116 protein-coding genes, 3 tRNA genes and 1 pseudogene (2 of these 120 running past the window's edge) are annotated in these 112,608 nt (G+C 71.1%); 39 read left to right on the forward strand and 81 right to left on the reverse strand.

The genetic code is table 11. The annotated features are described in order from the left end of the window. The 4 genes from KBX00_RS12050 to KBX00_RS12065 all read right to left on the reverse strand — a co-directional run. Window positions 1-717, reverse strand: the start of a protein-coding gene (locus KBX00_RS12050) for an ABC transporter ATP-binding protein (RefSeq protein WP_307868514.1). Its footprint begins 1,095 nt before the window's first position; 717 of the gene's 1,812 nt are visible here — the first part of the coding sequence; its start codon is at window positions 715-717; its stop codon lies off the left edge, out of view. 93 nt (window positions 718-810) lie between these two features. Continuing rightward, window positions 811-1,875 carry a BMP family protein gene (locus tag KBX00_RS12055; RefSeq protein WP_210826613.1) on the reverse strand — a complete coding sequence of 355 codons (1,065 nt, stop codon included), beginning with the start codon at window positions 1,873-1,875 and terminating at the stop codon, window positions 811-813. A gap of 277 nt (window positions 1,876-2,152) precedes the next feature. Beyond that, entirely contained in the window at window positions 2,153-2,494 is a 342-nt protein-coding gene (locus tag KBX00_RS12060) for a hypothetical protein (protein WP_210826284.1), read from the reverse strand. An 18-nt stretch (window positions 2,495-2,512) separates the two neighbouring features. Next, window positions 2,513-3,484 (reverse strand): hypothetical protein, encoded by a 972-nt coding sequence (locus tag KBX00_RS12065; RefSeq protein ID WP_210826286.1) that lies wholly within the window; start codon window positions 3,482-3,484, stop codon window positions 2,513-2,515. Between the two features lie 102 nt (window positions 3,485-3,586). Between KBX00_RS12065 and KBX00_RS29660 the strand changes: the two genes are divergently transcribed. Further along, window positions 3,587-4,183: a TetR/AcrR family transcriptional regulator gene (locus tag KBX00_RS29660; RefSeq protein WP_210826288.1), complete on the forward strand. Its 597-nt coding sequence runs from the start codon at window positions 3,587-3,589 to the stop codon at window positions 4,181-4,183. Between the two features lie 73 nt (window positions 4,184-4,256). Here the strand turns inward: KBX00_RS29660 and KBX00_RS12075 are convergent, their stop codons facing one another. The 3 genes from KBX00_RS12075 to KBX00_RS12085 all read right to left on the reverse strand — a co-directional run bounded on the left by KBX00_RS12075 (window position 4,257) and on the right by KBX00_RS12085 (window position 7,537). Continuing rightward, window positions 4,257-5,111 (reverse strand): sugar ABC transporter permease, encoded by an 855-nt coding sequence (locus KBX00_RS12075; RefSeq protein ID WP_210826290.1) that lies wholly within the window; start codon window positions 5,109-5,111, stop codon window positions 4,257-4,259. Beyond that, window positions 5,111-6,127, reverse strand: coding sequence for a carbohydrate ABC transporter permease (locus KBX00_RS12080; protein ID WP_210826292.1), 1,017 nt, complete (start codon window positions 6,125-6,127; stop codon window positions 5,111-5,113). The genes KBX00_RS12075 and KBX00_RS12080 overlap by 1 nt, the downstream gene beginning before the upstream one ends. Before the next feature lie 105 nt (window positions 6,128-6,232). After that, window positions 6,233-7,537 carry an extracellular solute-binding protein gene (locus KBX00_RS12085; RefSeq protein WP_210826294.1) on the reverse strand — a complete coding sequence of 435 codons (1,305 nt, stop codon included), beginning with the start codon at window positions 7,535-7,537 and terminating at the stop codon, window positions 6,233-6,235. Between the two features lie 329 nt (window positions 7,538-7,866). Here KBX00_RS12085 and KBX00_RS12090 point away from each other — a divergent pair, with 329 nt between their 5' ends. Then, complete coding sequence (locus tag KBX00_RS12090; protein WP_210826296.1) at window positions 7,867-8,952, forward strand: LacI family DNA-binding transcriptional regulator; 1,086 nt, start codon at window positions 7,867-7,869, stop codon at window positions 8,950-8,952. Between the two features lie 188 nt (window positions 8,953-9,140). Beyond that, complete coding sequence (locus tag KBX00_RS12095; RefSeq protein WP_210826298.1) at window positions 9,141-10,772, forward strand: glycoside hydrolase family 13 protein; 1,632 nt, start codon at window positions 9,141-9,143, stop codon at window positions 10,770-10,772. Between the two features lie 182 nt (window positions 10,773-10,954). Here the strand turns inward: KBX00_RS12095 and KBX00_RS12100 are convergent, their stop codons facing one another. The 5 genes from KBX00_RS12100 to KBX00_RS12120 all read right to left on the reverse strand — a co-directional run bounded on the left by KBX00_RS12100 (window position 10,955) and on the right by KBX00_RS12120 (window position 15,109). Beyond that, entirely contained in the window at window positions 10,955-11,392 is a 438-nt protein-coding gene (locus tag KBX00_RS12100; protein ID WP_210826300.1) for a hypothetical protein, read from the reverse strand. Window positions 11,393-11,457: 65 nt separating this feature from the next. Beyond that, the gene (locus KBX00_RS12105) at window positions 11,458-12,381 is read right to left on the reverse strand and encodes a YhjD/YihY/BrkB family envelope integrity protein (protein WP_210826302.1); all 924 of its coding nucleotides are present in this window, start codon (window positions 12,379-12,381) and stop codon (window positions 11,458-11,460) included. Window positions 12,382-12,446: 65 nt separating this feature from the next. Beyond that, window positions 12,447-13,016: a 2'-5' RNA ligase family protein gene (locus tag KBX00_RS12110; RefSeq protein ID WP_210826304.1), complete on the reverse strand. Its 570-nt coding sequence runs from the start codon at window positions 13,014-13,016 to the stop codon at window positions 12,447-12,449. Between the two features lie 36 nt (window positions 13,017-13,052). Next, complete coding sequence (gene trpS, locus KBX00_RS12115; RefSeq protein ID WP_210826306.1) at window positions 13,053-14,078, reverse strand: tryptophan--tRNA ligase; 1,026 nt, start codon at window positions 14,076-14,078, stop codon at window positions 13,053-13,055. 32 nt (window positions 14,079-14,110) lie between these two features. Continuing rightward, window positions 14,111-15,109 carry a hemolysin family protein gene (locus KBX00_RS12120; protein WP_210826307.1) on the reverse strand — a complete coding sequence of 333 codons (999 nt, stop codon included), beginning with the start codon at window positions 15,107-15,109 and terminating at the stop codon, window positions 14,111-14,113. A gap of 81 nt (window positions 15,110-15,190) precedes the next feature. Here KBX00_RS12120 and galE point away from each other — a divergent pair, with 81 nt between their 5' ends. Then, window positions 15,191-16,174, forward strand: coding sequence for a UDP-glucose 4-epimerase GalE (gene galE, locus KBX00_RS12125; RefSeq protein WP_210826310.1), 984 nt, complete (start codon window positions 15,191-15,193; stop codon window positions 16,172-16,174). After that, window positions 16,171-17,340 (forward strand): galactokinase, encoded by a 1,170-nt coding sequence (galK, locus tag KBX00_RS12130; protein ID WP_210826312.1) that lies wholly within the window; start codon window positions 16,171-16,173, stop codon window positions 17,338-17,340. Before galE ends, galK begins: the two co-directional genes overlap by 4 nt. 86 nt (window positions 17,341-17,426) lie before the next feature. On the opposite strand, the gene cysN is transcribed toward galK, so the two are convergent. From cysN to KBX00_RS12175, 9 genes are all read right to left on the reverse strand, one after another. Next, window positions 17,427-18,728: a sulfate adenylyltransferase subunit CysN gene (gene cysN, locus KBX00_RS12135; protein WP_210826314.1), complete on the reverse strand. Its 1,302-nt coding sequence runs from the start codon at window positions 18,726-18,728 to the stop codon at window positions 17,427-17,429. Beyond that, on the reverse strand, window positions 18,728-19,636 hold the full coding sequence (gene cysD, locus KBX00_RS12140) for a sulfate adenylyltransferase subunit CysD (RefSeq protein WP_210826316.1): 909 nt from the start codon (window positions 19,634-19,636) through the stop codon (window positions 18,728-18,730). Before cysD ends, cysN begins: the two co-directional genes overlap by 1 nt. Before the next feature lie 74 nt (window positions 19,637-19,710). Further along, window positions 19,711-20,544: an inositol monophosphatase family protein gene (locus tag KBX00_RS12145; RefSeq protein ID WP_210826318.1), complete on the reverse strand. Its 834-nt coding sequence runs from the start codon at window positions 20,542-20,544 to the stop codon at window positions 19,711-19,713. 179 nt (window positions 20,545-20,723) lie between these two features. Beyond that, window positions 20,724-21,314, reverse strand: coding sequence for an aminoacyl-tRNA hydrolase (gene pth / locus KBX00_RS12150; RefSeq protein WP_210826615.1), 591 nt, complete (start codon window positions 21,312-21,314; stop codon window positions 20,724-20,726). 112 nt (window positions 21,315-21,426) lie between these two features. Further along, entirely contained in the window at window positions 21,427-22,116 is a 690-nt protein-coding gene (locus tag KBX00_RS12155) for a 50S ribosomal protein L25/general stress protein Ctc (protein ID WP_210826320.1), read from the reverse strand. Between the two features lie 265 nt (window positions 22,117-22,381). After that, a complete protein-coding gene (locus KBX00_RS12160) occupies window positions 22,382-23,362 on the reverse strand; it encodes a ribose-phosphate diphosphokinase (RefSeq protein WP_093408215.1) in 981 nt (326 codons plus the stop codon). A 62-nt stretch (window positions 23,363-23,424) separates the two neighbouring features. Further along, a complete protein-coding gene (gene glmU, locus KBX00_RS12165) occupies window positions 23,425-24,948 on the reverse strand; it encodes a bifunctional UDP-N-acetylglucosamine diphosphorylase/glucosamine-1-phosphate N-acetyltransferase GlmU (protein WP_210826322.1) in 1,524 nt (507 codons plus the stop codon). A 91-nt stretch (window positions 24,949-25,039) separates the two neighbouring features. Further along, a tRNA-Gln gene (locus tag KBX00_RS12170) sits at window positions 25,040-25,111 on the reverse strand. A gap of 26 nt (window positions 25,112-25,137) precedes the next feature. Continuing rightward, window positions 25,138-25,992: a helix-turn-helix domain-containing protein gene (locus KBX00_RS12175; protein ID WP_210826324.1), complete on the reverse strand. Its 855-nt coding sequence runs from the start codon at window positions 25,990-25,992 to the stop codon at window positions 25,138-25,140. Window positions 25,993-26,124: 132 nt separating this feature from the next. Between KBX00_RS12175 and KBX00_RS12180 the strand changes: the two genes are divergently transcribed. Together KBX00_RS12180 and KBX00_RS12185 are read left to right on the forward strand one after the other, a co-directional pair. Then, entirely contained in the window at window positions 26,125-27,084 is a 960-nt protein-coding gene (locus KBX00_RS12180; RefSeq protein WP_210826326.1) for an acyl-CoA desaturase, read from the forward strand. Between the two features lie 107 nt (window positions 27,085-27,191). After that, window positions 27,192-27,875, forward strand: coding sequence for a TetR/AcrR family transcriptional regulator (locus KBX00_RS12185; protein ID WP_210826328.1), 684 nt, complete (start codon window positions 27,192-27,194; stop codon window positions 27,873-27,875). A 5-nt stretch (window positions 27,876-27,880) separates the two neighbouring features. Here the strand turns inward: KBX00_RS12185 and KBX00_RS12190 are convergent, their stop codons facing one another. From KBX00_RS12190 to KBX00_RS12220, 7 genes are all read right to left on the reverse strand, one after another. Continuing rightward, the gene (locus KBX00_RS12190; protein WP_210826330.1) at window positions 27,881-28,357 is read right to left on the reverse strand and encodes a DUF4383 domain-containing protein; all 477 of its coding nucleotides are present in this window, start codon (window positions 28,355-28,357) and stop codon (window positions 27,881-27,883) included. 281 nt (window positions 28,358-28,638) lie between these two features. Next, the gene (locus KBX00_RS12195) at window positions 28,639-29,094 is read right to left on the reverse strand and encodes a DUF4383 domain-containing protein (protein ID WP_210826332.1); all 456 of its coding nucleotides are present in this window, start codon (window positions 29,092-29,094) and stop codon (window positions 28,639-28,641) included. A 116-nt stretch (window positions 29,095-29,210) separates the two neighbouring features. Next, a complete protein-coding gene (locus KBX00_RS12200; RefSeq protein ID WP_210826334.1) occupies window positions 29,211-31,013 on the reverse strand; it encodes an ABC-F family ATP-binding cassette domain-containing protein in 1,803 nt (600 codons plus the stop codon). A 225-nt stretch (window positions 31,014-31,238) separates the two neighbouring features. After that, the gene (locus tag KBX00_RS12205; protein WP_210826336.1) at window positions 31,239-32,186 is read right to left on the reverse strand and encodes a 4-(cytidine 5'-diphospho)-2-C-methyl-D-erythritol kinase; all 948 of its coding nucleotides are present in this window, start codon (window positions 32,184-32,186) and stop codon (window positions 31,239-31,241) included. Further along, on the reverse strand, window positions 32,183-32,422 hold the full coding sequence (locus KBX00_RS12210) for a Uma2 family endonuclease (RefSeq protein WP_307868519.1): 240 nt from the start codon (window positions 32,420-32,422) through the stop codon (window positions 32,183-32,185). Before KBX00_RS12210 ends, KBX00_RS12205 begins: the two co-directional genes overlap by 4 nt. A gap of 32 nt (window positions 32,423-32,454) precedes the next feature. Continuing rightward, entirely contained in the window at window positions 32,455-33,327 is an 873-nt protein-coding gene (gene rsmA, locus KBX00_RS12215) for a 16S rRNA (adenine(1518)-N(6)/adenine(1519)-N(6))-dimethyltransferase RsmA (protein WP_210826338.1), read from the reverse strand. An 18-nt stretch (window positions 33,328-33,345) separates the two neighbouring features. Further along, complete coding sequence (locus tag KBX00_RS12220) at window positions 33,346-34,254, reverse strand: TatD family hydrolase (protein WP_210826340.1); 909 nt, start codon at window positions 34,252-34,254, stop codon at window positions 33,346-33,348. Between the two features lie 89 nt (window positions 34,255-34,343). Between KBX00_RS12220 and KBX00_RS12225 the strand changes: the two genes are divergently transcribed. Next, on the forward strand, window positions 34,344-35,600 hold the full coding sequence (locus KBX00_RS12225; RefSeq protein ID WP_307868520.1) for a hypothetical protein: 1,257 nt from the start codon (window positions 34,344-34,346) through the stop codon (window positions 35,598-35,600). 83 nt (window positions 35,601-35,683) lie between these two features. Continuing rightward, the gene (locus KBX00_RS12230) at window positions 35,684-36,535 is read left to right on the forward strand and encodes an alpha/beta fold hydrolase (RefSeq protein ID WP_210826342.1); all 852 of its coding nucleotides are present in this window, start codon (window positions 35,684-35,686) and stop codon (window positions 36,533-36,535) included. Between the two features lie 111 nt (window positions 36,536-36,646). Here KBX00_RS12230 and metG read toward each other — a convergent pair whose 3' ends face one another. Beyond that, entirely contained in the window at window positions 36,647-38,449 is a 1,803-nt protein-coding gene (gene metG, locus KBX00_RS12235; RefSeq protein ID WP_210826344.1) for a methionine--tRNA ligase, read from the reverse strand. Window positions 38,450-38,599: 150 nt separating this feature from the next. Here metG and KBX00_RS12240 point away from each other — a divergent pair, with 150 nt between their 5' ends. Beyond that, window positions 38,600-39,538 carry a hypothetical protein gene (locus KBX00_RS12240; RefSeq protein ID WP_301547800.1) on the forward strand — a complete coding sequence of 313 codons (939 nt, stop codon included), beginning with the start codon at window positions 38,600-38,602 and terminating at the stop codon, window positions 39,536-39,538. A 9-nt stretch (window positions 39,539-39,547) separates the two neighbouring features. Here KBX00_RS12240 and rsmI read toward each other — a convergent pair whose 3' ends face one another. Continuing rightward, on the reverse strand, window positions 39,548-40,414 hold the full coding sequence (gene rsmI / locus KBX00_RS12245) for a 16S rRNA (cytidine(1402)-2'-O)-methyltransferase (RefSeq protein WP_374225291.1): 867 nt from the start codon (window positions 40,412-40,414) through the stop codon (window positions 39,548-39,550). 66 nt (window positions 40,415-40,480) lie between these two features. Here rsmI and KBX00_RS12250 point away from each other — a divergent pair, with 66 nt between their 5' ends. Further along, the gene (locus tag KBX00_RS12250) at window positions 40,481-42,169 is read left to right on the forward strand and encodes a dolichyl-phosphate-mannose--protein mannosyltransferase (RefSeq protein ID WP_210826349.1); all 1,689 of its coding nucleotides are present in this window, start codon (window positions 40,481-40,483) and stop codon (window positions 42,167-42,169) included. 344 nt (window positions 42,170-42,513) lie between these two features. Here KBX00_RS12250 and KBX00_RS29250 read toward each other — a convergent pair whose 3' ends face one another. After that, the gene (locus KBX00_RS29250) at window positions 42,514-42,648 is read right to left on the reverse strand and encodes a hypothetical protein (protein ID WP_301547802.1); all 135 of its coding nucleotides are present in this window, start codon (window positions 42,646-42,648) and stop codon (window positions 42,514-42,516) included. Between the two features lie 405 nt (window positions 42,649-43,053). On the opposite strand from KBX00_RS29250, the gene KBX00_RS12260 reads away from it, so the two are divergent. After that, window positions 43,054-43,710 (forward strand): 4'-phosphopantetheinyl transferase superfamily protein, encoded by a 657-nt coding sequence (locus KBX00_RS12260; protein ID WP_210826350.1) that lies wholly within the window; start codon window positions 43,054-43,056, stop codon window positions 43,708-43,710. A gap of 73 nt (window positions 43,711-43,783) precedes the next feature. Here the strand turns inward: KBX00_RS12260 and KBX00_RS12265 are convergent, their stop codons facing one another. The 12 genes and pseudogenes from KBX00_RS12265 to KBX00_RS12320 form a co-directional block, all read right to left on the reverse strand. Beyond that, window positions 43,784-44,407, reverse strand: a complete 624-nt coding sequence (locus KBX00_RS12265; protein ID WP_210826351.1) for a DUF305 domain-containing protein — start codon at window positions 44,405-44,407, stop codon at window positions 43,784-43,786. A gap of 77 nt (window positions 44,408-44,484) precedes the next feature. Next, window positions 44,485-44,910: a DUF6153 family protein gene (locus KBX00_RS12270; RefSeq protein WP_210826352.1), complete on the reverse strand. Its 426-nt coding sequence runs from the start codon at window positions 44,908-44,910 to the stop codon at window positions 44,485-44,487. Between the two features lie 52 nt (window positions 44,911-44,962). Continuing rightward, window positions 44,963-47,386 (reverse strand): DUF4132 domain-containing protein, encoded by a 2,424-nt coding sequence (locus KBX00_RS12275; protein WP_210826353.1) that lies wholly within the window; start codon window positions 47,384-47,386, stop codon window positions 44,963-44,965. Next, window positions 47,386-47,781, reverse strand: coding sequence for a hypothetical protein (locus KBX00_RS12280; protein ID WP_301547803.1), 396 nt, complete (start codon window positions 47,779-47,781; stop codon window positions 47,386-47,388). The genes KBX00_RS12275 and KBX00_RS12280 overlap by 1 nt, the downstream gene beginning before the upstream one ends. A 56-nt stretch (window positions 47,782-47,837) precedes the next feature. Then, a complete protein-coding gene (locus KBX00_RS12285; RefSeq protein ID WP_307868528.1) occupies window positions 47,838-49,244 on the reverse strand; it encodes a family 43 glycosylhydrolase in 1,407 nt (468 codons plus the stop codon). Between the two features lie 281 nt (window positions 49,245-49,525). Further along, the gene (locus KBX00_RS12290; protein ID WP_210826354.1) at window positions 49,526-50,233 is read right to left on the reverse strand and encodes a class I SAM-dependent methyltransferase; all 708 of its coding nucleotides are present in this window, start codon (window positions 50,231-50,233) and stop codon (window positions 49,526-49,528) included. 105 nt (window positions 50,234-50,338) lie between these two features. Continuing rightward, window positions 50,339-50,415: transfer RNA gene (locus KBX00_RS12295), tRNA-Ala, on the reverse strand. Window positions 50,416-50,645: 230 nt separating this feature from the next. After that, window positions 50,646-51,584 carry a hypothetical protein gene (locus KBX00_RS12300; RefSeq protein WP_374225292.1) on the reverse strand — a complete coding sequence of 313 codons (939 nt, stop codon included), beginning with the start codon at window positions 51,582-51,584 and terminating at the stop codon, window positions 50,646-50,648. A 178-nt stretch (window positions 51,585-51,762) separates the two neighbouring features. Then, entirely contained in the window at window positions 51,763-52,371 is a 609-nt protein-coding gene (locus KBX00_RS12305) for a GNAT family N-acetyltransferase (RefSeq protein ID WP_210826629.1), read from the reverse strand. Between the two features lie 61 nt (window positions 52,372-52,432). Further along, on the reverse strand, window positions 52,433-53,746 hold the full coding sequence (glp, locus tag KBX00_RS12310) for a gephyrin-like molybdotransferase Glp (protein ID WP_210826357.1): 1,314 nt from the start codon (window positions 53,744-53,746) through the stop codon (window positions 52,433-52,435). Next, the gene (locus KBX00_RS12315; RefSeq protein WP_210826359.1) at window positions 53,743-54,696 is read right to left on the reverse strand and encodes a UTP--glucose-1-phosphate uridylyltransferase; all 954 of its coding nucleotides are present in this window, start codon (window positions 54,694-54,696) and stop codon (window positions 53,743-53,745) included. The genes glp and KBX00_RS12315 overlap by 4 nt, the downstream gene beginning before the upstream one ends. 9 nt (window positions 54,697-54,705) lie before the next feature. After that, window positions 54,706-57,010, reverse strand: a pseudogene (locus KBX00_RS12320) (diguanylate cyclase). Window positions 57,011-57,128: 118 nt separating this feature from the next. Between KBX00_RS12320 and KBX00_RS12325 the strand changes: the two are divergent. Beyond that, window positions 57,129-57,758 (forward strand): 5-formyltetrahydrofolate cyclo-ligase, encoded by a 630-nt coding sequence (locus KBX00_RS12325; protein WP_374225293.1) that lies wholly within the window; start codon window positions 57,129-57,131, stop codon window positions 57,756-57,758. Between the two features lie 216 nt (window positions 57,759-57,974). Here KBX00_RS12325 and KBX00_RS29260 read toward each other — a convergent pair whose 3' ends face one another. Further along, window positions 57,975-58,160, reverse strand: coding sequence for a hypothetical protein (locus KBX00_RS29260; RefSeq protein WP_301547873.1), 186 nt, complete (start codon window positions 58,158-58,160; stop codon window positions 57,975-57,977). 287 nt (window positions 58,161-58,447) lie between these two features. Beyond that, entirely contained in the window at window positions 58,448-58,609 is a 162-nt protein-coding gene (locus KBX00_RS12335) for a hypothetical protein (RefSeq protein ID WP_210826660.1), read from the reverse strand. Window positions 58,610-58,954: 345 nt separating this feature from the next. Between KBX00_RS12335 and KBX00_RS12340 the strand changes: the two genes are divergently transcribed. Further along, a complete protein-coding gene (locus KBX00_RS12340) occupies window positions 58,955-59,398 on the forward strand; it encodes a hypothetical protein (protein ID WP_301547805.1) in 444 nt (147 codons plus the stop codon). 28 nt (window positions 59,399-59,426) lie between these two features. Here KBX00_RS12340 and KBX00_RS12345 read toward each other — a convergent pair whose 3' ends face one another. Next, a complete protein-coding gene (locus KBX00_RS12345) occupies window positions 59,427-59,912 on the reverse strand; it encodes a DUF2231 domain-containing protein (protein ID WP_210826367.1) in 486 nt (161 codons plus the stop codon). 127 nt (window positions 59,913-60,039) lie between these two features. Here KBX00_RS12345 and KBX00_RS12350 point away from each other — a divergent pair, with 127 nt between their 5' ends. Next, window positions 60,040-60,903, forward strand: coding sequence for an oxygenase MpaB family protein (locus tag KBX00_RS12350; protein WP_210826369.1), 864 nt, complete (start codon window positions 60,040-60,042; stop codon window positions 60,901-60,903). 25 nt (window positions 60,904-60,928) lie between these two features. On the opposite strand, the gene KBX00_RS12355 is transcribed toward KBX00_RS12350, so the two are convergent. The 11 genes from KBX00_RS12355 to KBX00_RS12405 form a co-directional block, all read right to left on the reverse strand. Next, window positions 60,929-61,768, reverse strand: a complete 840-nt coding sequence (locus KBX00_RS12355) for a PD-(D/E)XK nuclease family protein (protein ID WP_301547833.1) — start codon at window positions 61,766-61,768, stop codon at window positions 60,929-60,931. Window positions 61,769-61,904: 136 nt separating this feature from the next. Continuing rightward, window positions 61,905-62,519 carry a MarC family protein gene (locus tag KBX00_RS12360; protein WP_210826374.1) on the reverse strand — a complete coding sequence of 205 codons (615 nt, stop codon included), beginning with the start codon at window positions 62,517-62,519 and terminating at the stop codon, window positions 61,905-61,907. 40 nt (window positions 62,520-62,559) lie between these two features. Beyond that, window positions 62,560-63,420, reverse strand: coding sequence for a PHP domain-containing protein (locus tag KBX00_RS12365; RefSeq protein WP_210826376.1), 861 nt, complete (start codon window positions 63,418-63,420; stop codon window positions 62,560-62,562). 24 nt (window positions 63,421-63,444) lie between these two features. After that, on the reverse strand, window positions 63,445-64,647 hold the full coding sequence (locus tag KBX00_RS12370) for a hypothetical protein (protein ID WP_210826377.1): 1,203 nt from the start codon (window positions 64,645-64,647) through the stop codon (window positions 63,445-63,447). A 56-nt stretch (window positions 64,648-64,703) separates the two neighbouring features. Continuing rightward, the gene (locus KBX00_RS29265) at window positions 64,704-65,507 is read right to left on the reverse strand and encodes a SigE family RNA polymerase sigma factor (protein WP_307868532.1); all 804 of its coding nucleotides are present in this window, start codon (window positions 65,505-65,507) and stop codon (window positions 64,704-64,706) included. Between the two features lie 100 nt (window positions 65,508-65,607). Next, entirely contained in the window at window positions 65,608-66,483 is an 876-nt protein-coding gene (locus KBX00_RS12380; protein ID WP_210826379.1) for a PH domain-containing protein, read from the reverse strand. Between the two features lie 6 nt (window positions 66,484-66,489). Then, entirely contained in the window at window positions 66,490-66,648 is a 159-nt protein-coding gene (locus tag KBX00_RS12385; RefSeq protein WP_007455302.1) for a hypothetical protein, read from the reverse strand. Between the two features lie 116 nt (window positions 66,649-66,764). Next, entirely contained in the window at window positions 66,765-67,517 is a 753-nt protein-coding gene (locus KBX00_RS12390; RefSeq protein ID WP_374225294.1) for a DUF6758 family protein, read from the reverse strand. An 87-nt stretch (window positions 67,518-67,604) separates the two neighbouring features. Continuing rightward, window positions 67,605-68,246 carry an RNA methyltransferase gene (locus KBX00_RS12395; protein ID WP_210826381.1) on the reverse strand — a complete coding sequence of 214 codons (642 nt, stop codon included), beginning with the start codon at window positions 68,244-68,246 and terminating at the stop codon, window positions 67,605-67,607. A gap of 125 nt (window positions 68,247-68,371) precedes the next feature. Further along, entirely contained in the window at window positions 68,372-68,839 is a 468-nt protein-coding gene (locus tag KBX00_RS12400) for a hypothetical protein (protein WP_210826384.1), read from the reverse strand. A gap of 152 nt (window positions 68,840-68,991) precedes the next feature. After that, window positions 68,992-69,507, reverse strand: coding sequence for a MaoC family dehydratase (locus KBX00_RS12405; RefSeq protein WP_210826385.1), 516 nt, complete (start codon window positions 69,505-69,507; stop codon window positions 68,992-68,994). Between the two features lie 587 nt (window positions 69,508-70,094). On the opposite strand from KBX00_RS12405, the gene trxA reads away from it, so the two are divergent. From trxA to KBX00_RS12420, 3 genes are all read left to right on the forward strand, one after another. Next, entirely contained in the window at window positions 70,095-70,460 is a 366-nt protein-coding gene (gene trxA / locus KBX00_RS12410) for a thioredoxin (RefSeq protein ID WP_210826387.1), read from the forward strand. Window positions 70,461-70,644: 184 nt separating this feature from the next. Then, on the forward strand, window positions 70,645-71,085 hold the full coding sequence (locus KBX00_RS12415; protein ID WP_210826389.1) for a hypothetical protein: 441 nt from the start codon (window positions 70,645-70,647) through the stop codon (window positions 71,083-71,085). Next, a complete protein-coding gene (locus tag KBX00_RS12420; RefSeq protein ID WP_301547806.1) occupies window positions 71,082-71,987 on the forward strand; it encodes an HTTM domain-containing protein in 906 nt (301 codons plus the stop codon). Before KBX00_RS12415 ends, KBX00_RS12420 begins: the two co-directional genes overlap by 4 nt. Before the next feature lie 57 nt (window positions 71,988-72,044). Here KBX00_RS12420 and KBX00_RS12425 read toward each other — a convergent pair whose 3' ends face one another. Then, window positions 72,045-72,443: a thiol-disulfide oxidoreductase DCC family protein gene (locus tag KBX00_RS12425; protein WP_210826391.1), complete on the reverse strand. Its 399-nt coding sequence runs from the start codon at window positions 72,441-72,443 to the stop codon at window positions 72,045-72,047. Between the two features lie 92 nt (window positions 72,444-72,535). On the opposite strand from KBX00_RS12425, the gene KBX00_RS12430 reads away from it, so the two are divergent. Both KBX00_RS12430 and KBX00_RS12435 read left to right on the forward strand, forming a co-directional pair. After that, window positions 72,536-73,576 (forward strand): Rv2578c family radical SAM protein, encoded by a 1,041-nt coding sequence (locus tag KBX00_RS12430; RefSeq protein ID WP_210826632.1) that lies wholly within the window; start codon window positions 72,536-72,538, stop codon window positions 73,574-73,576. A gap of 78 nt (window positions 73,577-73,654) precedes the next feature. After that, window positions 73,655-74,062 (forward strand): CoA-binding protein, encoded by a 408-nt coding sequence (locus tag KBX00_RS12435; protein ID WP_210826393.1) that lies wholly within the window; start codon window positions 73,655-73,657, stop codon window positions 74,060-74,062. 4 nt (window positions 74,063-74,066) lie between these two features. Here KBX00_RS12435 and KBX00_RS12440 read toward each other — a convergent pair whose 3' ends face one another. Next, window positions 74,067-75,263 carry an acyl-CoA dehydrogenase family protein gene (locus KBX00_RS12440; RefSeq protein ID WP_210826395.1) on the reverse strand — a complete coding sequence of 399 codons (1,197 nt, stop codon included), beginning with the start codon at window positions 75,261-75,263 and terminating at the stop codon, window positions 74,067-74,069. A 185-nt stretch (window positions 75,264-75,448) separates the two neighbouring features. Here KBX00_RS12440 and KBX00_RS12445 point away from each other — a divergent pair, with 185 nt between their 5' ends. Beyond that, the gene (locus KBX00_RS12445; RefSeq protein ID WP_210826397.1) at window positions 75,449-75,922 is read left to right on the forward strand and encodes a DUF4190 domain-containing protein; all 474 of its coding nucleotides are present in this window, start codon (window positions 75,449-75,451) and stop codon (window positions 75,920-75,922) included. 6 nt (window positions 75,923-75,928) lie between these two features. On the opposite strand, the gene KBX00_RS12450 is transcribed toward KBX00_RS12445, so the two are convergent. Continuing rightward, window positions 75,929-76,834 carry an SDR family NAD(P)-dependent oxidoreductase gene (locus KBX00_RS12450; protein WP_210826399.1) on the reverse strand — a complete coding sequence of 302 codons (906 nt, stop codon included), beginning with the start codon at window positions 76,832-76,834 and terminating at the stop codon, window positions 75,929-75,931. A 122-nt stretch (window positions 76,835-76,956) separates the two neighbouring features. On the opposite strand from KBX00_RS12450, the gene KBX00_RS12455 reads away from it, so the two are divergent. Continuing rightward, window positions 76,957-77,502, forward strand: a complete 546-nt coding sequence (locus tag KBX00_RS12455) for a DUF4190 domain-containing protein (RefSeq protein WP_210826402.1) — start codon at window positions 76,957-76,959, stop codon at window positions 77,500-77,502. Between the two features lie 54 nt (window positions 77,503-77,556). Here the strand turns inward: KBX00_RS12455 and KBX00_RS12460 are convergent, their stop codons facing one another. Beyond that, window positions 77,557-78,513: a CoA ester lyase gene (locus KBX00_RS12460; RefSeq protein WP_210826404.1), complete on the reverse strand. Its 957-nt coding sequence runs from the start codon at window positions 78,511-78,513 to the stop codon at window positions 77,557-77,559. Between the two features lie 110 nt (window positions 78,514-78,623). Between KBX00_RS12460 and KBX00_RS12465 the strand changes: the two genes are divergently transcribed. Together KBX00_RS12465 and KBX00_RS12470 are read left to right on the forward strand one after the other, a co-directional pair. Continuing rightward, the gene (locus KBX00_RS12465) at window positions 78,624-79,448 is read left to right on the forward strand and encodes an SDR family NAD(P)-dependent oxidoreductase (RefSeq protein WP_210826633.1); all 825 of its coding nucleotides are present in this window, start codon (window positions 78,624-78,626) and stop codon (window positions 79,446-79,448) included. A 141-nt stretch (window positions 79,449-79,589) separates the two neighbouring features. Next, window positions 79,590-80,309 carry a GNAT family N-acetyltransferase gene (locus KBX00_RS12470; protein ID WP_210826406.1) on the forward strand — a complete coding sequence of 240 codons (720 nt, stop codon included), beginning with the start codon at window positions 79,590-79,592 and terminating at the stop codon, window positions 80,307-80,309. Window positions 80,310-80,324: 15 nt separating this feature from the next. Here the strand turns inward: KBX00_RS12470 and KBX00_RS12475 are convergent, their stop codons facing one another. After that, on the reverse strand, window positions 80,325-81,251 hold the full coding sequence (locus tag KBX00_RS12475; protein WP_210826634.1) for a DMT family transporter: 927 nt from the start codon (window positions 81,249-81,251) through the stop codon (window positions 80,325-80,327). 145 nt (window positions 81,252-81,396) lie between these two features. On the opposite strand from KBX00_RS12475, the gene KBX00_RS12480 reads away from it, so the two are divergent. Then, window positions 81,397-82,107 carry an HAD family hydrolase gene (locus KBX00_RS12480; RefSeq protein ID WP_210826408.1) on the forward strand — a complete coding sequence of 237 codons (711 nt, stop codon included), beginning with the start codon at window positions 81,397-81,399 and terminating at the stop codon, window positions 82,105-82,107. 45 nt (window positions 82,108-82,152) lie between these two features. Here the strand turns inward: KBX00_RS12480 and KBX00_RS12485 are convergent, their stop codons facing one another. Together KBX00_RS12485 and KBX00_RS12490 are read right to left on the reverse strand one after the other, a co-directional pair. Next, window positions 82,153-82,617 carry a hypothetical protein gene (locus KBX00_RS12485; protein WP_210826636.1) on the reverse strand — a complete coding sequence of 155 codons (465 nt, stop codon included), beginning with the start codon at window positions 82,615-82,617 and terminating at the stop codon, window positions 82,153-82,155. 82 nt (window positions 82,618-82,699) lie between these two features. Then, on the reverse strand, window positions 82,700-83,569 hold the full coding sequence (locus KBX00_RS12490; RefSeq protein ID WP_210826410.1) for a PhzF family phenazine biosynthesis protein: 870 nt from the start codon (window positions 83,567-83,569) through the stop codon (window positions 82,700-82,702). 108 nt (window positions 83,570-83,677) lie between these two features. Here KBX00_RS12490 and KBX00_RS12495 point away from each other — a divergent pair, with 108 nt between their 5' ends. The 3 genes from KBX00_RS12495 (at window position 83,678) to KBX00_RS12505 (ending at window position 86,824) form a co-directional block, all read left to right on the forward strand. Beyond that, entirely contained in the window at window positions 83,678-84,988 is a 1,311-nt protein-coding gene (locus tag KBX00_RS12495) for a magnesium transporter MgtE N-terminal domain-containing protein (RefSeq protein WP_307868537.1), read from the forward strand. Continuing rightward, window positions 84,981-85,610, forward strand: coding sequence for a DUF1003 domain-containing protein (locus tag KBX00_RS12500; RefSeq protein ID WP_210826412.1), 630 nt, complete (start codon window positions 84,981-84,983; stop codon window positions 85,608-85,610). The genes KBX00_RS12495 and KBX00_RS12500 overlap by 8 nt, the downstream gene beginning before the upstream one ends. 65 nt (window positions 85,611-85,675) lie before the next feature. Next, window positions 85,676-86,824 carry an Mrp/NBP35 family ATP-binding protein gene (locus KBX00_RS12505; RefSeq protein WP_210826414.1) on the forward strand — a complete coding sequence of 383 codons (1,149 nt, stop codon included), beginning with the start codon at window positions 85,676-85,678 and terminating at the stop codon, window positions 86,822-86,824. A gap of 68 nt (window positions 86,825-86,892) precedes the next feature. Here the strand turns inward: KBX00_RS12505 and KBX00_RS12510 are convergent, their stop codons facing one another. Together KBX00_RS12510 and KBX00_RS12515 are read right to left on the reverse strand one after the other, a co-directional pair. Continuing rightward, on the reverse strand, window positions 86,893-87,312 hold the full coding sequence (locus tag KBX00_RS12510) for a preprotein translocase subunit TatB (protein WP_210826416.1): 420 nt from the start codon (window positions 87,310-87,312) through the stop codon (window positions 86,893-86,895). A 75-nt stretch (window positions 87,313-87,387) separates the two neighbouring features. After that, window positions 87,388-88,707 (reverse strand): S1C family serine protease, encoded by a 1,320-nt coding sequence (locus KBX00_RS12515; RefSeq protein ID WP_210826419.1) that lies wholly within the window; start codon window positions 88,705-88,707, stop codon window positions 87,388-87,390. Window positions 88,708-88,917: 210 nt separating this feature from the next. Here KBX00_RS12515 and KBX00_RS12520 point away from each other — a divergent pair, with 210 nt between their 5' ends. Further along, window positions 88,918-89,568: an O-methyltransferase gene (locus KBX00_RS12520; RefSeq protein ID WP_307868564.1), complete on the forward strand. Its 651-nt coding sequence runs from the start codon at window positions 88,918-88,920 to the stop codon at window positions 89,566-89,568. Window positions 89,569-89,652: 84 nt separating this feature from the next. Here KBX00_RS12520 and KBX00_RS12525 read toward each other — a convergent pair whose 3' ends face one another. Together KBX00_RS12525 and KBX00_RS12530 are read right to left on the reverse strand one after the other, a co-directional pair. Then, the gene (locus tag KBX00_RS12525; protein ID WP_210826421.1) at window positions 89,653-91,119 is read right to left on the reverse strand and encodes a M17 family metallopeptidase; all 1,467 of its coding nucleotides are present in this window, start codon (window positions 91,117-91,119) and stop codon (window positions 89,653-89,655) included. A gap of 150 nt (window positions 91,120-91,269) precedes the next feature. Then, window positions 91,270-91,437 (reverse strand): DUF3117 domain-containing protein, encoded by a 168-nt coding sequence (locus tag KBX00_RS12530; protein WP_013283866.1) that lies wholly within the window; start codon window positions 91,435-91,437, stop codon window positions 91,270-91,272. A gap of 190 nt (window positions 91,438-91,627) precedes the next feature. On the opposite strand from KBX00_RS12530, the gene KBX00_RS12535 reads away from it, so the two are divergent. Then, window positions 91,628-92,452, forward strand: a complete 825-nt coding sequence (locus tag KBX00_RS12535) for a PaaX family transcriptional regulator C-terminal domain-containing protein (protein WP_210826423.1) — start codon at window positions 91,628-91,630, stop codon at window positions 92,450-92,452. Further along, a complete protein-coding gene (locus KBX00_RS12540; protein ID WP_210826425.1) occupies window positions 92,449-93,240 on the forward strand; it encodes an enoyl-CoA hydratase-related protein in 792 nt (263 codons plus the stop codon). Before KBX00_RS12535 ends, KBX00_RS12540 begins: the two co-directional genes overlap by 4 nt. 33 nt (window positions 93,241-93,273) lie before the next feature. Here the strand turns inward: KBX00_RS12540 and KBX00_RS12545 are convergent, their stop codons facing one another. The 4 genes from KBX00_RS12545 to KBX00_RS12560 are packed head-to-tail and all read right to left on the reverse strand — an operon-like array spanning window position 93,274 to window position 95,733. Beyond that, a complete protein-coding gene (locus KBX00_RS12545) occupies window positions 93,274-93,897 on the reverse strand; it encodes a hypothetical protein (RefSeq protein WP_210826427.1) in 624 nt (207 codons plus the stop codon). A 4-nt stretch (window positions 93,898-93,901) separates the two neighbouring features. Next, window positions 93,902-94,492: a DNA-3-methyladenine glycosylase I gene (locus tag KBX00_RS12550; RefSeq protein WP_210826429.1), complete on the reverse strand. Its 591-nt coding sequence runs from the start codon at window positions 94,490-94,492 to the stop codon at window positions 93,902-93,904. 45 nt (window positions 94,493-94,537) lie between these two features. Continuing rightward, a complete protein-coding gene (locus KBX00_RS12555; protein WP_210826431.1) occupies window positions 94,538-95,035 on the reverse strand; it encodes an SRPBCC family protein in 498 nt (165 codons plus the stop codon). Continuing rightward, window positions 95,032-95,733 (reverse strand): DivIVA domain-containing protein, encoded by a 702-nt coding sequence (locus KBX00_RS12560; protein ID WP_210826433.1) that lies wholly within the window; start codon window positions 95,731-95,733, stop codon window positions 95,032-95,034. The genes KBX00_RS12555 and KBX00_RS12560 overlap by 4 nt, the downstream gene beginning before the upstream one ends. A gap of 142 nt (window positions 95,734-95,875) precedes the next feature. Here KBX00_RS12560 and folP point away from each other — a divergent pair, with 142 nt between their 5' ends. After that, entirely contained in the window at window positions 95,876-96,745 is an 870-nt protein-coding gene (gene folP / locus KBX00_RS12565; protein WP_210826435.1) for a dihydropteroate synthase, read from the forward strand. Between the two features lie 22 nt (window positions 96,746-96,767). Here the strand turns inward: folP and ndhC are convergent, their stop codons facing one another. Continuing rightward, the gene (gene ndhC, locus KBX00_RS12570; protein WP_210826438.1) at window positions 96,768-97,145 is read right to left on the reverse strand and encodes an NADH-quinone oxidoreductase subunit A; all 378 of its coding nucleotides are present in this window, start codon (window positions 97,143-97,145) and stop codon (window positions 96,768-96,770) included. Window positions 97,146-97,267: 122 nt separating this feature from the next. Here ndhC and KBX00_RS12575 point away from each other — a divergent pair, with 122 nt between their 5' ends. The 3 genes from KBX00_RS12575 to KBX00_RS12585 all read left to right on the forward strand — a co-directional run bounded on the left by KBX00_RS12575 (window position 97,268) and on the right by KBX00_RS12585 (window position 101,922). After that, complete coding sequence (locus tag KBX00_RS12575; RefSeq protein ID WP_210826440.1) at window positions 97,268-98,743, forward strand: hypothetical protein; 1,476 nt, start codon at window positions 97,268-97,270, stop codon at window positions 98,741-98,743. 301 nt (window positions 98,744-99,044) lie between these two features. Then, window positions 99,045-100,892, forward strand: a complete 1,848-nt coding sequence (locus KBX00_RS12580; RefSeq protein ID WP_210826442.1) for a 2-oxoacid:acceptor oxidoreductase subunit alpha — start codon at window positions 99,045-99,047, stop codon at window positions 100,890-100,892. Then, window positions 100,885-101,922: a 2-oxoacid:ferredoxin oxidoreductase subunit beta gene (locus KBX00_RS12585; protein WP_210826444.1), complete on the forward strand. Its 1,038-nt coding sequence runs from the start codon at window positions 100,885-100,887 to the stop codon at window positions 101,920-101,922. The genes KBX00_RS12580 and KBX00_RS12585 overlap by 8 nt, the downstream gene beginning before the upstream one ends. A gap of 75 nt (window positions 101,923-101,997) precedes the next feature. On the opposite strand, the gene KBX00_RS12590 is transcribed toward KBX00_RS12585, so the two are convergent. Continuing rightward, the gene (locus KBX00_RS12590; protein ID WP_210826446.1) at window positions 101,998-103,011 is read right to left on the reverse strand and encodes a TrkA family potassium uptake protein; all 1,014 of its coding nucleotides are present in this window, start codon (window positions 103,009-103,011) and stop codon (window positions 101,998-102,000) included. A gap of 162 nt (window positions 103,012-103,173) precedes the next feature. On the opposite strand from KBX00_RS12590, the gene KBX00_RS12595 reads away from it, so the two are divergent. From KBX00_RS12595 to KBX00_RS12605, 3 genes are all read left to right on the forward strand, one after another. Beyond that, the gene (locus KBX00_RS12595; protein ID WP_210826448.1) at window positions 103,174-103,869 is read left to right on the forward strand and encodes a helix-turn-helix domain-containing protein; all 696 of its coding nucleotides are present in this window, start codon (window positions 103,174-103,176) and stop codon (window positions 103,867-103,869) included. Window positions 103,870-104,120: 251 nt separating this feature from the next. Next, on the forward strand, window positions 104,121-104,708 hold the full coding sequence (locus KBX00_RS12600) for a ClpP family protease (protein ID WP_210826450.1): 588 nt from the start codon (window positions 104,121-104,123) through the stop codon (window positions 104,706-104,708). A gap of 432 nt (window positions 104,709-105,140) precedes the next feature. Next, entirely contained in the window at window positions 105,141-105,725 is a 585-nt protein-coding gene (locus tag KBX00_RS12605) for a dihydrofolate reductase family protein (RefSeq protein WP_210826640.1), read from the forward strand. A gap of 195 nt (window positions 105,726-105,920) precedes the next feature. Here the strand turns inward: KBX00_RS12605 and KBX00_RS12610 are convergent, their stop codons facing one another. From KBX00_RS12610 to KBX00_RS12635, 6 genes are all read right to left on the reverse strand, one after another. Then, complete coding sequence (locus KBX00_RS12610; RefSeq protein WP_210826468.1) at window positions 105,921-106,928, reverse strand: RNA polymerase subunit sigma-70; 1,008 nt, start codon at window positions 106,926-106,928, stop codon at window positions 105,921-105,923. Window positions 106,929-107,226: 298 nt separating this feature from the next. Further along, window positions 107,227-107,299, reverse strand: a tRNA-Arg gene (locus KBX00_RS12615). Between the two features lie 537 nt (window positions 107,300-107,836). Then, window positions 107,837-108,586 (reverse strand): ABC transporter permease, encoded by a 750-nt coding sequence (locus KBX00_RS12620; protein WP_210826470.1) that lies wholly within the window; start codon window positions 108,584-108,586, stop codon window positions 107,837-107,839. Further along, window positions 108,583-109,524: an ATP-binding cassette domain-containing protein gene (locus tag KBX00_RS12625; RefSeq protein WP_210826472.1), complete on the reverse strand. Its 942-nt coding sequence runs from the start codon at window positions 109,522-109,524 to the stop codon at window positions 108,583-108,585. The genes KBX00_RS12620 and KBX00_RS12625 overlap by 4 nt, the downstream gene beginning before the upstream one ends. Beyond that, window positions 109,521-109,955 (reverse strand): hypothetical protein, encoded by a 435-nt coding sequence (locus KBX00_RS12630; protein ID WP_210826474.1) that lies wholly within the window; start codon window positions 109,953-109,955, stop codon window positions 109,521-109,523. The genes KBX00_RS12625 and KBX00_RS12630 overlap by 4 nt, the downstream gene beginning before the upstream one ends. Before the next feature lie 193 nt (window positions 109,956-110,148). Next, window positions 110,149-110,949, reverse strand: coding sequence for an N-acetyltransferase (locus KBX00_RS12635; RefSeq protein WP_210826476.1), 801 nt, complete (start codon window positions 110,947-110,949; stop codon window positions 110,149-110,151). Between the two features lie 190 nt (window positions 110,950-111,139). On the opposite strand from KBX00_RS12635, the gene KBX00_RS12640 reads away from it, so the two are divergent. After that, the gene (locus KBX00_RS12640; protein ID WP_210826478.1) at window positions 111,140-112,027 is read left to right on the forward strand and encodes a LysR family transcriptional regulator; all 888 of its coding nucleotides are present in this window, start codon (window positions 111,140-111,142) and stop codon (window positions 112,025-112,027) included. 446 nt (window positions 112,028-112,473) lie between these two features. On the opposite strand, the gene KBX00_RS12645 is transcribed toward KBX00_RS12640, so the two are convergent. Further along, window positions 112,474-112,608: the 3' portion of an Imm7 family immunity protein gene (locus KBX00_RS12645; RefSeq protein ID WP_210826480.1), read on the reverse strand. It continues 264 nt past the right edge of the window; only the last 135 of its 399 coding nucleotides appear in the window; its start codon lies off the right edge, out of view; it ends in the stop codon at window positions 112,474-112,476.

Raw genomic sequence — 112,608 nt, forward strand, 5'->3', positions numbered from 1 at the left:
CGCCTTGACCTCGCCGAGCTTGTGGGTGATGAAGACGATCGACTTGCCGGCGGCCTTGAGCGACCGCATCACGGTCAGCAGTTCCTCGGTCTCCTGCGGGGTGAGCACGGCGGTGGGCTCGTCCAGGATGAGCAGGTCGACGTCCCGGGTGAGCGCCTTGACGATCTCCACCCGCTGCTGGATGCCGACCGGCAGGTCCTCGATCACCGCGTCCGGGTCGACCCGCAGGTTGTACCGCTGGGAGACCTCGGCGACCTCACGCCGGGCCCGGCGCCGGTCCAGGAACCCGGCGATGCCGCCACGCACCTGCTCGGCCCCGAGCATGATGTTCTCGGTGACGGTGAAGACGGGCACCAGCATGAAATGCTGGTGCACCATGCCGATGCCGGCCGCGATGGCGTCGGAGGGGCCGCGCAGCTTCAGTGGCTTGCCGTCGACCAGGATCTCACCCTCGTCGGGCTGGTACAGCCCGTACAGCACGTTCATCAGGGTCGACTTGCCCGCGCCGTTCTCGCCGAGCAGGGCGTGGATCTCTCCAGGCTCCACCGTCAGGTCGATGTGGTCGTTGGCGACCAGATCACCGAACCGTTTGGTGATGCCGCGCAGTTCGAGTCTCAGCGCAACCTCCTGGAGTGCGAAGCGATGGTGCAGCGTAGCTGCCGGCGAGCGCGCCGGTCCCTCGGCCGGACCGGTGGCGCGGACCGGCCGCTGCGGCACGGCGGGTCTCCCCCGCGCCGCAGCGGCCGGATCAGGTGTGCTGGCTCGCCGGCCGCCCTGGTGATCGTCTCACCGGGAGCGGCCGGCGACGGGTCACTTCGGCTGGGCGGCCGACTCGACCTTGACGGTGCCGGCGGCGATGTCCGCCTTCAGCTTGTCGACCTCGGCCTTCAGCTCGGCCGGAACCTTGCTGTCGAAGTCGTGGTACGGGGCCAGCGAGACGCCGTCGTTGGCCAGGGTGCCGATGAAGCCCGGGTCCGCCTGGAGCTGCTCGCCACCGGCGGCCTTGAGCACGGCCTCCTTGACCGCGCCCGGGATGTTCTTCACCACGGTGGTGATGATCGCCGGGCAGTTCGGGGTGCTCTCGCAGCCGTCGACGTCCACCCAGATGGTGTTGTACTTGCCGTTGGAGGCCTGGGCCGCACCGGTGGTGCCGAGCCCGGCGCCACCGGCCACCGGCATGATGATGTCCGCGCCCTGGGCGACAAGCGCGTCGCTTACCTTCTTGCCCTCGTCCTGCTTGACGAAGTCGTTGGTGAAGGAGCCGTTCTGGGTCTCCTTGTTCCACCCGAGAACCTGGACGTTCGTGCCCTTGGCCTCGTTGTGATAGGCGACCCCGTCGGCGTAGCCGTCCATGAAGATGGTCACCGGCGGGATCTTCAGGCCGCCGTAGGTGCCCACCTTGCCGCTCTCGCTCATGCCGGCGGCGACGTAGCCGGCGAGGAAGGCGGCCTGGGCGGTGTCGAACTGCATCGGGTAGACGTTGCTGACAGCCGGATCGGCGTCGACGATGCCGAACTGCTGGTCCGGGTTCGCCTCGGCGATCTTCTTGGTCGCGTCGCCCATCAGGCCACCGACGGCCAGGATGAAGTCGCAGTCCTGGTTGACGTACTGGGTGAGGTTCGGCTCGTAGTCCGCCTCGGCCTTGGACGCGACGTACTTGATGTCGATGTTGTCGTTCTCCGCCTTGGCGTCCTCCAGGCCCTTCCAGGCGGAGGCGTTGAACGACTTGTCGTCGATGCCGCCGACGTCGGTGACCATACAGGCGCTGTACGCCTCGCCGCCGGAGCCGGCGTTGTTGTCCTCATCCGGGGCCTCGCCACAGGCGGCGGCGCTCAGTACGAGCCCACCCGCCGCGATGATCGAGGCGATCCGCATCCCACGCACCGAGCGCAAGACGTCTCCTTCCCATTGCACACCGCGGGGTACGCGGTGGCAGCCCTTGAGCCGGCCTGCGCCTTGCCGCCGGCGTCCCACGTTACGGGAGCAGAGCGTACGCCCGCGCCCACCTGCCGACCGACAATCGTGCAGGACTGTTGGAGCCCTGTTACCCCTACGTAATGCTCGGGTGGGGCACATCACTCAGAGTGCCGGCAGGCGGGCCCGCACGTGCGGAAAAAGTCCCTTTTCCCGGCGCCACCCCGCCGGTTGCCGACTATCGCCAGAAGACCGCCACGGCGGCGTTGACCAGGGTCAATCCCACGATGGCGAGGAAGTGCCCCCGGTTGACCTCCGCCCGCTTGCGGGAGAAGAAGACCATGACGAAGATCAGCAGGGCGAGCACCAGCTTTGTCACAAGCTTCGCGGGTGCCGGCTCGTCGCCGTCACGCAGCGGCGCGCTCAGGCCGAGGCCGGTCAGTAGCTGGATCACCGAACCCCACAGCATGGCGGCGTTGACCCGGATCTTGCCAGTGAGGTACTGGGCGATCGCGCCACCGAGCAGCAGCGCGAACCCGATCAGGTGGACGTAGAGAAGGATGAGTCGAAGTGCTTCCACCCGACCCATCCTGCCCTATCAACGACCGTTTGTAGTAGAGGCATCCCGGCGCATCCGGGAGGCCACCAGCACCAGCGCCAGCCCCACCACCGCGTAGCCGGCCAGCACGGCAATCGGGCGACCGGCGCCGGCGCCGTCGAAGAACGCCACCGAGCGCAGCAGCGTGCCACCGGCACCCACCGGTAGCCACTGGCCGAGCGCACCCCACGGCTGCGGCAGCAGCTCCGGTGCGGCGCCGACCGCGGAGAGCGGATTGCCGAGCAGGAAGACCAGCAGCGCACCCAGCCCGATGCCGGGTCGCCCGAGGAGGGCGCCGAGTCCGGCCACGATGGCCGACGCGGCCAGGGCGAACAAGCCGATGGCGGCACCCTCGGCGAGCCGGTCCCCGGCGATGACGCCCAGCCAGCCGTGCAGGACGGTGACGCCGACCAGGCCCGCCAGTAGGCCGGTCGCCACCAGCCCGACCAGGCGCGCCAGGCCGCCGGCGACCAGCAGGACCAGCAACGCACCGGCGAGCAGGCTCGTCATCGCCAGCGGTAGGAAGCCGGCGGCGAACCCGGCACCCCGGGGATCGTCGGTGGTGGTCGGCACCACCTCGACCACGGTGACCGGATGCCCTTCGCCCAACTGGCCGACCGCCTCGGTGAGCAGTGCGGCAACCGTGGGACTGGCGGCCGACGCGGTGTGCAGGGCGAGGCCGTCGGTTCCGATCACGAACGCGCCGTAGATCTCCCGGTCCCGTAGCGCCCGGTCGGCCGCCTCCGCGTCAGGCAACGTGGTCACCGAAAAGGCGCCGGGACGCGCGGCAGCCAGCCGCCCGGCCAGCTCGGCCACGGCCGGCGCCGGGCCGGCGACGGCGACCGGCAGGTCGCGCGGGGCCAGGTTCGCCGCCGGAGTCGCGAACAGGGGTACGAGCAGCGCCTGCCCGATGACCGCGAGTGCGGCGACAAGGACGGCGAGCAGCAGGGGTGACCGGTTCCGGGTCGGCATGGCTCCACTCTCCTAAAACGAACACTCGTTCTTTTATGGCTCCAGACTCTGCCCGCCGGTCGATTCCTGTCAAGAACGAACGCTCGTTCTAGGATGTAACCCGTGCCACGTGTCTCGGAGGAGCACCTCGCCGCCCGCCGCCGCCAGATCGTCGACGCGGCTCGCCGTTGCTTCCTGCGTGAGGGTTTCCACCGCACGACGATGCAGGACGTGATCGCCGAGGCAGGGCTCTCGGTCGGAGCGGTCTACCGCTACTTCCCGAGCAAGGCGTCCCTGATCAGCGCCATCGCCGAGGAGACGATCGACGGCGCCGAGCAGGTCTTCGACGAGTTGGCCCGGCAGGATCCGCCGCTACCCCTGGACAAGGCGCTGGAGTACGCGCTGGCGTACATGGCGGAGCAGGCCGGCGACGAGGGGGTGCTGCGGATCGCGATCCAGGTGTGGGGAGAGGCGCAACGGGACCCGGCACTTGGCGAGTTCGCGGCGAGCAGGTACACCAAGCTTCGCGGGTACTTCGAGGTGCTGGCCAGAAGGGCCCAGGAAGCCGGCGAGCTGCCCGCCGACGCCGACCCGGCGGCCGTCGCCGCAGCCCTGTTCGGCCTCTTGCCGGGCTGGTTCCTGCAACGGATCATCACGGGCGGCCCGGACGTGGCGACCTATCTCTCCGGCGTCCGCGTCCTGTTCGGCCGGCAGCGTTGACCACCACCGTCGGGGCGGGCGGGCGTGGTTGACACGCCCACCCGCTGACAGCGCCCACCCGCGCCCCGCCCGGTCAGCCCTTCGTGCCGCCGGCGGTCAGGCCGGAGACCAGATGCTTCTGGGCGAAGAAGAAGACCAGTCCGGCCGGCACGGTGACCAGCACGGCAGCGGCGGTCAGGTACTCCCACTGCGGATTGAACTGCGGCACGAACTGCTGAAGCCCGTACGCGAGGGTGAACTTGTTGTCGGTCTGGATGAAGGCCGACGCGTACGCCACCTCACCCCACGCCGTGAGGAAGGTGTAGAAGGCGGTGACCGCCACGGCCGGGCGGGCCAGCGGCAGCACCACCCGCCAGAAGGTGGCGAACGGGCCGCACCCGTCCAACGCCGCCGCCTCGTCCAGCGAGGTGGGGATGGAGTCGAAGTAGCCCTTCAACATCCAGGCGCAGAACGGCACCGCGATGGTCAGGTACGCGATGATCAGCGCGGGCATCGTGTTGATCAGCCCCAACCGGGCCATGATCGTGTAGATCGGGACGATCAGGATGGCCACCGGGAACATCTGGGTGACCAGGAAGACCATCATCAGCGGTCGACGGCCCGGGAAGTTGAACCGGGACACCGCGTATCCGGTGGTGGCCGACAGGAAGATGCCGATGCCCATGGTGAAGGCCGCGACGATCACCGAGTTCAGGAACCACCTGGGGAAGTTCGTCTCGGTCAACACGTAGCTGTAGTTGGCAAGCGTGGTGTCCCGGAACAGGGTCAGCTCGCTGCTCTGGATCGCGTACCCGGGCTTCAGCGAGGAGAGCAGCACCCAGACGATCGGGCCAATCGCGATCACCGAGGCCATGAGCAGTGTGCCGTGCAGCAGGACGGACCGCGCCGGGCTGCGCCGGCTACGTCCGGGGCGCTTCACGCGACTCATCACCACACCTCGCCTTGCTTGCGTAGCGCCCGGCGGTAGAACACCGAGAACACCAGCAGGATGGACAGGATCAGTACGCCGTAGGTCGAGGCCAGCGAGTAGTTACGGATGCCCTCGAAGGCGGCCCGGTAGGCACCGGTCACCAGGATCTCGCTCTGCCCGGCCGGCTGTCCCTCGGTCACCAGGAAGATGATCGGGAACATGTTGAACGTCCAGATGGTGCCGAGCAGGATCACCGTCATGCTGACCGGCCGCAGGCCGGGCAGGGTGATGTTCTTGAACCGCTGCCAGGCGGAGGCACCGTCGATCTCGGCCGCCTCGTACAGCTCCGACGGGATGGTCTGCATGCCACCCAGCAGCGCCACCATCATGAACGGCACGCCGAGCCAGATGTTGGTGACGATGGCGGTGAGCAGCGCCGTCCACCGGTCGGCGAACCACGAGACCGGGTCGATGCCGACCGCGGAGAGCAGCGCGTTGGCCAGGCCGAAGCGCTCGTTGAAGATGAACTTCCAGGCGAACGCGCTGACGAAGGCGGGCACCGCCCAGGGCAGTACGAGCAGCACCCGGTAGAGGCCCCGGAACCGCATCGGACGGTTGAGCATGGTGGCCAGGCCGAGGCCGAGGCCGAAGTGAAAGGCCACGCAGACGAAGGTCCAGATCAGCGTGGTGCCGGTCCACTGCCAGAACTCACCGACCTCACCGGTGAGCACCCGCACGTAGTTGTCCAGCCCGACGAACTCCCACTTGTTCGGATTGTCGGCGCAGACCTCGCTGCCGGTGATCGACTTGGTGCAGATCTCGGCGACCTGGTTCGCTTCGTTCAGGTTGGTGAAGGAGAGCCAGATCCCGCGGAACAGCGGGTAGAAGATCAGAACTGCCAGGACGATGACGACGGGCAGCACCATCGCCCAGGCGTACCAGTGCTTGTCCCAGCTGCGGCGCAGCCGGGACGGACGAGCGGATCGGCCGGACGGCGTCGAAGGCGACGCCGGTTCGGCTGTCACGGTGGTCATCAGCTGCGCTCCATGCGGGGAGGCCCGGCAGGGCCCCGCGACCTGGGACGGTCACGCGACCCTGCCGGGTGCCGAGAGGTCACCGGCTCAGAGCCGGCGGTCAGATCAGTTCTCGTACGAGGGGACGACCTCGGCCTTGTACTTCTTGGCGACGGTGTCCAGCGCGGCCTTCGGGTCCTTGTTCTGGATCAGGACCTCGGTGGCCATCTGGTCGAGCGGGCCGAAGAACTGACCGGCCTCGGGGATCCACGGGCGACCCACACCAGCCTCCACGACCGGCTGGAACGCGGCGACGGTCGCGTTGTTCTTCACCGCGTCGAGGTCGTACGCCGAGGTGCGGGTCGGCAGCAGGCCCAGCTTCTCCGACAGGAACGCCTGCGACTCGGCGGAACTCATGAACTTGACGAACGCGACGGCGGCGTCGACCTTCTCCTGCGGCATGCCGGACCAGATCACGTAGTTGTGGCCGCCGACCGGGCCACCGGCCTTCGCCGAGCCGGCCGGGACCGGCGCGATACCCAGGTTTGCCAGGCCGCCGAAGCCCGGCGCCTGCTGGACGTTGTTTACCTCCCACGGCCCGTTGATGATCATGGCGACCTTCTTCTCCTTGAAGAGGGTCATCATGGTGCCGTAGGCGTCGTTGGCGGACGGCTTGGCGGCCGCACCGCTGTCGATCAGGTCCTTGGCGATCGCCAGCCCGGCCGCGTTCTGCTCCGAGTCGATGACGATCTTCTTGCTCGCAGTGTCGACCAGGTCGCCGCCCTCGCCGTACATGAAGGGCAGCAGGAAGTAGCCGGCCGGGTTGATGTAGACACCCTCAGCGTCGGTCTTCTCCTTGATGGTCTGCGCCGCGGTCTTCAGCTCGGCCCAGGTCTTCGGGGGTGCACCGATGCCGGCCTGGCTCAGCAGCTCCTTGTTGTACATCAGGGCGAGGCTGTCGGTGACCTGGGGAACGCCGTAGGTCTTGCCGTCGAACTTGTTGGACGCGAGCGGGGTCTCCAGGAAGTCCGACTCGTCGGCGAGCAGCTCGGAGCCGTCCAGCGCGTACAGGTAGCCCAGCGAGGCGAACTCGGGCACCCAGGCGACCTCGGCCCGCAGGATGTCCGGTGCCCCGGAATTCGCCTGTGCGGCGGTCTTGAACTTGTTCTGCGCCTCGCCGAACGGGACCGACTGATAGTTGATCTTTACGTTCGGGTAGGTCTGGTTGAACTTGGCGATCAGCTCCTGGAACGCCGGACCCTCGTTCTTCGGATCCGAGGTGTCCCACCAGGTCAGTTCTGCGGTGAGGGACGCGGGGTCGACCGCCGGCTGCTCCTCGGCCGCCTGGTCGTCCTCCCCGCCGCACGCGGCGACGGAAAGGGCGAGAGTGGCAGCGGCGAGTACGGCGATCCCCCTGGCTGTGCGGCGCATGTTCGCTCCTAAATTGCCTGCCGGGTAACGGCGGGGACAGTAGCAAGAACTTTCGTAACTAGAAACCCCTTGCGAACACTCCGGCAACAACCGTGCCTCGCCCGCAACTTCAACAGTTGACAAGTGTCGCTATCTGGGCATTTTGCCCCCGACTGGGGTGACCGAACTCCCAACCAGCGTCACCGTGCGCACACCTCGGCAATACTCTTCGTCCCGGCAGGCCTCGCTCGGAGCAAGCGTCGTGGGAACGCTCCCGATGACTACTGCTCGATTCTGCAAGTTCTTGCTGACCAATGCGCAAGAACTTGGCGGTGAGCTACAGTGCCGCCATGCGCGCTCGCCTGTCCGACATCGCCCAGCAGGCCGACGTCAGCGAAGCCACGGTGTCGCGGGTGCTCAACGACCGCCCCGGCGTGGCACCCGAGACTCGGCAGGCCGTCCTGACCGCCCTCGACGTGCTCGGGTACGAGCGCCCCGCCCGACTGCGCAAGCGCAGCGCCGGACTGGTCGGCCTGGTGGTCCCGGAGCTGGACAATCCGATCTTTCCGGCGTTCGCCCAGATCATCGAGTCGGCTCTGGCCCCCACCGGTTACACCCCGGTGCTGTGCACCCAGACCCCCGGCGGCGTACGCGAGGACGAGTACGTCGAGATGCTGCTGGACCGGCAGGTCTCCGGGATCGTCTTCGTCTCCGGCCTGCACGCCGACACCGCCGCCGACCACGACCGGTACCGGACCCTGCTCGCCCGCCCGCTGCCGATCGTGATGATCAACGGATACGCGCCGGGCATTCCGGCACCCTTCGTCTCCTGCGACGACCGGGAGGCCGCCGAGCTGGCCGTGGCCCACCTGGTGGCCCTGGGCCACCGGCGGATCGGCCTGATCACCGGTCCGGACCGCTTCGTGCCGGTGCAGCGCAAGGTCAGCGGCTACAAGGCGGCGATGGAGCGCCTCGCCGGCGTCGACGAGGGCGAGTTGGCCGAGCTGACCGAGCTGTCGCTGTTCGGCGTCGAGGGCGGCGAGGCGGCGGCCGGTCGGCTGATCGAGCGCGGCGCCACCGGCATCGTCTGCGGCTCCGACCTGATGGCACTCGGTGCCATCCGCGCCGCCCGGCAACGCGGCATGTCCGTACCGGAGGATCTCTCGGTGGTCGGCTACGACGACTCGCCACTGATGGCCTTCACCGATCCGCCGCTCACCACCATGCGCCAACCGGTGGCCGCGATGGCGGTCGCCGCGGTCCGGGCGCTGGTCGACGAGATCAACGGCCACGGTGCCCCGCACTCGGAGTACCTGTTCCGGCCGGAACTGGTGGTGCGGGGTTCCACCGCTGTGGCACGGCAGGACAGCGCGTCCGCGCCGAGCGGCCCGGGGCGGCAACGGCCGGCGCCGCCCGCGCTCGCGGTCCCGGCATGACGTGGCCCCACCGCGCCGACGGTCCCGACGTGACGTAGCCCGCACCAAGGGCATTACCGACCCCTCTTGCGCAAGAAATGCTTGACTCTTGCAAGGCTGGCGCGGCATTCTTCTCAGACACCCGTGCGTCCCCACCTCGCCCACCCGCCGGGTACCGCCGTACCGCGCCACAGAACGGGGAACACCCGATGACCGTCAGCATCCCCTCGCCGCTGACCTCCGACGCCGACTGGTGGCGGTCCGCCGTCGTCTACCAGGTCTACGTCCGCAGCTTCGCCGACTCCGACGGCGACGGCATCGGTGACCTCCATGGCATCCGGGAGCGCCTGCCCTACCTGCGCGAACTGGGGGTCGACGCACTCTGGCTGACCCCGTTCTACACCTCGCCCATGGTCGACGGCGGCTACGACGTCGCCGACTACCGCGACGTCGACCCGATGTTCGGCAACCTCGCCGACTTCGAGGCGATGATCACCGACGCCCACGCGCTCGGCCTGCGGATCATCGTCGACATCGTGCCGAACCACACCTCCGACCAGCACCCCTGGTTCACCGCGGCGCTGGCCGCCGCACCCGGCTCACCGGAACGGGCGCGTTACCTCTTCGCCGACGGCAAGGGCGACGACGGCGCTCAGCCCCCGAACGACTGGGAGAGCATCTTCGGCGGCCCGGCCTGGACCCGGGTTCCCGACGGCCAGTGGTACCTGCACCTGTTCGACCCCGCGCAACCCGACCTCAATTGGCGGCACCCCGAGGTACGCGCCGAGTTCGAGGACATCCTCCGCTTCTGGTTGGACCGGGGCGTCGACGGATTCCGGATCGACGTGGCCCACGGCATGATCAAGGCCGAAGGGCTGCCGGACGTCGGTTTCAACTCGATGACCACCGGCCGGCGCCAGTCCGAGCTGCTCGGCAAGGGCCGGCTGCCCTACTTCGACCAGGACGAGGTGCACGACATCTACCGCGCCTGGCGGCCCATCCTGGACAGCTACCCGGGCGGTCGGATGGCCGTCGCCGAGGCGTGGGCCGAGACCCCGCAGCGGCTGGCCCGCTACATCGGCCCCGACGAACTGCACCAGGCGTTCAGCTTCGACTTCCTCGACGCCACCTGGTCGGCCGACTCGTTCCGCAAGGTGATCGACACGGCGCTGGCCGAGTCCACCATCGTCGGTGCCCCGACCACCTGGGTGCTGTCCAACCACGACCGGCAGCGGCACGTCACCCGCTACGGCGACGGCGAGATCGGGCTGCGCCGGGCCCGGGCCGCCGCGCTGCTGATGCTCGCCCTGCCCGGCTGCGCCTACCTCTACCAGGGTGAGGAACTGGGCCTGCCCGAGGTGCTCGACCTGCCCGACGAGCTGCGCCAGGATCCGGCCTTCCTGCGCACCGGCGAGAGCCGGGACGGCTGCCGGGTACCGATCCCGTGGAGTGGCGAGCTGGCGCCGTACGGCTTCGGACCGGCCGGCAGCGAGCTGAGCTGGCTGCCGGCTCCGACGACCTGGCGGGCCCTCTCGGTGGCCGCACAGACCGGCACGCCCGGCTCCACCCTTGAGCTGTACCGTGCGGCACTGCGGATCCGGCACACCCATCCGACGCTGGCCGACCTCGGCGGCATCACCTGGCTGGAGTCCGGTCCCGGGGTGCTCGCCTTCCAACGTGAGGCCGGTGACACCGTGCTGACCTGCGCGGTCAACATCAGCGACGCACCGGTGGTGATCGACGGGTACGGCACGCCGCTGGTCGCCAGCGCCACGCTCACCGAACGCGACGGCGGCCACCTGCTGCCGGTCGACTCGGCGGTCTGGTTCGAGCGGCACTGAACGGGTAAGCCCGCCATCGACTCGGCCGTCCGGCGTGCTCCGCGCCGCCGGGCGGCTGGGCACGACCCCTTGTGGTGGGGGGTGCGACGGTGCCGGTGTCCGGGGCGATCCCCCGGGCGCCGGCATCGGGTGCTCGTCCGCTGTCGCCGACGACCACGACGGGTACCGGCAGGCCATCAGCCTCAACCGGTGGTGAGCTGAGCCGCGATCCGGGCGAACCCGGCACGCAGCTCGGCCACGTCCGGTGCCGGCAGCGGACCCGAGGCCCGGTCGTGCTCGGCCGCCTCCAACTCCTCCTCGTCGATGGTGTCCTCGTAGTCGCCGTAGAGGTCGGCCTGGTCCACCCGGGCCACCTCGTCCTGCGCGGCGAGCTGCGCGGCGGCGATCTCGCCCCGGATCTGCTCCACCGACACCGCCGGCACCAACGGTTCCACCACCGCCATCAGCTGCTCCTCGGCCACCACCGCCTCGGCCAACGCCAACGCGTGCGGTCGCTCGTACGGGCCGCACACCACCGGCTCCCACTCGTCGGCGTCGCTGAGCGGACCGAACGTGATGATCCACGGCAGCTCCAGCATCGGCGAACCGGCCGGCAGGTCCAACGTCACGAGTGCCCCCACGCAGACCATCATCGTCGGTGTTCGGCCAGGTGGGGGTGGGTTCGGCGCAACGCTCGACCGGTGGGTCAACCGGCCCCGCCCGGGGTACCGGGATCGGTGTCCAGGTCGAGGTCCACAGGTGGGGGCCGCCCAACCAGGTCCACGGTCCGTCCGCGCCGGCTCGTCGCCGCCAGGGCGGCGCCGAAGAGCACCAGCTGGTTGAGCAGGTAGAGGTAGACCAGCAGTCCGACGGCGGTGGCCACCACCGTGTACGCCGGATTGTGTTCGACCCGACCCACCCAGAACCGGCCGACGGTGTTGAGCAGGGTGATGCCGACCGCGACGATCAGCACCACCGGCCGCAACCGGGACCGGCTCATCCGCACCCGGGGCACCGCGACCAGCAGCAGCGTGGCCAGTACCGCGTTGACCAGCACGCTGAGCAGCGCACTGACCGTGGTCAGCGCGAACGAGCCGGTGCTACGCAGCAGGAACCGCAGCAGCGTCTCCAGCGCGTCCACGGCCGCCACCGAGAGACCGAGCAGCACGAAGACGACCACCAGCACACCCAGGTCGACCAGGCGGCGCACGACCAGGTTGCCCGGATGCTGGTTGAGCCCGTGGATCAGCCGCTGCGAGGAACGGATCGCCTCCACCCAGCCGATCCCGGTCAACACCAGGATCAGCAGACCGGCCACTCCGGCGGTGCCGCTGCTGTCGGCGACCTGGGCCGGATCGAGAAACGGCAGGTTCTCGCCGAGGAACTCCTCCGCCGCCGCGCTCACCTCGTCGTTGTCCTCCAGGATCGCGCCGAAGATCGCGTACGCGACCAGGGCCAGCGCGAAGACCGCGAAGAAGCCGTAGTAGGCGATGGCGGCGGCCAGCCGGCCGCCCTGGAGATCGGTGTAGAGCACCCCGGCACGCCACAGGTGACCGAAGGCCGGGGAGCGGCGGCGCGCGGCGGTCAGCCGGCGGTCGACGGCCGCCTCGACCCGACCCAGAACGTTCACGTCGTCATCCTCACCGATCCGTCGTCGCCGTGTCAGAGGTACCCGACGTGCCGGCCCGGGGGCGGTCAGCCACCCAGTCGGAAGTCCCGGCGGGGCTGCCAGCGCGCCTGCCCACTGTGCGAGAAAAGCGTGAAGTGGTCCACCTCGAACATCGCGGAGAAGTCCGCCAGGTCCTCGTACGCCTTGTCCAGCGCCTCCGGCGCGACGTCCTGGGCGACCGTCACGTGCGGATGGTAGGGAAACCGAAGCTCCCGGCGTAGCTGCGGGGCGGCGTTGATCGCGGCGGCGAGCAGTTCGCACTCGCTGATGCCGGCGGCGACCGCGACGAAGACCACCTGGGTCACCGGCCGGAAGGTGCCCGTACCGCGAAGGTGCAGGCTGAACGGCAGGTGAGCGGCGGCGACCTGGGTCAGGTGCCGCTCCACCGCCGGCAACGCGGTCACCGGAATCTCCGTCGGCCCGAGCAGCGTGACGTGGGCCGGCACGGCGTTCGGGTCACCGGCCTCCAGCCGACGCCGGGTCAGCAGGCCGCCCCACGGCGCCGGGATGTCGACCGCGATGCCGATCTGGACACTGTCGCCGACCGCCGGCGCTCCGGTCCCCTGATCCACGCTGCACGCCACCCCTCCGGCCATCGGCCCCTGCCCGCACCGTCACCCTCGCTCGGGCGGTCACTCACCGCGCACCGGGGGGAAGAAACCCACCCGCTCGTACGCGGTACGCAACGTCGGCGCCGCCACCGCACGGGCCTTCTCCGCGCCGGCGGCGAGGAGCTTGTCCAACTGGGCGGGATCGTCGAGATACGAACGGGTGCGCTGCTGGATGGGGCTGACGAACTGTCGGACCACCTCGGCGAGGTCCTTCTTCAGGTCGCCGTAGCCCTTACCGTCGTAGGCCGCGACCAGGTCGTCGATGCTCCGACCGCTCAACGTCGAGAAGATGGTGAGCAGGTTGGCGATGCCCGGCTTGGTCGCCTCGTCGAAGACGATCTCCCGGCCGGTATCGGTCACCGCCGACCGGATCTTCTTCGCCGAACGCGCCGGGTCCTCGAGCAGGTCGACGATGCCGCCCGGTGACGAGGACGACTTCGACATCTTCGCGGTCGGGTCCTGCAGATCGGTGATCTTCGCGGTGGCCTTGACGATGTGCGGTGCCGGGACCGTGAAGGTCCGGCCGAACAGCGAGTTGAACCGCTGCGCCAGGTCCCGGGAGAGCTCCAGGTGCTGGCGCTGGTCCTCACCGACCGGTACGGCGTTGGCCTGGTAGAGCAGGATGTCGGCGGCCTGCAGGATCGGGTAGGTGAACAGGCCGACGCTGGACCGCTCGTTGCCCTGCTTCTGCGACTTGTCCTTGAACTGGGTCATCCGGCTGGCCTCACCGAACCCGGTGAGGCAGCCGAGCACCCACGCCAGCTGGGCGTGCTCGGGCACCTGGGACTGCACGAACAGGGTGCAGCGTTCCGGGTCCAGACCGACCGCGAGCAACTGCGCGGCGGCCACCCGGGAACGCTGGTGCAGCACCTTCGGGTCGTGCCCGGCGGTGATGGCGTGCAGGTCGACCACGCAGTAGAACGCGTCGTGCGACTCCTGCAACGCCACCCAGTGCCGCACCGCGCCCAGATAGTTGCCGAGGTGGAACGAGTCGGCGGTCGGCTGGATGCCGGAGAAGACGCGGGGGCGGACGGGAACGTCGGACATGCCGGCAATTCTGTCAGCTGGCCCGGCGTACGTCATGACGGGCCGGCGGGTCGGGCCGGGTCGACGGCCGAGAGCACCTCGCGCCGCTGCTCGGGCAGGCGCGCGGCGGTGACCGCGAGCCGGGCCACCCGCCGACCTTCCAGGGTCAGCACCCGCAGCAGCCAGCCACCGGCCGGCGTCCCCACCGACTCCGCGGGGACCGGAACCTCGTCGCCCGGCGCCGGTAACCGCCCCAACGCGGCCATCACGAACCCACCCACCGTCTCGTACGGTCCCGGCGGCAGAGACACACCGGTACGTTCGGCGAAGTCGGCGAGATTGAGCCGGCCGTCCACCACCGCCGGCAGCCCCGTGTACGCCGGCTCGGGAACGTCCGCGTACTCGTCATGGATCTCACCGACCAGTTCCTCGATCAGGTCCTCGCAGGTGACGATCCCGGCGGTACCCCCGTACTCGTCGACCACCACCGCCAGGTGATGCCCCTCCCGTCGCATCTCCGTCAACGCGGCGAGCACCCGTTTGCTGGCCGGCAGCCGCTTGACCTCCCGGGCCAACTGACCGACCGTGGTCCCCGGTTCCCGGTCCGGGCCGAGCAGCAGGTCACGCAGGTGCACGACGCCGACCACGTCGTCATGGGTGCCGTCGACCACCGGATAGCGGGTGTGCGGACCGGCCCGCACCAGCGGTTCCGCCTCGGCGATCGGCAGCGTCGCGGAGAGGAACACCACCTCGGTACGGGGCATCATCACCTCACGCACCAGGCTGGCGCCGGCCACCAGCACGTCGTCGATGATGCGCCGCTCCACCGGATCGAGGATCGTGTTGACGGCGACCAGATCCCGCAGTTCCGCCTCACTTATCCGCTCCCGGCCGGCGGTCGGGCCGGCACCCAGCAGGTCGGTGACGAGCCGCAGGGTACCGTCGGCGGCCCGGACCACGACCCGGGCGACCGCTCGGGCCACCGGTCCCGGCTGGCGGCGGTGCAGGTCGTGGCCACGCCGCCGGGATATGCGCCGACGCGAGGCCCGCATGGGAGTGATGGTAACCAGCCCAGGGCCGTAGGGTGACCACCACGAGGCCGCGACCGTGCCGGCCAGGCGGGAGGAACCGACGTGAAACTGCTCGTCACCGGCGGGGCCGGCTTCATCGGCAGCGTGGTGACCCGGATGCTGCTCGACGCCGGACACGAGGTGGTCGTGCTGGACGATCTGCGCACCGGCCACCGGGTCGCACTGGCTCCCGAAGCCACCCACATCGAGGCCGGCATCCACGACGCGGGCAAGGTGCTCACCCGGCAGGCCGGCTTCGACGGCGTGCTGCACTTCGCCGCGCTGATCGCCGCCGGTGAGTCGATGGTCGCCCCCGAGCGGTACTGGCACAACAACACCGTCGGCACGCTGGCGCTCATCGACGCGGTGCGGGCCGCCGGGGTACCGCGGCTGGTGTTCTCCTCGACCGCCGCGGTCTACGGCAATCCCACCGAGCTGCCCATCCCGGAGACCGCCGTCAAGGCACCCACGAACACGTACGGGGCGACGAAGCTCGCCGCCGACATGGCGCTCACGTCCGAGTCGATCGGGCACGGCCTGGCCGCCGTGTCGCTGCGCTACTTCAACGTCGCCGGTGCCCACCTCGACGGTGACGTCGTCCTCGGCGAACGGCACGACCCCGAGACACACCTCATCCCGATCGCCCTGCAGGTGGCCGCCGACCGGCGGGACAAGCTGCAACTCTTCGGCGACGACTACCCCACCGTCGACGGCACCTGCGTCCGCGACTACATCCACGTCTCGGACCTGGCCCGGGCCCACCTGCTCGCCCTGGACGCGGCCACCGGCGGCCAGCACCGCATCTACAACCTCGGCAACGGCAACGGCTTCACCAACCGGCAGGTGGTCGAGGTCGTCCGGGAGGTCACCGGGCACCCGGTGCCGGTCGAGGTGGCGCCCCGCCGCGAGGGCGACCCGGCCGAGCTGGTCGCCTCCTCCGCCCTGGCTCGCGCCGAGCTGGGCTGGGAACCCCGCAAGCCCACCCTGCACGACATCGTGACCGACGCCTGGGTCTTCTACCGCACGCAGGTCCTGGACCGCCGGTGACCAGTCACTCCGACGCGGTGGCCGACCGTGCCACCAGCTGCTTCCAGCACGCCTACGGCGAGGCGCCCGCCGGCCGCTGGGCGGCTCCCGGCCGGGTCAACCTGATCGGTGAGCACACCGACTACAACGACGGATTCGTGCTGCCGTTCGCGCTTCCACTGCGCACCGTCGTCGCGGCCACGCCGCAGCCGACCGGCAGCTGGACGGTCTGCTCCGAGCTGACCGGCGAAACGGTCAGCTTCGGCACCGACGAGGTGAGCCGCCCCGGTCGGGTGACCGGTTGGGCGGCGTACGTGGCCGGGGTGGTGTGGGCGCTGCGGGAGGCCGGCCACCCCGTGACCGGCGCCCGGCTGGCCGTCGCCTCCGACGTGCCGCTGGGCGCCGGGCTCTCCTCCTCCGCCGCGCTGGAGGCCGCCGTGCTCGCCGCCCTCGTCAACCTGGGCCGGCTGGACCTGCCGGCCGAACAGCAGCCCCGGCTGGCCCAGCGCGCCGAGAACCAGTACGTCGGCGCGCCCACCGGCATCATGGATCAGTCAGCGGTGATCCGCTGCCGCACCGGACACGCCCTCTTCCTCGACTGCCGCACCGAGCAGGTCGAACACATCCCGTTCGACCTCGACGCCGCGGGCCTCGCGATGCTGGTGATCGACAGTCGCGCCCCGCACCGGCACGCCGACGGCGAGTACGCGGCCCGCCGCGCCAGCTGCGAGAAGGCCGCCGCACTGCTCGACGTACCCGCCCTGCGGGACGTGCCCGTCGCCGGCCTCGACGAGGCGCTGGCCCGGTTGCCCGACGACGAGACCCGCCGCCGGGTCCGCCACGTGGTCACCGAGGACCAGCGGGTGCTCGACACCGTCGCGCTGCTCCGTGCCGGGCAGGTCCGGCGGATCGGTCCGCTGCTCACCGCCTCGCACGCCTCCATGCGGGACGACTTCGCCATCACCGTCCCCGAGGTGGACGTCGCGGTCGAGGCCGCGCTGGCCGCGGGGGCGCTCGGCGCCCGGATGACCGGTGGTGGCTTCGGCGGCTGCGTGCTCGCCCTGGTCGAAGCGGACCAGTCCGACCGGGTTGCCGCCGCCGTCACCGCCGCCTACACCGACCGCGCCTTCACCGCACCCACCTTCACCACCGCCACCCCCGCCCCAGGCGCCACCCGCCTGGACTGACCCCCTACCCGTTGATCAAGAAGTTCTGGTCGGGATTCAGCGCGATCCCGACCAGAACTTCTTGATCAACAAGCGTGCTGGGTGAGTCAGGGGGTTTCGACGATCATGCCGGCGCCGACCGTGCGGTTGGTGGCCTCGTCGATGATGATGAACCCGCCGGTGGTGCGGTTGCGCCGGTACTCGTCGGCCAGCAGCGGGATGGTGGTCCGCAGGCGGACCCGGCCGATCTCGTTGAGCCGCAACTCGGTCGCTGACTCGTCGCGATGCAGCGAGTTGATGTCGAGGCGGTAATGCAGGTCTCGGACGATGGCCCGCGCCGCACGGGTCGTGTGCTTGATCGAGTACTTGCCGCCGACCTGCAACGGACGTGTCTCGTCCATCCAGCAGACCATCGCCTCGATGTCCTGGGCCACCGCCGGCGCGTTGTTCGGCCGGCAGATCATGTCACCACGCGAGATGTCGATCTCGTTCTCCAGGCGTACCGTCACCGACATCGGCGGGAACGCCTCCGCGACCGGCCCGTCCGCGGTCTCCACCGCGGCGATCCGGCTGGTGAAGCCCGAGGGCAGCACCATCACCTCGTCACCCGGCTTGAGCACCCCTGAGGCCACCTGGCCGGCATAGCCCCGGTAGTCGGTCACCGTGGTCGACTGGGGGCGGATCACGTACTGCACCGGGAAGCGGACATCGACCAGGTTACGGTCGCTGGCGATGTGCACCCGCTCCAGGTGGTGCAGCAGCGCCGGGCCCTCGTACCAGGGCATGTTCTCCGAACGGCTGACGATGTTGTCGCCCCGCAACGCGGAGATCGGCACCACCGTCAGATCCGGCGCGTCCAACTTCGCGGCGAACGTGGTGAACTCGTCGGCGATCCGCTCGAAGACCTCCTGCGAGAAGTCGACCAGATCCATCTTGTTGACGCAGAGCACCAGGTGCGGCACCCGCAACAGCGAGCAGAGGAAGGCATGCCGGCGGGACTGCTCGACCAGACCCTTGCGGGCGTCCACCAGGATCAGCGCCAGATCCGCGGTGGACGCACCGGTGACCATGTTCCGGGTGTACTGGATGTGCCCGGGGGTGTCGGCGATGATGAACTTGCGCCGAGGCGTGGCGAAGTAGCGGTACGCCACGTCGATCGTGATGCCCTGCTCCCGCTCCGCCCGCAACCCGTCGGTGAGCAGCGCCAGGTTGGTGTACTCGTCACCCCGGGCCGCGCTGACCGCCTCCACCGCCGCCAACTGGTCGGTGAACAGCGACTTCGTGTCGTAGAGCAGCCGACCGATCAGGGTCGACTTGCCGTCGTCGACACTCCCGGCCGTGGCGAATCGCAACAGGTCCATCGGCCGGCCCTCGGCGACCGCAGCAGTGGCCAGAGTCTCGGTGCTCATCAGAAGTAGCCCTCCCGCTTGCGGTCCTCCATGGCGGCCTCGCTGACCCGGTCGTCGCCCCGGGTCGCGCCACGCTCGGTGATCCGGGTCGCGGCGACCTCGTCGATGACCTTCTCGACCGTGTCCGCGTCGGAACGCACCGCCGCCGTGCAGGAGGCGTCGCCGACCGTGCGATACCGCACCCGAGCCTTGAACCGCTCCTCACCGGCCCGCGCCGGCAGGAACTCGTTCACCGCGTAGAGCATCCCGTCCCGCTCGACCACCTCACGCTCGTGCGCGTAGTAGATCGACGGCAACTCGATGCGCTCGCGGGCGATGTAGTGCCACACGTCCAACTCGGTCCAGTTGGACAGCGGGAACACCCGGATCGACTCGCCGGAATGATGCCGCCCGTTGTAGAGCGCCCACAGCTCCGGCCGCTGGTTCTTCGGATCCCACTGGCCGAACTCGTCCCGGAAGCTGAACATCCGTTCCTTCGCCCGGGCCTTCTCCTCGTCCCGCCGCGCCCCGCCGAAAAGGGCGTTGAAACGGTGCTTCTCCACCGCTTCCAGCAGCACCGGCGTCTGGATCCGGTTACGCGTCCCGTCCGCCGGCTCCCGGACCAGGCCACTGGCCAGCGCCTCCGGCACGCTGGCCACCACCAGTTGCAGGCCCAGCTCGGCCACCCGGCGGTCGCGGTAGTCGAGCACCTCCGGGAAGTTGTGCCCCGTGTCGACATGCATCACCGGGAACGGAATGTGACCCGGTGCGAACGCCTTCTGCGCCAGCCGGAGCATGACGATCGAGTCCTTGCCACCGGAGAAGAGCAGCACCGGCCGCTCCAACTCGGCGACCACCTCGCGCATCACGAAGATGCTCTCCGCCTCCAGCGCGTCGAGATGGGTGACCTGGTAGGCAGCACTGGTCATGACACCGGCTCGATTCGCTCGGTCATCCGCTTTCCAGACCTTTCCGGTCGGGGATGTCAGGAAGTAGCGACAGGCTACCCGCAATGCCGCTGCAACGCCGCAAGTAACCGGCTGGCGAGATCCTTACGGCACACCAACAGGTCCGGCAGGCGCGGATCCGCCTCGTTGTATTTCAGCGCAGAACCATCTATCCGGGAAGCGTGCAGTCCGGTGGCCGTCGCCACAGCAACCGGCGCTGCCGAGTCCCACTCGTACTGGCCGCCGGCATGGATGTACGCGTCCACCTCACCGGTGACCACCGCGGCGATCTTCGCACCGGCCGAGCCCATCGGCACCAACTGCGCCCCGACCTCCTCGGCGAGATCGGTCAGGAACACCGGCGGTCGGCTGCGACTCGCCGCCAGCCGCAACCGGCCCGCGCCACCCGCCGTCGCCGCCTCCGGCGTCATCGGAGGATAGGCCGGCGGCAGGTCCGTACCCAGCACCCGGTGCTGCGCCGGCAGCCCGACCGCACCGGCGACCAGACCGTGCGACGTGGTCGCGTTGCGCGCCCAGAGCGCCACATGCACCGCCCAGTCCGCGCGCCCCTGCTCGCTGAACTCCCGGGTACCGTCCAACGGATCGATGATCCAGACCCGGTCGGCGGTCAACCGCGACACCGCACCGGCGTTCACCTCGGCCGCCCACGCCAGCCGGGACCCCTCGTCCTCCTCGGAGAGCACCGCGTCACCCGGACGCCACCTCGCCAGCTCGGTACGGATCAGGTCGTGCGAGACCTTGTCCCCCGCCGACTTCAACGCACCGGCATCGGCGAACCCCATCTCCGCCCGCAGGCCCAGCAACGCCTGCCCGGCCCGATCCGCCAGCCACCGCGCGAACGCCCCGTCGATCATCGGTGGACCGCTCATGCTTCCGCTCCCGTCGCCACGATCCGCGTACGCCGAGCGGCCGGCCTCGCCCCGACCGCCGAACCCGCACACTACCGGGCCACCGGCGAACCGACCGCGACAGCCCACCCCAGACGCGTGTGTCGAGGTCACCGGTCTAACGCGAGACGAAGGCCAAACGGGGCAGTTCGGAACCCACGCTAGACCCCGTGGTAGAGGTTCTGGGTCGGCTCCACACCCCGGCTGACCACGGATTCCACCACGTCTGCGGCCCGATCCACCAGGAAGTCCAGCTCCTTGCGCTCCACCGCGCCGAAATCCGACAGCACATAGTCCGCCGGATCCTGCCGCCCCGGCGGCCGACCGACCCCGAACCGCACCCGCACGTAGTCCTTCGTGCCCAACGACTTCGACATCGACCGTAGGCCGTTGTGCCCGCCCTCGCCACCGCCGCACTTGACCCGCACCTGGCCGTAACCGATGTCCAGCTCGTCGTGCACCGCGATCACCCGGCCCGGCGGCACCTTGTAGAACTGCGCCAGACCCACCACCGGCCCACCGGACAGATTCATGTAGGTCAGCGGCTTGGCCAGCACCAGCTTCGGCCCGCCCAATCCCAGCCGGCCCTCGGCGACCTCGGCCACCGCCCGCCGGTGCCGGCCGAACTTCGCACCCAGCCGACCGGCCAGCAGGTCGGCGACCATGAACCCGACGTTGTGCCGGTTGCCCGCGTACTCCCGGCCCGGGTTACCCAGGCCCACCACGAGCCACGGCCCGGTCTCCTCCGTCACCGCCCGCCCCTCCCGCTCGTACCAGCGGTCAACCACCGCCCGCCGCCGATCATCCGATACGCCGACAGGCGCCCCCGGAACCGGGGACGCCTGTCGCAAAACTGTGCGCCTGTCAGGCCTCGGTACGACCCTCGGTGCCCGCCTCGCCCTCGGCGGCCGGCGCCTCGGCAGCACCCTCGGTGACCTCGCCGACCTCGGCCTCGGCCTCCTCGGTGGCCTCCTCGACCTCGGGCAGCGTCGACTCCAGCTGCTCGGCGGTCGGCGCGGCGGTGATCGAGGCGACCAGCATCTCCGGGTCGCCGGCCAGCTCCACACCCGCCGGCAACGACACGTCAGCGGCGGTGATCTGGGAACCCGCCTCGGCACCCTCGATCGAAGCCTCCAGGTGATCCGGCACCGTCGTCGCGTCGGCGGTCACCGAGAGGGTGTCGTGGTCGTGCACGATCAGCGTGTCGCGCGCCGCCTCACCCGTGAGCTGGACCGGCACGTCCACGGTGACCTTCTCACCGCGACGCACCAGCAGCAGGTCGACGTGCTCGAAGGTGTCCTTGATCGGGTCCCGCTGGATCGCCTTCGGCAGCGCCAGCGCCTGCGTGCCGTCGCTGATGTCGAGCGCGAGGAGCTGGTTGGCGCCACCATTACGAATGGCCGCCGCGAACTCGCGGGCCGGCAGCGAGATGTGCTTGGGCTTCTCGCCATGGCCGTACAGCACGGCGGGCACCTTGCCGGCCCGGCGGGTACGGCGGGCACCACCCTTGCCGAACTCGGTGCGGGGCTCGGCGCTGATCTTTACCTCGGACACGGGGAAACTCCTGATGCTTCGCTGCGGCAGCTTGTCGTCTGGCGGTGCTGGGCGGGGGGCTCGCAGGGGCTCATGCGTCAGAAGACTGCCCGGAGCACCGCGTCGATCACGGTGCCTCCGTGCGGCGCTTCTCAGCGGCCCGCAGGGCACCCTCGCCGTGGCAACCGCACCAGTCTACCCGAGCGATTTCCCGGGTTTCCGGCAGTCCCCGTAACACCCGGATTCCCGCCCGGCACCGACCAGACGACTCAGCGGTGAACGGCGCTCAGCTCAGCCCGCCGAAGAGAGTGGTCACCGAGCCGTCGTCGAAGACCTCGCGGATCGCCCGGGCCAGCAGCGGCGCGATCGACAGCACGGTGAGCTTGTCGAGCTGCTTCTCCGGCGGCAACGGAAGCGTGTTGGTCACCACGACCTCACTGATCGGGCTGTTCTTCAACCGCTCCGTCGCCGGATCGGACAGCAGCGCGTGGGTGGACGCCACGATCACGTCCGCCGCCCCCGACTCCTTCAGGATGTCCGCCGCCCGGCAGATCGTGCCACCCGTGTCGATCATGTCGTCGACGATCAGGCAGACCCGATCCTCGACCTCACCGACCACCCGGTTCGCCACCACCTGGTTCGGCTTCATCGGATCCCGGGTCTTGTGGATGAACGCCAGCGGGCAACCACCCAGCCGGTCCGTCCACCGCTCGGCCACCCGCACCCGGCCGGAGTCCGGCGCGACCACCGTCATCGGCCGGCCCGCGTACTTGCGCTCCACGTACTCGGCCAGGATGTCCATCGCGAAGAGGTGGTCCACCGGGCCGTCGAAGAAACCCTGGATCTGCGCGGTGTGCAGGTCCACCGTGAGGATGCGGTTCGCCCCGGCGGTCTTCAGCAGGTCGGCGACCAACCGCGCCGAGATCGGCTCCCGGCCGCGGTGCTTCTTGTCCTGCCGGGAGTACGGATAGAACGGCAGGACGACCGTGATCCGCTTGGCCGAACCACGCTTCAGCGCGTCGACCATGATCAGGGTCTCCATGACCCAGGTGTTCACCCCGTGCGTGACCGACTGCACCACGAAGGCGTCCGAACCACGTACCGAGTCCTTGAACCGTACGAAGATCTCGCCGTTGGCGAACTCGTACGCGTCGGCCGGAGTCGGCGCGACGCCGAGCACCTCGCCGATCTCCTTGGCCAACTCCGGAAAACCACGTCCGGAAAAGAGCATCAGGCTCTTGCGGTTTTCGGCGACGATGCTGCCCATGGGCCCGTCTGCTCCCGTGTTCGGTCGGTGGCACCCGGCCTGCGGTGGTGGTCGGCCGGGGACTATTCGGTTGCAGTATCTCCCGCCCCAGGCCTACCGCCCACCGACTCGGCGGTGCCGTGGATTGGCTCACCTTCGCTTGCGGACGACGTGCCGGCCGAAGCACCCTGCGCACGCTCGGCCGCCTCGGCGGCGGCGGTGCCGGCCCGCCGCTTGAGCACCCAGCCCTCGATGTTGCGCTGCCGCGCCCGAGCCACACCCATCGCGCCCGCCGGTACGTTCTCGATGATCACCGAACCGGCCGCGGTGTACGCCCCGTCGCCCACCTCGACCGGCGCGACGAACATGTTGTCCGCGCCTGTCCGGGCGTGGCTGCCGATCACCGTCCGGTGCTTCCGCACCCCGTCGTAGTTGACGAACACCGACGCCGCACCGATGTTGCTCTGCTCGCCGATCGTGGCGTCACCCACGTACGTCAGGTGCGGCACCTTCGAGCCGGCGCCGATCTCCGAGTTCTTCACCTCAACGAACGTGCCGACCTTCGCCCGCTCCGCCAACCGGGCGTCCGGCCGCAGGTACGCGTACGGCCCGACGCTGGCGCCCGGCCCCACCTCGGCGCCGACCGCGTGGCTGCGCAGCACCGTCGCGCCGGGCCCCACCACCGTGTCGATCAACGTCACGTCCGGCCCGACCACGGCACCGCTGCCGATCACCGACCCGCCACGTAGCTGGGTGTTCTGATCCACCACCGCGTCGCGATCCAGTGCCACGGTCACGTCGATCCAGGTGGTCTCGGGGTCGAGCAGACTGACGCCGGCCCGCATCCACCGCTCGTTGACCCGATCGCGCAGCAGCCGGCGCAACGCCGCCAGCTCCACCCGGTCGTTGCAGCCGAGCGTCTCGCTGTGGTCGGCCGCCAGATGCACACCCACCGGCTCGCCGGCGGACACCAGCATCTTGAAGACGTCGGTGAGGTACTCCTCGCCCTGGTCGTTGTCCGTCGACAGCTTGCCGAGCACGTCCCGCAGCCGAGCCGCGTCGAAGGCGTAGATGCCGGCGTTGATCTCCCGGAGCGCCAGCTGAGCGGCGGTCGCGTCACGCTGCTCGACGATCTGTTCCAACCGGCCCGCGGCGTCCCGCACGATGCGTCCGAGCCCGGTCGGGTCCGGCACCTGCGCCGCGAGCACGGTCGCCGCCGCGCCCTCGCTCTCGTGCGCCGCCACCAGCTCACCGACCGTCTCCGGCCGCAGCAACGGCACGTCGCCGTTGAGCACCACCACCGTGCCGGTGACCTCCGGGGCGGCCTCCAGCGCGATCCGCACCGCGTGTCCGGTGCCGAGCTGTTCGGCCTGGTGAACCGCGGTGGCCTCGGGAGCGATCCCGGCGAGGTGGGCGCGGACCTGGTCGGCACCGTGCCCCACCACCACCAGGGTGCGTGCCGCACCGAGCGGGTCGGCCGCGTTGAGGACGTGACCCACAAGTGTCCGGCCGAGCAGCGGGTGCAGGACCTTGGGCAACGAGGACTTCATCCGCTTGCCCTCACCGGCGGCGAGCACGACGACGGTACGGGTTTGGGGCTCGGGCACGACGTGGCTCCCGTCGGAACGCGGACAGTCTCGCGGCCATGCTAACCGGACAATCCGGCCTGTTCGGCAGGGGCGCGAGGATCGGCAGTTGCTGGGGTGCCTGGATTCGAACCAGGAGCTCAAGGCTCCAAAGGCCTGCGGGTTGCCGTTACCCCACACCCCATGGTGATGTCAAGCCGACAGGCCGCATCAAAGCGCAGAAGTGCGTTCAGCCGCGGACCGGAACAGCTCGGCGATCATACCTTCTATTTGCCAGTAGAGCTCGCGGCTACGCGGCACATTGATCACGAGGCAGCCTCGGTACTCGTCACCACCGTTCCGGCGGACGGTCCTGGGGTTGTGCTTCTTCAGAGTCGCTCGGCGGAAACGCTCGCGTGGCAGCCCGAGCTCGGCCGCCCACCACTCGGCTGCCGCATCCGGATCGGCGGTCTCGTGAATGCTCACCCGATAGGTCGGCACGGCGCGGTCGACTCCACAGACTTCGAGGAAACGCAGGAACAGGGCGTGCAGGCCCGGATCGCTGTTGACGAACTGAACATGGTCATCACGACGCCACGGCTTCGACTTGGTGCCCTCGCACCAGTAGATCGCCGCCCCGAGGACGAGCAGATCGCGGTCGTCGAGTTGACCAACCATCCGCCCGGCCACCGCGTGTGCCTTCGCCTGAGCCTCGTCCCGCTCTCGGCGGTGGTCCACCCAACGAGCCTCTGTCATCAACTTCGAGTGGGCACGCCGACGCTGCCGCTCCTGCTCGGGGTCGCGTTCCAAAGGAATGTGCCGGACCCAGAGGTACGCCGTCGACCGGCTCACCCCGAGCTGCCGCGCGATCTCCGGAACCGGGCGGCCCGTCGAGCGCAGCGCCACCGCCTCCGCACGCAGGTCGTCCTTCGCCTGGGGGCGTCTGGTCCGTTCCGGCGCGGGAACGCCACGCAGCATCTCGTAGATCCGGTTGCGGCCGAGGCCGGTGCGGGCCCGGATCTCCCGGACCGACAGCTGCTCCTCGGTACGCAGTCGGCGTACTTCGGTGGCGTCGTAACCAGTCATGCGGTGCAGGTTAGGACGAGCGTACGACACATCAGGCATCCATTCGTGTCCCTGTCTGATGCGATCTACCGGGCCCTTAAGTTACGGTGACGTAGGCGTAGATTGCGAACCGACCGTCCCCTGCGAGGTGCCATGTCCGCCGCTGTTCTCGACCCGCAACCGACCAGCCCCAAGCCCCTCACCCAGGGCACCCAGTCACGCGGCATCCTGATCGCGCTGTGGTCCTTCGTGGTGATCCCGTTCGCGGCGCTGATCGCCGCCGTGCCGGTGGCCTGGGGTGGCTGGCTCAGCTGGGTCGACGTGGGCATCGCCGCCTTCTGGTACGTGCTGTCGGGCCTGGGCATCACGGTCGGCTACCACCGCTACTTCACCCATGGATCGTTCAAGGCGAAGCGGTGGCTGCGCATCGCGATGGCCGCCTCGGGCTCACTCGCCGTGCAGGGCGAGATCATCCAGTGGGTGGCCGATCACCGGCGGCACCACGCCTTCTCCGACCTGGAGGGGGACCCGCACTCACCGTGGCGGTTCGGCACCACGGTGCGGGGTCTGGTCAAGGGGCTGTTCCACGCCCACATGGGCTGGTTGTTCGGGCGGGAGTTGTCCAACCGGGAGCGCTTCGCGCCGGATCTGGTGGCCGACCGGGACATCCGGCGGATGGACCGGTTCTTTCCGGTGCTGGTGATCGTCTCGGTGCTCGGGCCAGCGTTCATGGGCTTGTTGTTGACGTGGTCCTGGCAGGGCGCGTTGAGTGCACTGTTCTGGGCCGGCCTGGTTCGCATCTCGTTGCTGCACCACGTGACCTGGTCGATCAACTCGGTCTGCCACGTGTACGGGGAGCGGCCGTTCATGATGCGCCACGGTGACCGGGCGGCGAACTTCTGGCCGCTGGCGCTGCTGTCCTTCGGGGAAAGCTGGCACAACCTGCACCATGCCGATCCGACGAGCGCCCGGCACGGTGTGCTGCGGGGGCAGATCGACATCTCGGCCCGGGTGATCTGGCTGTTCGAGAAGGTCGGCGCGGCGTGGGACGTGCGCTGGCCGAAGCCGGAACGGATCGCGGCGAAGCTGGCCAAGCCGGCGGTCCAACGGTAACCGGGCGACCAACCCGCAAGTTACCTGGCAGTATGTTTCGGGTGACCGGGCGGAAGACAGGCAGCATCCCACGACAGGGCGTTACCGAGCGCCAGCGAGGTGACGAGATGGCCGAGACTCCCCACGTGGAGGGCGGCAAGCGGCGGCGGGTGGTGCCGGCACCGGGCAAGCCGACGGCCCGGGTACGTATGTCCGCCGCTCAGCGTCGCGAGCAGTTGATCTCGATCGGCCGACAGATCTTCGCCGAGCGCGGTTTCGACGCCACCTCCATCGAGGAGGTCGCGTCGCGGGCGAAGGTCTCCAAGCCGGTGGTCTACGAGCACTTCGGCGGCAAGGAGGGGCTCTATGCGGTGGTGGTGGACCGGGAGGTCCGGTCCCTGCTGGATCGGATCACCACGGCGCTGACCGCAGGTCATCCACGGGAGTTGCTGGAACAGGCCGCACTGGCGCTGCTCGGCTACATCGAGGAGGAGACCAGCGGGTTCCGGGTGCTGGTGCGGGAGTCGCCCGTGCTCTCGGCGACCGGCAACTTCAGCAGCGTGATGAACGACGTGGCGCATCAGGTGGAGCACATCCTCGGCGCCGAGTTCTCCAGCCGGGGTTACGACCCGAAGTTGGCCGAGTTGTACGCGCAGGCACTGGTGGGCATGGTCGCGTTGACCGGCCGCTGGTGGCTGGAGGTGCGTAAGCCGCGGAAGGAGGCGGTCGCCGCGCACCTGGTCAATCTTTCCTGGAACGGGTTGTCGCATCTGGAGGCCAAGCCGGGGCTGATCACCGCAGGTGGACGCTGACCGGCTCAGCGGCGGTGGATCTCGGCGACCGGGTGGTTCCGGCGGTTCCGCTCGGCCTCGGCGTCCTCGTGCGGGCCGACCTTGTCGTAGAGGCCGGTGCCGAGAAGGATCAGCCCGAACAGCATCGAGACGATCACCGTCGACATGGAGAAGTTCAGGAAGTTGGCCTCGGTCTGGAGCACCGACATCATCAGGATGCTGGTGACCAGGAAGACCGCTCCGGCGGTGAGGTTCATGTAGTGGCCGAGGTTGGTTCGCCGGGACGCGCCGATGATGAGCACGATCCCGAAGGCGATGGAGGCCAGCGAGAAGGCCAGGTTGGTGCGCAGTCCGAGAGCCCAGTTGCCGTTCCGACCGAACAGTGGGTCACCCCAGGTGAGCGCGGTTCCCCAGACGCCGAAGATCAGGATGTAGAGCCCGATCAGACCGGACAGCACCCGGTAGAACGGCCGCGCCGGATGATTCACCGGAAAATGCGGCATCGCTTCCTCCACGCAAAGCGGGACAACAAGAACATTGTCCCCCAGTCGCGCAGCCCACGTCCCCCGAACGCCAATCCAGCAGCATAGCCACGCCGGGATTCGACCGCGGGCTACCTGATGCGCAACCATGCACCTCAAGACCCCCCGCCCCCGGCCGGGCGCTCCGGACGGATGCACAACCCCGACAGGTTTTCGCCGGAGCCCGACCCGCGCAGGGATCAAGCCTGACCGCCCGGAGCGGGTCGGGCTCCGGCGAAAACCCCAACCGGAACCAAAAATCCTCAGAGCACGAGCCGAGCCTTCTGCCACGCCTCGTGCTCATCGTCGCTGCCGACCTTGCCGTACATGCCGGCCATCAGCAGCACCAGGCTGAGCACCATCTGGACGATCACCGTGGCGACGCTGAGGTTGAAGATGTTGGCCTCGGTCCGGATGAGGGCGAGGCCCGCCAGGCTGACCACCATGATCAGGTACGCCGACCACTGGTTGACCAGCACGTCGAGGTTGCGCCCGATGGCGGTGCCGGCCAGCACGATCGCACCGACCACGATGCTGAACAGGGAGAAGCCGAGGTTCGTACCCTGCCCCAGCACCTGAGTGTCGCCCTGGCGGAAGTAGGGCTCGCCGGTGCTGGTCAGGAGGCCGATCACACCGAAGGCCACCAGGTACAGACCGATCAGCCCGCCGATCGCCCGGTAGATCGGCCGCGCGGGGTGGTTGACGGGGGTGTGGGCCATGTCTGTGTCTCCAACGCCGTTGGGTGAGGGTCGACGGCGATTCTCCCGTATCCGGCGCTGTGACGCCGCACACGGGGTCCCGGGAACGGCACGTCAGGGCGGTGTGACCGGCCGGGTCAGCTGGCGGGGATCTCGTCGGCCAGGGTCAGCCAGGCCTGCTCGGCCTCCTCCCGCTCGCCGCGTACCTGACTGAGCTGGGCGTCCAGCTCGGCCACCTTGCTGTAGTCGGTGGCATTCGCGGCGAGTTGGTCGAGCAGGGTGGCCTCCTTCTGTTCCAGCTTGCCGACCTGCCGTTCGAGGCGGGCCAGTTCCTTGCGGGCCTGCCGGGCCTCGGCGGCGCTCATCCCACCACCGGCCGGGGCGGTGGTCGAGGCCGCGGGCGCTGGCGTACGCCCGGACCGCGAGCGGTCGTCGGCGCGGGCGAGGTACTCGTCGACCCCGCCGGTCAGGTGCACCAGCCGGCCGTCGCCGAACATGCCGTACGCGGTGTCGGTGACCCGCTCGACCAGGTAGCGGTCGTGGCTGGCCACCACGATCGTGCCGGGCCAGGAGTCGAGCAGGTCCTCCAACGCGGCGAGGGTGTCGGTGTCGAGGTCGTTTGTGGGCTCGTCGAACAGCAGCACGTTCGGTTCACCGGCCAGCAGCCGCAGCATCTGGAGTCGACGCCGCTCGCCGCCGGAGAGATCACCGACCGGGGTCCAGAGGCGCCGGTCGTCGAAGCCGAACACCTCGGCGAGCTGGGCGGCGGAGATCTCCCGATCGCCGAGGCGGACCCGCCGGGCGACCTCCTCGACGGCTTCGAGGACGCGCAGGTCGCTTGGCAGTTCGGCGAGTTCCTGGGAGAGGAAGGCAGGCCGGACCGTACTGCCGGTGATCAGCCGCCCGCTGTCCGGACGGGTGACGCCGGCCAGCATCCGCAGCAGGGTGGTCTTGCCCGCGCCGTTGGCGCCGAGGATGGCGACCCGGTCACCGGGACCGACCTGCCAGCTGACCTCGTCGAGGATGGTCTTGGGTCCGGCGTGCAGCCGGACGTGTTCCAGGTCGTACACCTGCTTGCCGAGCCGGGCGGTGGCCAGCCGTTGCAGCGACGTGGTGTCGCGCGGCGGTGGCACGTCGGCGATGAGCGCGTTGGCGGCATCGATCCGGAACTTCGGCTTCGAGGTGCGGGCCGGCGGGCCGCGGCGCAGCCAGGCGATCTCCTTGCGGAGGAGGTTCTGCCGGCGGGCCTCGGTGGCGGCGGCGATCCGTTCCCGCTCGGCGCGGGCGAGGATCCAGGCCGCGTAGCCGCCCTCGTAGGCCCGCACGGTCTGGTCGGCGACCTCCCAGGTGGTGGTGCAGACGGCGTCGAGGAACCACCGGTCGTGGGTGACCACGACCAGGGCGCCCTTGCGGCCGAGCAGGTGCCGGGCCAGCCAGTCGACGCCGCTGACGTCGAGGTGGTTGGTGGGTTCGTCGAGGATGAGCAGGTCGGCGTCGCGGACCAGCAGGGCGGCCAGGGCCACCCGGCGGCGCTCGCCACCGGACATCGGCCCGACCGGGGCGTCGAGGCCCAGGTGGGGCATGCCGAGCCCGTCGAGGATGGCGCGTACGCCGGCGTCACCGGCCCATTCGTGCTCCGCACCCATGCTCTCGGCGAGCCACTCGGTGCCGAGGACGACGTCGCGGACGGTGGCCTCGGGGCTGAGGGTGAGGTTCTGGGGAAGCCAGGCGACACGCAGGTCACGGCGGTGGGTGACCCGACCGTCGTCGGGCGCTTCGATACGGGTCAGCAGCCGTAGCAGGGTGGACTTGCCGGCGCCGTTGAGCCCGACGACGCCGATCCGGTCGGCGTCGTCCAGGCCGAGCGAGACCTCGGTGAGCAGTGGCCCGGCCGCGCCGTAGCCCTTGGACACCCGGTCCAGGTTGACGATGTTGGCCACGTACCCACCTTCCATGATCAAGGCGTCCCGGTGCCGGGGGCACCTGGGGACGCCTGTCGTTCCAGGGTACGCGGAACACTTCCGTCTCTCGGCGACCGCCCGAGCCGGCCCACTCCCGAGCACGATCCGTTTCCGCCATCAGCTCGACAGGCGACCCGCCGGGACCACAGCGCCCGACCACCCTCGGCTCAGCAGGGCCGCCAGCCGGAGGCGGCCTGTCGGGCGTCAGCTGACCCGGGCGCCGTGCACCGGACCGTGGGCGACCCGGGCCTGCCGGCACACCCCGGCGGCCTCCAGCTCGGCGGCGACGCGTTCAGCGTCGGCGGCGTCGGCGGTGAGGAACACGCAGGTGGGCCCCGACCCGGAGACGATGCCGGCCAGCGCCCCGGCCGCCTCGCCGGCCTTCAGGGTGCTCGCCAGCGACGGCCGCATGGCCAGGGCGGCATCCTGAAGGTCGTTGCCGAGGGTCGGGGCGAGCACCCTGGGGTCGCGCTGGCGCAGTGCGGCGAGCAGGCCGTCGGTGCTGCCCAGGGGCGGGCCGGCGGCGCCGGTCTCACGGAGCCGGTCGAGTTCCCGGTACGCCTGGGGGGTGGACAGACCGCCCTCGGCGATGGCGACCACCCAGTGCCAGGAGGTGGGCCGGGCCAGCACCGGGCTGACCGCCTCGCCCCGGCCGGTGCCCAACGCGGTGCCGCCGTGGATCAGGAAGGGCACGTCCGAGCCGAGGTCGGCGGCGATGCTCGCCAACTCGTCTCGGGACAGGCCGGTGCCCCACAGCGCGTCGCAGGCGACCAGGGCCGCCGCCGCGTCGGCGCTACCGCCGGCGAGCCCACCGGCCAGCGGGATCTGCTTGCGCAGGTGCAGCCGGGCGTGGGGCATGACGCCGGCGTACCCGGCGAGGGCGTGCGCGGCCCGGATGATCAGGTTGGAGTCGTCCAGGGCGAGTTCTCCGGTGCCCTCGCCCTCCATGGTGAGGGTAAGCGTGTCGCCCCGCCGCGCGGTCAACTCGTCGTAGATCGAGATCGCGTGGTAGACGGTGTTCAGCTCGTGGTAGCCGTCCCGGCGCAGCGGGCCGACCCCCAGGTGCAGGTTGACCTTGGCGGGCACCCGTACCCGGACCGGACCGATCGCCCCGCGCGGCTCGTCGTCGTCCGGTCGCCAGGCCTCGGTCACGGGGTGATGTCCCGGACGGGCAACCGCACGTCGAACGGCTTGGTCACGATCAGCTCCTCGGCGGAGTCGGCGGCCAGCTCGTAGCGGCCGTCGACAAGGTCGTACGCGTACACGTGCACGGGATTCTGCTCGATCCGCCAGTAGTGCGGGATCCCGGCGTCGGCGTAGTCGGCGGGCTTCTCCAACCGGTCCCCCCACATGCCGGACACGTCGGAATCGGTCGGCTGGGCGGTCACTGGTACACCTCCTCGGCGGGCACGGGCTCAGCCTACTGCGCTGCCGGCGTACGGCTCGGGGCCGACGCGGCGACGGCGGCGAACTGCTCGACGGTGAGTGACTCGCCGCGTGCGCCGGGGTCGACTCCGGCGGCGGTAAGCGCGACGGCGGCCCGGTCGGCACTGCCGGCCCAGCCGGACAGGGCGGCGCGCAGGGTCTTGCGCCGCTGCGCGAAGGCGGCGTCGACCACCGCGAAGACCTGGTGGCGGGGAACGTCGGCGCGGGGCGGCTCGCGGCGGGTGAAGGCGACCAGACCGGAGTCGACGTTGGGCACCGGCCAGAACACGTTCGGCGGCACCTTCCCGGCGGCACGGGCGTGGGCGTACCAGGCGAGCTTGACCGACGGTATGCCGTACACCTTGGAACCGGGACCGGCGACGAGCCGGTCGGCGACCTCTTTCTGCACCATCACCAGCCCATGCCGGAGGCTTGGCAACTCGGCGAGCAGGTGCAGCACCACGGGCACGGCGACGTTGTAGGGCAGGTTCGCCACCAACGCGGTGGGCGCCGGGTCGGCCAGGTCCGCGGCGGTGATCCGCAGGGCGTCCGCGTGGTGCACGTTGAGCCGGTCGGCGGCCGGGCCGGCGTGCCGGGCGGCGGTACCGGCGAGCGCGCCGGCCAGCGTGGCGTCGATCTCGACGGCGTGCACGTGGGCGGCGGCGGGCAGCAGGGCGAGGGTGAGCGAACCCAGCCCCGGGCCGACCTCCAACACCACGTCGTCGGGAGCGAGCCCGGCGGTGGCGACGATCCGGCGGACCGTGTTGGGGTCGTGCACGAAGTTCTGGCCGAGCTTCTTGGTGGGTGCGACGCCGAGCCGGGCGGCGAGGTCCCGGATCTCCGCCGGGCCGAGCAGGTCTGCGGCCATAACCCGACAGCGTACGGGTCAGCCGCCGAGGCCAGCCGGGTGCCAGGGACCGAAGGCCCGTTCGCCGGTGGTCGAGATGGCGGCGCAGAGTTCGTCGAGGTCGGCGCCGGTGGCGGCGGCCAACGCCCGGACGGTCAACGGGATCAGGTACGAGGCGTTGGGCCGGCCCCGGTGTGGCACCGGGGTGAGGTACGGGGCGTCGGTCTCCACCAGGATCTGGTCCAGCGGGGTCAGCGCGGCGGCCTCCCGCAGTGCCCCGGCGCTGGCGAAGGTGACCGTGCCGGCGAAGCTGAGCAGGTAACCCCGGCGGACGCACTCGGCGGCGAACTCGGCGTCGCCGGAGAAGCAGTGCATCACCACCGTGTCGGGTGCGCCCTCGTCGTCGAGGATGCGCAGCACGTCGGCGTGCGCGTCCCGGTCGTGGATCACGAGTGTCCGGCCGTACCGCTTGGCGATGGCGATGTGCGCCCGGAAGCTCTCCTCCTGCGCGGCGCGGCCCTCGTCACCGGTGCGGTACCGGTCCATCCCCGTCTCGCCGACGCCACGGACCCGCTCCTGCCCGGCCAGTGCCTCGATCTCGCGCAGGGCCTCGTCGAGGTCGACCAGCCGGGGCGCCTCGTTGGGGTGCAGCGCGACCGTGGCCAGCACCGCCGGATATTTGTCGGCCACCTCGGCCCCCCAGCGGGAGGAGGCGACGTCCACCCCGACCTGCACCAGCCGGTCCACCCCCACGGCGGCGGCGACGTCGATGGCCGCCGCGACCGGGTCGGCGACGTCGCCGCCACCGGGTACGCCGGCCTCGCTGACGGTGATGTCGAGGTGGGTGTGGCTGTCCAGCACCGGGCGGGGCAGCGGCTCGGGTGCGGGTGGAAACTCTCCGGCGCGACGGGCCGCGCGTTGGCTACGGGACTCGGTGGGCTCACTCATCTCCTCGACAGGATCACACACCGCACGAGTCCACCGGGAGGCCACCCGGAGTTCACCTCGGCTACGCCCCGCACCCCTACCGTCGCGGAGTGGACGCACGAAGCGAGCTTTTTCGGCCCGGCGGTGCGGTGCCGGAGCGGACCGGTCTGCGGGTGGCGTTCGGCGGCGCGGTGTACCCGGCCGAGGAGATCGCCCGAGGTGCGGCGTACGAGTTGTTCAGCGCCGACGAGGTGGCCGGGTTCGAGTGGGCGCCCCGGACGAACTCGGCGCTGCCGTGGCGGCGGTTCGTGCACGTCACCGAGGTCGGTGCCGTGTACGGGGCGACCGAGCAGGCCGAGGAGCCGGAGTCGCCGCTGCTGGTGCCGCTGCATCGGGAGCGGGGCTGGTCGGAGGTGCATCGGCTCGCCCAGCAGCCGGCCGCCGCGGACGACCCGTTGATCACGGCAGTACGCGGCTCAGCCGGCGTACGGCGTGGCACCCGGATGATGAAGATCCTCTCGGCCCGGCAGCTCGCCGGATACGTGCGGGGTTGGCTGCCGCACGGGTTCTGCTACCGGGAACACGACGTGGCGCACCTGCGCACCCCGACGACGACGAGCGTGCTGCGCACCGACGGCGGGGACGGCCGGGACGGTGCGGACGTGACGTACGCGCTGCGGTGGCGGGCCGCCGACCCGGGTGACTACGACGTGCCGGCGGGTGCGGCGTACCGGGGGCTGACGGCGCTCGGTGCCCGGGACCGGTTGGGTCCGGCGGTACTGGGTACCGGCTTCACGCCCAGCAATCACCACCTGATCCCCGAGTTCGTCACCCGGGACTTCGCCGACCTGCCGATGCCGGCGAACGCCACCCTGCTGGCCTATCCGGCGGAGGGCGTGGAGGTGGTGCTCTACGCCTACCAGGCCGAGCAGCGGGGCTGGCTGCGGATGGTCGGGCCGCAGTGGCGACACCTGCTCGCCGCCGTGCCGGGTCTGTCGCCGGATCAGGAGTACGTGCCGACCGGGGAGGCGCCACGGTCGACCCGGCTGGTGGGCACGTACGCGGGCGGGGAGTACGAGGCGGTCGCCGACCTTCCCGGCGATTTCCGGGTGCTGGCGTTGACCCGGGCCGCCCGGTACCCGGTCGACGGGGTGAGCCGACGGTTGCGCCTGACCGCCTGGCGGGGGGTGCCGTGCCTGGTGTTGCGTGAGGAGGCGGGCTGGCTGCGGTTGCGGCTGCGACGCCCGGATCCGGACGCGGTCGCCGCGACCGGCGCACAGTGTCAGGAACGGGGCGTCTACGAGACGTGGGCCCCGGGCGGTGAGGTGACCGACGATCAGGTGGTGGACCACCCGTACCTTCTCTGACCTGGCCCGTCAGGTCGGGCGGCGCAGGAATATCGGATGCCCGCCGGGGAAGCCTCGGTTTCCCACCCTGACAGGAGGACGAGATGCCCTTCATCACCGTCGGCACGGAGAACTCCGCGCCCATCGACCTGTACTACGAGGACCACGGATCGGGTCAGCCGATCGTGCTGATCCACGGCTTCCCGTTCAACGGGGCGACCTGGGAAAAGGTTTCCGGGCCGCTGCTCGACGCCGGATACCGGGTGATCACGTACGACCGGCGCGGCTACGGCAACTCGGCGCAGCCGGCGTTCGGGTACGACTACGACACCTTCGCGGCCGACCTCGACGTGCTGATGACCGAGCTGGATCTGCGCGACACGATCCTGGTCGGCCACTCGATGGGTACCGGCGAGGTGACCCGATACCTGGGCGCGTACGGCTCGGACCGGGTGGAGCGGGCGGTGCTGCTGGCACCGTTGGCGCCGTACCTGCGGCAGGCACCGGACAACCCCGAGGGTGTCGAGCCGAGTCTCTTCGAGGGGTTCAAGCAGGCGATCACGCAGGACCGGTTCGCCTACCTCACCCAGTTCTGCAACAACTTCTTCAACTACGACGAGAACAAGGGCAAGCTGGTCAGCGAGGAGGCGTACCGGGCGCACTGGAACATCGGGGCGATGGCCTCAGCCAAGGCCACGCACGACAGCGTGGACGCCTGGGGCACCGACTTTCGGGCGGACGTGTCCCGGATCGACGTACCGGTGCTGATCGTCCAGGGCGATCAGGACAACGTGCTGCCGTACCCGAAGACCGGCCAGCGGTTGCAGCCGATGCTCGCCGACAGCCGGCTGGTCACCCTCAAGGGCGCGCCGCACGGCACCCCGTGGACCAACGCGAACGAGGTCAACCAGGCCATCATGGAGTTCATCGGCTCGCCGGCCATGGCCCGCGCCTGACGCCAGCCGGGCCGAGGCCCGGTGTCGCGTCACACCGGGACGCACGGCCGGACATCTCACTGCACGGGCGCGACCCCGAGCGGGTCGCGCCCGTCCTTGGTGCCGGCGGGGTCAGCTTTCGAGCCGGGCCAACTCCTCGTCCACGATCGAGGGGTCGAGCTTGCGGAAGACCGGCTTGGGCGTCACGAGCGCCCGGCCCACCACGAGGGGCACGGATTCCCACCGCGCGCCCTGGGTGTAGTCACCGGTCAGCACCGGGTACGCGGGTCCGACGTCGAGGTCGGCGACCTCCTCGATCACCGGCATCGGTGCGTGCACCCCGGTGCCGCCGAGCAGCTCGTGGATCTTCTGCGCGGAGTGCGGCAGGAACGGGGTGAGCAGCGTGTTGGCGTCGCTGACCACCTGGAGGGCGACATGCAGGATGGTGCCCATCCGGGGCTTGGCGGCGGCGTCCTTGAGCTTCCACGGCGCCTGCTCGGAGAGGTACTTGTTGGCTTCGGCGACCACCTTCATCGCCTCGCCGATGGCCTGCTTCTGCCGGTGCCGGGCGATCAGGTCACCGACCGTGCCGAAGCCGGCGCGGGCCACGGCCAGCAGGGCCTCGTCGGCCTCGGTGAGCCCGTCCGGGCCGATCGGTGGGATCTCGCCGAAGTTCTTCGCCGCCATGGAGACGGACCGGTTGACCAGGTTGCCCCAGCCGGCGACCAGCTCGTCGTTGTTACGGCGCAGGAACTCGGCCCAGGTGAAGTCGGTGTCGTTGTTCTCCGGCCCGGCCACCGCGATGAAGTAGCGCAGCGCGTCGGCGTCGTACCGCTGGAGGAAGTCCCGAACGTAGATGACCACCCGGCGTGAGGAGGAGAACTTGCGTCCCTCCATGGTCAGGAACTCGCTGGAGACCACCTCGGTGGGCAGGTTGAGCCGGCCGAGCCGACCTGGTTCGCCGTCCCGGCCGCCCTCGCCGGAGTAGCCGGCCAGCAGGGCGGGCCAGATCACCGAGTGGAAGACGATGTTGTCCTTGCCCATGAAGTAGTAGGACTGCGAGTCCTTCCCCTCACCGTCGGTGGACCACCACTTCCGCCAGGCCTCCGGGTCGCCGGTGCGGCGGGCCCACTCGATGGACGCGGACAGGTAGCCGATGACGGCGTCGAACCACACGTAGATCCGCTTGTCGGTGCGGTCACGCCAGCCGTCCAGCGGGATCGGCACCCCCCACTCCAGGTCCCGGGTGATGGCCCGGGGGTGCAGGTCGTCCAGCAGGTTCCTGGAGAAGCGCAGCACGTTCGGCCGCCAGCCCTCCCGGGTGTCCAGCCACTGCCGCAGCACGTCGGCCAGGGCGGGCAGGTCGAGGAAGAAGTGCTCGGTCTCGACGAACTCCGGCGTCTCACCGTTGATCTTCGACCGCGGGTCGATCAGGTCGATCGGGTCGAGCTGGTTGCCGCAGTTGTCGCACTGGTCGCCCCGGGCGCTGTCGTAGCCGCAGATCGGGCAGGTGCCCTCGATGTACCGGTCGGGCAGGGTCCGCCCGGTGGACGGCGAGATGGCGCCCATGGTGGTCTTCGGCACGATGTACCCGTTGCGGTACATCCCCTCGAACAGTTCCTGCACCACGGCGTAGTGGTTGCCGGTGGTGGTGCGGGTGAACAGGTCGTAGGAGAGGCCGAGCCCGTGCAGGTCCTCGACGATGACCCGGTTGTACCGGTCGGCCAGTTCCCGTGGCTTGAGCCCTTCGGCGTCGGCCTGCACCTGGATCGGGGTGCCGTGTTCGTCGGTGCCGGAGACCATGAGCACGTCGTGGCCGGCCATCCGCATGTACCGGGCGAAGACGTCGGAGGGAACGCCGAAACCGGAGACGTGGCCGATGTGGCGCGGGCCGTTGGCGTAGGGCCAGGCCACTGCCGCGAGAACGTGACTCATGGGCAGAAAGCCTAGTGACTCCCGCGAGGCGACCGCGAACCAATAGGGGTCCCTGGGCGGCACGATGACCCAACCACCCTCGGCAAATAGTCCGGATTGTCGTCGACACGCTGCTTGAGCTGCCCGGTCAACCTCCGTCAGCGGTGTCAAATGAAACGCGTGACTGGCAGCCGAGCCGCCCGAGACCACTCCGACGGCCCTTCCCCCGACGCCGGGCCCGATTCCACCTCGTCGCCGCGTACCCAGGTGGTGGCGCCTCAGCCCCGCGCGGTGCCCTCGGCGGCACCGGACGGGGCGACCGGGCCGGACCGGGCCGACCCCACCACGGTCGAGTCACGGGCCGAAGTCGAGGTGGAGCCGACGACCGGCGCACCGGTGGACACGCTGCCACGGCGGGTTCCGGTCCGGCCGGCCGGGCGTCGCGGCCGTCGCCATCGGTCGCGCGACGACGGTACGCCGGACGAGGACACCTTCTGGGCCCCGATCGAACAGGTGCACTGGGACGGCACCCCGGTGCGGCAGGACACACCCGGCGACACCGATCCGTGGTGGCGGCGGTTTCGACAGGTACGCCGACGCCGAAAGCGGAGCAGCCATCCGCCGGATCCCCTGGCGGGGTTGTCGGTGTTGATCGGGCTGAGCCTCGCGGCGGCCTTCTTCGCCTGGGTCAGCGCCGGCCCGCTCTGGCTCGCCGTCGGGCACGCCACCTCCGGCACGGTGGCCGTCACCAGATGCACCGGCGACGGCCTGACCCAGCGGTGTCGGGGCATCTTCACGGCCTCGGACGAGGAGTTCCGGACCCACGGCGTACGGGTCAGCGGGGTGCCCCGGGAACGTGCGGTGCCCGGTTCGGTCCTGCCCGCCCGGGTGACCGGCCCGGACGGTCACGTCGCGTACGCCGACGGTGGGGTGGGCGCCCAGCTCCGCTGGCTGCTCGGGGTGCTCGGGGTGCTCGGCTGCGCGGTGGGCATCGCCCGCTGGACCGGTGCGACCCGGCTGCCCGATCCGGCCGAGCGGCGGTGGGCGATCGCCGCTTCGCTGGCCGGCCCGCCGCTGACCACCCTCGGCTTCCTGATCGCCGCCTGGTGACACCCAGCCTCACCGGTGCACGAGCGCGTACACGTCGCGGCGGCGCAACCCGTACTCGGCCGCGACGTCACTGATCGCGTCCCGGCGGCTGCGGCCCGCCGCCTCCCGCTCGGCCACCGCCGCGCGCAGCGCGTCGTCGTCGGGACGGACGGCGGGAGTGGCGGGAGCGCCCGCCACCACGAGGGTGATCTCGCCGCGCGGGTCACCCTCGGCGGCCCACCGGGCCAGCTCACCGAGCGGGCGACGCAGCACCTCCTCGTACGTCTTGGTCAGCTCGCGGCAGAGGGCGGCGGGCCGGTCGGCACCGAACGCGGCGGCCAGGTCGGTGAGCGCGGCGGCGATGCGGTGCGGCGCCTCAAAGAGGACGAGCGTCCGCTCCTCGGCCGCCAGCGCCCGCAGTCGGGTACGCCGGGCGCCCGGGGCACGCGGCAGGAAGCCCTCGAAGCAGAACCGGTCGCAGGGCAGCCCGGACAGGGCGAGGGCGGTGGTGACGGCACTGGGACCGGGCGCGGCGGTGACCGGCACCCCGGCCTCCAGTGCGGCGCGGACCAACCGGTAGCCGGGGTCGGAGACGCTCGGCATGCCACCGTCGGTGACCAGCGCGACGACGTATCCCTCGGTGAGCACGTCGACAAGTTCCGGGGTGCGCCGCTCCTCGTTGCCCTCGAAGTACGAGACGATCCGGCCGGGGATGGTCACGTCGAGGTCGCGGGCGAGCCGGTTCAGCCGGCGGGTGTCCTCGGCGGCGACCACGTCGGCGGCGGCGAGCGTGTCCCGCAGTCGGGTGGAGGCGTCGGCGGGGTTGCCGAGCGGCGCGCCGAGCAGAATCAGGCGACCGGTTTCCGACATTCCACCCACAGCAGTGCACTCCTTCATCGACGGCCGTACCGGATATGGGGACGACGGGCGCCAGCAACCCCCTTGGCAGCCTACGATCGCCGGGTGACGAGTGCGTCGACAGCACAGAGCGCAAGCCCCGACCAGCCTTCGGAGCCGGCAGCGACCACAGCCACCGTCCCCGGCCCTGCGGAGGGTGGCGTACCCGCGACGATCCGCCGCCGGCTGGCCACCGTCGAGACCGGGCTGGACGCCCGTTCGTGGCTGGCCACGACGGTGGTGGTGGTCATCGCGGCAGTCCTCCGGTTCGCGAATCTCAGCCACCCACCGGGCAAGATCTTCGACGAGGTCTACTACGCCCGGGACGGCTGGGGGCTGATCGACAAGGCCGTGGAGTGGAACTACACGAACAACGCGCCGTCGTACGTGGTCCACCCGCCGCTGGGCAAGTGGTTGATCGGGTTCGGCGAGTGGGCCTTCGGCTACAGCGACGTCGAGCACGGCATCTCGGTGCCGGGCCACCTGTTCACCACCTCCCCGGAGTTCGGCTGGCGTTTCTCGGCGGCGCTGCTGGGCACGCTGTCGGTGCTGCTCATGGTCCGCATCGGCCGCCGGATGTTCCGTTCCACGGTGCTCGGTTGCGCCGCCGGCCTGCTGCTCGCGGTCGACGGGTTCCACCTGGTGCTCTCCCGTACCGCGCTGCTCGACATCTTTCTGCTCTTCTTCGTCCTGGCCGCCTTCGGCGCGCTGGTGCTGGACCGGGACGCGACCCGCCGCCGGTGGGCCCGGGCCCTGGACTCCGGGCTGGATCCGAGCGCCCGGGGGCGGGCCGGCCGCCCGCCCGGCGGCTGGCGGAACTGGCCCTGGTGGCGGCTGGCGACCGGGGTGCTGCTCGGCTGCGCCTTCGCGGTGAAGTGGAGCGCGCTGTTCTTCGTGCCGGTCTTCGCGCTGCTGATGTTCCTGTGGGACGTCGGCGCCCGGCGGTCCGTCGGTGTACGTCGACCGTGGCGGGACACCCTGCTCGACGGCGTGCCCTGGATGGTGCTCGCCGGCCTGCTGATGGCGGTCACCTACGTCACGACATGGTCCGGTTGGCTGTTCAGTCAGGAGGGGTACTACCGGCTCGCCGAGCGGTACCCGGACGCCGGGCTCAGCGACGCACCGATCGTCGGCCCGCTGTGGAACCTGATCCAGTACCACCAGGCCGCGCTCGGCTTTCACAGCCAGCTCGACGATCCGCACAAGTATCAGTCGTGGCCGTGGCAGTGGCTGCTGCTGGGTCGGCCGGTGGCGTTCCACTGGACCGGCGAGGGCCCCTGCGGTGCGGCGACCTGCGCCGAGGAGGTGCTGCTGCTGGGCACCCCGCTGCTGTGGTGGTCGTTCCTGCCGGCGCTGGTGGCGCTGGTCTGGCTCGGCCTGGCCCGACGGGACTGGCGGGCCGGAGCGATCCTGCTCACCGTGGCTGCCGGGCTGCTGCCCTGGTTCTGGTTCGCCCTCGACGGCCGGACGATGTTCTCCTTCTACGCCGCGCCCGCGCTGCCGTTCCTGGTACTCGCCGTGGTCTACGTGCTGGGTGCCATCGCCTCACCGGCGGGACCGAGCGGCACCCTCGGCGTGACCGGTGCCGACGAGGAGGCGAGCCGCGACCGCCGGCTGGTCGGCGGGGTCATCGCCGGGGCGTACGTGGCGCTTGTCGTGCTCTGCTTCGCGTACTTCTATCCGATCTTCGTGGGCTGGACGCTGCCGTACGACGACTGGTCGGCGCGCATGTGGTTGGGCGGCCGCTGGATCTGAACACCGAAGGGCCCGCACGCCGAGGCGTGCGGGCCCTTCGTGGGTAAATAGGACGCGCCCCGATCGCCTGCCACGGGGGAAGCGGGCGATTGGGGCGCGCACCTGCAGCTTAACCACCCGCGACCGAGGGCACAACGGGGCGGCGTGGGTCAGATTTCCGACGTTCGTTGAATGCGACAAGAACTCCGGGCCACCGTCGCCGCTGCGTGACTTCTCGCGGACGCTGCGCCCACGAGGCGCCTCCCGTGGCGCTGCTGAACCGATGCGTCGAGGCCGACCGGCCCCCACCTGGCATCGCCGCCGTCGAGTTGTCGTCCGGGCGCAACCACCCGCCGGATGGGCAGTCAGTGTCGTCTCGGGCGGCGCGGCAACCAGCCGAAGAACCGGTCCTGCAACGACGTCGACCCGGCGACGTGCAGGTCCTCGGCGGCGGCCGCGAGACAGGCGCCCAGGTAGACGCTGAGCATCGCCCGATCCACGCTGTACTCGGTAAGCAACTGTTCTCGTCTGGGAGCACAGGGCCATTCGGCGCCACAGGTGCCACACGTCCATTCGGGGGTCACCGGAGCGTGCTCGCCCGCCCGCCCAGGGGAGGCGTCTCCGTGCGCCTCCGTCTTGATGACATCCGAGCGACCCGTAACACCCGTCATCGCGCTCCTCTCCGCCTCCACCGGTGACGGCGGGCGTGCCCGCCCACCGCCGGATCGAACATGCCCGTGCGGACCTACAGCGTCCGGGGACGCTGCGCCGTTACGTCGTTGCGGTACGTTGACCAACCATGGCCGCCGCGACCTGCCCCAAGCATTGCATCAACCGGATGCATTCATCGTCGCCGGTCACTGGTACCGGCACCACTGACCGAAAGCACGACCCCGGAGCCGCAGGTGCGTGACCTGCTCCCGCCCGCCGTCGCGGTGGCCGTGGCAGGTCCGGACGACTGGTCCGGGCAGTTGCACCCGGCCGAGGCGGTCTGCCTCGGGGACCGCGCGGTCGACAGCCGCCGCCGCGACTTCACCGCCGGGCGGGTGTGTGCCCGCCGCGCAATGGCCGCGCTCGGTCTGCCGCCGGTGGCCGTACCGGCCGCCGCCGACCGCTCACCCGTCTGGCCGGCGGGCCTGGTGGGCACCATCACCCACACCCGTGGCTACTGCGCCGCAGCCGTCGCGCGTAGCGACGAGATCCGCGCGGTCGGCATGGACGCCGAGCAGCACCGCGAACTCGGTCCGGGAGTACGCCGACTGATCTGCCTGCCCGAGGAGGACGAGCAGGCCGAGCGGCTGCCACCGGGCATCTGCTGGCCCGCGGTGTTCTTCAGCGCGAAGGAGACCGTCTACAAGGTGTGGCATCCGGTCGTCGGCAGCTGGCTGGACTTCCACGACGCACTTGTGCACCTCGACCCCGCTGCGGGGACCTTCACCGCGCGGATCTCACCCACCCGGGTCGCCGAGGCGAGGGCCGCCCGGCCACCCGCACTGATCAACGGACGCTTCGCGGTCGACACCGCGCTCGTGCGCACCGCCGCCGTACTCACCCCGCGGTAGCGGGCGAAAGCACCGGCGGTCTGCGGCATGGCCCGGTGCCCGGACGGCGTTGACGCCCGGGCACCGGCCGCCGTCAGAGCCGGGCGAGGATCTTCCTCATGGTGTCGATCTCGGCCTGCTGCGTGGTGACGATGCGCTGCGCCAATTCCTTGGCATCCGGGTTGGCGCCCTGAGCGGCCTCCTCCTCGGCCATCGTGACGGCTCCCTCGTGATGAGCGATCATCATGGTGAGGAACTGTCGATCGAACTCGATGCCGGAGGCTGCCGCGAGCCGGGTCATGTCGGCCTCGGACATCATGCCCGGCATCTCGTGGTCCATCTCGGGCATGCCATGGTCGCCAGTGGCCATCGGCATTGGTGCGCCCCAGGACGTGAGCCACGTCCTCAGTTGGGTGATCTCGGGCGCCTGAGCGTCCTTGATCTGCGTGGCGAGTTGCCGCACCTCTGGGTCGGCGCGGGTGGTGGCCAGGTCGGACATCTCGATCGCCTGCTCGTGGTGCGGAATCATCATCTGCGCGAACATCACGTCGGTCGCGTTGCTGGTGGCGGATTCTCCGTTGATCGCGCTGGCCGACGGGTTACCCGGCATGTTGTGGCCAGCGCCGACCGAGTGGTCGGAGCCGCAGCCGGCAAGGCCGATCGCCACGGTGAGGCTCACGCCGGCCAGGACGGCACGGCGTGCATAGGTGCGATTCATGGTTGACAGGGCCTTTCGGAGTCGGTGGATAGCAGAGAGTCGGTGCGGCACCCACCTGTGGTGCGCGCTGGCTACTCCTATATCCGCAGTACCGACACGGAGGCCGTGGTCAGGCCGATCATGGGAAAGGCGGGTGGGGCACGGCCGCCCAGGGCACGGGTGAGCCGACGATCCCGTGGCGACGTGCGGCGGGTACGCCGAGGGGTGCCGACGACGAGCACGACGGCGAGTGCGAAGCCGGCGGCGATCGCCACGCACACCGCCCAGCCTGACGAGTGACCGTGTCCCGGTTCCTCCAAAGGGTGAACGGCCAGCGCCACGCACCGCTCGTCGTGGCAACCGTCCACGCTGCTTGCCGGGGACGGAGCCGAATGGCTGCCGTGCCCGGCCGTAGCGGGAAGCGGATCGTGGCCCAGGCTGTGCATCGCGGCCAGCCCGAACAGTGTGCACGCCAGCAGCACAAGCCGGAGCCATCGCCGGTTGATGGGAGCTTCGCCGCGCACCCGCTCACGCTAACGCGTGGCAGACCACAAACGCTGCGATCCCACCCGCCGGTCATCCGGTGGATCTGATCTGACGGGTGATCGAAGCGTCGGTGATCTCGGTGTCCCTGGCCAGCAGGATCGCCTTGCTGAGGATGACCGCGAGCAGGCCGTCGCCCTCGAACGGCAGGAACTGCTGCTCCCCCGCCCGGCCCGCGCCCCGGTCCGGCACAATGCAGAGGTACTCGTCGTTCGGGCTCATCAGGATGTTGCCCGAACCGAGGTGGATCCGATACGAACGCAGGTCACCGTCGACCGCCAGGAAGCGGCCGTCGATGCGGGCCCGCTGGCCCACCGCCAGTCGAGGCAGCAACTGGCCCAGCAACTCCCGCCGGGTCTCGGCGGTCGCGGACAACTCCCCGAAGCTGTACGACGACCAGTAGTCCCGGAAGCGGCCCTGCGGGCCGCCGTCCGACCAGGTTGGATCGTTGCCGACGCTGGCCACCCCGACGAAAAGGTCGACGTCCCGCATGATCTCGCTGAACACCAGCGGCGGTATCCGGTCCAGCGGTAACGGATCCCCCGGCGGGGCGTCCGTCCACCGTGCCGCCGAGTAGCCGCCACCCGAGGCGTGCGACCAGTTCTGCGCGGCGGCGATCGGGTAGAAGCGCACCTGGTCGGTGACCAGCCGCAGGTACGACCCGCTGTCGGTGGTGTCGGTGTCCCACTCGTCGCCGATCCCCTCCACCCAGTATTCGGCGCGCAAGCCCCAGTCGGGCAGCTCCCGGAAGGTCGGCGGATAGGAGTCGTCGACCATCAACCGCAACCGGTCCGTCCAGCCCCGGGCCGCGGCCAGGGCGTGGAACTGGTGCTGCCGCAGGATGTGCCCGGCGAACCGGTTCGAGTACGTGCCGGTGGTCTCCTCGGCCGGCGTGAGCAGGTAGACCTCCCGGTGTGCCTGCTTGAACGGCTGGACGATCCGGTGCCGTGCCAGCCACTCCCGCCAACCGACCACCTCCGGCACCGGCCGACCGATCGGGTGCCAGATCCGCACCTCGGCGTCGTCGGCAGTAGCCACGGGGGTGTCGTCGACCGTGCGCAGTGCGCCGTCGGCCCAACCGCAGGGCACCCCGTCGACCAGCCACAGCAACCGGCGGGCCAGCGTGCCGACCAGCGGGTGATCCAGGTAGCGCTGCCGCCACTCGGCCAAGGTCCAGGTGCGCTGAGCCAGGAAGAGCCGGTCCAGCCGGGCCACCTGGGCGGTGAGCATGCCGGTGATCTCCTTGGCCAGGCCCTTCAGATCGGCCAACTCCGCCGCGTGGTCCCGGCGTACCGATGCCGGCGGGCTCTTCACCTCCCGGCCGGCCTCGGTGTACCAGCTCAGGGTGACGCTTGTGGACACGATCGACAGCTCGACCCGGCAACCGCCGAGAGACACCTCGTGCCGCCCCACCCCGGTGAGGCCGTAGTCCGGGACGGCCAGTTCCTCGATCTCGTCCCGGCTGATGCCGAGGGCGGCGGCACGAGCGTCGAGCGCCTTGTCGATCTCCTTGCGGGTGCCCTTGTAGGTGACCCGGGCCGAGAGCCGGGCAAGCTGCGCCAGCGCCGGCTCGCCGTCGAGCCGCCCGAGCACACCGACCGCCGCGTTGGCCACCTTGGGGCAGGCCGGTCCGACGCCGGGTAGTCGACGCAGCATCGCCTCGACCAGGCCACCGATCCGGCGTACCTGCTCCGGTGCCGGTCCGGTTCGCTCGACCAGCCAGAGCAGGCCACGCAGCAGGTCGGCGTTCACCGGGCTCGGCGGCGCGTGCGGGGCGCGGGAGGCGCTGGCCAGCCACCGGTCGACGAGCTGCCTCGCCTCGCGCGGGTCCACCTCGGCGAGTAGTCGGGCCGCCTCGGTCGACCAGCCGGCGCTCGGGCGGGGCATGGTGGCGGTGCTGGCGTGGGCGACCAACTGCCGCCACGCCGGGTCGAGGGTCGGCAGCTCGGTGAGGATCTGCCGGGCCCAGAAATCGTCCGGGTCGAGCCGTGGCCCGGCCACCTCGGCGATGAACTGCCGCAACCGCTGGCTCTCGTCGGACCGGTCGACGAGCGCCTCCATCAGGTCGGCGGGGATCGGGCCGGTGGCGGCCAGGCCACGGGCCACCGTTTCCAGCGCTGTCGGTGACAGCGCATACGGCTCCTCGACGGCGAACGCGGCGAGATCCTGGAGCTGCTCCGGTGCCAGCTCGGTGGGCAGTCGGCGGGACAGCTGGCCGATCAGGTCGCGCGGCGGCCAGGCGTGGACCGGGTCCTGCCGCATGTGGGCGGCCATGGCCAGCACGAGACGCGTCACGTCCGGACGGGACAGTGCGCGCAGTGCGGCGCGCACCTCGGGGTCGTCGCGGCAGAGCCGGGCGTGCGTGTGCAGGTGCCCCGCCAGCTTGTCCAGGTCGTTCGCGGCAACCAGCTCGCGGGCCCGGTCGGCGTACCAGACGGGTTCGGTGGTGGTGGTCATCAGCCACCGACCAGCGGGACGAGCTTGAGGAAGGTGACCTCGGTGTCACGGCGCAGATCGACCTCGTCGTCCAGCTCCTCGACCTGCCGGTCGCCGACCAGCACCACGAAACCGTTGCTGCGGAACGCCTGCTCGGCGAGGGCGATCTGCCGCTGCGGGTCGGCCCGGTGTCGGGGCCGTTCGCCCCGGTCACCGTTGAGTGCCCGCTCGGTCGAGGTCGGCTGCACCAGCGACCGGCGTGGCTGCGGGTTGGCCGCGTTGTGCTCGGCGACCTCCTGGTGGATCCGCCGACGGATCAGCTCACGAAGCGTCAACCGCTCCTCGAAGATCTGCAAGGCCCACGCGGGGGTCCGAGCCCCCGCGGTGCTCTCGTCCACAAAGGTCACCGTCGCCATGTCGCGAGAGTCTAGGTACGCCCTCCGACAGTCCGGCCCGTCGCGGTTGCGGCGGTCTATTCCAGGGCGAAGGTGGCCGACGCGCGTCCGGCCGCGTCCGGCACCGGCTCCAGGTAGAGCAGGCCGTCGCGGTGACGGACGTACTGGCCGGGGAAGTTCACCGACTCCAGGGACACCTTCGTCGCGTCGGCGAGCCCGGCTCTCCGGCTGAAGGTGGCGTCCTGCCGGAACAGGTTCGAGCCGTCGTTGCGCTCCACCCAGAGCTGGTGGTTGCGGTGCCGCAGGAAGTAGCCGGGATAGTTCGTCGACTCCAGCGAGATCGCCGCGGAGTTCGACAGGCCGGCGACGATCCGGAACTGCGAGTCGGCCAGGTTCGTGACGTTCGGCTCCAGCCGGACCCGGAACTCCCAGTGCCGCAGGTAGCGATCGGGCAGGTCGTGTGCGCGCAGCCGGACCGGGGTCAGGCCGTCCGGCACCGGTACGCCGAAGTTCGGAGTGCCGTCGGCGTTCCAGTAGACCCGTTGGATCCGGGTCCGCCGGTTCGGGTCACTCAGCGGGTCGTAGCCGTTGCCGAGGTACCGCTCGTAGTTGCGGGAGTGGTAGACGATCACGTCGCTGCCGTCCTCGGCGACGGTGAACGAGTTGTGCCCGGGGCCGTACTGGCCGGTCCGGCTGTCGCTGGCCAGTACCGGCGTGGCCCGCTTGCTCCAGGACGCCGGGTTCAGCAGGTCGCTGTTCGCCGAGGCGGTGAGCAGCCCGACGGCGTAACTGGCGTCGGTGGCGCTCGCCGAGTAGGTCATGAAGACCCGGCCGTTGCGGATCAGCACCGCCGGTCCCTCGTTCACCCGGTAACCCCGGGTCTCCCAGGCGTGCGTCGGGGTGGCGATCAGGGTCGGGGTGCCCGCGTACGTCCAGGGGTTGACGGCCCGGGCGAGGTAGATGTTCGAGTTGTTGCCGGCGTACTCCGCCCAGGCCAGGTAGCGCTGGCCGTGGTGCACGAAGGTGGTGGCGTCGAGGGAGAAGCTGCCGCGCGCCGGCTGCAGTTGGCCACGCTCCACCCACGGGCCGTCGAGCGGGTTCGCGCCGCTGCTCTCCAGCACGTACGGCCGGATGGCCCAGATGTCGTCGGTACGGCCGGCGGCGAAGTAGACGTACCACCGGCCGTCGATGAAGTGGATCTCCGGGGCCCAGATGTGCGCGCCCATCTCGCCGCTGCCGTGCCGGCGCCAGATCACCCGCTCGGTAGCGGTGGCGAGCCCCTGGAGGGTGGTGGCGCGGCGCAGCACGATCCGGTCGTACTCGGGCACCGTGGCGGTGAAGTAGTAGTAGCCGTCGGTGTGCCGGTAGATGTGCGGGTCGGCGCGCTGCTCGGCCAACGGGTTGGTGAACGTGACGGCGGCGGCCCGCGCCGGAGCGGCCGGCCCCACCAGGGAGCTGATCGCCGCCATCACCAAGGCGGTCACCGCTGCCCAGCTGCGGTACATGAGCCTCCGACGCGCCATCGCCTTCGCCTCCCGCCCGCCGCGAGCCGGTCATCCGGGACGGGCACGGTCCCCGTCCGACCGTGCCCGCCGTGCCCGCTACCTCATTGATAGCGTTAACATTCATCAACGTCAAGGCAATGACATCTATCTGAATCCCGGCCGTAACGCGACGGCCGACAGCACCGACCTCGCCCGTCCCCCACCCGCAAGCCAGGCGGTTGCGATTGCCCACGCAGGACAGATGTGACGTGGGGCCTTGGTCAGAATGGGTGAAACTGCTCGAAGGGCGGCTCGACCAAGGACTCGGGCAGCCGGATGGCCCGACAACGGGGCACCAGTTCCGCCGCCGGGTCGTCGCCGACGTGGCGCCGCGTCCCGTCGGCGAACGCGTCGGGGATCACGGTCCAGCCCAGGTGTTTCTCGTAGTACCGCACCGCGGTGCGCACCGACGGCGTCCAGTCGTCATCCATCACGATCAACCCGCCCGGACGGACGATCTTGCGTAGGAAGTAGAGATCCACGAAGACCTCGTGAAAGCGGTGGCTACCGTCCACGAACGCCGCATCGACGAGCAGCCCCTCGCTGACGAGTTCCGGAAGCGCGATCGAGGACCACTCGCGCAGCAGCCGCGCGGTGGAGTCCAGCCCGGCGGCGCACAGCAGATCCCAACCGACATTCGAGTACGCCCGATCCTGAAACGGGTCGACGATGATGTGCCGGGGCTGCGGCGGGTTGACCGTGACCAGTGCCTCACCGATCGCGAGAGCAGAGCTGGCGTACGCGAGCCCGACCTCGACAACGGCCTCGACCCGATCAGAGATCAACAGGTCCCGGAGCAGATCACAGTCCCGTTCCGGCAGCGTGACCGTCTCGAAGTCCCGCTCGTGATCTCGCGTCCACGGCGGACCACTCTGCGCAAGCCGGCGGCGCACCTTGCGAACCCGCGCCTTCCGTTCGTCACTCCGCATCCCATCAGTCTGAAGCAGCCTCGGGTCCGAGTGACGCTCCGCCGCCGGCAAAGCTCAAGGGCAGGTGCCCGATCTTCGGAAACCTGCCCTTGAGCTTTGCTTCGGTGGTGGAGCTGAGGGGATTTGAACCCCTGACCCCCTCGATGCGAACGAGGTGCGCTACCGGTCTGCGCCACAGCCCCTCCGCCGGTAGACCGGCGTCGGTCCCACCCGGCTGTCACCGGGCGGGCCGGCGACAAGGCTAACAGGTCGAGCGCTCCCGCCGCGAACCGCCCCGCCACCCTGACCCCAGCAAGATCCGTGCAGTTCCCCCGTTAATGCGCTCGGGCGAGGCAGCAATATCCCCGAACGTGTCGCCTCGCCCGGGCGAGGAGCTGGGTGAGGGCGGGGGGTGAGGGCGGCGGGGTGAGGGTCAGGCGCTGTGGGAGCCGGGGCCGGTCTCGTAGGGGCGGCCACGCAGACCGCCGGAGCGGCGGTAGGAGACCGAGCCGCCGTTGGCCGCCTGGGGCAGGTCGGCCGGGCGGTCCAGGCCCATCGCGCTGCGCCGGACGGACTCCCGCTGGGCAGCCAGGCGGCGCTGCGCCTCCCGGCGAGCCGCCGCCCGGCGGGCCTGCTCCCGGCGTACCTCGGCCTGGCGGGCGGCCAGCCACGCGGCCTCGCGGGCCAGGGCCCGACGTCGACGGCGGTCGGTCACCGCGCGGGCGCGCAGGTGCACGACGTACACGACCAGCAGGGTGGCGGTGACCGCGAAGCTGATCCAGAAGCCGGGGCCCACGACCAGCACACCGACCAACTCGACGGCGTTGAGCAGCACCAGCGCGGCCAGCACCCGGCGACGGCGGTAGATGGCGGGGGTGTGGTGGTGCCGGCGGTCGGGGCGACGGCGGGGGCGGTTCCCGCCCGCCGGCACGGCGCGCAGCCGGCTGGGCCGTCCGGATCGTCGCGGCAGCGCCCGTCCGGCGGTCTCACCGCGCGCTGCCTCATCGCCGGAGGGGGCATCAGCCGACTCACCAGCGGCACGCGAGCGCGGCACCCGGCCGGGTGCCTCACCCGAACGAGGCGGGGCGGGAACCGCGCGCCGCAGGGCGGGCGGGCCGGAGACCGGGGTGGCGAGTTCCCCCGAGTCGGGATCCTCGCTGAGGGTGATCACCAGGGCGCGGGACGGGTTGACCGGCCGCCGACCGGGGACAGTGCGGCGGCGCCGGCGGCGCTGGAGCACCCGCGCCGTCGACTGCGCCCGCTCCGCCACCAGCCGCTCGGCGGCGTCGTACCGGCGGACCAGCGCCGGAGCGAGGGCGAGCAGCCCGGCGGCGGCGAGGACGGCGAGGAGCACCGAGGTCGGCACCCTCACCCCTCCCGTCACCAGATTCGAAGCAGACGTCAGCCGGCCGCAGGATCTTTCACCGATCGGCGTCGGCGACGTGAATCATGCGGAGCGGGCAGCGCCTGCCGCAGCTTGCAGTTACCTGAGGTTACGGGTCACCGTCGCGGGAACCGCCGCGCCGCGCCGATCCCGCACGTGGGACGGCTCACGGGGTACGGGCGCGCAGCCGGTGCCAGCGGGCCAGCAGGCCCCCTTCGGCGGCGATCTCCTCGCTGGTCATCGCATAGCCGATGTGGTCGCGCCAGGCGCCGTCGATGTGCATGTAGCGCGCGTGGTACGCCTCCTCGCGGAAGCCCAGCTTCTCCACCACCCGACGGGACGGTCGGTTCTCCGGGCGGATGTTGACTTCGATCCGGTGCAGACCACCGGGGCCGAAGGCGTGGTCGACGGCCAGGGCCAGCGCGGTGGGGATGACCCCTCGGCCGGCGACCTGCCGGTCCACCCAGTAGCCGACGTACCCGGAGCAGAAGGCCCGACGCACGATGTTGCCCACGTTGATGTGACCGACCAACCGCTCCACACCGTCGGAGTGCAGACAGACCGCGAACGGCATCCCCTCACCGGTGCGCGCCGAGCGTCGCTGGTCGCGGTAGACCCAGCGGAACGTCGTCGGGGAGTTCAGGTCGTCCCAGTCACCGGGCAGCGATGACTCCCAGGGGGCCAGCCACTGCCGGTTGGCTCGGCGCACCTGCGACCAGGCCGCCGCGTCCGACCGCCGGTACGGCCGCAGGAGGACCGGGCCGTCGGAGAGCACCGCTGGCCAGCCAGGCGCCCGTCGGAACACCGAACCTCCACTCCCGAGCGTCACCGGTGGGTCACCGGCGGCGGTCCAACAGCAACACGTCGACGGTGGAGCCGGCGGCGGCGGCGGTCACCCGCTCGCCGAGAACGAGAAGTCCGTTCGCCTCCGCCAGGCCGGAGAGCGTGAACGGGCCGCCGTTGAGCGGCTGAACAGTGTAACCCCCGCCACGCCGCTCAGCGACGTGCGCGGGCCGGAACTCGCGCAGCCCGGCCGGCGAGGCGACGGTCTCCAGCAGGTGCGCCCGTACGCTCGGACGGAACACCGGCTCCGCGCCGGCCAGCAGATTGATCGCGGGCCGGGCCAGCACCTCGAAGCCGATCATCGCAGCCCCCGGATCGCCGGGCAGACACACCACCGGCACCTCCTCGGCACCGACCGTGCCGAAGCCGAGGGCGGTACCCGGATAGAGCGCCACGTCCGTGAAGGTGACCGGACCGGCGCGGCTGCCCTCCCGGCGGGACAGGATCCGCCGGACCATGTCGCCCGGCCCGGTGCCGGTGCCGCCGGTCGTGATGATCAGGTCAGCTCGCAGGGTCTGGTCCTCCAGCAGCCCGCGCAGCCCTTCCGGATCGTCGTCACAGATGCCCACCCGGTAGGCCAGCGCACCCACCTCCGCTGCCGCGGCGGTCAGGGCGTGCGAGTTGGCGTCCACCACCTGACCGGGCTGGCTGCCCCGCCCCACGTCGACGAGTTCGTCGCCGGTGGCCACGATCACCACCCGGGGGCTCGGACGCACCACCACGTGGCCGATGCCGGTCGCGGCGAGCACGGCCACCAGCGCCGGCGAGACGTAGGTGCCGGAGCGGGCGAGCAGCGCGCCGCCGGTCACCTCCTCGCCCGTCCGACGGACCCCGTACCCGCGTTTCGGGACCCGGAAGATCTCCACCGCCGCCATGCCCTGGTCGGTCCACTCCACCGGAACGACCACGTCGGCACCGATCGGCAACGGTGCGCCGGCCGCCACCGAGAAGCACGACCCTGGAGTGAGTCGGACCGGCCGCCAGCTTGCCGCACCGAGATCACCGACGACGTTTAGTCGTACGGTGCGACCGCCCGGCCGAGCCGACTGGACCGGGACGTATCCCACGCCCCGGCCCCCGCCGGCGATGTCCTCCCAGCGCGCGGCGTACCCGTCCACGGCCGCCTGGTCGAAGGCCGGGAACGAGTGCGGGGCGATGACATCCTCGGCGAGGACGTTGCCGTACGCCTGGGTGAGGTCGAGGTCGAGCGGAGGCAGCGCGCGCAACCTGCGCAGCACGCTGCCCAGGTAGTCGGCGAGCGGCGTCAACCCGTTTTCGGCCGCCTCGGCGTCGGCCGTCGCGGTCATGTATTCGGACCGCCCGACGCGTCGGAGTTGACGAACTCGGCCAGCCACTTGCGGAACTCGCTACCGAGATCCTCCCGGTCGGCGGCGATCTGGACCACGGTCTGCAGGTAGCCCAGCGGCATGCCGGTGTCGTAGCGGATGCCGCGGTAGACGATCGCGTGCACCGGTGTGCCCTCGGTACGCAGAATCTCCATCGCGTCGGTCAGCTGGATCTCCCCGCCGCTGCCGGGCTCCGTCCGGCGGATGGCGTCGAAGATCTTGCCGGGCAGCACGTACCGGCCGAGCACGGCCAGGTTGCTCGGCGCGTCCTCCGGCTTCGGCTTCTCCACCATGCCGGTCACCTTCACGACCTCGCCGATGTCGGTCAGCTCGGACTCGGCCGGCTCGACGGAGGCGATCCCGTACCGCTTCGTCTCCGCCGGGTCGACCTCGAAGAAGGCGAGCACCACCCCACCCGTACGCGCCTGGAGTTCCAGCATCGCGGGCAGCAGCGGCTCACTGAGGTTGACGAACTCGTCGCCGAGCAGCACCGCGAAGGGTTCGTCGCCGACGTGCGACTCGGCGTACCCGACGGCGTGCCCGAGACCCAACTGCTCCGGCTGCCGGCAGGTGTAGATGGACGCCAGTTCCTCGGTCCGCTTGACGGCGGCGAGCAGGTCGGGCTTTTCCGCGAGCCGTTCCTCCAGGTCGGGCCGACGGTCGAAATGGTCCACCATCGACGTCTTGCCCCGGCCGGTGATCAGCAGCACGTCGCCGATGCCGGCCTGGGCGGCTTCCTCGACGATGTACTGCAACACCGGTCGGTCGACCACCGGCAACAGTTCCTTGGGGACGGCCTTGGTGGCCGGCAGGAACCGGGTTGCCAGGCCGGCGGCCGGGATGACGGCCTTGACGGCACGGGGACGGCCGGTGGCGGCGGTCGCTGAGGGGTTCGCTGAGTGCTCCGACATGTCGCGAGACTATCGGCCATGGCCCCACCTCGGCGGGTGAGGACCGGAAGACGCGCCGCCCGCCGGGCCGGTTCTGCCGGTTGCCGATGGCGCCCCGGACCGCGGCGGTGGACCGCCAGCACGGACCGTGGCACCCGGCGGGTCGGCGCCCAGCGGACCGACGCCGGGTGCCGGCAGGTCAGGGCCCGGCTGGCGGATCGGCGGCGGTGACCGGCGCATCGGGTCCGGCCCTGGGCAGTCCGTCGGCGGGGCTATGGGCGACCGCCGGCACCGGTACCTCACGGGTCGGCGACGGCTCCCGGGCCGGTGCCAGTCGCCAGGTGTCCCGGCTGGCGGTCTTCGCGGCGTAGAGCGCCTCGTCCGCCGCCGCCAGCACCTGCGGACCGGTGTCGGCGTGGTCCGGAAAGACAGCGATGCCGATGGAGACGGTCACCGGGATCAGCTCGCGGACACCAGCGTGCCCCACCGCCGTCACCGAAGTGTCGCGAACGGCCGCGCCGAGCCGTTCCGCGACGATCGTCGCGCCACGGGCGTCGGTCTCCGGCAGCAACACCACGAACTCCTCGCCGCCCCGGCGGAAGGCCAGGTCCACCTCGCGGATCTCGCCGCGGACCCGCCGGGCGAACTCGGCCAGCACGGTGTCCCCGGCCGCGTGCCCGTAGGTGTCGTTGACTCGCTTGAAGCGGTCCAGGTCGAGGGCGAGGACGCTGACCATGCGGCCGAAGCGGCTGGCCCGTTCCACCTCCCGGCGTAACGACTCGCGCAGGTACCGGTAGTTCCACAACCCGGTCAGCGGGTCGGTGAGCGAAAGTCGTTGCGCCTCCTCGTGTACGCGCACGTTGTCCACCGCGACCGCCGCGTGCCGGGCGAAGGTGCGCAGCGTGGCCAGGTCGTCGTCGTCGAACTCGTCGCCGCCGAGGCGGTCGTAGAGGGCCAGCACGCCCAACACCATCTCCGGCGGTCGCCCCGGAGCGACGGCCGCCGAGGCCGCGCCCGATGGGTCGCCGCCGGCCGGGTCGGGCGCGGCGAACGGCACCGCGATGTACGTCCGGCAGCGCGGCTCGTCCGGGTCGGTGTTCGCCGCCTCGGCCCGACCCCGACGGGGCTGACCGGTCGCCGCGACCGCGCCGACCACCCCGCTGCCCAGCGGCACCCGCAGTGGCGCGGTGCCGGGCCCGCGCTCGTCGAGCCCTTCGCTGCACCGGGCGACAAGTTGCTCACCCTGCTCGGTGAGGAGTACCGCTCCGGCGCGGGCCCCGGTCGCGGCGAGTGCGCTGTGCAGGATCACCCGCAGGATCCGGGGCAGGTCGTGGGTACTGGCCAGGGTGTCACCGAGCACCGTCAGGTGCCCGCGCAACTGGTCGCGGCTGCTGGCCAGCGCGGCCAGGTAACCGCCCGTCTCGCGGGTCATCCGATTGAAGGCGACGGCCAGCCGACCGATCTCGTCGCTACTGCGTACCGGCACCCGGGCGGTGAGATCGCCGGTGGCGACCCGGTCCGCCGCACCGGCCAGTTCCACCAGGGGCCGGGTGGTGACCCTGGCCAGCCGCCAGGCGGCGGCCACACCCAGCAGTGCGGCCATCAGCACCACGGCGACCAGCACCGCATGCAGCCCGGGCGGCTGGTCACTGGGTACCGACAGCACCAGCGGAAGCGGTTGCCCGACGGTCGGGCCGGCGCGGCGTACGTACCGACCGTCGGTGGTGCCGGCGACGTGCTCGTCCCGCAGCGAGGCGGCGGCGGCCAGCACCGCGTCCCGACCGTTGCCGGATTCGGTGGTGTGGGCCACCTGAACCGGCGCTGCCCCGTCGAGCAGGGTCACCGCCACCCCGGTCACCGCGGCGAGCCGTGCGACGAAGGCGGGGTCGACGGGCTGGGCGGCGGCCACCGTACCCAGCTCCGAGCCGGCGGCGTCGCGTAGCTGCACCTGCGCCACCAGGGCGTTGACCGCTCCGCCGGGGACAGCCTGCGCGGTGCAGTCCCGCCAGGGTGCCGGAGGCGGGTCCGGCGTGGCGTAGCTGACCCGGCCGGTCACGTCGGTGACGAGCACCGCGGTGGCCAGGCCCCGACTGACCACCTGCGCGGCCGCCCCGGAGTGGTCAGCGGTGACCGCGACCGCGTCGGCTGCGGCGCGTAGCTGCTGGCAGAGGGCGTCGATCGAGGTACGTACGGCCGTGGCGGCCACCGCCAGCCGCTCGGTGGCACGGCTGCGGTCGACCGCCGCTACGGTGGACGCGACAAAGACGGCACCGAGCAGGACCGGGCCGAACGCCACCGCCAGGAAGGCTGCGGTCAACCGCCCGCGTAGCGTCAACGCTTCCCCTTCCCCCCGGAAGTTGCGCGACCGTTGCCTGCGATGCTGACACAGAGCAACGGGTAGGCAAGCGTTGCGTGAGGAGTGTTGCGTGCCGGAATTTGCGGAAGGAGCGGAAGTGACGCATGACGCGAAGCGAGCCACCCGGGTCGAGCTGCTCGCGCGTCGCCGCGCCCGTACCGAAGCTGAGCGCGCTACCGCCGCGGCGCGCGTTCAGGCCGAGCTGGCCTCCCTGGTACGCCGGCTGCGACCGGGCCGCGTAGCCACGTACGCCCCGATCGGTGGCGAGCCGGGCGGGTCGGACCTGCCGACGGTGCTCGCCGACGCGCTGTCCGCCGGGGCGGACCTGTTGCTGCCGGTGCTGCGCGACGACCTCGACCTGGACTGGGCCGCCTGGGCCGGGCCGCAGGGGATGGTCGCCGCCGGGCGGGGCATCCGCGAGCCGACCGGACCCCGGCTGGGGGTCGCCGCCGTCGCCAGCGCCGACCTGGTGGTGGTGCCCGCCCTCGCGGTGGACCGTCGCGGGATCCGCCTGGGTCGCGGCGGCGGGTCGTACGATCGCGTCCTGGCGCGGGTGCCGGCGACCGTCCTCACGGTGGCGCCGTTGCACGACGGTGAGCTGCTTGTCGAGTTGCCGGCCGAGCCGCACGACCAGCCGGTACGGGCGGTGGTCACCCCGACTGACGGGCTGCTGACCCTCGCGGGTGTCGTGCCCCACACTTCCGCTGGACGAACCGGGGGGCGATGACGCACCATTGGCACTCGAATACGTCGAGTGCCAATCGGCCGTGCCAGATCCGGAGGGGAACGTGCCCACGTACCAGTACGCCTGCACCGCGTGCGGTCACCAGCTCGAGGCGGTGCAGTCCTTCTCTGACGAGCCGCTGACCGACTGCCCGGCGTGCGAGGGACGACTGCGTAAGCTGTTCAACTCGGTCGGCATCGTCTTCAAGGGCTCGGGCTTCTACCGCACCGACTCCCGCTCCGCCGGCTCGGAGACCACGTCGAACGGTTCCGGCAAGTCGGAGTCCTCGTCCGGCGCCAGCTCCGCGAACTCCTCGTCGGGGTCCGGCTCCTCGGGGTCCAGCTCCTCGGGGTCCGGCTCCTCGGGGTCCAGCTCCTCGGGGTCCGGCTCGTCGGGGTCCGGCAACGGGTCGTCGGGAGGGTCATCCGGCGGAGCGAGCAAGGCGACGGCCGCGGCCAGCCCCTCCTGACCGTCGACGCGCCCCCGGCTGCGGTGCTGGCCGGCAGGCTGCGGTGCTGGCGCGCCCCGGCTGCTGTCCTGGCCGGCAAGCGGCGGTGCTGGCCCGGCAAGCGGCGGTGCTGGCCGGGATGGCCGCCCCGTGAGGGGCACAGTTGCCGGGCAGCACTGCTGCTGTCTGGCGGGCCCGGCGCAGCAGGGGCGTCAGCCGGCACGGTGGCGGGCGGATCCCGGACTCAATCCCAGTGTGGTGGGCGCTCGGCGAGCAGCCAGTCGTCGTTGTCGCCGGCCCGCTCGCCCCACCCGTGGTCGGTGTCGTCCGCGGTCTGCTCCGGCAGCACCACGAAGTCGTCGGTCAACTCGACCGCGCGATCGTCCTCACCCCGCCCATCGCTCACGAACGACAACACTAACTCCCTTCCCCGCGCAGCCGACGCAGCAACTTCGGGGATAGTGCTGCCTCCCGCGAGCGAGACCCAGCACTATCCCCGAAGTTGTCCGGATCAACGCTACGGGCGCGGCCTGACGGTGGGGCGATGAGGTGGTTGGTAGCGTCGGACGGCGTGACGATGCCCCGATCCGGTCAGGATCCAGACGACCCGTGGCGCCGGCCCGACTCCGGCGACGGGTCCTCCTCCGGCCCTCCGGCGGAGCACATTCCGGCACCCGCCGAGGCCAGTCAGCCCCCGCCGCCTCAGCCCCCGCCGCCAGGCCCGTCCGCATCCGGCCCGGTTTCCAACCCCATGATCACCCCGAGCCCGACCAGCGGCACAGACTCCAACGACGGCGGTGACCTGACCGGCACCATCAACCCACGTCACACCTCGGCCCCGGGCACCCCGACCCTGGGCCCCCCGAGCCCGAGCGGCGGCTCGAACCCCAGCGGCACCCCGAACCCCAGCGGCAGCCTGAGCCCCAGCGGCAGCCCGGCCCCGAGCCCTGGGCAGGTTGCCTCGGGCGGGCCGGGCGGCTACAGCGGGCCGCCACCCACCACCGCTCCCGCGCCCGGCTGGCGCCCCCCGGTGCACCTGCAGGCAGCTCCGCCCCGCCAGCTGCCGGCCCAGGACATGGTCGGCCTGGACGCGCAGGAGCAGCGGGCTCAACGCGTCACCTGGGCGGTCGGCGCGGTCGCCGGAGGCGTGCTGGTGGTGCTGACCTGTCTGCTCTGCACCAGGCTGCTGTTCTGAGCTGGCACCCGGCCCCAACCGTGGCTGGCTACTCGTAGGTGTTCCCCCAGACCATCTCGGCACCCGAGTGGCCGCTGCGCCAGACGTAGACCAGGGCGGCGACGCCCAGCCCCAGCACCACTACCGACAACACCGCCGACACCCAGCCGGGCAGCTTCGGCACCCGAGGATGGTCGCTCGTGGCGACCAGCAGCAGGATGACCGCCAGGGCGAGTCCCAACGTGACCCGGAACAGCACCTCGCCGTACGCCGCATGCTCGTTGATCTTGTCGAGGATCTCGCCGGAGAAGCCCCGCGCGATCTGCCGGGCCTGCAGCGCCTCACCGGACTCCGTGGCGACCCATGCGGTGACCGGAGCGACCACTGCCAGGATCGCCACCGCCCAGTCCAGTCGGGCGCGGAACCGGGGCAGCGCGATGTACGCGAGGGCGAGCAGCACCAGCAGCGGCACGAACACGACGACCGCGTGCACGACCAGTACGTGCAGCGGCAGGCCCAGCGCCTTCTCGAACATCGGCACCTCCGAGGGTGATCGTGCGTGTCAGCGTACGGGCCCGTGCTTGATCCGCCCAACGCCCTGTTGCTCCACACGCAGGCCCGACCGCACCGGTTCACCTCGGTCGGCGTGGCACCCTTGACTCGTGGACACCGTCGACGTCGGCCTGTTCGGCCCCGCCTCGGTCACCTGGAAGCTGCACCAGGAGCCGATCCTGTTCGTCGCCGGTCTGCGTTCGCTATACCTCCAGGCGCTGCACCCACGAGCCATGGCCGGGGTGGCGCAGAACAGCAACTACCGTCAGGACGCCTGGGGGCGTCTGATCCGTACCGCCGACTACGTGGGTACCACCGTCTACGGCACCACCGACGAGGCGGAGCGGGCCGGCCGACGGCTACGGCGGCGGCACGCCCGGATGACCGCCGTCGACCCCGGCACCGGCGAACGGTTCCGGATCGACGAACCGGACCTGCTCCGCTGGGTCCACGTCACCGAGGTGGAGTCGTTCCTCGACACCGCACGGCGGGCCGGCGTGCCGCTCGACGCCGACGAGGTGGACCGCTACTACACCGAGCAGCGGCGGACGGCCGCTCTCGTCGGGCTGGCTCCGGAGACCGTGCCCGGCACCGCCGCCGAGGTGGCGGACTACTACCGACGGATCCGACCCGAGCTGCGGATGACCCGGGAGGCCGCCGAGACCGCCCTGTTCCTGACCGCGCCACCCCTGCCCTGGAAGCTCAGCCTGCCGGCCCGGATCGGGCTGAACGTCGGCCCGCCCCGGTGGGCGTACCTGGGCATCGCCAGCACCGCGCTCGCGCTGCTGCCACCGTGGGCACGGCGGCTGTACGGCGGGTTGGGCCTGCCGACCACCGCGCTGTCGGCCGACGTGACGCTACGCGCGCTGCGGCTCGCGCTCACCGCCCTGCCCCGCGACTGGCGGGAGGGCCCGATGCAGCGCGCCGCCAAGGAACGCGCGGCGCGGCTCACCGCCGCTTCCCACACCACCTGACGCGCAGCGAGACGTCGGTCGCGGGTCACTCCTCCGTCGTCGGCGTGGCGAAGCGTTCCACGGCGGCCCACGGCTCCTTGCCCGGCAGGGCGGAACCCGCCGGACAGGTGCGCCGGTAGTCGCACCAGGCGCAGCGCGGGCCGGGAGCGGTCGGAAAGGCGTCGTCCGGATCAGCACCGTCGGCGACGGAGCGTTCGGCGGCCACGATGTCGCGGGCGGTCTCCTCCGCGCGGGTCACCTGCCGCGCCAGCGACTCGGCGCTGTGCTCGTGCGCGGCGACGGTGCCGCTCGGCAGATGGTGCAACTCGACCCGGCGGCACGGCCGGCGGAACACCCGCTCGGCCGCGTACGCGTACAGCGCCAGCGCCTGCGAACCGCGCGCGTCGTCGCCGTCCAACCCGGATCGGCCGGTCTTGTAGTCGACGATGACCAGCTCGGGTCCGTGCGGGCCGGGCCGCGAGTCGATCCGGTCGGCGCGGCCGTTGAAGGCCAGCACCCCGGTCTTCACCGCCACCACCCGCTCCACCCCGATCGGCTCGTCGGCCGGGTCCAGCCCGGCAACGTAAGCCTCCAGCCAGCCGAGGGCCCGCCGGTAGGCCTCGCGCTCCTGCTCGTCGTCGCGGTAGCCCTCGCGTACCCAGGTGCTCTTGAGCAGGGTCGGCAGCACCTCTGGGCGGCGTCGATCGGCGGGCAGCGCATACCAGTTCTTCAGGGCGGTGTGCACGCTGGCCCCGAGCGAGTTGTGCGCCCAGGGCGGGCCCTTCGGCGGCGCCGGACGATCGACGTAGGAGTAGCGGTAACGCCGTGGACAGTCGGCGTACGCACCCAGGCGGCTCGGGGTGCAGACGAAGAGTCGCTCCGGCATGCCCTCGAAGCCGAGCTGCTCGGGCTGCGCGTCACGGGGCCGGGGCGGGCGGCCACCGGCGGCGGGTCGTCCGGCTGGAGAGGCTCGTCGCACGACCTGATCCTGCCATCCACCCCCGACAGACCGGGCGAGCCGGTCAGCCGGCGCCGTTGTACTGGGTTACGAACGCGGCGATCGCGTCCGCGATGAGCTGTACGGCGATCGCCGCCAGCAGCAGGCCGGCGATCCGGGTGAGCACCTCGATGCCGCCCGGACGCAGCACCTTCACGATGCCTCCGGAGAACCGCAGCACGATCCAGACGGTGAGCATCACCGCGACGATGGCGGCGGCGATCGCGGAGAAGTCGGCGGGTCCGTCGCCCTGCTGCACGAAGAGCATCGTGGCCACGATCGCGCCGGGCCCGGCCAACAGCGGCGTGCCCAGCGGTACCAGGGCGATGTTGGCGGTGGCCTGCTTGGTCGGGTCGTCGGTCTTGCCGGTCAGCAGTTCCAGCGCGACCAGGATCAGCAGCAACCCACCGGCTGCCTGCAACGCGGGCAGATCGACGTGCAGGTAGGCGAGCAACGTCTGCCCTGCCACCGCAAAGATCACGATCACGCCCAGCGCCAGCGCGACCGCCTGCCAGGCGGCCCGGTTGCGCTCCCGCGCGGACAGCGGGCCGGTCAACGCCAGAAAGATCGGCATCATGCCGGGCGGGTCGACGATCACCAGCAGGGTCACGAAGACCTCGCCGAAGAGCTTGAGATCCACCCGGTCACCGTAGCCGTGCCGGCCGGCGGCGAAACCCAGGTCAGCCCGAAGCGACCTCGGTCACCCCGGAGGATGCGGCAACGATCCGTTCGTACGCCTCGACACCTGTGGTGAAGGCACCGAGCCGTACCGTCTTGTGGCTGCCGTGGAAGTCCGAGGAGCCGGTCACCAGCAGCCCCAGTTCGGCGGCGAGACCGCGTACGTGGGCCCGCTCGGCGGGTGAGTGGTCCTCGTGGTCGGCCTCCAGCCCGACCAGCCCCGCCGCGGCCAGCTCGGCGATCAGCTCGTCCGGCACGATCCGGCCGCGCCGGCTGGCCCCGGGATGAGCGAACACCGGCACGCCGCCGGCCGCCCGGATCAGCCGTACGGCCCGAAACACGTCGATGTCCTCCTTGGGCAGCCGGTACCGCTGCCCAAGCCAGTCCGGCCCGAACGCCTCGGTGGTGGTGGCAACGAGTCCGGCCCGGATGAGCGCCTGGGCGATGTGCGGCCGGCCGACCGTCCCGCCGCCGGCCAGGGCCAGGATCTCCGGCCAGTGCACGTCGATGCCGTCGGCACGCAGGAGGTCCACCATGCGTTCTCCCCGGGCCAACCGCGCCGCCCGCACCCGGGTCAGCTCGGCCACCAGTTCCGGATGTTCCGGATCGAAGAGGTACGCCAGCAGGTGCAGCGACACCGGAGGCTGCTCGCCGTCCCACCGACAGGAAAGCTCCGCGCCACGGACCAACCGCAGCCCGGACGGCAGGGCACCCAGCGCCGGCTCCCAGCCGTCGGTGGTGTCGTGGTCCGTGATCGCCACCACGTCCAGCCCCGCTGTGGCGGCGGCGGACATCAGCTCGGCCGGGTGGAGAGTGCCGTCGCTGGCCGTGGAGTGCGTGTGCAGATCGATCCGAGAGGTCATCGCCCGTGGTCACCAGCTGCCCGCTCAGCCACCGCTCACCACCACCGGTAGCTCACCGGGCGGCAGGCCGGGCAGGGCGGTCGGCGCGGCGGGACGGCCCGCGACGACCCGGTCGACAGCCACCCGCACCAGGCCACCTGCGGCGTCGGCGTAGTAGGCCGTGTCGGGGGTACGCCAGACCACGGTACCGGTCATCGGCGGCCCCGCCGGCCGTACCACGGTTGAGTCGTCGAACTTGGCCAGGTCCACCAGCAACGCCGAATCCGCTCCCGCCGACCGCCCGTTGACCAGCAGCCAGCGCCCGTCCGGTGACACCGCACCCCGGCCGTCGCCGGCCGTCTCCGGCCCACAGTCCGGCTGGCTGGGTGCCAGCTCCCGGGCCGGGTCGAGCAGGGTCAGGCAGGCGGGCAGCCCGACGCCCGGGACGATCCCACCGACCAGGCGTCCGTCGGGCAGCGCGCCGAAGATGTGGATGCTGGCCCGGTCAGCGCCCAGGTCCAGCGGACCGGGCCGCGGGGCCCACAGCACGTGCCCGGGGCGGTCGGGCGCCAACCTGACCAGCACGGCCCCGTCGACGAACCGCACCGGCACCGCCTCGGCCGGTGCATCGGCCCGCACGGTGTCGGCGAGTTCACCGTTGACGATCCCGGCGACGGCCAGCACGCTGCCCTGCTTCCAGGCGACCTGCCGGCCGTCTCCGTTCAGGACGATCTCGTCGGCACCAGCCAGCAGCACCTGCGCGGTGCCGTCCGCGGCGACCGCCCACAGGAACCGCCCGGCCAGGGTCGGTGCCCCGACGGCCAACCAGCCTCGGCCGTCGGTGAGCCGGTGTGCCCGTTCCACCTCGCCGATGCCGAGCAGCGGTACCCGTCGACCCTGCGCGGTGGCGATCGAGTCGTCGATCAGCAGATCGACCTCGGCGATCGGGGGCGCGGTGTCCGGCCCGAATGGCGGAATGGTGCGATCGACGAGCGGCCGCTGGTCCGGCTCACCGATCACCACCGTGCCGCCCGTCGGTGGCCGGTCGTCGCGCAGTTGCAGGCTGCCCGCGGTGACCGTGACGACCGCCAGCACGGCCAGGCCCATGCCGGCCAGGGTGCGGCGACGCTGAATCCGGTCGGCCCGGCGGATCGCCACACCGGCCGGGTCGGCGGCGGCCGCACGCGCCACGGCCGCCCGCCGGGACAGCATCTCCCGGAGGGCACCTTCCAGGTCGTCGGGCGGCACGTCCAATTGACGATCCGGGAACCGGCTCTGGTTGTCATGAGCTGCCGGTCTCCGATTCACCGTCGCTCTCCGACCAGCGCGCCGGGCTGCGCTGCCGCCGGTCCGGGTGTCGTCGCCGGGCCGTCACGCCCGTCGGTCCCGGCCGAGGCGGGTGTGCCGCCCGAGGAGATCCTGTCCGGGGAGGCCGTCGGACCGCCGGGTCCGCCGCCACTGGCCGGGACCACCCCGGCGGTGGGGTTGCCATCCGGCCGGCGCCGGGCGGCCGGCACGGGCCGGCCAGCGCCCTCCGGTTGCGGATTTCCGGGCCCGGTCCGGTTGGCCGACTGCTCGGCTGGCTCCGGCCTGCCGGTACGCCGGCCGAAGGGTTCCTCCGCGCCGATCCGTCGACGCAGCGTGGCGAGTGCGCGGGAGGTCTGACTCTTCACGGTGCCTGGCGAGATCTCGAGCATGGCGGCGGTCTGTGCCTCCGACATGTCCTCGTAGAAGCGCAGCACCAGCACCGCGCGCTGCCGGGCGGGCAGTGCCCTCAGGTGCCGCCAGAGCAGGTCCCGGTCCAACTGGCGTTCGAGTTCGTCCGTGGCGGCCTGTTCGGGTAGCACCTCGGTCGGACGCTCACCGTGCCAGCGACGCCGCCACCAACTCGTCGAGGTGTTGACCATGACACGTCGGGCGTAGGGCTCGATCGCCTCGATCCCGCCCAACCGCTTCCACGCCAGGTACGTCTTGGTCAGCGCGGTCTGGAGAAGATCCTCGGCCGTGCCCCAGTCCCCGGTGAGCAGGTACGCAGTTCGCAGCAGGGCACCGGAGCGGGCCGCGACGAAGTCGCGGAACTCCTCCTCCAGCGCGTTGCTGCTGGCCACACACCACCTCCGTGCCTGATCCTGCCGCAGCCTGCCACAGCGTAACCAGCGGGTCGAGGACGAAAGGTGCGCAATATCTCCGATGTTCGGTCGGGAGTTTTCAGGCTCCGTCGTCGGCCTTGGCCTCGTCCTGCTCCTTGCCCAACCGGGCCTCGACCGCCTGCGGCTCGTACATCTCCTCGACGACGCGCAGATAGAGCTCGTTGGGGTTGGGCAGGTTCTTGACCTCGCGCAGCGCCTGCTCCTGACCGGCGGACTCCAGCACGAAGGTGCCGTAGTTGAGTGCCCGGCCCGCCGGTGTCTGCTCGTACTTCATGTCCGTCACCCGGACCAGGGGCATCATCGCCACCCGCCGGGTGATGATCCCGTTGACCACCATGACCCGCTTGTTGGTCAGGATGAAGCGGTCATACCACCAGTCGGCGACCCGCCACGCCACCCAGCCCATCACCGCGAACCAGAGCAGCACCGCGATCGTGGTGAGCGCGCCGACGTCCTGACCGGCGAGGAAGCCGGAGAGGTAGCCGAGCACGAAGGTCGCCGCGACGCCGACGATGATCGGGGTGGCGAGGTGGACCCAGTGCCGCTTCCACTCACCCCGGTACCGCTCGGTCGGGAACAGGTATCGGGCCACCAACGAGCTGGGTTCGTCCTCCAGTGGCAGCACCCGGCGTGGGGTGGCACCGCTGGCATCGGCGCGCAGGCCGGCCAGTTCCTCCTCGGAGATCTCCGGGTGGAGGTATCCGGCCTCCGGATCGCGTGCCCAGGCCCGACCCGACCGGCCTTCGCCGGCGTACCCCGGGCCGGCGCCGTAGCCAGCGTCGTCGGAGAAGGACGGACCGTCGGAGAGACGAGCGCCGGCGCCGTAGCCCGGCCCGTCGTCGGGATCGATTCGAGGAATCGGCTCGGTGTCGCGTTCCCGGCGGGCCCGATCGGGATCGTCGGGATCGAAGGGTGGGCCGGAGGGGCTTCCCATCGGAGGCTAGGCGACCAGTGAGGTGAAGAAGTCGCCGAAGCCTTGGGCGATGTCCATGATGCCGCCACCCAGCGACTTGAACACGTCCGCGGCGGAATTTGGCCGGTAGGCGACGAAGAAGATCAAGAATGCGATTCCGGCCCAGGTGAGGACCTTCTTGACCATGGCGGGCCATCCTCTCGCGCGGCGCCGGGTCCCATTACCGCAGCGGCACCCAGAGTATCAGCGTGGTGTCTTACCGTGAATATCTGCGTCCGTTCTCCGACATTCCGGGAGACTTGTCAAGCCTTCCCGTGCAGGTACGGAGATGGAGCGCCGTACACGAGCTCGGACGGCGTCCACTCGACCAGGTCGTGCAGCAGCACGTCCTCCGCGAGCAGATGCCCCGCACTCGCCGGCCAGGCTATCGCATAGAGCCACATTCCCCGAGCCTCGCCGGCGTACGCGCTTCGATCTGGCAGCGAGTTGACCAGCCACAGTGGAGTCGGGTGACCGGCCACCCTGATCCCGGCGCGTCCGACATGGCCGGGATGCCCTGGACCGGGGTCGGTCAGCGCCTCGACCAGTTCCGGTCCGGCATCCGGCCCGGGCACCCCGGCGTATCGCGTGCCCAGACCAACGCCGGGCTCCTCGGCCACGAAGACCAGGTCCGCCGGCCCACCGCCCAACGGGGCGGGCCCGGCGCAGGCGACCGCCGTGGCGCGCACCCCGAGCCGGTCGTCGCCGGCCCACGCCACGCCGGTGGTGGTCCAACCCGGAGGCAGCGGCCACGGACACCACAGCGGAACCGGCGGCTGCTGCGGCTGGGCGGCGGCCTGGATATGTTCCACCACGCTGGCCACGATCTCGGCACCGATGTGCTCGGGCACGTGCAGAGGCGCGACCGGTCCGCAGTCGGGGCAGCGGGATTCCGGATGCATGAGATCCGGTGCCCGGACCGACCCGCCGCATCTGGGACAACTCACCGCAACCGTCACCACCCCACCGTCACCCCACAACCGCCCCCCGTCAACCCGAGCCCCCACATTCCCCACCAACCCGAGCCCCCACCCCCAGGTCAAACTGCGCGATCATGAAGTTGTCACCTCGCCCCTCGGCGTGTCGCGACAACAACTTCATGATCAACGGCAGCGGTGCCGGTCAGGTGGGGGCGGGCCGGCGTGGGTGCGGATCCAGGCGTGCATCGCGATACCGCTCGCCACCCCGGCGTTGATCGAGCGGGTCGAGCCGTACTGGGCGATGGAGAAGATCTGGTCGCACGCCGAGTGGGCGGCCTCGGATAGCCCCGGACCCTCCTGACCGAACAACAGGACACACCGCCGCGGCAGCGTGGTGGTCTCCAGTGGCCGGCAGCCGGGCAGATTGTCGATCCCGACCAGCGGCAGGTCGTGCTCTGCCGCCCAGGCGACCAGCTGATCGATCGTCTCGTGGTGGCGGACATGCTGGTAGCGGTCGGTGACCATGGCGCCGCGGCGGTTCCAGCGCCGCCGGCCCACGATGTGCACCTCGGCCGCGAGGAACGCGTTGGCGTTTCGGACCACCGTGCCGATGTTGAGATCGTGCTGCCAGTTCTCGATCGCCACGTGGAAGTCGTGCCGCCGCCGGTCCAGGTCGGCGACGACCGCCTCACGTCGCCAGTAGCGATAGCGGTCGACCACGTTGCGCCGGTCCCCCGCGGCGAGCAGTTCCGGGTCGTAGCGGGGATCCTCCGGCAGATCCCCGGGCCAGGGCCCCACGCCGACGTCGAGCTGCTCACCGGTCACGGTCACGCAGGTTACGCCCCGCCGCCCGGCCGACCCCCCACCGCCCGACCACCACGAGCCACGCGGACCGCCGTCACCGGCGACCGCCGGGCGACCGCACCGGTCAGCGCAGGCGCGGGTAGCGGTCAGCGCAGGGCGAGGGCGCCGCCGAGCCGGTCGAGGAAACGGCGGTCGGCGGGTGCCAGCACGCCGCCGGACACCGCCGAGGACGCGGTACGACAGACGCGGGCGGCCACCGACTGCACCCACTGCCGGTAGGCCGCCGAGTCGGCAGGATCGGTATGCCGATCCAGTACCCGCACGACGGCCCGACAGGCGGCGAGCACGTCCACCAGATCGGTGAGTGGCACCGCTGGCGGGGACGGTCCGTCGTGCCGGGCGTAGATCGCGGCCACCACCGCCCGGACCAGATCGCTGTCGAAGGCTCGTCCGGCCGCCACCGCGTCCAGTCCGGCCAGACCCGCCGCCACGCTCCGGTGCGGACGTCCCGGGCCGGGCTGGGCAGCGGCCACGATCACCCGTCCGGGCAGACTGGTGAGCAGGTCCCACTCGGTGGCGGAATAGGCGGTGGCGGTGGTGATTCGCTCACTCATGGCGGGACCTCCGGCGCCAGCATATGCGCCCGAACCGGAGACCGAACCCCTACAGCGGGAACCCGCCGCAGCGCGCCGCCACGCCCCCGCCGACGGCGGTCGACCGGTCGCGACGCGCGTCCGTCCCCGGGACGTCACCACCCTGGTACGGGTCAGCGCGGCTCGGGGAAGCTGGGCCGCTCGGGGTCGACACCGTCGGGCACGGCCGCCGCCGCGTACGCCCGCTTGGGGACCATCACCTTGCGCCGGAAGACGCAGACCAGCGTGCCGTCCTGGTTGTAGCCGCGGGTCTCCACCGCCACCACGCCACGATCCGGCTTGGAGGCGGACTCCCGCTTGTCCAGCACGGTGGTCTCGCCATAGATCGTGTCGCCGTGGAAGGTGGGCGCGACGTGCCGCAGCGACTCGATCTCCAGGTTCGCGATGGCCTTGCCACTGACGTCGGGCACCGACATGCCGAGCAGGAGCGAGTAGATGTAGTTGCCGACCACGACGTTGCGCTTGAACTGACTTGCCGTCTCTGCGTAGTGCGCATCCAGGTGCAGCGGATGATGGTTCATGGTGAGCAGGCAGAACAGGTGGTCGTCGTACTCGGTGACCGTCTTGCCCGGCCAGTGCCGGTAGACCGCGCCGACCTCGAACTCCTCGTAGTAGCGGCCGAACTGCATCCTGGTCTCCCTCGACGGAGGCGGCGGAGTTCGGCACAGCATGCCTTATCGAGGGTTAAGGTGAGCCGCAGGGCGCGACGGGCGTCGGAATCCCCACATCGACCGACACCGGAGCCCCCGTACGGGTGGCGCCGGCGCGGGTCGGCCGAGGCCGGACGCAATGAGCGGCGGGGCCCTCCCCGGCACCCGCCGCCCACGCTCTGATGCTTCAAGATTCTGCCGTACACCCGTCCGGTCGCACAGAGACCGAGGTCACATTTATCTTTTTGTTACATTACTCTGAGTGACAGATCATCCGTCAAAAGGCGATCTCCGCAGGTCGAATCACTGCTAGTCAGCGCCAAAGTTACCGCTTCGTACCCGGTCAGAGCGTTGATCTCATTGGAAACGCTCCCATTACGGGCGGTCACGCAAATGCGACATGCAAGTGCGATCTGCGGACGCCCGTGGAGACCGACGGCGATCGATGTGGACAAAGGCCCCATCCGGACTGCGACCAGGGTTACGGTGGCACCACGACGGGAATGCGAAGGGGTAAGCCCGGGTTCCACCAGACGTAGCTGTTCCGCGTGATCGGAGAGACTCACATGGCAACCGTCGAGCTGACCACGGCTAACTTCGACCAGGTGACGACCGAGGGCAACGGCATCGTGCTGGTTGACTTCTGGGCCGACTGGTGCGGTCCCTGCAAGCGGTTCGCTCCGGTCTACGAGCGATCGTCCGACAAGCACGCGGACATCACCTTTGGCAAGGTCGACACCGAGGCGCAGCAGGAACTCGCCGCCAAGTTCGACATCCGGTCCATCCCGACCATCATGGCGATCCGCGACGGCGTGATCGTCTTCGCTCAGCCGGGTGCGCTGCCGGAGTCGGCCCTGGAAAACCTGATCGAGCAGGTTCAGGCGCTCGACATGGACGACGTGCGCAAGAAGCTCGCCGAGCACAAGCACTGACCTCACTCGGCACGCCGGCCGGGCCCGCGGTCCCGGGCCCGGCCATCGGCGTCTGCGACACCCGACCCGACGGCGGTGGTGGTGCCGGCGGAGAGCGCGATCGCCACCAGGCCAGTCACAGCTGGGACACGGCCCGCTGATCCGCCCACTCCAACTGACGCCGGTGCCGTATCTTCGGCATTCCATGGATGCGTTGACGAGCCGCGGCCGTACGGTCCGGGTGGCGGTGACGGCACTCGGCCTCGCCGTCCTGCTCGCCGGCACGGCCTGGGGGGTGGACGACCACTTCCCGTTCGGCCCCTTCCGGATGTACTCCACCTCCGATCCGGCCGACGCGGACGCCCCGGACACCCGCGTGGAGGGGGTCGACCGCAACGGCGACCTCGTCGACCTGGGCGAGGCAGCGACCGGCATCCGCCGGGCCGAGATCGAAGGCCAGCAGAGTCGGTACGTCGCCGATCCCAGCCGGTTGCGCGAGGTCGCCGAGGCGTACGACCGGCGCCATCCCGACGCACCGGAACTGGCCGAGGTCCGCATCATCATCCGGTGGCACGACATCACCGACCGTCGGCCCACCGGCCGGTGGGCCGATGAGACCGTCGTCCGCTGGCAGGTCACCCGATGAGTCGCTGGCTCACCGAAGCGGTGCCGCGCGGTCGGGTTGCCGCGTTCCGCACGCTGGTCTACCTGTTCGTCGCCGCCGATCTGGTCATCTTCACCCCCTGGGTGCGCGACCGCGTGGACGTGCCCGGCAACCTCTACCAACCGCTCTTCGTCGGGCGCGTACTGCCGCTACCGACCCCCACCGCGACGTTGGTGAGCGTGGTCTTCTGGGCCCTGCTGCTGCTGGCCCTGCTCGCCGCGACCGGACGGGCTCACCGGCTGCTCGGCTGGACGGTCTTCGCGCTCTACCTGGAGTGGATGATCATCGCGATGAGCTACGGCAAGGTGGACCACGACCGGTTCGCCCTGCTCGTCGCACTGGCCGTGCTGCCCACCGCCGGCCGAGCCCGACACGGCGACCCGACCAGAACAGAGGCCGGCGGTTGGGCACTGCGGGTCACCCAGATCTCGGTGATCTGCACCTACTTCCTGGCCGCCTGGGCGAAGTTCCGCTTCGGCGGTCTGGACTGGGCGACCGGCTCGGTGCTCGCCAAGGCGATCATCCGACGCGGCACCGACCTGGCGGACCTGATCGCGCAGGTGCCCCACCTGCTGCTCGTGGCCCAGTTCGGCATCCTCGCCTTCGAACTACTCAGCCCACTGGTCTTCGCGCTGCCGGAGCGCTGGCGGTTGGCCATGGTCGGCTTCTTCTATTCGTTCCACCTGGTGACGATCGCGACGATCACCATCTCGTTCGCACCGCACCTGGTCGCCATGACCAGCTTCCTGCCGCTGGAGAAGGTCCGCCCGGTGATCGCGCTGCGACGGCTACTCGCCCGCAGGTCCACGCTCGACCGGCGAAGGCTCGATCCGGACCCGCTGCCGGCCGACACCCCGCCGGTGCCGAATCCAGCAGCGCCCTGACCGACCCACGATCCCGTCCGCCGAACGACCCGGAGCGGGCAGGCTCCGTGCGAGGTGTCAGCCGGCGGAGGGGCCGTAGAGGCGGTCCCGGGTCTCCTGGGGCAGCGAGCAGGCGGCCGTACCGCCGGGCATCCGGTGCCGGTTGCGGGCCACCCAGCGGTACACCGGCCAGGCGGCGGCGCGTACCGGCGGGATCCGTAGCCCGGCCCCGGCGATCCGCCACCCACGGCCGCTACTGGCCAGCAGCGCGGCGATGGCGTCCGGGCCGGCAGCCCGGCTGCCATCGGCACCGACCCACTGCACCGCCTCCTCGCACTCCGCCTCGGTCAGATCGAGCCGGTCGAGGTCGGCGAACTGCCACGGCACCACCCGGGCACCGGTCGGGATGCGGCGCTCGATGAACTCCGCGCAGCGGGTGCAGAAGGCGCAGTCCCCGTCGTAGACGAAGGTCGACATGCCCTCATCCTGCCCCCAGCGTCGGTTACCCCACACCCGAGTGTCCGGCGAGTCACTTGCACGCTCATAGCACATATGTTCGAATAGTGGCCATGCGCTGGGACAACCTCACCGCTCCCCCGGTCGAGGGAGATCCCGGACGGGCAGCGCCAGCGACGCCACCCCTGCCGCTGGCGCTGCCCGATGCGGTCGTACGCACCTTCGACACCCCCGAGTTCGCCGGCATGACCTTCTACGAGGTGCGCGCCAAGTCGATCCTCAACAAGGTTCCGGGCACCTCCCGCGTCCCGTTCGAGTGGACCGTCAACCCGTACCGGGGATGCAGTCATGCATGTTTTTACTGTTTTGCCCGAAATACTCACACCTACCTTGACTTCGACGCCGGGGCGGACTTCGACAGCCGGGTGGTCGTCAAGGTCAACGCGGGTGAGCTGCTGCGCCGCGAGCTGGCCGCACCGCGCTGGCGCGGCGCACACGTGGCGATGGGCACGAACGTCGACTGCTACCAGCGGGCCGAAGGGCGTTACCGGCTCATGCCGCCGATCATCGAGGCGCTGCGGGACTTCGCCAACCCGTTCTCGATCCTGACCAAGGGCACCCTGATCCAGCGTGACCTCCCGCTGCTGCGACAGGCGGCCGAGGTCACCCGGGTGAGCGTCTCCTTCTCGGTCGGCTTCGTCGACGAGCGACTGTGGCGCTCGGTCGAGCCCGGCACGCCGAGCCCACGCCGGCGGCTCGACGCGGTACGCCGGTTCGTCGACGCCGGCTTCGAAGTGGGCGTACTGATGGCGCCGATCCTGCCCGGCCTCTCCGACACTGACGAGTCCATCGAGGCCACCGTCGCCGCGATCGCCGCCGCAGGCGCGGCCAACGTGACGCCGCTCGCGCTGCACCTGCGCCCCGGTGCCCGCGAGTGGTACGCGCGGTGGCTCGGGCGGGAACATCCCCGGCTGGTGCCGCGCTACCGGGAGCTGTTCCGGGCGGGCGCGTACGCGCCGCAGTCCTACCAGCGAGAGCTGACCGCTCGGGTCCGCATCGCCGCCCGCCGGCACGGACTGACCCCGCCCGGGGCGGGTGAGCACCGGGACGCGCCGCGGCCCGCGCCAGCGCCGGAGCAGCTCAGCCTGCTCTGAACGGGGGCGGGCGAGGCTGGGCCGTTCCCGGAAGGTCGATCTGGGGCAGCCTGACGACGACAGGGCTACAGTCGGCGGGTGCGTACCGCCCAGGAGATCCTCGCCGACGCCAAGGTGATCGCCGTCGTCGGCGCGTCCCGCGATCCGTTCAAGGCTGCCCACCGCGTGCCGCTGGAGATGCAGCGGCACGGCTGGCGCATCATCCCGGTCAACCCGACCGCCGACGAACTCTTCGGCGAGCCGGTGTACCGGTCCCTGGCCGACATCCCGCACCCGGTCGACCTGGTCGACGTGTTCCGGCCGGCCGACGACGCCGCCGAAGTGGTGCGGCAGGCGGCGGCGATCGGCGCCCCGGCGGTGTGGTTGCAGCTCGGCATCGTCTCGCCGCAGGCCCGGCGGATCGCCGAGGAGGCCGGCATCGACTACGTCGAGGATCGCTGCCTGGTCGTGGAGCGGGCCGCCGCCGGGCTGACCCGCCGGCACTGACTGCTCAGAGCTTGTACTCGCGGAGCAGGCCGCGGGAGATGATCGTCTTCTGGATCTCCGAGGTGCCCTCGCCGATCAGCAGGAACGGTGCCTCCCGCATCAGCCGCTCGATCTCGTACTCCTTGGAGTAGCCGTAGCCGCCGTGGATGCGGAACGCCTCCTGGACGACCTCGGCGCAGTACTCCGAGGCGAGCAGCTTCGCCATCCCCGCCTCGACGTCGTTGCGCTGGCCGGCGTCCTTGAGCCGGGCCGCGTTGACCATCAGGGCGTGCGCCGCCTCGATCTTCGTACCCATCTCGGCCAGCTTGAAGGCGATGGCCTGGTGCTTCGCGAGCGGCTGGCCGAAGGTGCGGCGCTGCTGGGCGTACCCGACGGCCAGCTCGAAGGCCCGGATGGAGATGCCGCAGGCACGGGCGGCGACGTTGACCCGGCCCACCTCGATGCCGTCCATCATCTGGTAGAAGCCCCGGCCTAACTGGTCGGCACCGCCGAGGACGGCGCTGGCGGGGACGGTGACGCCGTCGAGCACCATCTCGGTGGTCTCGACGCCCTTGTAGCCCATCTTGTCGATCTTGCCGGGGATAGTCAGGCCCGGTGCGGTCTCACCGAAGCCGGGCTCCTTCTCCAGCAGGAAGGTGCTCATGTTGCCGTAGACCGAGTCGGCGCCGGTCTCGGTCCGCACCAGGGTGGCCACCACCGACGAGTACGCGCCGTTGGTCAGCCACATCTTCTGGCCGTCGATGACGAAGCGGTCGCCGTCGCGGACCGCCTTCGACCTGATCGCCGAGACGTCGGAACCACACTCCGGTTCCGACATCGAGAAGGCACCGCGTACCTCGCCGGTGGCCATCCTCGGCAGCAGCCGGGCCCGCTGTTCGGCGGAGCCGTGCTGGGAGATCAGGTACGCCACGATGAAGTGCGTGTTGACGATGCCGGAAATCGACATCCAGCCCCGGGAGAGTTCCTCCACCACGAGCGCGTAGGTCAGCAGGGACTCGCCGAGACCGCCGTGCTCCTCGGCGATGGTGAGCCCGAACAGGCCCATCTCCTTCATTCCGTCGAGAATGTCGGCCGGGTACTCGTCGGCGTGCTCCAGGCGCTGCGCGTGCGGGATGATCTCCTTGTCGGCGAACTCCCGGACGGTCTCCAGGATCGCCCGCTGCTCGTCGGTCAGGCCGGGCGTCTGGGCGAGTCGAGCCATCTCTGCCTCCGAGGATTCAGCGCCTACTCACTGGTAACTAAACGCTCGATCAGTATCGGTCGCCCGACCCGGGACGGCCAAGGTGACCAGTCCCCACAACCGCTGTGAAAAGGTTCACCGCTGCGGGTAGCGTCCGGCAATGAGGGCCCCGCCTGTCAGGGACGTAGGGACCGTAGGAGGAGAGCGTGGGCCAACCACCGGAGCCGGACCAGCCACCGTCGCCCTACGAGCCACCGCCGGGCGGGCAGCAGCCGCAGTACGGCCAACCGTACGGCCAACAGGGCGGTCAGCCGGCGTACGGGCAGCCGTCGTACGAGCACCCGGGCCAGCCGCCGCACGGCCAGCAGTGGGGTCAGCAACCGCCGTACGCCCCACAGGTGCCCTACGGGCAGTACGGACCGCCGGCCGGCCAGGGCGGTGGACGCGGCACCAACGTGCTGGCCGTCCTGTCGCTGGTCTTCGCCTTCGTCTTCGCACCCGCCGGCATTGCCCTCGGCCACCTGGCCAAGCGGCAACTGCGCACCAGTGGCGAGGACGGCGAGCAGCTCGCCACCTGGGGCCTGATCCTCAGCTACATCTTCACCGGCCTGTTCCTGCTGGCCTGCTGCGGCTGGTTGGCGCTGGCGATCTGGGCCGGCTCCGACGGCACCAGCACCTGAGGCCGTTCAGCGGAACTGGGCCTCCCGGACGCTGTTGCCGCCGTCGACCACCAACATCTGCCCGGTGATGTAGGACGCGGCCGGCGAGCAGAGGAACGTGATCGCCGCAGCCACCTCGTCGGGTGTGCCGGGGCGCCCCACCGGGGTACCCAGACCCTGCTTGATCTCGGCCATGGTCGAGGCGGCGGTGTAGATGGTGCCCGGAGCCACCGCGTTGACCGTCACCCCGTCGGCGATCATCTCCATGGCCAGCGCCCGGGTCAGGCCCACCACACCTGCCTTGGCCGCCGCGTACGCCGCCTCGGTGGGCAGCGCGTTGACCGGACCGGCGGTGGCGGCCAGATTCACGATCCGGCCCCAACCGCGCTCGGCCATGCCGCCGATGAACGCCCGGCTGCACAGGAAAGCGGTGGTCAGGTTGCGGTCGATCTCGCCCCGCCACTCGTCGTAGCTGAGCTGCGCGACCGGGCGCAGCACCTCCGGGCTGGCCCGGCTGGCCAGACCGGCGTTGTTGACCAGCACCTCGACATCGCCGAGCTGCTCGGTCACGGCGTCGGCCAGCGCGCCCACCTCCGACTCGTCGGTGAGGTCGGCGACGAAACCGGTCACCCCGAGTTCGCCGGCCCGCTCGTGGATGCGCCGGGTGGTCGACACGATCGCCACCCGGGCGCCCAGGTCGGACAGTCGGCGGGCGGTGGCGTACCCGATGCCGTCCGGGCTGCCCGCCCCCGTCACCAGCGCGACCTTGCCGTCCAACCGCATGGTCACCGGCTCGGGCAATGGTGCCGGTGCGTCCTGGTCGCCGGGCTCCGGTGCCGCGGCAGGGCGTGGCCGCCGGCTCAGGCCGGGCCGGCTGACGTCCCGTCTCGGTCTGTTGCCGGAACGGTCCGCCGCGCGCGCGTCAATCCCCATGCCGAGATCCTGCCCTTTCCCGCCGCTGTCGGGCAACGCGCACCCGGTGCCGGGCGCGTCGCGAGGTGCGCGGCAGTGACTACCCTGACTGCGCCACATCATCGCGACGGAAGAGAAGCCCGATGACGCAACCCCCGCCGGCCGGCGGCTGGCCCGACCCCGCATCGACCGGCCAGCCGTCCAGCCCGCCCGCCGACCCGACGCTGCCGGTCAGCTCGCAGCCGGCTGTTCCACCGCAGCCGTCCGGATACGATCCGTACCAGCCGCCGGCCGACCCGTACGCCGGGATGACGTCGGGCCCGGCCGCCGCGCCGTATCCGCCCCCCGGATACCCGCCGGCCCAGCCCGCCGGTTACCCGCCGGCCGCACCCGGCTACGGCTACCCGCAGCCGGGGTACGGCTATCCGCAGCAGAAGACGAACTCGATGGCGATCGTCGCCCTGGTGCTCTCCCTGATCGGGATCGGCTCGTGCATCACCGCCCCGGTCGGCGCCATCATGGGGCACGTGGCCATGCGCCAGATCCGGGAGACCGGCGAGAGCGGCGAGGGGATGGCCAAGGCCGCCATCATCGTCGGTTGGATCCTCACCGGCCTGCTCGCCCTGGTGATCGTCGGTTACGCCATCGCGATCGCCTTCGCCATCGCGAACTCGTCCTCCACCACCTGAGCAGTGACGCCCGCCCCGGCCGAGGTCGGGGCGGGCGCTGGGTGATCGCTGCGGTTACTCGGCCGGCGGGCTGAACGTCGACGTGCGCGTCATGCCCGCAGCCCGGCCCTTGGCGGCGATCACCAGCGCCATCTTGCGGGACGCCTCGTCGATCATCTCGTCGCCGAGCATCACCGCACCCAGCCGGCCACCGGCCTCCGAGGTGTAGTGCTGGTACGCGTCGAGGATCAGTTCGGCGTGGTCGTAGTCGGCCTGGGCCGGCGAGTAGACCTCGTTCGCGGCATCGATCTGCCCGGGATGCAGTACCCACTTGCCGTCGAAGCCGAGCGCCGCCGACCGCTTCGCCACCTCGCGGAACCCGTCGGTGTCCCGGATCTGCAGGAACGGGCCGTCGATGGCCTGCTTGTCGTGCATCCGAGCGGCCATCAGGATGCGCATCAGGATGTAGTGGTACGGGTCGCCCGGGTAGTCGGGGATGAGGCTGCCGACCACAAGCGACTTCATGTTGATCGAGGCCATGAAGTCGGCCGGACCGAAGATGATCGTTTCGACGCGGGCCGACGCGGCGGCGATGGCGTCGACGTTGACCAGGCCGGCGGCGTTCTCGATCTGCGCCTCGATGCCGATCCGACCAACCTCCAGGCCGAGGGTCTTCTCCAGTTGGGTGAGGGTCAGGTCCAGCCACTGCACCTGCGCCGCGTTCTGCACCTTCGGCAGCATCACGCAGTCGAGGTTGGCTCCCGCACCCTCCACCACGTCGATGACGTCCCGGTAGGTCCACGGGGTGGTGAGGTCGTTGACCCGGACGACCCGGGTCTTGCCGGCCCAGTCGCCCTCGTTCAGTGCGGCCACGATGTTCTTCCGGGCGTCCGGCTTGGCCAGTGGGGCGACCGCGTCCTCCAGGTCGAGGAAGACCTGGTCGGCGGGAAGACCCTGGGCCTTGCCGAGCATCTTGACGCTCGATCCGGGCACGGCCAGACAGGACCGACGGGGACGCCCGACAACGGCCATCGACGGCGCTCCTTCCGGGGCGCGGCCGCTCCGCCGCCCCTGACTTAACGATCTCAAAGGTGTTTGTGACGCCACGGTAACCTCGTGCCGTGACCGCGGTGAATGGACCTGTGGAAGATGTCACTGACCGTCGACTGGTCGTGATCACCGGAGCCAGTTCCGGCATCGGGTTGGCCGCGGCCACCAACCTGGCCTGTCGAGGCGACCGGGTGGTGCTGGTCGGCCGGGATCCGGCCCGACTGCGGGCCGCCGCCGACGAGGTACGCGAGGCCTCCGGGGAGCGGCCCGAGGTGTTCCGCGCCGACTTCGCCGTCCTCGACGACGTTCGGCAGCTGGCCGAGCGGCTGCGCGCCGGGTACGACCGGATCGACGTGCTGGCCAACAACGCCGGCGCGATCGTGCTCCAGCCGGTCACCACCGTCGACGGTTTCGAGCTGTCGGTCCAGGCCAACCACCTGTCCCCCTTTCTGCTCAGCAACCTGCTGGCCGACCGGGTGCGCCGCATGGTGGTGACCGCCTCCGGCGCGCACCGCAGCGGTGCGCTCGATCCGGACGACCTGAACGCGTCGCTGCGCCGCTACCGCCCGATGTCCGCGTACGGCACCAGTAAGCAGGCGAACATCCTGTTCACCGCCGAGGCGGCCCGGAGATGGCCGCACGTCGACTCGTACTGCTTCCATCCCGGAGTGGTCCGGACCCGGTTCGGCAACGACAGCCGGGTGGTCGCCCTGGGCATGCGTCTGCTGCCGTTCCGCAGTCCGGTCAAGGGCGCCCAGACGCTGGTCTGGCTCGCCAACCAGGACCGGTCCCGGTTGATCGGCGGCGCTTACTACTTCGACTGCCGGCCACGCCGCCCGTGGCCCAAGGCGGCCGACCCGCGGCTCGCCGCGCGACTCTGGGCGGCCAGCGCCACCGCCGTCGGCATCCCGCACTGACGGCACGGACCGACCGGATCGCTCCGGCCCGGCCCGCATCGGGCGGCACCGCCTCGCGGTTCAGCACGGTCACCTGGTGTCCGCTGCGGGCCAGGCGCAACCGGGTCGCCAGAGTCGGCAAACATTGCGATACTCCGCGCCATGACCGTCGGCGAGGGCGTCAACCTGCAGGTGCTGGACAAGGACGAGGAGTTGGCCGCCCGGCTCGACGCCGAGCTGACCGCCTTCAACCAGCGAGCCACCGGTGCCGCCGACGAGGCGGCGCTGTCCGTCCGGGTCACCGACTCCGACGGCGAACTGGTGGCCGGGCTGACCGGTTGGAGCTGGGGCAGCTGCGCCGGGATCAACATGGTCTGGGTCCGTGCGGATCGCCGCGGCGAAGGCTGGGGCGGCCGGCTGCTCGCGGCGGCCGAGCAGGAGGCCCGACGACGCGGCTGCACCGAGATCTCGGTGGCCTCGTTCTCGTTCCAGGCACCGGGCTTCTACCGCCGGCACGGCTACCTCGACACCGGTCGCCGGGAGGGCATCCCGGGTGGTCACGTCGACCACCAGTTCTGGAAGTCGCTGGTCACCGACCCGGCCGCCGCGGTGCGCCTGGTCGCGCTGGTGGAGCTGCCCGACGGCGCGATCGAGGCCGGGCAGCGGTACGAGGACACCGTGCTGGCGCTGCTGCCACGCCACGGCGGACGGCTGGAACGACGGCTGCGAACCGGTGACGGGGTTGCCGAGGTGCACGTCATCCGCTTCGACACCCGGGCCGGCTACGCGGCGTTCCTGGCCGATCCGGAGCGGGCCGCGCTGCGCGCGACACTTGGCGAGGCCGCGCCGCAGACCCGGGTGCTGGAGGTGCAGGAGGCGTGACCGGTGAGGTCGGCGTCAGTCGCGGACCGGGGCGGCGTCCGCCGGCACCGCCGTACTGACCCGGGCCGTACGCCGGGCCGTGCGGGCGCTGGACAACACCACCACGGCCACCCCGACCAGCAGCAGCGACAGGCCGGGCAGGGTCACCGGGTCGGGCAGCTGACCCAGCCACGCCCAGCCGATCAGCGCCGCACCGGGTGCCTCCAGCAAGATCAGGACGCTCACCGTGGTGGCCGAGACCCGTCGCAGCGCGTAGCTGAACATCGAGTGACCGAGCAGCTGCGCCCCGCCGACCAGGGCGAGCACGGCCAGCCAGGTGCCGGTGTCGAATCCGCTGAGCGGCACCCGGCCGACGAGACAGACCACCAGCAGGATCAGGCCACACACGCCGTAGCAGATGGTGGTGTAGGTGGCGTTGCTGACGGTGACCCGGGCACGCTCACCCAGCGCGGTGTACACCGCCGCGAACAGACCACCGGCCAGCGCCAGCAGATCGCCGGTGAAGGCCTGACCCGAGACCGTGAAGTCGGCGCCGGTCGCCAGCGCCGCCCCGACCACGGCCACCCCGATGCCGGCCCAGACACCCACCGGCAACCGGCGGCCCTGCGCTCGGGCGATCAGCCCCTGCCAGACCGGCTGGGTGGCCACCAGCGCCGTTGCCGCAGCCACCGAGGTGAGCTTCGCACTCGGCATCCAGGCGGCGAAATGCGCCGCCAGCGCCACTCCGGAGAGCACGCAGAACATGCCCTCGCGGCGGCCCGAGCCGCTGGTCACGAAGCGGAACTCGGACCGCCGGCGGGTGAGCGCGAACGGACTCAGTACGGCGACGGCCAGCACATTGCGCCAGAAGGCGACCGCCAGGGCGGGTGCGGCGGCGAACGCGATGAGCGGCGCGGACGACGAGACGGCGAAGACGGCGACGGCCAGTGCCGCACCGGTCATCAGGTCGAGCGGCGGACGATGGGGTTCGGTGGCCACGAGGTGCAATCTTCACACGCCGCACGGGCACCACTTTCCGTCAACGTTCGGTTACGATCATGCGCGTCCTCACCCCAGGGCTCCTTCCGTCCGCCCGGAGGCGGTTCCCATGCCCACGTTCCGGGCGGTGCTGTTCGACTTCTTCGGCACGTTGACCCGTCCGGTTCAGCGGGGCGAAGGTCACCTCAGCACCGCCGAACTGCTCGGCTGCCCGCCGGACACCTTTGTCGAGGTGCTCGACCGCAGTTTCTACGAGCGCGCCAGCGGGCGCTTCGGCACGGTCGAGGCGACCCTGCGCTGGGTGTGTGAACAGGCCGGCGTACACCCTTCGGTGGCGGCGTTGCGAGCTGCCGCCGCTGCCCGACACCAGGCCGTACGCGCGGACACCCGGTTGCGGGACGAGGCCGTGCCGACCCTGCGGGCGCTGCGGCGGCGGGGCTTACGGACCGGCGTGATCAGTGACTGCACCCACGAACTGCCGACGTTCCTGCCGGAGTTGGCGATCGCCCCGCTGCTCGACGTCCGGGTGTTCTCCGTGCAGGTGGGGCGATGCAAGCCGGACGCGAGCCTCTACCTGGCCGCCTGTGCCCGGCTGGGCCTGCCACCGGCAGACTGTCTCTACGTCGGCGACGGCGGTAGCCAGGAGCTGACCGGTGCGCAGCGCGCCGGCCTGAGCGCGGTCCGGCTCGCTGCGCCCGACCTCACCGACCACCTAGTGTTCAACCTCGACGCCGACTGGGCCGGCCGGACCCTGGAGTCCCTCTACGAGGTGGTCGACCTGGTCGACGAGACCCCCAGCCCGGTCGGCGCACCCGCGTAGCCACGCGGGCACCCGGGGTGGCTGCGGCGGCTCGCAGGAGGTGGATCAGCGCCGCCGGACGCGGTGCAGCCGGAACGGCCGGCGGGTGGCCCGCACCGCCGGCGTCGGCCGGGGCCGCTCGGCCAGCGAACCGGCTGGCAGCTCGGCGCCGTGCGCCGGCTGGCCGATCGGCGCGAGCCGCACCAGGGCACAGCCGTCGGCGGCCCAGCGGGCGACGAGTTCCGTGGTCGGCCCGGGCGCGTTGAGCCGTTTGGCCGCCACCAACGGGGCGAGCGTGTCCCACTGCTCGGTGCCGGATGCGACCCGGCTGACCCGCGCCGACCAGGTGACGATCCGGCCACCGTGATCACCGCGCTGCGTCACCTCGGCCTCGTCCGCCTCGGCCAGGCCCGGCGCGGACTGTTCCCCGGGGCCGCTGACCACGAACAGCGCGGCCTCCAGGGGCACGCACCACAGGGCCAGCGGCGGGCCGCCGGCCACCGCGACCCAGGCCACCGAGGCCTTCTTCATCGCCTCGTCGACCAGGGGGTGGTTTTCACGCTCGTCGGTCACCGCGGCATCCTCTCGTATCCGGGCCAGTCCGCGTCGGCCGTCAGCCGACGAACGGCGGGACGAGAATCTCTCCCCGCGCCACCGGCATCACCTGACCTGCGACGCTCGTGCCCACCGCCACGCCACCGGCGGCGGTCACGGTGCAGGCCAGTGAGGCCGGTCGACCCATCTCGACACCCTGCCGGACGGTGTACGACGATCGTCCCTCGCCGGGCAACAGGCCGCTGGCGACCAGCCACACCCCGAGACCGAGGGCTGCCGAACCGGTCGCCGGATCCTCGGGTACGCCGAGTCCGGGGACGAAGACCCGAGCGTGCGCAGTTTGGGTCGCGGAGTTCCAGGAGAAAACGCTCACATGTTCGATGCCGTACCGCCCGGCCGCCACCGGGTTCACCTGGGCCCGGGCGAGGGCGTCGGGGCGTACCGGCAGGAACGGGAACTCCAGGCCGCAGCCGGCGACCCGGGGCGCCGGACCGAGGTGGTCCGCAGCGCCGAGCCCGGCCATCTCCAGCAGCGGCTCCGGCTCCAGTTCGGGCCCGAGGGTGGGACTGCCGCCGGTCAGGGTGGCGGCACCGTCGCTCACCTCGAGCGGCAGCACACCGGCACCGCACTCCTGGTTGACCTGCCCGGTCGGGAACAGGCCCCGGCGAGCGGCGGTGACCGCGGCGCCGACGCTGGGGTGACCGGCGAACGGCAACTCATCGATCGGCGTGAATATCCGAGCCCGGTAGGTGGCACCGACCTGGGTGGCGGGCAGCACGAAGACCGTCTCCGAGAGGTTGAACTCGCGCGCCAGAGCCTGCATCTGGTCGGTCGCCAGCCCGTCGGCACCGAAGACCACCGCGAGCGGGTTCCCGGCGTACGGACGGTCGGTGAAGACGTCCACGATCTCGTAAGCCAAGGTCGACATGTTGATAGACACTAGGCCCTCAGGGCGTATGCCCGGGTCACTGCCCGGCCGTGCCGCCCCTGGACCATCATCGGCCGGGGTACCGCCGTACCCCCTAGGCTGGTGCCCGTGAGCACGCCGACCCGGGTGTACATCGCCCGACTTGCCGGAGTCGCGGTCTTCGATCCCAATGGCGATCAGGTGGGCCGGGTCCGCGACGCGGTGGCCCGGCTGCGCGCGAGCCAACGGCCGCCCGAGGTCGTCGGTCTGGTCGCCGAGATGCCGATGCGCCGACGGATCTTCCTCTCCATCAACCGGATCACCTCGATCGACGCCGACGCCATCGTGCTGGGCAGCGGCACCTTGAACCTGCGCCGGTTCGAGAAACGCCCGAACGAGTTGCTCGTCCTGCAGGAACTGCTGGACCGCCGGGTGCAGGTCGCACCGGAGGGCCGGGCCGCGTCGGTGGTCGACGTGGCGATGGAGTGCAGTCGTGGTGGCGAGTGGTCGCTGACCCGGGTGGCGGTCCGCGAACAGACCGGCCGGTTGGCTCGCCGGGGCCACCTGCACCAGGTCGAGTGGAACCAGGTACGCGGGCTCAGTGGCGTGGCGGAGACCCGGGGCACCGCCAACCTGCTCGCCGTACTGGAGGACATGCGTCCGGCGGACCTGGCCAACGCGCTCCAGGACCTGCCCGACGCCCGGCGCAACGAGGTCGCGGCGGCCCTGGACGACCAACGACTCGCCGACGTGCTCAGCGAACTGCCCGAGCACGACCAGGTGGAGATCCTCGCCGCGCTGGACCGCGAGCGCGCCGCCGACATCCTGGAGGAGATGGACCCGGACGACGCCGCCGACCTGCTCGGCGAACTGCCGCCGCCGGAACAGGACGTGCTGCTCGACCTGATGGAACCGGACGAGGCCGATTCGGTACGGCAGTTGCTGAAGTACACGCCGGGCACGGCGGGCAGCGTGATGACCTCCGAACCGGTCATCCTGCCCCCGGACGCGACGGTGGCGGAGGCCCTCGCGCGGATCAGGGAGCCCCAGCTCTCCCCGGCGGTGGCCGCGCAGGTGTTCGTGACCCGGGCACCGATGGCCACACCCACCGGCCGCTACCTGGGCATGGTGCATTTTCAGCGACTGCTCCGCGAACCCCCGGCGGACCTGCTCGGCGGGGTGGTGGTCAACGACATCGATCCACTGCGCCCGACCACCCCACTGCCGGAGATCACCCGCCGGATGGCCACCTACGATCTGGTGGCCATGCCGGTGATCGACCGGAACAACCGGCTGGTGGGTGCCGTCACCGTCGACGACGTGCTGGATCACTCACTACCCCGGGACTGGCGCGACCGGGACGGCGCGTCGAGCGGCCTACCGAACGGGCCGGCCACCTCGGCCGTTCCGGACCCGGCGACGGACGGTGGTCATGACTGAGCAGCGACGCGCGGAACGGCTCGACCTACCGCGGGAGCCCCGGGGATTCAAGCTGCCCCGGGTGGACCAGGAGACGTTCGGACGCTGGGCCGAGGGCATCGCCCGTGGCATGGGTACGGCGAACTTCATCGTCTACATGACGCTGGTGATCAGCGCGTGGTTCCTCTGGAACACTCTCGCCCCGGCGGGAATGCGTTTCGACCCGTACACCTTCACTTTCCTCACCCTGGTGCTCTCCATCCAGGCCTCCTACGCGGCGCCGCTGATCCTGCTGGCCCAGAACCGCCAGGCCGACCGCGACCGGGTGGCGATGGAGGAGGACCGACGCCGGGCGACCATGCAGAAGGCCGACACGGAGTATCTGGCCCGGGAGATCGCCGCGCTGCGGATCGCACTTGGCGAAGTGGCCACCCGGGACTTCGTCCGCTCCGAGCTGACCCGGCTCGCCGAGGAACTGGACGAGGCGGCCCAGCGGCGACAGCGGCTGGAGCGCCGGCACCGGGACGACCCGACCGTCCGGGCCGGTGGCGACGGGCTGGACGAGCCCCGCGACGAGGTGGACGGCGACCAACCGGGTGACGGTCGTCACGACCCGGCCACCTCCCACCGCCCGGAGAGCTGATCGATTCGCTCACACCGCTGTCACCGGCACCGGTGACGGCCCGCTGCCGACGTAGCATTACGGGCATGTCAGCTCCCGTCAGCACCGTCAACGACGCCGTCCTGGCCGCCCTGGCCACCGTCAACGACCCGGAGATCCGCCGGCCGATCACCGAACTCGGCATGGTGCGTTCCGCCGAGGTCGGCGAGGACGGCGTGGTCCTGGTCGAGTTGCTGCTGACCGTGGCCGGTTGCCCGCTGAAGGACAAGCTCCGTTCGGACATCACCGCGGCCGTCGGCGCGGTGAGCGGGGTCAGCCGCGTCGAGATCGAGTTCGGGGTGATGAGCACCGAGCAGCGCCAGGGCCTTCAGGCGAAGCTTCGCGGCGGCGGCGCGACCGAGGAGCCGGTGATCCCGTTCGCCCAGCCCGGCTCCCGCACCCGGGTGTACGCGGTGGCCAGCGGCAAGGGTGGTGTCGGCAAGTCCAGCGTGACGGTAAACCTGGCCGCCGCACTGGCCGCCCGGGGCCTGGCCGTCGGCGTGGTGGACGCGGACATCTACGGGCACTCGGTGCCGCGGATGCTCGGTGCGGACGGCCGACCCACCCGGGTCGAAGACATGATCATGCCGCCGCAGGCGCACGGCGTGAAGGTCATCTCGATCGGGATGTTCACCGCCGGTAACGCCGCCGTGGTCTGGCGCGGTCCGATGCTGCACCGCGCGTTGCAGCAGTTCCTGGCCGACGTCTACTGGGGTGATCTCGACGTCCTCCTGCTCGACCTTCCCCCGGGCACCGGCGACGTGGCGATCTCGCTCGCCCAACTGCTGCCGAACGCCGAGATCCTGGTGGTCACCACGCCTCAGGCCGCGGCTGCGGAGGTCGCCGAGCGGGCGGGCGCGATCGCGTTGCAGACCCACCAGCGGGTGGTCGGTGTGATCGAGAACATGTCCTGGCTGGAACTGCCCGACGGCTCGCGGATGGAGATCTTCGGTGCCGGCGGCGGCCAGACGGTGGCGGATTCGCTTACCCAGACGATCGGCGCGTCGGTGCCACTGCTGGGTCAGGTGCCGCTGGACACCCGGGTCCGGGAGGCGGGCGACGAGGGCAACCCGATCGTGCTCGCCGAGCCGGAATCGCCGGCGTCGAAGGCGCTGGGCCAGGTGGCCGACCGGCTCGCGCTGCGTCGCGAGTCCCTGCTCGGCAAGCCGCTGGGCCTCAAGCCGACCGGACGCTGAGCGCGCCCCGTCACACCTCGCCCGGCCCGGAGCCGGTCATGCGCTGAGGTCGCCCTCCGCGTCGGCGGTCAGGTCACGTCGTCGTAGCTGACCGCGCGGGGGGCCGGTGCCGGGCTGGTGGTGCTCGCCGGGGCCGGGGCGGGCCGGCGTGGGTCGGCCGCGTTCGCGACGTCCTTGAGTTCGTCGTGCACGCCGGTGACATCGGCGCGGAGGCCGTCGTAGACGCCCTGGAGCGGCTTCCGGATCGCCTGCTCGTCCTCCTCGCTGAGCAGATGCTTGCGGATGAACGCCTTGGGGTGCAGGTCCTCCAACTGGATGTCGGTGCCCAGTTCCTTGCTCAGGTCGGTGGTGGCACTGCGGGCCATGGTGCGCAGGTTGCGCACCATCCGCAGCCCGTCACTTATCACCGCCGGCAGCCGGTCACCGAAGATCAGCAGCGCCAGCAGCAGCAGCGCGCCGACCTCCCACACGTTCAGGTTCTCGAACACCCTCGGTCCCCCTTTCCCCCGGCTACCGCAGCCAGAGTACGCACGTCGGTGCCGCTGCCAGAAGAGGGTGAGAGGTCACTTCGCGTCCGCAGCGAGGGTGACCGAGGCGTTCTGTCGGGTCGAACCCCGGCGGTACTCGACGGTCACCACCGAGCCGGGCGCGTACTTGCGGACCAGGGCGATGAGGTCGGTCGGCTCGGTCATCGGACGGCCGTTCAGCTTCAGGATCACGTCACCGGCGCGCAGTCCCGCACCGGCGGCCGGGCCGGACGGCTCGACCGTCGCGAGGCGTACCCCGGCACCGTTGGTGCCCGAGCCGGGCCCGCCGACCTGGGCGCCGATCACCGTACGGCGGGCCTTCCCGGTGCCGATGATGTCCTGGGTGATCCGTTTCGCCTGGTTGATCGGGATCGCGAAGGCGAGGCCGATGTTGCCGGCCTCCTGGCCCTCGGCGACCAGCGACTTGATCGTGGAGTTGACGCCGATGACCCGTCCCGCCGCATCGACGAGCGGGCCGCCCGAGTTGCCGTGGTTGACCGCGGCGTCCGTCTGGATCGCCGCGTAGTAGCGCGTCGGTCCGCCCGGCTCGCCGGCGTGCATCGTCCGGTCCAGGGCGCTGACGATGCCCGCGGTGACCGTGTTCGCCAGCGACAGCGGAGAGCCCATCGCCAGCACCGGGTCACCGACGGCCAGGGCGTCGGAGTCGCCGAACTCGACCGGACGCAGCCCGGTGCGGGAGACCTTGATCACGGCGATGTCGGACTCGGCGTCCTGTCCCACCACCGTCGCGGATGCCGAGCTGCCGTCGTTGAAGATGACCGACGCCTTCCCGGTGCCGCCGGCCACCACATGGTCGTTCGTGATCACATGACCGTCAGCGCTGGCGATGAAGCCGGAGCCCTCGCTGGTGCCACCGAGGCCGGCGACCCGGACGGTGACCACGCTGGGCAGCACGCGTTCGGCGACACCGGCCAGCGACTCCGGTGGACGTTGGGCGAGCGTGGGCGCCGCACCGGGGACCGCGCCCAGCACCGTTCCACCGGCACCACCACGGATCGCGAACGCGTAACCGAGCGCACCACCGAGCGCACCGGCGAGCAGGGCGGTCACCAGCGGAATGAGCAGCAGTTGCTGGAGTCTCGGCCGGCCAGCCGCGTCAGGGTCGACGACCGGTTCCGGTTCGCTGCCGGCCACCGGGGCCGCGGGCAGCACCACCGCCGTGGGTGCGTGCGGATCCCGCCACGGATCGGCGAGCGCGTCGGACCACCACGGCGACGCGGCTCGGCCACCGTCCTGTGGTGTCGCCGGCCCACCGGCAGGCGGATGCCCGGCCGCCGGATACCCGGCCGGTGCTCCGCCCATGCCGGGCTGGCGCCAGTCCCAGCCGTCGGTCACTCGGTGCCTCCCACTCCCGTCCCCCTGGTATCCCGCGTCCGCGGTCCGGTGCGGGCCACGGGACACCGCTTCCAGGATTGCACGGATGGGCCGCACCGGGTCAGTGGTTGTCACCGCGGGTGGATGCCCCGCTGCGCTCAGAGCTGGCCGCCTTTAGAGTCACAGTGCCCAACCGCCCTGCGCATCACGCTCGTCGCCCGGAGGTGCCCCATCGCCACGGTCGCCGGTTCCGGCAGTTCGACGAACCCGGCCCAGCAGTTCGCCGAGTCGTACGTCACCGAGGACCTCGTCCTGCGGACCGCGCGCAGCCTCGCCCGCGAGGTCGGCCTGGACGCGGTCACCGCCGGCGCGGGTGCCGCGTTGCGCCTGCTCGCCGCCGCCGGCAACGCCCGGGCGGTGGTCGAGATCGGCACCGGCACCGGCGTCAGCGGGGTGTGGCTGCTGCGCGGCATGCGGGCCGGCGGGGTGCTCACCACGATCGACGTCGAGGTGGAGCATCAGCGGATCGCCCGGCGCATCTTCACCGAGGCCGGCTTCGTCTCCGGCCGCACCCGGATCATCACGGGCCGGGCGCTGGACGTCCTGCCCCGGCTCGCCGACGGCGCGTACGACCTGGTCTTCGTCGACGCCGAGGTGACCGGCTTCACCGCCTGCGTGGACGCCGCGCTGCGACTGCTGCGGCCGGGCGGCGTGCTGGTGCTCAACGGTGCGCTGGCCGGCGGCCGGATCGGCGACCCGGCCGCCCGCGACCCGGAGACGGTGATGGTGCGCGAGACGGTGAAGGCCATCCGCGAGTCGGAGCACTGGATTCCGGCGCTGCTGCCGGTCGGCCACGGGCTGCTGGCGGCGGTGCGCTGCTGAGCCGACGCGCCCGGCCGCATTGATGGGCCGGCAGCGGTACCGAGCGGCCGGCTGCGGGGTGAGCCGGCCGCGCCCCGCACATCGTCAGTCCAGCGCCGCCAACCAGCGCAGCAGCCCGCGTACGCCCCAGCCGGTCGCGCCCCGGGTCAGCTCCGCGTCGTCGCGTTCGCACCAGGAGGGTGCGGACATGTCGATGTGCAGCCAACGGTCGGCCAGGTCGCCGGTGAACTCCCGCAGGTAGAGCGCGGCCAGCACGGAACCGCCGCCCTGCGTCGGCGCGCTGTGCAGGTCGGCCAGGTCGCTGCCGAGGTGTTCGACGTAGTCGGTGGGCAGCGGCATCCGCCAGGCCGACTCGCCGGCCGACCCGATCGCCGCCAGCAGGTCCTCGGCGAGCTGGTCGTTGTCGCTGTAGAGGGCGCCGGTGCGGGTGCCAAGTGCCACCGCGTTGGCGCCGGTCAGGGTGGCCAGGTCGACGAGCAGGTCCGGCTTGAGTTCCTGGACGGCGTACGCAAGCGCGTCGGCGAGCACCAGCCGGCCCTCGGCGTCGGAGTTCGTCGTCTCGCTGGTCAGCCCGCCGTAGTGCCGCACGACGTCGCCCGGCCGGAACGCGGCCCCGCTGACCATGTTCTCGGCCAGTGGCGCGAGCGTGGTCACCCGGACCGGCAGGCCCAGCGCGGCGACGCCGAGGGTGGCCGCCACGACGGCGGCGGCACCGGCCATGTCCTTGCGCATCAGCTTCATCGCCGGCACCGGCTTGATCGAGATGCCGCCGGTGTCGAAGGTGATGCCCTTGCCCACCAGGACCACGTGCGTGCGGGCGTCCGCAGGGTGCCAGTCCAGCTCGACCAGGCGGGGACCGCTGGCCGACCCGCCGCCGACGGCGAGGATGCCGCCGAAGCCCTCGGCGGCCAGTTGCTCGGGCTCGCGGACCCGCAGGGTGAGCCCGGGCAGGTCGGCCGCGGCCTCGGTGACCTGCTCGGCGAACCACTGCGGGTTCTTCACCGAGGAGGGCATGTTGGTGAGGTCCCGGGCGAGTCGGGTCATCCGGGCGGTGGTCCGCGCCACCTCGACGGCCTGCTCGTACGCCTCGGGGTCGCTGACCGCCAGGTCGACGTCGGTGAGCGCGGGTGCGTCGGTGTCCGCACCGAGCCGGAACCGGTACGACCCCAGCAGCAGGCCCTCGGCCAGCCCCCGCACCGCCTCGGGTGCCACCCCGTCGGGCAGGGCGACTGTGACATGTGTCTCATCTTTGCCGGCCCGGGCCAGCGCCGCGCCGCTCGCCCGCCACGCCGCCTCGTCGGCCGCGCCGATCCCGAGCAGCAGCAGCCGTCCGGGACCACCTCCGGGCCGCAGCTGGGTGTGCACCTCGCCAGCACGGCCCGAGAACCGCGCCACCGGGATCAACGCGGCCACCTCCTCGGCGATCCCGTCGGGTGGGGCCACCGCGGTCGGCACCGCCTCGGCCGGCGCGCCGTCGGTGCGGCCGGGTCGCACGGGCAGGATCAGGGTGTCGAGCCGTTCCGGCTCGGCGGTCAGACGAATGGCGAGCACGCGGAGCCGTACCTCCTGGAGACGGACGCGCGGTGGGTCGGCCCGCGCGAGGGTGTGACGGCTCTGAGCCACCGGTGGGACCGGTGGCTCAGAGCCAGGAACCAGACGAACTGTCCGCGGCGGCGAGCGTCGCCGACGCACCGGCCTCACTCAGCCGGCGGCCGCCTTCAGCGCGTCACCGAGAGCAGTCGCCTCGTCGGGAGTCATCTCGACGACGAGCCGGCCACCGCCCTCCAGCGGGACCCGCATGACGATGCCCCGGCCCTCCTTGGTGACTTCCAGCGGACCGTCGCCCGTCCGCGGCTTCATCGCCGCCATGTTGTCTCCCCTCAGACCTACACCAGGGTCGGTGGGTTGCCCCACAGCCACTTCGCCATGACCACCCGCAACTTGCACGTGGGTGTCGACCGACGATTTTCCCTGATGAACACCGCCGGACCCAAACCGAAGCAGCATTGATGTAACAGCATCTAGCTTATCCTTAGATGGCCTGTCACAATGTGCGGTCATGCAGGCACGGTCGGCACTCTTCGACCTGTACGGCGACCACCTCCGGCCGCGGGGTGGTCGCGCACCCGTTGCCGCGCTGGTCAAGCTGCTGGCGCCGCTCGGGATCGCGCCACCTGCCGTACGGACGGCGGTCTCCCGAATGGTGCGCCAGGGCTGGCTCGAACCGATCAGGCTGACCTCCGGACCGGGATATTCGATCACACCAAAGGCGGCCCGCCGACTCGACGAGGCCGCCTCCCGGATCTACCGCACCGGTCGGGTCACCTGGGACGGGCGGTTCGACCTGTTGGTGCTGGACGCACCGAGCGCACGCCGGGACCGCCAGCGACTCGCCGCCAACCTGCGCTACCTCGGCTACGGCACGTTGGACGAGCAGACCTGGGTGGCCACCCGTCCGGCCGAGGACGTCGACCTCCTGCTCAGTGAGGCGGGCGTACGTTTCGAGCGGTTCAGCGCGGCCCACGCCGCCGGCACGCCGGGCTCGATGGGCCTGGTCCGCCGGGCCTGGAACCTGGCCGAGATCGGCCGGGCCTACGAGGAGTTCGTCGCCGAGCAGCGGACGCTGCTGACCGGCGTCACCGCCCGCAGCGGCGACGAGGAGGCGTACGCGGCCCGATTCCGGCTGGTGCACGCGTGGCGTACCTTCCTGTTCCGGGACCCGCAGTTGCCACCGGCGCTGCTGCCCGAACGCTGGCCCGGCGTCGCCGCGGCCAGCTTCTTCGACCGCCACGCGGCCCGGCTCCGGCCGGCCGCCGACCGGTACGTCGAGCAGTGCCTCGACGGTGGACACCGGATCGCCCGACAGAAGGGTCGCCAGACGTGACCGAGCCGCTGCTCGTCGACCGCACCGACGCGGTCGTCACCCTCACCCTGAACCGCCCGACGGCGATGAACTCGCTCGACGTGGCGCTCAAGGAGGCGCTTCGGGACACCCTCGCCGAGCTGGAGTCCGACCGTGGCTGCCGGGCGGTGGTGCTGGCCGGGGCGGGCGGCTCGTTCTGCGCCGGTCAGGATCTGCGCGAGCACGTCGACACCCTCCAGACGGGCGACGACAACCCGCTGGACACCGTCCGGGCACACTACAACCCGATCGCCGCTCGGCTGGCGAACCTGCCGAAGCCGGTGGTGGCCGCGGTCCGGGGCATGGCCGCCGGGGCCGGCGCCTCGCTGGCCTTCCTGGCCGACATCCGAATCGGTGGTCCGTCCACCAGCTTCCTGATGGCGTTCGCCAAGGTCGGGCTGGCCGCCGACACCGGCGCCTCGTGGACGCTGCCCCGGCTCGTCGGCCATGCCAAGGCTGTCGAGCTGCTGATGCTGGCCGAGCCGGTACGCGCCGAGGAGGCCTGCCGGCTGGGACTGCTCAACCGGATGACGGACGACGACGAGCAGGTGCTGCCCACCGCGCAGGAACTGGCCGCCCGCCTCGCCGCCGGGCCGACCATGGCGTACGGGGCGATCAAGCGTCAGCTCTCCGTCGCCGACGCCGGCACCCTGGCCGACGCGCTGGCCGCCGAGGCGCAGGCGCAGGCGATCTGCGGCGCGACCACGGACCACCGCGCGGCCACCATGGCCTTCGTCAACAAGCAGAAGCCGGTCTTCGAGGGTCGTTGAGCCCTCGCCGGGCCGTGGACGTGACCGGGTCGGTCAGTCGTCCTCTTCCGGGTCCTGGTTCGCCTCCGCGCCGAGCACGAACGCCTGCATGGCCAACTCGTCGCCCGAGGGTGAGACGAAGGCCGGCAACTCCCGGGGGCCGAGTTCCTGCACGTACGCCCAGAACAACCGGACCGCCTCCGCCGGTGAGTCGGCCTCGATCGGCAGGTCCAGGCTGACCAGCCAGGTGCGGCGCTGCGGTGCCGGACCGAGCCGGTCGACAAGTTCGCGGAACGTCGCCGCGTCGAGCGGGGTGACCGGCCCGCCGAGGACCAGCGCGTCGGCCGGCACCGGCGCGTCGAAGGCCCGCCGGGTGTACGCGACGACAAGCGTGTCGGGCACCCGGTCGGACTGCGGATCGTCCGGATCCTCCGGACGTCCGGCGGCCGGCCCGGCGACCCGGCCCACGGCCACCAGCCGCGGCGGCTCGTCGGCCAGCACCGCGACCTGGTCACCGGGGCGGGGCAGGCTGCTGGCGTCCAGCCCGGTCAGCTCAAGCGTGTCGTGGTGGACGAGCCGCTCGGCGTCGTACCGTCCGGCGGGCAGGAGCACGGCCCAGGTGCTCGTGCCGTCCGCCTGGCTCGCCCCGTTCACCCGATGTGCGGTGTCGGTCGTCATGCCCTCATCCCATCACGCCGGTCGCCGACGCCACGACGTGGCAGCCCGCCAGATGGTCGTCGACCATTCCGGTGGCCTGCATCAGCGCGTACGCCGTGGTCGGGCCGACGAACCGGAAGCCACGCTTCTTGAGTGCCTTGGCCATGGCCGTGGAGGCGTCGGTGAGCGGGGGCACGGCGGCCGCGGCGGCCGGGCGGGCGCGACCGGGTGGCGGGGCGAACGACCAGAGCAGCGCGGAGAGCCCCTCCGGAAGCTCCTGTGCGGCGCGGGCGTTGGCGATCGCAGCTTCGATCTTGGCCCGGTTACGGACGATGCCGGCGTCGGCGAGCAGCCGGTTCACGTCGGCCTCGCCGTAGTCGGCCACCGTGTCGATCCGGAACCCACCGAAGGCCGCCCGGAAGGCCGGCCGCTTGCGCAGGATGGTCAGCCAGGACAACCCGGACTGGAACGCCTCCAGCGTCATCCGCTCGTAGAGGGCGTCGTCACCGTGCAGCGGGCGGCCCCACTCGGTGTCGTGATAGACCGCGTAGTCGGGAGTGCTGGCACCCCACCCGCACCGGGCCAACCCGTCGGCACCGATCACCAGTTCAGTCACGGCGTCAAGGCTAGGCCCACTGTCCGACAGTCCGCCGCGCACCGGTCAGGGCAGGCGGCCCTGCTCGACCTGGCGGGCGAAGCGTCGCAGCGCCTGGGTGAGGCTGAACTTGGAACCGGGCCAGAGCACCGGCCAGGCCACCTTGCCGGCCGGCCCGCCCGGCAGGTGGAACCACTCGTGCCAGACCACCTGGCTGCGCCCGCTCTCCAGCGGGGTGCACCGCAGCACCCCGGGGCCGCGCAGCAGCGTGCCGCAGTGCACCACGCCGATCTCGTACGGCGCGTCCACCCGGACGACCCGCATCTTGTCCCGCAGCACCGCAGGGCCGACCGAGGTGACCGCCTCGACCAGGCTCCCCTCGCCACCGTCACCCTCCACCACCCGGACCGTGGTGAACGGGATCCACTCCGACTGCCGCTCCCAGGCCAGCAGGGCGGCGAAGACCTTCTCGGCCGGCGCGTTGACGATCACCGTGGCGGTCACCTCACCGGCACCGGGTTGGGCCGCCTCGCGAAGATCGTCAGCGCCGTCCGAGCCGCTCACGCCGACTCCGACCGGACCACCGAACCGCGCGACGCGGTGCCCGGCGCCCCGCTGTCCGCCGGCCCGTCGTCGGCGCCCGGGTCGGCAGCGGCCGAGATCGCGGCACCTTCGGCCGGCGCCGCGCCCGGCACCGGCTGCTCGCCGGCCGGCCGGGCATCGCCGTCGGCCGGCTCGGTCGCCTCGCTCGTCGCGCCCGCCGCCATCGCCGTCGGTGCCTCGGTGGTCGCCGCCGGCATCGGGCGGTCACCGGTCTCGGCTCCCGCCGGAGACACCGAAAGCTCGATCGTCGATCCGCCGGCCACCGGCGGATCCCAGGGCGAGGCCCCGGCCCCGGGCGGGTTGGCCGACTGCTCGCGGGCCCGTCGAAGCGCGTCGGCGTCGGCGATCCGGCCGTCCCGCAACGCCGTCACCTCCGCCTCCAGCACGCCGACCAGCTCGGCCTTGTAGCCGATGTCGTACGCCGCCCGGCGCATCGCCTGGTCGACCTGGTTCATCCGGTACCCACGCAGCGCGGTGTCGAAGCGCACCTCGCCGACGTCCGACTCGCGCAGCGGACGGTCGCCGGGCAGCGGCACCGCCCGCCCGTCCGCCTCGACCGGGGCCAGGCCGGGATCCCGACCGGTGACCAGCACCGTGACGCCGAACACGACCGCCGCGACGGTGACCGCCACGACCAGCAGGAGCAGAAGCTGACCCATGCACTGATCGTGGCACGCCGAGGGGAACGGGGCGACCCCACCCGGCGCGGCGTACCGGACCGGAAGCCGGACCGACGACGGGATAGCGTCAGCGTGCCGGCGGCGTGATCGGCCGGCGGCGTACGGCGATGTGGGAGGTGGCGTGGCCGGGGTGCTGCGGCTCGGGACTCGGCGGTTCGGTCCCGACGAACTGGTGGTGATGGCGATCGTCAACCGCACCCCGGACTCGTTCTTCGACCGGGGCGCCACCTTCCGGTCCGACAGCGCGCTGCGGGCGGTGGAGCGGGCGGTGGACGAGGGCGCGGACATCGTCGACATCGGCGGGGTGAAGGCCGGGCCGGGTACCGAGGTCGACGTCGCCGAGGAGATCCGGCGGACGGTCGGCACCATCGCCGCCGTGCGGGCCGCCTTCCCCGAGGTCGTCATCTCGATCGACACCTGGCGGGCCGAGGTCGCGGTGGAGGCGGTGGCGGCCGGCGCGGACCTGCTCAACGACACCTGGTCGGGAGCGGATCCGGCACTGGCCCGGGTGGCGGCCCGTACCGGGGTCGGGCTGGTCTGCTCGCACGCGGGAGGACTCAGCCCACGCACCAGGCCGCACCGCGCGGCCTTCGACGACGTGGTGGCGGACGTGGTCGCGACGGTCACCGGCCTCGCCGACCGCGCGGTCTCCCTGGGCGTACGCCCCGACGGGATCCTCATCGACCCGGCTCACGACTTCGGCAAGAACACCCACCACTCGCTGGAGATCACCCGGCGGCTGGGCGAACTGGCCGCGACCGGTTGGCCGGTGCTGGTCGCCCTGTCGAACAAGGACTTCATCGGCGAGACGCTGGACCTGCCGGTCACGGAGCGGCTGGAGGGCACGCTCGCCGCGACGGCGGTCTCCGCGTGGTTGGGTGCCCGGGTCTTCCGCGCCCACCAGGTCCGCCCCACCCGTCGGCTGCTGGACATGGTCTCGGCCGTCCGGGGAGACCTTCCACCCACGCTCAGCCGTCGCGGCCTCGCCTGAGCGGTGGTCGGTCGGGCGTCGGTCAGGTCCAGCGGAGGATGTTGCGCCGCCACGCGTACAGCAGGCCGAGCGCCAGGACCCCCACGAAGATCGCCATTTCCACCACGGTGACCAGCCCGAAACCGGGCCGGTCGAAGATCACCGCCCAGGGGAAGAGGAACACCGCCTCGACCGCGAACAGCACGTAGAGGTACGCGTAGACGTAGTAGCGGATCTGCATCTGTGCCCAGTCGCCGCCGACCGGGTCGAGGCCGCACTCGTAGCTGGCGCGCTTGCCGGGCGGGTCGGCCGGGCGGGCGGGGCGGAGCACCCGGTTGGCGGTGAACGCGACGCCGAGGAAGAGCACGCCGGCGAGCAGCAACAGCCCGAGCGTCGCGTACGAGCCCAGGTAACCGGTCACGGTCGGTCAGCCTACCGTCCCGCACCCGGCCCCGACCGCGTCGCGAACTTCTTTCTTCTGGGACTAGTGTCCCAGGGCAACTTCCGACCACCATGGGACCCACCACCAGCACCGGAGGATCAATGGGACGGCTGCCCGGACGGCGCGTCTGGCGTCGTACCTTCGCGTCGGCCTGCGCCCTCGGTCTGCTGGTGGCCGGCGGGGCGGCCGTGGCTCCGGGGGCGGTGGCGGCCGGTCCGGCGGCGACTCGGGCCACCGAGCCGGGGCCGTACAGCCCCCCGGACGAGCCCACCGGCGAGCCCGAGCCCACGTCACCGCCGCCCACGGTGGAGCCGCCGGTCGAGACGACCACGCCCGCCGCACCCTCGACACCGCCCACACCGGGCACCACCACCGGCGGACCAGCCCCGAGCGGTGGTCCGCCGGCTGTCACCGTGGCACCGTCCCGGCCCACGTACTCCCCGCCACCCCCACCTCCCGCGGCCACCCTCGCACCGCCCGCCACGGCCGGCGTGAAGGTCAGCACCGGCGATGTCACCCTGCCGGCCGGTTACTGGAACTCGGCCAGCACGGTGGTCACCCTGAGCGTGACCGTGGCCAACACCGGCACCGCGAGCGCCGGTGTCCGACTCACCTACACCCTGCCGGCCGGCCTCACCGACGCCGGTACGAGCGGCTGCGCCGCCGCCGGGAACCGGGAGTACCGCTGCGGACGGTGGACCACGGCGCCCGGCGCGCAGTTCAGCACCCGGTTGCGGATCCGGGTCAGCGGCGACGCCTGGCGCAAGGTGCCGCTGGCCGGCTCGGTGCGGGTGACCGCCACCGGCGCGGCCGGCACCGCGAGTGACGACGAGGGCTTCGCCGTGCTCTTCCCGCCCGGCCCGCCGGTACCCGGGATCACCATGTCGGCCGGGGAGGTCACCTTCGACGCCGAGGGCGCCGGCACGGAGTTGCTCGTCCGGCTCGGCAACACCGGCCGGGCCGACGCCACCGGGCGGGTCGACGTGCTGCTGCCCGAAGGTGTCACGGTGGCGACGCCGCCCTCCGGATGCGTCGCCGTGGCGACCACGCGTACCCGCTGCGGACTGGGCACGGTGCGGTCGGGGCGGACCGAGGAGGTGAGGTTGCCGGTGACGGCGACGGCGCAGGTGTTGCGGACCGCGCCGCTCTCCGGAGCGGTGATCGGCCGGCTCGATCCGCGCCACGGTGCCGACCGGCGGATGCAGCTCAGCTTCCGGATCACCGCCACGTCACCCGAGCTGCCCGCGGTGGTGCCGCCGCCCGCGCCGGTGACGTCGCCGAATCTGCGCCCGGCCGGAGCGACACCGGGCGAGGGGCCGGCGTCGGGGCAGCGCCCGGCGGTGCTGCTGATCACGGTGTCGGTCCTGCTGGTGCTCCTGGCCGGCGGGCTGGCGGCGTGGTGGTGGCGGCGCCGCGCCACCACGTTGGCGACCGGCGGCGATGAGACCACCGGTGCGGCGCTCCAAACCGGGGCGGCGCACCCGGCCGGCGGTGCACCGGAACCGGACAGCGGGATCTGGTTCCGCCCCCGGCGGCCGGCCCGCACGTACGACCGGCAGGGGTGGGATGTGCGGTGACCAGGGGTTGGTGTGCGGTATTCAGGGGGGTGGGATGTGCGGTGATTTGGATTACGGCGGCCCCGGCGAAACACCGCAAGTGACCACATAAACCCTCACGTTTCGATCCCAGTCGGCGGACCTCCAGGCCGGGCGGGCCCCCGATCCGACGTAGGCTCTCGGTGAGGAAGGACAGGCGGGCCGGACGTTCGCGGACGGCCGGTGCAGCGGCGCGTCAAGGAGGTCTCGTGGCCGAGCAAGGCGAGGTCACCATCCAGTTCAGCCGGCCGCGCCACGGCGCGCGACGAAGCGAGGTGCGGCCGTGACCAAGCAGATCCGCCAGCTCGAACGGGTGGTCATCCGGTTCGCTGGCGACTCCGGCGACGGCATGCAGCTGACCGGGGACCGGTTCACCTCGGAGACCGCGCAACTGGGCAACGACATCTCCACCCTGCCCAACTTTCCCGCCGAGATCCGGGCTCCCGCCGGCACCCTGCCGGGCGTGTCGAGCTTCCAGGTGCACTTCGCCGACTACGACATCCTCACCCCGGGTGACGCGCCGAACGTGCTCGTCGCGATGAACCCGGCAGCGCTCAAGGCGAACCTCGCCGACCTGCCCCGGGGCGCCGACATCATCGTCAACACCGACGAGTTCACCAGGCGCAACCTGGCGAAGGTCGGTTACGCGAGCAGCCCGCTCGACGACGACACCCTCGCCGGGTACGCGGTGCATCCGGTCGGGCTGACCTCGATGACCATCGGCGCGCTGGCCGAGCTGGAGGTGTCCAAGAAGGACGCCGAACGGGCCAAGAACATGTTCGCCCTCGGCCTGCTGAGCTGGATGTACTCCCGGCCGTACGAGTCGACCCTGCGGTTCCTGGAGCGCAAGTTCGCCAAGCGGCCCGAACTGGTCGCGGCGAACGTCGCGGCGTTCAAGGCCGGCTGGAACTTCGGCGAGACCACCGAGGACTTCGCCGTCCGCTACGAGGTGAAGCCGGCCAAGATGCCGCCGGGCACCTACCGCAACATCACCGGCAACGCCGCGCTGTCGCTCGGCCTCGTCGCCGCGGGCGTCCGCTCCGGCCTGCCGGTCTTCCTCGGCGCGTACCCGATCACACCGGCCTCGGACATCCTGCACGAGCTGAGCAAGCACAAGCGGTTCGGCGTCACCACCATGCAGGCGGAAGACGAGATCGCCGCGATCGGCGCGGCGCTCGGCGCCTCCTACGGCGGCGCGCTCGGCGTGACCACCACGAGTGGCCCCGGCGTGGCACTCAAGGGCGAGACGATCTCCCTCGCGGTGGCGCTGGAGCTGCCGCTGGTGATCGTGGACGTGCAGCGGGCGGGGCCGTCGACCGGCATGCCGACCAAGACCGAACAGGCCGACCTGAACATGGCGCTGTTCGGCCGGCACGGCGAGGCACCGGTGGCGGTGATCGCGCCCAAGTCGCCGTCCGACTGCTTCCACGCGGCGCTGGAGGCGGCGCGGATCGCGCTCACCTACCGCACCCCGGTGATCCTGCTGTCGGACAACTACGTCGCAAACGGCTCCGAGCCGTGGCTGCTGCCCGAGGTGGATTCCCTGCCCGACCTGCGGGTCGAGTTCGCCACCGCGCCCAACGGCGAGGACGGCACCACCTTCCTGCCGTACCTGCGCGACCCGCAGACCCTCGCCCGGCCGTGGGCCGTGCCGGGCACACCCGGTCTCGAACACCGCATCGGCGGGCTGGAGAAGGCCGACAAGACCGGCGACATCTCGTACGACCCGGCAAACCACGACTACATGGTGCGGACCCGGGCGGCCCGGATCGAGACGATCCCGGTGCCGGACATCGAGGTGGAGGACCCGGACGGCGACGCCCGGGTGCTGGTGCTCGGCTGGGGCTCGACGTACGGCCCGATCGGTGCGGCCTGCCGCGCCCTGCGCCAGCGCGGCCTACCGGTCGCACAGGCGCACCTGCGGCACCTGGCCCCGATGCCGGCCAACCTCGGTGCGGTGCTGCGCTCCTACGAGCGGGTGGTCATCCCCGAGATGAACCTCGGCCAGCTCGCGCACGTGATCCGGGGTCGCTACCTGGTCGACGCCATCGGCTACAACCAGGTCCGCGGCCTGCCGTTCACCGCCGCCGAGCTGGAGACGATGCTGGAAGAGGTCCTGAAGAATGTCTGAGCCCGTCGCCCTCAAGCTCACCGCCAAGGACTTCAAGTCCGACCAGGAGGTGCGCTGGTGCCCCGGCTGCGGCGACTACGCCATCCTCGCCGCCGTCCAGCAGTTCATGCCGGAGCTGAACATCCCCCGGGAGAACATCGTCTTCGTCTCCGGGATCGGCTGCTCGTCGCGCTTCCCGTACTACATGAACACGTACGGGATGCACTCGATCCACGGCCGGGCGCCGGCGATCGCGACCGGCCTGTCGGTCTCCCGGCCGGACCTGTCGGTGTGGGTGGTGACCGGTGACGGCGACGCCCTCTCCATCGGCGGCAACCACCTGATCCACGCCCTGCGCCGTAACGTCAACCTCAAGATCCTGCTGTTCAACAACCGGATCTACGGGCTGACCAAGGGGCAGTATTCGCCCACCTCCGAGGTCGGCAAGATCACGAAGTCGACGCCGGTCGGATCAGCCGACGCGCCGTTCAACCCGCTCTCGTTGGCGCTCGGCGCCGAAGCGACCTTCGTCGGCCGGACCATCGACTCCGACCGCAAGCACCTGCAATCGGTGCTGCGCGCCGCCGCGGAGCACGAGGGCTCGGCCTTCGTGGAGATCTACCAGAACTGCAACATCTTCAACGACGGGGCGTTCGAGCAGCTCAAGGAGCCGGGCACCCGCGACGACTACCTGATCCGGCTGGAGCACGGCCAGCCGATCACGTTCGGCAAGGACGGGCAGTTCTGCGTCGTCCACCCGCCCGGTGGGTTCGGCCTGGAGGTACGCGAGACCGCGTCGACCCCGGCGGAGGAGATCGTCGTGCACGACGCCACGGTCGCCGACCCGGCGTACGCGTTCGCGCTGTCCCGGCTGCCCGGCTTCGATCTGCGGAACACCCCGATCGGCGTGTTCCGCTCGGTACGGCGGCCGTCGTACGACAGCGTGGTGCAGGGGCAGTTGACCGAGGCCCGGGCCACCGTCAGCGAGACCCCGGAGCAGCAGTTGGCCGGGCTGTTGGGCAGCGGCGACACCTGGACCATCGTCGGCTGACCGTCGCGGCGACCGGGCCGCTCCCGCTGGGGGCGCCCGGTCGGTCGTGCAGACGCTGCGGTAGCCGGGCGGCGCTCAGGGCAGGGTGTTCGCGGTGGGACGATCGTCGCGTACGTGCACCAGCATGTCCCCGGTCTCGATGACCGCACCGGCCCGGTCTGCCAGGGTCACCACCTTGCCGCGCCGGACCAGCGCGATGACAAGCGTGTCGAGTTCCCGGGGCGACCTGCCGACCTCGCTGCGCTCGGCGGAGCGCATGGCAAGCGCCATGCCCTGGCCCGGGGTGAGCAGATCCTCCACCACGTCGATCAGCGGCGGAGCCGACGTCGACAGGCCCAACAGCCGGCCGGCGGTCGCCGAGGACACGATCACGTGATGCGCGCCGCTCTGCTTGAGCAGTGGGGCGTTCTCCGCCTCCCGGGCCGCCGCGATGATCCGGACCTGACCGGCGGTGAGCTGGCGTACGGTCAACGCCACCAGCACCGACGCGTCGTCGCTGTCGGTTGCGATGATCACCGCCTTGGCGGTCCGCACGTGGGCCTGGTTGAGCACGGAGGATCGGGTCGCCGACCCCTCGATCGCGACCAGGCCGTTCGACGTGGCCTGCCGCAACGCCGGACCGGCGCGTTCCACCACCACGATCCGGGACTTGTCCAGCCCGTTCTCCATCAACGCCGAGATCGCACTACGCCCCTTGGTGCCGTAGCCGCAGATGATGACGTGGTCCTTCACTTTTCTCTCCCACCGGTGCAGGCGACGGCCGGTCCGGTACTGCTCGGTCAGGACCTCGAGGGTGGTACCGACCAGGATGATCAGGAACAGCACCCGGGCCGGGGTGACGAACACGATGTTGACCAGTCGGGCCTGCTGGGTCATCGGCACGATGTCGCCGTAACCGGTGGTCGACAGCGAGACCACCGCGTAGTAGAAGCAGTCCAGCAGGGTCAGGCCGTCCCCGTTGTTGTCGCGGTACTGCTCCCGTTCGAGATAGACCACCGCCACCACGGCAAGCACCAGACCGATGGCGGCGGCCAGCCGCAGGCTCAGCGCGCTGAGCGGGCCTCGCCGCTGCGCGGGAAAGTGAATCACCGGGGAACCTGCCCCGCCTCGGTCGCCTGCACGTCCACAACATAGCGGCTGATCCGACAGCCGCACGGCGGGGTGGCGTTCAATGGACACGGTACGGCGAACGGGGCGACGGACGGGCATGATGGGACAAGTCAGCGCAGGAACGGCGAGAGTGAGGCCGGCATGTCCTTGCTGAGACGGGTTATCGGCGCGGTGCTGCGCCGCGAACGCCAGCACCAGGGCCGCACGCTGCGGGAGGTTGCCCGGGCCGCCGGGGTGTCCGTGCCGTACCTGTCGGAGGTGGAGCGCGGGCGCAAGGAGGCTTCCTCCGAGGTTCTCGCGGCGATCTGTCGGGCACTCGGCCTGCACCTTTCCGATCTGCTGGAGGAGGTGCGCGACGAGCTTCGGCGGGTCGAACGCCGACTGCCGGCCACTCGCCAAGCCGATCGTGTCCCGGGCGATCGTGTCCCGGGCGATCGTGTCCCGGCCGCCCAGCCCGACGGCCCGGCGACCGCGACGGCTGGCCGCGTCACTGACGAATCCACCCAGCCGGTCGCCCGACTCAATGCCGTCGGCTTCGGCTTCGGCGCGGACGTGACGGCCGGGCTGGACGGCAACCGCCACCACGGAGCCTGGACCCGCTCGGGCGGACCGCTCGGCATCACCGGCCCGACCGGCGGCGGGGTGAGCGGCGGAATCAGGGTCGTCGCCTTCGCCGACCCGATCGGTCCGGTCCACCTCGTGGCCCGGGGGCCGCTGCTCCGTCGCCGGTCGCCCGGCCGGTCGTCCGTCCGCCCGCTGCACCGGACCGGGGCACGTGGGCGAGCCGCCCGGCGGACGGCGGCTGTTCGAGCCACCGTCGGCAGTCACCGAGGATGAGGCCAGCAGGCGTTGTGGTCCGCTGGGCCTCAAAGTCACACGGAAGTATTCAGCTCGCCCTGACATCAGGCTGACGAGGAAGGTGCCCGGGCCGCACGGAAGGGTCCGAGTCGGCCAGTTGGTCTCCGTCGTTCTGCCGTGGGCGGATCTGCCCCCGGCAGAACCGCTGGTCGGGCACCGGCGGCATCCCGCAGGCTCAAGGAGCCGGTCCCCGGGCGCTTGACGTCGCCGCCGGCGGGTGGAGGTTGACCATGATCAGGATGCTCGAAGACGGCCAGCGGGCCTTCGGCGACCAGGTGTTCGAACGCCTGCTGCGGGAGCGGATCGTCTTCCTCGGCAGCGAGGTGGACGACGAGATCGCCAACCGGATCTGCGCCCAGATCCTGCTGCTCGCCGCCGAGGACCCGGAGCGGGACATCACCCTCTACATCAACTCGCCCGGCGGCTCGGTCAGCGCCGGAATGGCGGTCTACGACACGATGCGCTTCGTCCGTAACGACGTGGCGACCCTGGCCATGGGGCTCGCCGGCTCGATGGGCCAGTTCCTCCTCTGCGCCGGCACGGCCGGCAAGCGGTACGCGCTGCCGCACACCCGGATCCTGATGCACCAACCCTCTGGTGGCATGGGCGGCACCGCCTCCGACATCACCATCCAGGCCGAGAACATGCTGCACGTCAAGCGGACCATGCAGGAGCTGATCGCCCAGCACAGCGGCCGGACCCTGGCCGAGATCCAGCGGGACTGGGACCGGGACCGCTGGTTCACCGCCGAGGAGGCCCGCGACTACGGCCTGGTCGACCAGGTGGTGAACGCCGCCACCCAGTTGTCCACGAGCTGATGCCGCTCGCGGGTCAGCCAGGAAGGCGAACGTCGTGACGGGTCGGCCTCGACCTCGGCGCAGAGGTGCTTGCCGACGCTGACCGGGTCTACGTCGCGCACCGGGCGGTCAGCCCCAGCAGGCCGGCGCGCAGGCGCACCTCCAGCCGGGGCGGCGTACACCGGTGGAGTTCGTCGAACGCACAACGATCTCCACGGGCAACTCGGGTGCTCGCGCCATGCCCTCCGGGTCGACCAGGGCGCATCAGATCCTGCGGGAGAGTTGCCGGAGTGTCGCATGTCGGATCTGCGTACGCCCCGTGACCGTCTTCGCCGATGCGGTTGCTGGCCATGTCCGCGCGGTGACCTTGTGTCTGCCAGCAGCGCGCACCGATGAGGTTTTCGCGCAGCGCCCGTCTGTACCTGTGAGATCGACCTACGGGAGGCTGGCATGATGCGGAAACTGACCTTTGGTATGAATGTGACCCTGGACGGCTACATCGCCGCGCCCGGCGACGACCTCGGCTGGAGTGGGGGTGAGGGACCGGACTCGTCGTCGAGCGACGAGCTGTTCCAGTGGTGGTCCGACCGGGTGGGGGCGACCGGCCTGGCGCTGTACGGGCGCAAGCTGTGGGAGGTGATGAGCTCCCACTGGCCGACCGCCGACCAGAAGCCCGGCGCCACCCGGGCGGAGATGGAGTTCGCCCGCCGCTGGCGGGACATGCCTAAGGTGGTGTTCTCCTCGACGACCAGCACGGTCGACTGGAACACTCGCCTGGTCACCGGCGACGCGGTCGCCGAGATCGCCCGGCTCAAGGCCGAGGACGGCGGCCCGATGGACATCGTCGGCGCCACACTTGCCGCAGCGGCCATGCGGGCCGGGCTGATCGACGAGTACGTGCTGGTCACATACCCGGTCCTGGTGGGCGGCGGCACGCCGTTCTTCACGGCCCTGAACAGCTGGGTGGACCTGAACCTGGTGGAGGCGCGGACGTTTCCCGGCGGCGTGGTGCTGACCCGATACGAGACGACGCGATGAGCACGGGCCAGTTGCTCGGTTCGTGAGGCCGGGTCGAAATGCCCTTCCTGACGTTCTTCGGGCGGGCATCAAGATGCCCCGCCGGCGGGCGGTGGGATCGCCTTGTCGGGTTGGTGCTCAGCTGGTCGGGTGCTGACTCCGCGGGTGACGGCGGGCTCGTGGCGCCGGACCCGCCGACAACGGGAACCTGTCTGATCACAGTGTCGGGGGCAGGTCCAGCCATGGTTTGTCGGTGGCGTCGAATCCGGTGAGCTCGGCGATCTTCCCGTCGACTATGTGCAGGACCGCGATGGCGAATAGCCGGTACTCCGGGTCGTCGGGGGTGCGGAGGTACAGCGCGGCGGCGGGCATGCGGTTGACCGTCGTGGCGATACAGCGCCAGTCGTCGTGGCCGGGCTGGAAGAGCCCACCGGAGACCCAGCCCTCCACCGCGTCCTTGGCCGTGATGACCGAGGTGCCGGCCTCGGGCAGCATCACGAAGCGCAGGTCGTCGCGGAGCAGGGACATCAGCCCGTCGAGGTCGTTGCGCTCATGGGCATCGATGTATGACTTCACCACGCCGCGCTCGTCGTTCGACAGTTCGTGGGCGGCGGGGCTCCGCCAGTCGAGGCGGCGGTCGGGCAGCTGCTCGCGCATCGTCACGCGCGCCCGTTGCAGCGCGCTGGTCACCGATGCGATGGTCAGATCGAGGGCGTCGGCGGCCTTCGACGCCGGCCAGCCGACGACGTCACGCAGAATGAACACCGCCCGCTGCCGCGGCGGCAGGTGCTGGACGGCGACGATGAACGCCAGCTCGATCGTCTCCCGCGCCACCACCGATTCCTGCGGGTCCTCGGGGAGCATCCGGTCGGGATACGGCTGGAGGTACAGCACCTCGGAGCCGGAGTCCGACAGCCCGGACGGTACGGGTGTGCGGTCATTACGCTTTGCCAGGAAGTCAAGGCACACATTCGTCGCGATCCGGTAGAGCCAGGTCCGCAGCGCGGCGTGGCCCTTGAACGACTCCCGCTTGTTCCACGCTCGCAGGAACGTCTCCTGCGTCATGTCCTGGGCGTCCGCGTAGTTCGCGAGCATCCGGTAGCAGTGCACCTGAAGCTCACGCCGGTGGCGCTCCGTGATGAGCGCGAACCGCGCCGTATCGCCTGAGCGAACCGCCGCGATGAACGCGGCCTCGTCAGCGCCCAGCGGTCTAGCGTCGGTCATGGTCACCAATCCTTCCACCGGTGCGAGAGGGCTACCAGAACCGACGACGCGGCGAAAGATTTCTGATCGGTGACGCCGCTGGCACCGGGCCGTTCGTCAGGGCGGATGGGTCGGGTCGATCCAGGGTGGGCGCTCCGGGGCAGACACAGCCGGCGCATTCCACGCCTGTACATCGAGCCAACGCGAGGATGCCCTCAGCCGCCCGGCCGGGGCATCCTCAAACGTCTACTCGAACGCGAAACTGGCCTCTACGATCAATGATCGGCCGGGCGCACTGCGCGTTTGCAGTTCTGTGGGGTGCCCCCGGCAGGATTCGAACCTGCGACACACGGTTTAGGAAACCGATGCTCTATCCCCTGAGCTACGAGGGCGCGAGGGCCTAGTCTAGCGACCTGGGGGTTCACCTGGGGTGGCAGGGAGTGGCCCGCGTTCACCCACGTTCCCCGGACCGCCGTTCTCGCAGCCCAGGACTACACGCCGAGCACACGAACCCCGGGTTGCGACCGGCGGCCGGCCGCGGTGATCCGCGTTGGCACCGGTTCACCCGGGTTGGCATCCGCTGGAGAGCACACACCGCGCACATCATCGGAGATCAACAAGATTCCGTCCGGGTACCTACCGTCGGCACCGCCACGGGAGAGCCACGGAGCACTCACTCCGGGTTCCTCGGGGAGGGGTAATGCCAGGTGGGCGACGGGCTCGTCGTAGCGGCGGATGATGTGGTGCAGCGAAAACTGCGACGTGAGTAAGACGGCCCCTGATCTGCCAGCTTGACAAGGACATGCCGACGACGGCCGTTCGGCCGCGACGGTCAGGTGCCGAGCGCAAGGGCTCTCGACCCGTTGCGGCGCCGCCTCGTCGGATTACGTTCACCGAGACGGCGCCGCAAACGCCCCACACCGCCCGGATCACGCTCGCTTCGTGAAGGCGGAACGCGCCCACAGGTAGCCGACGAGGGCGATCGCCACGCACCAGGCGACGGCGACGGCCGCGTCGGTGGTGTCAGGCGCGCTGTCGAGCAGGCCGCGCACGGTCTCGATGATCGGCGTGAACGGCTGGTACTCGGCGAACTGACGAAGACCCGGTCCCATCTTCTCCGCCGGTACGATCGCGCTGCTGAAGAACGGCAGCATGACCAGCGGCACGGCGGCCATGCCCGCTGCCTCCGGCGACTTCGCCGACAGTCCCAGCGCGACAGTGAACCAGCCCGCCGCGAACGCGAGCAGTACGACGACGCCACCCACGGCGAGCCAGTCGGTCAGACTCGCCTCCGGGCTGAACCCCAGCAGGAAGGCCACTCCGACGAGCGCCGCGATGGCGATCACGTTGGTCAGCACGCTGGTGATGACGTGGCCGGTCAGCACCGCGCCGCGGGAGACGTCCATGGCCTTGAACCGGTTGATGATGCCCTTGGTCATGTCGGAGTTCACCGCCGTCGCGGTGGCTCCCAGCCCGTAGCAGACGGCCAGCAGGATCAGGCCCGGCGTCGCGTAGTCGATGTAGTCCACGCCGACGCTGAAGGCGTCGCCGAACATGTACACGAACATCAGCATGATGATGATCGGCATCAGGACGGCGTTGAACACCGAGGTCGGGTTCCGGGTGAGGTGTTTGAGGTTGCGGCGCAGCATGACCAGCGAATGGGACTGGGCGCTCATTTCGTGTCGACCTCCGTGGCGTGGCCGGTCAGGGCGAGGAAAACGTCATCGAGGTCCGGGGTGCGCACGGAGCACTCCTCGGCGCTGAGGGAGTGCTCGTCGAGCCGGTCCAGCAGGGCCCGCAATGACTTCGTGCCGCCGTCGGCGGGCACCCGCAGGGCCAGCGCGTCGTCGTCCCGGGTGGCCTCGGGGAAGATCCCCGCGGCGGCGTCGAGTTCGGCGGCGGCGGAGAACCGCAGCCGTACGTGTGTTCCGGGGATGAGGCGCTTGAGCTCTTCCGGCGTGCCCTGGGCGACCAGGCGGCCCTGGTCGAGCACCGCGAGGCGGTCGGCGAGTTGGTCGGCCTCCTCCAGGTACTGCGTGGTGAGGAAGATGGTCGCGCCGTCGGCGACCAGGTCACGCACGATCGACCACATGGTGCGGCGGCTGCGCGGGTCCAGGCCCGTCGTTGGCTCGTCGAGGAAGATGATCCGCGGATCGCCGACCAGCGTCATCGCCAGGTCGAGCTTGCGACGCATGCCCCCGGAGTAGGTGGAGGTCGGCTTGTCCGCCGAGGCGGTCAGCTCGAACCGGTCCAGCAGGTCCGTGACGATTCGCTCGCCGTCGCCGGCGACCCCGCGGTTGAGGTCCACCATCAGCTGGAGGTTCTCGCGTCCGGTCAGCAGCTCGTCGACGGCCGCGAACTGGCCGGTGACGCCGATGGCCGCGCGGACCGCCTTGGCGTCGGTGGCAAGGTCGTGGCCGGCGACCCGGACCGCGCCGCCGTCGGCCTGCACCAGCGTGGTCAGCACGTTCACCGTCGTCGTCTTGCCCGCGCCGTTGGGGCCGAGCAGACAGAACACCGTGCCGGCGTGGACGTCGAAGTCGACGCCGTCGAGGACGGTCTTGTCCTTGTACGCCTTGCGCAGGCCCGAGACCGAGATCGCCGGGGTCGTCACGTGGTCACCTCCGGGGTGACCGCAGCGCCGTCGAGCGCCGCGATGATCTTGTTGGTCATCTCGGCGACGGTTGGACCGGGTGCGCCCTGCCGGGTACGGACGGCGGCGTCGAGGGCGACGACGACGGTGCGGCGGAAGTTGTCGGCCTCGGCCGGAGCCTGCTCGGCGAGCAGGCGCATCGCCTCGGTCAGGGCGGGCAGCACGCGGTCGGCGAGGGCGGCCACCGACCTGCCGTCCAGGTCGACGCCCGTGGACTTCTCCGCAAGCACGTGCCCGACCAGGCCGGTTGCCGAGGCCAGGGCGATGGACCCATCGGTGGCGATCTTGTGGGGCGAGCCGCCGGCGGCTCCGGCGGCCGACAGCAGTGCGACCGCACCGTACGCGGCCGTGCGAAGCGTGAGTTTGTCCTGGGTGGAAAGGTTGACGGGCACGGTGGTGAACTCCTTGATGTTGACGTGGGCAGGTGGCGACCGCCGGGTGGCGGCCCGGGATCACCGGGCGGGTCTCGGCTCCCGACCGGGGCGGCCCACGTCCGGGGTCGGACAGGATCTTTCATGACAAACCTCTCTTCATCGGGCACGGGTCAGCCCGGACGTGCCACTGGATCGGAGTCAGGGCCGCCGGTTACGGCAGGGTGAGTTCGTAGCGGAGACGCCACCCGAGAGAGCGGGAGCCCAGGTGCCGACGCAGGGCGACCAGGTCGGAGTCCTCGTCGGCGGTGCTGGTCTCGATCTCCTCGACGTGGGGATGGATCTCGCGTAGTCGGGTGAGCAGAGCGGCGTTGACCCACAGCCCCAGCCGCCGTCCGCGATGACCGACGAGCACGGCAGGGCCGTGCTGGCGAGCGCGACGCTGCGACGGTGCTCCCGTCATTGCCGCTACATAGGCGACCACGCCGCCGTCCGCCTCGGCGGTGCTCACCACCGCGTCACCCGGTCGGCTCGGATACCGGAGTAGTTGCTCGACGCTGTTTGCGCCAGTCGGGTCCCCGGTCCAGTGACGCAGTCGGTATCCGGGGTGCTCGACGTCGACCAACTCACCCAGCCAGGCATGGTGAATATCTCGGTAGGCGAGCAGGCCATGGATCCTGGATCCGGTGCGCCGAAATCCGTGCCGCTCGCAGAACGACTGCGCGGCGGAATCCGGGGCGGTCTCCACGATCAGCCGCCGTCCCACGGCGTGTGCACCGACGGCGGCCAGCAGCCGCGATCCGATCCCCCGTCGACGCCACTGTGGCTGCACATACAGGTTCAGATCAAGGGTGCCCGGCTGCAGGACGGTCGGCGGTGGCAGTTCGTACTCGAACGGCATGACCGGACGTAGATCGGCGACCCCGGCCACCGAACCGGGCGACGTCACAGCGTGCCAGCGTGGGGTCCCGAGATGATCCAGCGCCACCACGATGTCGATCGCGCTTTCGCTCATGCGTCCACCATCGCCCGGCCGCCCCGGCCGAACAACGCAGAAGATCGCATCGCCGTATTAGCCAGCGGTGATCGATCGACGACGGACCCCGCGACGGTCGGTGGTCCGAGCCACGCTCGTGCGGCTCGCTCTCGTCGCGGCCGTAGACTGCCCAGTTCGAGGCCGCGATGATCGGAGATAGGGCCATCTGGTGGAACTGCGCGATATCGAGATCTTTCTGACGCTGGCCGAAGAGCTTCACTTCGGTCGCACGGCCGAGCGTTTGCACGTGTCCCAGTCGCGCGTCAGTCAGTCGATCAAACAGCAGGAACGCCGGATCGGCGGGGGCCTGTTCGAGCGTACGAGCCGCGCCGTTCGACTCACCCCGCTCGGCGAACGGTTACGCGACCGGCTCCGCACCGGCTACAGCGAGATCATCTCCGGCATCGAGGAGGCGGCCGCCACCGCACGCGGCCAGGCCGGCACGCTGACCGTCGGCACCATGGCCACCCACTACCGGTCGGTCGAGGCCGCCCTCGACCTGTTCCGGCAGCGGCACCCGCAGTGCGAGCTGCGCCTGCGCGAGATTCTGCCGACCGACCCGCTCGGGCCGCTGCGGGCCGGTTCGGTCGACATCGGGATTCTCTGGCTGCCCATCCGCGAGCCCGACCTCACGGTCGGGCCGGTCCTGCACCGCGAGGAACTGGTGCTGGCGGTGGCCGCCGGTCATCCGCTGGCCAGCCGGGGCAGCGTCGAGTTGGAGGATCTCGGCGATCACCCGGTGGTCTACCCCGAGGGACCCATTCCCGACTACGTGTGGGAGGCTCACACCCCGTCCACCACCCCGGCCGGGCGGCCCGTCCGGCGCGGACTGGGCATCGTCACCCTCGAGGAGGCCTTCCAAGCGATCGCCGGCGGCAGCGTCGTGTCCCCGATCGGATCGGACGTGGAAGCTACCCGGCAACGAGGCGACATCGCCTTCCTGCCCATCACCGACGGACCGGTGCTGCACTACGCGCCGGTGTGGCGCAACGACGGGGAGAACGCCCTGGTACGCGCCTTCGTCCAGGCCGCCACGGAGGCACAGCGAACGACATAGCCGGCCCGGTGCCGCCCTTTCCACCGCCAAGCCGTGACTGCGGCTCCACGCCGGCCGAGCGCTGGACAATCTCGTGCCGCCGTCCGACGAACCGCAAATCGAACATCAAAGTGTTGCACCCGGATCACCAAGACCCGCGCAAATCGAAAGCCAAGGTCCACGCAGATCGAAAATGCGGCCGTCATGATGATGCCCGTGCCTACACTGGACCCCGGTTTGCGACCGGCGGTCGGCTGGGGTGACCCGCAGCAGCCGGAACCCGTACCGACCGCTACAACTACTCGGACTCACCTGAAAAGGGCGTATGGCTACCTTGCCTGAGCCCGGCCGACCACGGCCGCACGGCGCACATCATCAAGGGCTCGACCGACTGCCGGTAGGTCAAGCCCTTGATGATGGTTTGATGCGCCCACGGACCTGGCACCTGAGGGACAGATCTGAAGGGATCAGTCCTCCACGACGGGATGAAGCGGTGACAGGAACGGGTCGAGGCGTTCGGTGATGCCACCCCGCGCCATGACGTGGACCAGGAACGCGTTCGGTCCGGGAGGAGCAGGCATTTCCTCGTCCTTTTCGTAGAG

The organism is Micromonospora sp. C95, from assembly GCF_018070465.1.
GTDB lineage: Bacteria > Actinomycetota > Actinomycetes > Mycobacteriales > Micromonosporaceae > Micromonospora.

Coding starts and splice junctions, on each gene's coding strand:
- KBX00_RS12425 (WP_210826391.1), bottom strand. CDS start 72,443: ATGTCGACCTTCGTCTACGACGGGGACTGCGCCTTCTGCACCCGCTGC.
- KBX00_RS12530 (WP_013283866.1), bottom strand. CDS start 91,437: ATGGCGGCGATGAAGCCGCGGACGGGCGACGGTCCGCTGGAAGTCACC.
- KBX00_RS12080 (WP_210826292.1), bottom strand. CDS start 6,127: ATGACCACCGTGACAGCCGAACCGGCGTCGCCTTCGACGCCGTCCGGC.
- KBX00_RS12490 (WP_210826410.1), bottom strand. CDS start 83,569: ATGTCGACCTTGGCTTACGAGATCGTGGACGTCTTCACCGACCGTCCG.
- KBX00_RS12420 (WP_301547806.1), top strand. CDS start 71,082: ATGAGTCGCTGGCTCACCGAAGCGGTGCCGCGCGGTCGGGTTGCCGCG.
- KBX00_RS12620 (WP_210826470.1), bottom strand. CDS start 108,586: ATGAGCGCCCAGTCCCATTCGCTGGTCATGCTGCGCCGCAACCTCAAA.
- KBX00_RS12575 (WP_210826440.1), top strand. CDS start 97,268: ATGGGACGGCTGCCCGGACGGCGCGTCTGGCGTCGTACCTTCGCGTCG.
- KBX00_RS12595 (WP_210826448.1), top strand. CDS start 103,174: ATGTCCTTGCTGAGACGGGTTATCGGCGCGGTGCTGCGCCGCGAACGC.
- KBX00_RS12275 (WP_210826353.1), bottom strand. CDS start 47,386: ATGACCACCACCACCGAACCCGTCTGGTACGCCGACCGGGCCCGCGAG.
- glp (WP_210826357.1), bottom strand. CDS start 53,746: ATGACCGCGACGGCCGACGCCGAGGCGGCCGAAAACGGGTTGACGCCG.
- KBX00_RS12455 (WP_210826402.1), top strand. CDS start 76,957: ATGACGCAACCCCCGCCGGCCGGCGGCTGGCCCGACCCCGCATCGACC.
- KBX00_RS12480 (WP_210826408.1), top strand. CDS start 81,397: ATGCCCACGTTCCGGGCGGTGCTGTTCGACTTCTTCGGCACGTTGACC.
- KBX00_RS12095 (WP_210826298.1), top strand. CDS start 9,141: ATGACCGTCAGCATCCCCTCGCCGCTGACCTCCGACGCCGACTGGTGG.
- trxA (WP_210826387.1), top strand. CDS start 70,095: ATGGCAACCGTCGAGCTGACCACGGCTAACTTCGACCAGGTGACGACC.
- KBX00_RS12560 (WP_210826433.1), bottom strand. CDS start 95,733: ATGGGTCAGCTTCTGCTCCTGCTGGTCGTGGCGGTCACCGTCGCGGCG.
- KBX00_RS12240 (WP_301547800.1), top strand. CDS start 38,600: ATGAAACGCGTGACTGGCAGCCGAGCCGCCCGAGACCACTCCGACGGC.
- metG (WP_210826344.1), bottom strand. CDS start 38,449: ATGAGTCACGTTCTCGCGGCAGTGGCCTGGCCCTACGCCAACGGCCCG.
- KBX00_RS12405 (WP_210826385.1), bottom strand. CDS start 69,507: ATGCAGTTCGGCCGCTACTACGAGGAGTTCGAGGTCGGCGCGGTCTAC.
- KBX00_RS12085 (WP_210826294.1), bottom strand. CDS start 7,537: ATGCGCCGCACAGCCAGGGGGATCGCCGTACTCGCCGCTGCCACTCTC.
- KBX00_RS12345 (WP_210826367.1), bottom strand. CDS start 59,912: ATGTTCGAGAAGGCGCTGGGCCTGCCGCTGCACGTACTGGTCGTGCAC.
- KBX00_RS12440 (WP_210826395.1), bottom strand. CDS start 75,263: ATGGCTCGACTCGCCCAGACGCCCGGCCTGACCGACGAGCAGCGGGCG.
- KBX00_RS12610 (WP_210826468.1), bottom strand. CDS start 106,928: ATGACCGACGCTAGACCGCTGGGCGCTGACGAGGCCGCGTTCATCGCG.
- KBX00_RS12635 (WP_210826476.1), bottom strand. CDS start 110,949: ATGAGCGAAAGCGCGATCGACATCGTGGTGGCGCTGGATCATCTCGGG.
- KBX00_RS12500 (WP_210826412.1), top strand. CDS start 84,981: ATGACTGAGCAGCGACGCGCGGAACGGCTCGACCTACCGCGGGAGCCC.
- KBX00_RS12585 (WP_210826444.1), top strand. CDS start 100,885: ATGTCTGAGCCCGTCGCCCTCAAGCTCACCGCCAAGGACTTCAAGTCC.
- KBX00_RS12400 (WP_210826384.1), bottom strand. CDS start 68,839: ATGAGTGAGCGAATCACCACCGCCACCGCCTATTCCGCCACCGAGTGG.
- KBX00_RS12355 (WP_301547833.1), bottom strand. CDS start 61,768: ATGCCGGAGCGACTCTTCGTCTGCACCCCGAGCCGCCTGGGTGCGTAC.
- KBX00_RS12280 (WP_301547803.1), bottom strand. CDS start 47,781: ATGGCGACGGTGACCTTTGTGGACGAGAGCACCGCGGGGGCTCGGACC.
- KBX00_RS12460 (WP_210826404.1), bottom strand. CDS start 78,513: ATGGCCGTTGTCGGGCGTCCCCGTCGGTCCTGTCTGGCCGTGCCCGGA.
- KBX00_RS12185 (WP_210826328.1), top strand. CDS start 27,192: ATGGCCGAGACTCCCCACGTGGAGGGCGGCAAGCGGCGGCGGGTGGTG.
- KBX00_RS12160 (WP_093408215.1), bottom strand. CDS start 23,362: ATGGGCAGCATCGTCGCCGAAAACCGCAAGAGCCTGATGCTCTTTTCC.
- KBX00_RS12180 (WP_210826326.1), top strand. CDS start 26,125: ATGTCCGCCGCTGTTCTCGACCCGCAACCGACCAGCCCCAAGCCCCTC.
- KBX00_RS12475 (WP_210826634.1), bottom strand. CDS start 81,251: ATGACCGGTGCGGCACTGGCCGTCGCCGTCTTCGCCGTCTCGTCGTCC.
- KBX00_RS12090 (WP_210826296.1), top strand. CDS start 7,867: ATGCGCGCTCGCCTGTCCGACATCGCCCAGCAGGCCGACGTCAGCGAA.
- trpS (WP_210826306.1), bottom strand. CDS start 14,078: ATGTCCGACGTTCCCGTCCGCCCCCGCGTCTTCTCCGGCATCCAGCCG.
- KBX00_RS12485 (WP_210826636.1), bottom strand. CDS start 82,617: ATGAAGAAGGCCTCGGTGGCCTGGGTCGCGGTGGCCGGCGGCCCGCCG.
- KBX00_RS12145 (WP_210826318.1), bottom strand. CDS start 20,544: ATGAGCGGTCCACCGATGATCGACGGGGCGTTCGCGCGGTGGCTGGCG.
- KBX00_RS12315 (WP_210826359.1), bottom strand. CDS start 54,696: ATGTCGGAGCACTCAGCGAACCCCTCAGCGACCGCCGCCACCGGCCGT.
- cysN (WP_210826314.1), bottom strand. CDS start 18,728: ATGAGCACCGAGACTCTGGCCACTGCTGCGGTCGCCGAGGGCCGGCCG.
- KBX00_RS12265 (WP_210826351.1), bottom strand. CDS start 44,407: ATGAATCGCACCTATGCACGCCGTGCCGTCCTGGCCGGCGTGAGCCTC.
- KBX00_RS12175 (WP_210826324.1), bottom strand. CDS start 25,992: ATGACTGGTTACGACGCCACCGAAGTACGCCGACTGCGTACCGAGGAG.
- KBX00_RS12535 (WP_210826423.1), top strand. CDS start 91,628: ATGCAGGCACGGTCGGCACTCTTCGACCTGTACGGCGACCACCTCCGG.
- KBX00_RS12450 (WP_210826399.1), bottom strand. CDS start 76,834: ATGGGGATTGACGCGCGCGCGGCGGACCGTTCCGGCAACAGACCGAGA.
- KBX00_RS12120 (WP_210826307.1), bottom strand. CDS start 15,109: ATGCGGGCCTCGCGTCGGCGCATATCCCGGCGGCGTGGCCACGACCTG.
- KBX00_RS12545 (WP_210826427.1), bottom strand. CDS start 93,897: ATGACGACCGACACCGCACATCGGGTGAACGGGGCGAGCCAGGCGGAC.
- KBX00_RS12505 (WP_210826414.1), top strand. CDS start 85,676: ATGTCAGCTCCCGTCAGCACCGTCAACGACGCCGTCCTGGCCGCCCTG.
- KBX00_RS12600 (WP_210826450.1), top strand. CDS start 104,121: ATGATCAGGATGCTCGAAGACGGCCAGCGGGCCTTCGGCGACCAGGTG.
- KBX00_RS12195 (WP_210826332.1), bottom strand. CDS start 29,094: ATGGCCCACACCCCCGTCAACCACCCCGCGCGGCCGATCTACCGGGCG.
- KBX00_RS12605 (WP_210826640.1), top strand. CDS start 105,141: ATGCGGAAACTGACCTTTGGTATGAATGTGACCCTGGACGGCTACATC.
- rsmA (WP_210826338.1), bottom strand. CDS start 33,327: ATGGCCGCAGACCTGCTCGGCCCGGCGGAGATCCGGGACCTCGCCGCC.
- KBX00_RS12290 (WP_210826354.1), bottom strand. CDS start 50,233: ATGCGGAGTGACGAACGGAAGGCGCGGGTTCGCAAGGTGCGCCGCCGG.
- KBX00_RS12470 (WP_210826406.1), top strand. CDS start 79,590: ATGACCGTCGGCGAGGGCGTCAACCTGCAGGTGCTGGACAAGGACGAG.
- KBX00_RS12430 (WP_210826632.1), top strand. CDS start 72,536: ATGCGCTGGGACAACCTCACCGCTCCCCCGGTCGAGGGAGATCCCGGA.
- KBX00_RS12385 (WP_007455302.1), bottom strand. CDS start 66,648: ATGGTCAAGAAGGTCCTCACCTGGGCCGGAATCGCATTCTTGATCTTC.
- KBX00_RS12340 (WP_301547805.1), top strand. CDS start 58,955: ATGATCACCCCGAGCCCGACCAGCGGCACAGACTCCAACGACGGCGGT.
- KBX00_RS12230 (WP_210826342.1), top strand. CDS start 35,684: ATGCCCTTCATCACCGTCGGCACGGAGAACTCCGCGCCCATCGACCTG.
- KBX00_RS12220 (WP_210826340.1), bottom strand. CDS start 34,254: ATGAGTGAGCCCACCGAGTCCCGTAGCCAACGCGCGGCCCGTCGCGCC.
- KBX00_RS12190 (WP_210826330.1), bottom strand. CDS start 28,357: ATGCCGCATTTTCCGGTGAATCATCCGGCGCGGCCGTTCTACCGGGTG.
- KBX00_RS12365 (WP_210826376.1), bottom strand. CDS start 63,420: ATGACCTCTCGGATCGATCTGCACACGCACTCCACGGCCAGCGACGGC.
- KBX00_RS12075 (WP_210826290.1), bottom strand. CDS start 5,111: ATGAGTCGCGTGAAGCGCCCCGGACGTAGCCGGCGCAGCCCGGCGCGG.
- cysD (WP_210826316.1), bottom strand. CDS start 19,636: ATGACCAGTGCTGCCTACCAGGTCACCCATCTCGACGCGCTGGAGGCG.
- rsmI (WP_374225291.1), bottom strand. CDS start 40,414: ATGAAGGAGTGCACTGCTGTGGGTGGAATGTCGGAAACCGGTCGCCTG.
- KBX00_RS12110 (WP_210826304.1), bottom strand. CDS start 13,016: ATGGCCGGAGGGGTGGCGTGCAGCGTGGATCAGGGGACCGGAGCGCCG.
- KBX00_RS12065 (WP_210826286.1), bottom strand. CDS start 3,484: ATGCCGACCCGGAACCGGTCACCCCTGCTGCTCGCCGTCCTTGTCGCC.
- KBX00_RS12415 (WP_210826389.1), top strand. CDS start 70,645: ATGGATGCGTTGACGAGCCGCGGCCGTACGGTCCGGGTGGCGGTGACG.
- KBX00_RS12380 (WP_210826379.1), bottom strand. CDS start 66,483: ATGGGAAGCCCCTCCGGCCCACCCTTCGATCCCGACGATCCCGATCGG.
- KBX00_RS12055 (WP_210826613.1), bottom strand. CDS start 1,875: ATGCGGATCGCCTCGATCATCGCGGCGGGTGGGCTCGTACTGAGCGCC.